Annotated in this window: 95 protein-coding genes, 2 pseudogenes, 1 riboswitch and 1 other annotated feature (2 of these 99 only partly in view); of the genes and pseudogenes, 60 read left to right on the top strand and 37 right to left on the bottom strand. The window is 30.6% G+C overall.

Annotated elements, in window-relative coordinates:
• From mocA to KTC92_RS09255, 4 genes are all read left to right on the top strand, one after another.
• Positions 1 to 455 carry the 3' portion of a molybdenum cofactor cytidylyltransferase gene (mocA, locus tag KTC92_RS09270; RefSeq protein ID WP_216304261.1) on the top strand. Its footprint begins 139 nt before the window's first position, so the window shows 455 of its 594 coding nt (coding positions 140–594); its start codon lies beyond the left edge, outside the window; the stop codon is at positions 453 to 455.
• On the top strand, positions 448 to 1,257 hold the full coding sequence (gene yqeB, locus KTC92_RS09265; protein ID WP_220286730.1) for a selenium-dependent molybdenum cofactor biosynthesis protein YqeB: 810 nt from the start codon (positions 448 to 450) through the stop codon (positions 1,255 to 1,257). Before mocA ends, yqeB begins: the two co-directional genes overlap by 8 nt.
• Positions 1,258 to 1,400: 143 nt before the next feature.
• Positions 1,401 to 2,423, top strand: coding sequence for a molybdopterin-binding protein (locus KTC92_RS09260; protein WP_220286781.1), 1,023 nt, complete (start codon positions 1,401 to 1,403; stop codon positions 2,421 to 2,423).
• Positions 2,424 to 2,593: 170 nt separating this feature from the next.
• Positions 2,594 to 4,054: an IS1182 family transposase gene (locus KTC92_RS09255; protein WP_220287894.1), complete on the top strand. Its 1,461-nt coding sequence runs from the start codon at positions 2,594 to 2,596 to the stop codon at positions 4,052 to 4,054.
• 279 nt (positions 4,055 to 4,333) lie between these two features.
• On the opposite strand, the gene KTC92_RS09250 is transcribed toward KTC92_RS09255, so the two are convergent.
• The 3 genes from KTC92_RS09250 to KTC92_RS09240 form a co-directional block, all read right to left on the bottom strand.
• Entirely contained in the window at positions 4,334 to 5,755 is a 1,422-nt protein-coding gene (locus KTC92_RS09250; RefSeq protein WP_220286470.1) for a hypothetical protein, read from the bottom strand.
• Positions 5,756 to 5,954: 199 nt separating this feature from the next.
• Positions 5,955 to 6,707, bottom strand: a complete 753-nt coding sequence (locus tag KTC92_RS09245; RefSeq protein ID WP_216302674.1) for a CsxC family protein — start codon at positions 6,705 to 6,707, stop codon at positions 5,955 to 5,957.
• 154 nt (positions 6,708 to 6,861) lie between these two features.
• Positions 6,862 to 7,668: a CsxC family protein gene (locus tag KTC92_RS09240; protein ID WP_220286469.1), complete on the bottom strand. Its 807-nt coding sequence runs from the start codon at positions 7,666 to 7,668 to the stop codon at positions 6,862 to 6,864.
• Positions 7,669 to 7,947: 279 nt separating this feature from the next.
• Here KTC92_RS09240 and KTC92_RS09235 point away from each other — a divergent pair, with 279 nt between their 5' ends.
• Together KTC92_RS09235 and clpA are read left to right on the top strand one after the other, a co-directional pair.
• Positions 7,948 to 8,265 carry an ATP-dependent Clp protease adaptor ClpS gene (locus KTC92_RS09235; protein WP_216302676.1) on the top strand — a complete coding sequence of 106 codons (318 nt, stop codon included), beginning with the start codon at positions 7,948 to 7,950 and terminating at the stop codon, positions 8,263 to 8,265.
• A gap of 2 nt (positions 8,266 to 8,267) precedes the next feature.
• Positions 8,268 to 10,565 carry an ATP-dependent Clp protease ATP-binding subunit ClpA gene (gene clpA / locus KTC92_RS09230; protein WP_220286468.1) on the top strand — a complete coding sequence of 766 codons (2,298 nt, stop codon included), beginning with the start codon at positions 8,268 to 8,270 and terminating at the stop codon, positions 10,563 to 10,565.
• A gap of 59 nt (positions 10,566 to 10,624) precedes the next feature.
• Here clpA and KTC92_RS09225 read toward each other — a convergent pair whose 3' ends face one another.
• A complete protein-coding gene (locus tag KTC92_RS09225; protein WP_216302678.1) occupies positions 10,625 to 10,993 on the bottom strand; it encodes a VOC family protein in 369 nt (122 codons plus the stop codon).
• A 204-nt stretch (positions 10,994 to 11,197) separates the two neighbouring features.
• Here KTC92_RS09225 and KTC92_RS09220 point away from each other — a divergent pair, with 204 nt between their 5' ends.
• From KTC92_RS09220 to asnS, 4 genes are all read left to right on the top strand, one after another.
• On the top strand, positions 11,198 to 11,947 hold the full coding sequence (locus KTC92_RS09220; RefSeq protein WP_216302679.1) for an MBL fold metallo-hydrolase: 750 nt from the start codon (positions 11,198 to 11,200) through the stop codon (positions 11,945 to 11,947).
• A 239-nt stretch (positions 11,948 to 12,186) separates the two neighbouring features.
• Positions 12,187 to 13,050 carry a YitT family protein gene (locus KTC92_RS09215; RefSeq protein WP_220286467.1) on the top strand — a complete coding sequence of 288 codons (864 nt, stop codon included), beginning with the start codon at positions 12,187 to 12,189 and terminating at the stop codon, positions 13,048 to 13,050.
• An 84-nt stretch (positions 13,051 to 13,134) separates the two neighbouring features.
• Positions 13,135 to 13,368: a hypothetical protein gene (locus tag KTC92_RS09210; protein WP_216302681.1), complete on the top strand. Its 234-nt coding sequence runs from the start codon at positions 13,135 to 13,137 to the stop codon at positions 13,366 to 13,368.
• Between the two features lie 188 nt (positions 13,369 to 13,556).
• Positions 13,557 to 13,832, top strand: a binding site (T-box leader).
• Between the two features lie 66 nt (positions 13,833 to 13,898).
• Positions 13,899 to 15,290 (top strand): asparagine--tRNA ligase, encoded by a 1,392-nt coding sequence (gene asnS / locus KTC92_RS09205; RefSeq protein ID WP_220286466.1) that lies wholly within the window; start codon positions 13,899 to 13,901, stop codon positions 15,288 to 15,290.
• Positions 15,291 to 15,638: 348 nt separating this feature from the next.
• Here asnS and KTC92_RS09200 read toward each other — a convergent pair whose 3' ends face one another.
• The 3 genes from KTC92_RS09200 to KTC92_RS09190 form a co-directional block, all read right to left on the bottom strand.
• Positions 15,639 to 15,809 (bottom strand): DUF362 domain-containing protein, encoded by a 171-nt coding sequence (locus KTC92_RS09200; RefSeq protein WP_165414303.1) that lies wholly within the window; start codon positions 15,807 to 15,809, stop codon positions 15,639 to 15,641.
• 414 nt (positions 15,810 to 16,223) lie between these two features.
• The gene (gene tkt / locus KTC92_RS09195) at positions 16,224 to 18,215 is read right to left on the bottom strand and encodes a transketolase (protein ID WP_216302683.1); all 1,992 of its coding nucleotides are present in this window, start codon (positions 18,213 to 18,215) and stop codon (positions 16,224 to 16,226) included.
• A 150-nt stretch (positions 18,216 to 18,365) separates the two neighbouring features.
• Positions 18,366 to 19,097: a YesL family protein gene (locus KTC92_RS09190; RefSeq protein ID WP_216302684.1), complete on the bottom strand. Its 732-nt coding sequence runs from the start codon at positions 19,095 to 19,097 to the stop codon at positions 18,366 to 18,368.
• 272 nt (positions 19,098 to 19,369) lie between these two features.
• On the opposite strand from KTC92_RS09190, the gene ymfI reads away from it, so the two are divergent.
• The 4 genes from ymfI to cysS all read left to right on the top strand — a co-directional run bounded on the left by ymfI (position 19,370) and on the right by cysS (position 22,673).
• Positions 19,370 to 20,110: an elongation factor P 5-aminopentanone reductase gene (gene ymfI / locus KTC92_RS09185; protein ID WP_216302685.1), complete on the top strand. Its 741-nt coding sequence runs from the start codon at positions 19,370 to 19,372 to the stop codon at positions 20,108 to 20,110.
• Between the two features lie 126 nt (positions 20,111 to 20,236).
• The gene (locus KTC92_RS09180; protein WP_216302686.1) at positions 20,237 to 20,566 is read left to right on the top strand and encodes a hypothetical protein; all 330 of its coding nucleotides are present in this window, start codon (positions 20,237 to 20,239) and stop codon (positions 20,564 to 20,566) included.
• A gap of 198 nt (positions 20,567 to 20,764) precedes the next feature.
• Positions 20,765 to 20,896 (top strand): hypothetical protein, encoded by a 132-nt coding sequence (locus tag KTC92_RS09175; protein ID WP_258280570.1) that lies wholly within the window; start codon positions 20,765 to 20,767, stop codon positions 20,894 to 20,896.
• A gap of 370 nt (positions 20,897 to 21,266) precedes the next feature.
• The gene (gene cysS, locus KTC92_RS09170) at positions 21,267 to 22,673 is read left to right on the top strand and encodes a cysteine--tRNA ligase (RefSeq protein ID WP_220286465.1); all 1,407 of its coding nucleotides are present in this window, start codon (positions 21,267 to 21,269) and stop codon (positions 22,671 to 22,673) included.
• 82 nt (positions 22,674 to 22,755) lie between these two features.
• On the opposite strand, the gene KTC92_RS09165 is transcribed toward cysS, so the two are convergent.
• The gene (locus tag KTC92_RS09165; RefSeq protein WP_165413030.1) at positions 22,756 to 22,899 is read right to left on the bottom strand and encodes a hypothetical protein; all 144 of its coding nucleotides are present in this window, start codon (positions 22,897 to 22,899) and stop codon (positions 22,756 to 22,758) included.
• Positions 22,900 to 23,271: 372 nt separating this feature from the next.
• Here KTC92_RS09165 and KTC92_RS09160 point away from each other — a divergent pair, with 372 nt between their 5' ends.
• From KTC92_RS09160 to KTC92_RS09150, 3 genes are all read left to right on the top strand, one after another.
• Entirely contained in the window at positions 23,272 to 23,766 is a 495-nt protein-coding gene (locus KTC92_RS09160; protein ID WP_220286464.1) for a hypothetical protein, read from the top strand.
• Positions 23,767 to 23,786: 20 nt separating this feature from the next.
• The gene (locus KTC92_RS09155; protein ID WP_216302689.1) at positions 23,787 to 24,617 is read left to right on the top strand and encodes a type I phosphomannose isomerase catalytic subunit; all 831 of its coding nucleotides are present in this window, start codon (positions 23,787 to 23,789) and stop codon (positions 24,615 to 24,617) included.
• A gap of 170 nt (positions 24,618 to 24,787) precedes the next feature.
• A complete protein-coding gene (locus KTC92_RS09150) occupies positions 24,788 to 25,483 on the top strand; it encodes a peptidylprolyl isomerase (protein WP_253198144.1) in 696 nt (231 codons plus the stop codon).
• A gap of 74 nt (positions 25,484 to 25,557) precedes the next feature.
• On the opposite strand, the gene KTC92_RS09145 is transcribed toward KTC92_RS09150, so the two are convergent.
• Positions 25,558 to 26,004: a hypothetical protein gene (locus KTC92_RS09145; RefSeq protein WP_220286463.1), complete on the bottom strand. Its 447-nt coding sequence runs from the start codon at positions 26,002 to 26,004 to the stop codon at positions 25,558 to 25,560.
• Between the two features lie 65 nt (positions 26,005 to 26,069).
• Complete coding sequence (locus KTC92_RS09140; protein ID WP_216302691.1) at positions 26,070 to 26,510, bottom strand: cell wall hydrolase; 441 nt, start codon at positions 26,508 to 26,510, stop codon at positions 26,070 to 26,072.
• A gap of 486 nt (positions 26,511 to 26,996) precedes the next feature.
• Between KTC92_RS09140 and KTC92_RS09135 the strand changes: the two genes are divergently transcribed.
• The 3 genes and pseudogenes from KTC92_RS09135 to KTC92_RS18685 all read left to right on the top strand — a co-directional run bounded on the left by KTC92_RS09135 (position 26,997) and on the right by KTC92_RS18685 (position 29,652).
• Complete coding sequence (locus KTC92_RS09135; RefSeq protein ID WP_216302692.1) at positions 26,997 to 28,205, top strand: serine/threonine-protein kinase; 1,209 nt, start codon at positions 26,997 to 26,999, stop codon at positions 28,203 to 28,205.
• Between the two features lie 1,062 nt (positions 28,206 to 29,267).
• A pseudogene (locus KTC92_RS18690) lies at positions 29,268 to 29,315 on the top strand (hypothetical protein); the annotation flags it as partial.
• Positions 29,316 to 29,355: 40 nt separating this feature from the next.
• Positions 29,356 to 29,652, top strand: a complete 297-nt coding sequence (locus KTC92_RS18685; protein WP_366510001.1) for a C40 family peptidase — start codon at positions 29,356 to 29,358, stop codon at positions 29,650 to 29,652.
• 102 nt (positions 29,653 to 29,754) lie between these two features.
• Here KTC92_RS18685 and KTC92_RS09125 read toward each other — a convergent pair whose 3' ends face one another.
• The 9 genes from KTC92_RS09125 to KTC92_RS09085 form a co-directional block, all read right to left on the bottom strand.
• The gene (locus KTC92_RS09125; RefSeq protein WP_216302694.1) at positions 29,755 to 30,852 is read right to left on the bottom strand and encodes a DUF3810 domain-containing protein; all 1,098 of its coding nucleotides are present in this window, start codon (positions 30,850 to 30,852) and stop codon (positions 29,755 to 29,757) included.
• A gap of 122 nt (positions 30,853 to 30,974) precedes the next feature.
• The gene (gene mscL / locus KTC92_RS09120) at positions 30,975 to 31,370 is read right to left on the bottom strand and encodes a large-conductance mechanosensitive channel protein MscL (RefSeq protein WP_216302695.1); all 396 of its coding nucleotides are present in this window, start codon (positions 31,368 to 31,370) and stop codon (positions 30,975 to 30,977) included.
• 148 nt (positions 31,371 to 31,518) lie between these two features.
• Positions 31,519 to 32,622, bottom strand: coding sequence for an endospore germination permease (locus tag KTC92_RS09115; RefSeq protein WP_216302696.1), 1,104 nt, complete (start codon positions 32,620 to 32,622; stop codon positions 31,519 to 31,521).
• A 45-nt stretch (positions 32,623 to 32,667) separates the two neighbouring features.
• Complete coding sequence (locus KTC92_RS09110) at positions 32,668 to 32,883, bottom strand: hypothetical protein (RefSeq protein WP_216302697.1); 216 nt, start codon at positions 32,881 to 32,883, stop codon at positions 32,668 to 32,670.
• Positions 32,884 to 32,901: 18 nt separating this feature from the next.
• Positions 32,902 to 34,056 carry a Ger(x)C family spore germination protein gene (locus tag KTC92_RS09105; RefSeq protein WP_216302698.1) on the bottom strand — a complete coding sequence of 385 codons (1,155 nt, stop codon included), beginning with the start codon at positions 34,054 to 34,056 and terminating at the stop codon, positions 32,902 to 32,904.
• Complete coding sequence (locus KTC92_RS09100) at positions 34,053 to 35,633, bottom strand: spore germination protein (protein WP_216302699.1); 1,581 nt, start codon at positions 35,631 to 35,633, stop codon at positions 34,053 to 34,055. The genes KTC92_RS09105 and KTC92_RS09100 overlap by 4 nt, the downstream gene beginning before the upstream one ends.
• A 123-nt stretch (positions 35,634 to 35,756) precedes the next feature.
• Positions 35,757 to 37,703 carry a DUF6449 domain-containing protein gene (locus tag KTC92_RS09095; RefSeq protein ID WP_220286461.1) on the bottom strand — a complete coding sequence of 649 codons (1,947 nt, stop codon included), beginning with the start codon at positions 37,701 to 37,703 and terminating at the stop codon, positions 35,757 to 35,759.
• Complete coding sequence (locus KTC92_RS09090; protein WP_220286460.1) at positions 37,678 to 38,577, bottom strand: ABC transporter ATP-binding protein; 900 nt, start codon at positions 38,575 to 38,577, stop codon at positions 37,678 to 37,680. The genes KTC92_RS09095 and KTC92_RS09090 overlap by 26 nt, the downstream gene beginning before the upstream one ends.
• 2 nt (positions 38,578 to 38,579) lie before the next feature.
• A complete protein-coding gene (locus tag KTC92_RS09085; protein WP_216302702.1) occupies positions 38,580 to 38,957 on the bottom strand; it encodes a GntR family transcriptional regulator in 378 nt (125 codons plus the stop codon).
• A 340-nt stretch (positions 38,958 to 39,297) separates the two neighbouring features.
• On the opposite strand from KTC92_RS09085, the gene KTC92_RS09080 reads away from it, so the two are divergent.
• Positions 39,298 to 39,462: a zinc-ribbon domain-containing protein gene (locus KTC92_RS09080; protein WP_165413014.1), complete on the top strand. Its 165-nt coding sequence runs from the start codon at positions 39,298 to 39,300 to the stop codon at positions 39,460 to 39,462.
• 107 nt (positions 39,463 to 39,569) lie between these two features.
• On the opposite strand, the gene KTC92_RS09075 is transcribed toward KTC92_RS09080, so the two are convergent.
• A complete protein-coding gene (locus KTC92_RS09075) occupies positions 39,570 to 42,074 on the bottom strand; it encodes a cation-translocating P-type ATPase (RefSeq protein ID WP_220286459.1) in 2,505 nt (834 codons plus the stop codon).
• 513 nt (positions 42,075 to 42,587) lie between these two features.
• Positions 42,588 to 42,777: riboswitch (M-box (ykoK) riboswitch) on the top strand.
• 427 nt (positions 42,778 to 43,204) lie between these two features.
• Between KTC92_RS09075 and KTC92_RS09070 the strand changes: the two genes are divergently transcribed.
• Both KTC92_RS09070 and KTC92_RS09065 read left to right on the top strand, forming a co-directional pair.
• Positions 43,205 to 44,923, top strand: coding sequence for an ABC transporter permease subunit (locus KTC92_RS09070; RefSeq protein ID WP_220286458.1), 1,719 nt, complete (start codon positions 43,205 to 43,207; stop codon positions 44,921 to 44,923).
• A gap of 23 nt (positions 44,924 to 44,946) precedes the next feature.
• Positions 44,947 to 46,263, top strand: coding sequence for a nitrate/sulfonate/bicarbonate ABC transporter ATP-binding protein (locus tag KTC92_RS09065; RefSeq protein WP_216302705.1), 1,317 nt, complete (start codon positions 44,947 to 44,949; stop codon positions 46,261 to 46,263).
• A 281-nt stretch (positions 46,264 to 46,544) separates the two neighbouring features.
• On the opposite strand, the gene KTC92_RS09060 is transcribed toward KTC92_RS09065, so the two are convergent.
• Positions 46,545 to 47,765, bottom strand: a complete 1,221-nt coding sequence (locus tag KTC92_RS09060; RefSeq protein WP_220286457.1) for an amidase domain-containing protein — start codon at positions 47,763 to 47,765, stop codon at positions 46,545 to 46,547.
• A gap of 187 nt (positions 47,766 to 47,952) precedes the next feature.
• Here KTC92_RS09060 and KTC92_RS09055 point away from each other — a divergent pair, with 187 nt between their 5' ends.
• The 5 genes from KTC92_RS09055 (at position 47,953) to iadA (ending at position 55,540) form a co-directional block, all read left to right on the top strand.
• Entirely contained in the window at positions 47,953 to 49,311 is a 1,359-nt protein-coding gene (locus KTC92_RS09055; protein WP_220286456.1) for an MATE family efflux transporter, read from the top strand.
• Between the two features lie 204 nt (positions 49,312 to 49,515).
• Positions 49,516 to 50,250, top strand: a complete 735-nt coding sequence (locus tag KTC92_RS09050) for a polysaccharide deacetylase family protein (protein ID WP_258280751.1) — start codon at positions 49,516 to 49,518, stop codon at positions 50,248 to 50,250.
• Positions 50,251 to 50,424: 174 nt separating this feature from the next.
• A complete protein-coding gene (locus tag KTC92_RS09045) occupies positions 50,425 to 52,452 on the top strand; it encodes a sigma 54-interacting transcriptional regulator (protein WP_220286455.1) in 2,028 nt (675 codons plus the stop codon).
• Positions 52,453 to 52,666: 214 nt separating this feature from the next.
• Positions 52,667 to 54,337: a putative basic amino acid antiporter YfcC gene (gene yfcC / locus KTC92_RS09040; RefSeq protein WP_258280750.1), complete on the top strand. Its 1,671-nt coding sequence runs from the start codon at positions 52,667 to 52,669 to the stop codon at positions 54,335 to 54,337.
• Positions 54,338 to 54,364: 27 nt separating this feature from the next.
• Positions 54,365 to 55,540, top strand: a complete 1,176-nt coding sequence (iadA, locus tag KTC92_RS09035) for a beta-aspartyl-peptidase (protein WP_216302709.1) — start codon at positions 54,365 to 54,367, stop codon at positions 55,538 to 55,540.
• Positions 55,541 to 55,586: 46 nt separating this feature from the next.
• Here iadA and KTC92_RS09030 read toward each other — a convergent pair whose 3' ends face one another.
• Positions 55,587 to 56,357: a hypothetical protein gene (locus KTC92_RS09030; protein WP_220286454.1), complete on the bottom strand. Its 771-nt coding sequence runs from the start codon at positions 56,355 to 56,357 to the stop codon at positions 55,587 to 55,589.
• Positions 56,358 to 56,707: 350 nt separating this feature from the next.
• On the opposite strand from KTC92_RS09030, the gene KTC92_RS09025 reads away from it, so the two are divergent.
• Positions 56,708 to 57,859, top strand: a complete 1,152-nt coding sequence (locus KTC92_RS09025) for an alanine dehydrogenase (protein WP_220286453.1) — start codon at positions 56,708 to 56,710, stop codon at positions 57,857 to 57,859.
• Positions 57,860 to 58,026: 167 nt separating this feature from the next.
• Here the strand turns inward: KTC92_RS09025 and KTC92_RS09020 are convergent.
• Positions 58,027 to 58,128 (bottom strand): annotated as a pseudogene (locus KTC92_RS09020) (chemotaxis protein CheV); the annotation flags it as partial.
• A gap of 237 nt (positions 58,129 to 58,365) precedes the next feature.
• Between KTC92_RS09020 and KTC92_RS09015 the strand changes: the two are divergent.
• From KTC92_RS09015 to KTC92_RS09000, 4 genes are all read left to right on the top strand, one after another.
• Positions 58,366 to 61,395, top strand: a complete 3,030-nt coding sequence (locus KTC92_RS09015; RefSeq protein ID WP_220286452.1) for a DEAD/DEAH box helicase — start codon at positions 58,366 to 58,368, stop codon at positions 61,393 to 61,395.
• Positions 61,396 to 61,465: 70 nt separating this feature from the next.
• Positions 61,466 to 62,278: an SWIM zinc finger family protein gene (locus KTC92_RS09010; protein WP_220286451.1), complete on the top strand. Its 813-nt coding sequence runs from the start codon at positions 61,466 to 61,468 to the stop codon at positions 62,276 to 62,278.
• A gap of 46 nt (positions 62,279 to 62,324) precedes the next feature.
• On the top strand, positions 62,325 to 64,127 hold the full coding sequence (locus tag KTC92_RS09005; protein WP_220286450.1) for an ABC transporter ATP-binding protein: 1,803 nt from the start codon (positions 62,325 to 62,327) through the stop codon (positions 64,125 to 64,127).
• A 15-nt stretch (positions 64,128 to 64,142) separates the two neighbouring features.
• Positions 64,143 to 65,975: an ABC transporter ATP-binding protein gene (locus tag KTC92_RS09000; protein ID WP_220286449.1), complete on the top strand. Its 1,833-nt coding sequence runs from the start codon at positions 64,143 to 64,145 to the stop codon at positions 65,973 to 65,975.
• Positions 65,976 to 66,080: 105 nt separating this feature from the next.
• On the opposite strand, the gene KTC92_RS08995 is transcribed toward KTC92_RS09000, so the two are convergent.
• A complete protein-coding gene (locus tag KTC92_RS08995; protein WP_220286448.1) occupies positions 66,081 to 68,690 on the bottom strand; it encodes a cation-translocating P-type ATPase in 2,610 nt (869 codons plus the stop codon).
• A 709-nt stretch (positions 68,691 to 69,399) separates the two neighbouring features.
• Between KTC92_RS08995 and KTC92_RS08990 the strand changes: the two genes are divergently transcribed.
• From KTC92_RS08990 to KTC92_RS08960, 7 genes are all read left to right on the top strand, one after another.
• Positions 69,400 to 70,092, top strand: a complete 693-nt coding sequence (locus tag KTC92_RS08990) for a response regulator transcription factor (protein ID WP_220286447.1) — start codon at positions 69,400 to 69,402, stop codon at positions 70,090 to 70,092.
• 127 nt (positions 70,093 to 70,219) lie between these two features.
• Entirely contained in the window at positions 70,220 to 71,122 is a 903-nt protein-coding gene (locus KTC92_RS08985) for an ABC transporter ATP-binding protein (RefSeq protein WP_220286446.1), read from the top strand.
• Between the two features lies 1 nt (position 71,123).
• Complete coding sequence (locus tag KTC92_RS08980) at positions 71,124 to 71,885, top strand: hypothetical protein (RefSeq protein ID WP_216302719.1); 762 nt, start codon at positions 71,124 to 71,126, stop codon at positions 71,883 to 71,885.
• 190 nt (positions 71,886 to 72,075) lie between these two features.
• Positions 72,076 to 72,789: a hypothetical protein gene (locus tag KTC92_RS08975; protein WP_216302720.1), complete on the top strand. Its 714-nt coding sequence runs from the start codon at positions 72,076 to 72,078 to the stop codon at positions 72,787 to 72,789.
• 19 nt (positions 72,790 to 72,808) lie between these two features.
• The gene (locus KTC92_RS08970) at positions 72,809 to 73,732 is read left to right on the top strand and encodes an ATP-binding cassette domain-containing protein (protein WP_216302721.1); all 924 of its coding nucleotides are present in this window, start codon (positions 72,809 to 72,811) and stop codon (positions 73,730 to 73,732) included.
• Positions 73,725 to 74,462 carry an ABC transporter permease gene (locus tag KTC92_RS08965; RefSeq protein ID WP_220286445.1) on the top strand — a complete coding sequence of 246 codons (738 nt, stop codon included), beginning with the start codon at positions 73,725 to 73,727 and terminating at the stop codon, positions 74,460 to 74,462. Before KTC92_RS08970 ends, KTC92_RS08965 begins: the two co-directional genes overlap by 8 nt.
• Positions 74,463 to 74,501: 39 nt before the next feature.
• Positions 74,502 to 75,401 (top strand): sensor histidine kinase KdpD, encoded by a 900-nt coding sequence (locus KTC92_RS08960; RefSeq protein WP_216302723.1) that lies wholly within the window; start codon positions 74,502 to 74,504, stop codon positions 75,399 to 75,401.
• A gap of 36 nt (positions 75,402 to 75,437) precedes the next feature.
• Here KTC92_RS08960 and gltX read toward each other — a convergent pair whose 3' ends face one another.
• Positions 75,438 to 77,093: a glutamate--tRNA ligase gene (gene gltX / locus KTC92_RS08955; RefSeq protein ID WP_216302724.1), complete on the bottom strand. Its 1,656-nt coding sequence runs from the start codon at positions 77,091 to 77,093 to the stop codon at positions 75,438 to 75,440.
• Between the two features lie 511 nt (positions 77,094 to 77,604).
• On the opposite strand from gltX, the gene KTC92_RS08950 reads away from it, so the two are divergent.
• On the top strand, positions 77,605 to 78,255 hold the full coding sequence (locus tag KTC92_RS08950) for a Type 1 glutamine amidotransferase-like domain-containing protein (protein WP_216302725.1): 651 nt from the start codon (positions 77,605 to 77,607) through the stop codon (positions 78,253 to 78,255).
• A gap of 53 nt (positions 78,256 to 78,308) precedes the next feature.
• Here KTC92_RS08950 and KTC92_RS08945 read toward each other — a convergent pair whose 3' ends face one another.
• Together KTC92_RS08945 and KTC92_RS08940 are read right to left on the bottom strand one after the other, a co-directional pair.
• A complete protein-coding gene (locus tag KTC92_RS08945) occupies positions 78,309 to 79,727 on the bottom strand; it encodes an MATE family efflux transporter (RefSeq protein ID WP_216302726.1) in 1,419 nt (472 codons plus the stop codon).
• A gap of 146 nt (positions 79,728 to 79,873) precedes the next feature.
• Positions 79,874 to 81,958 carry a helix-turn-helix domain-containing protein gene (locus tag KTC92_RS08940; RefSeq protein ID WP_220286444.1) on the bottom strand — a complete coding sequence of 695 codons (2,085 nt, stop codon included), beginning with the start codon at positions 81,956 to 81,958 and terminating at the stop codon, positions 79,874 to 79,876.
• A gap of 211 nt (positions 81,959 to 82,169) precedes the next feature.
• Between KTC92_RS08940 and KTC92_RS08935 the strand changes: the two genes are divergently transcribed.
• The 3 genes from KTC92_RS08935 (at position 82,170) to KTC92_RS18680 (ending at position 84,185) form a co-directional block, all read left to right on the top strand.
• On the top strand, positions 82,170 to 82,838 hold the full coding sequence (locus KTC92_RS08935; protein ID WP_216302728.1) for a hypothetical protein: 669 nt from the start codon (positions 82,170 to 82,172) through the stop codon (positions 82,836 to 82,838).
• Positions 82,839 to 83,027: 189 nt separating this feature from the next.
• Positions 83,028 to 83,936 (top strand): GNAT family N-acetyltransferase, encoded by a 909-nt coding sequence (locus tag KTC92_RS08930; protein WP_216302729.1) that lies wholly within the window; start codon positions 83,028 to 83,030, stop codon positions 83,934 to 83,936.
• 102 nt (positions 83,937 to 84,038) lie between these two features.
• Positions 84,039 to 84,185: a DUF2651 family protein gene (locus tag KTC92_RS18680; RefSeq protein WP_369811888.1), complete on the top strand. Its 147-nt coding sequence runs from the start codon at positions 84,039 to 84,041 to the stop codon at positions 84,183 to 84,185.
• A gap of 8 nt (positions 84,186 to 84,193) precedes the next feature.
• Here the strand turns inward: KTC92_RS18680 and queC are convergent, their stop codons facing one another.
• Genes queC through queD form a run of 4 tightly spaced genes read right to left on the bottom strand, consistent with a single transcriptional unit; the run spans position 84,194 to position 86,582 of the window.
• A complete protein-coding gene (queC, locus tag KTC92_RS08925; protein WP_216302731.1) occupies positions 84,194 to 84,850 on the bottom strand; it encodes a 7-cyano-7-deazaguanine synthase QueC in 657 nt (218 codons plus the stop codon).
• Between the two features lie 39 nt (positions 84,851 to 84,889).
• Positions 84,890 to 85,480 (bottom strand): GTP cyclohydrolase I FolE, encoded by a 591-nt coding sequence (gene folE, locus KTC92_RS08920; RefSeq protein ID WP_216302732.1) that lies wholly within the window; start codon positions 85,478 to 85,480, stop codon positions 84,890 to 84,892.
• 3 nt (positions 85,481 to 85,483) lie between these two features.
• Positions 85,484 to 86,149, bottom strand: a complete 666-nt coding sequence (gene queE / locus KTC92_RS08915; RefSeq protein ID WP_220286443.1) for a putative 7-carboxy-7-deazaguanine synthase QueE — start codon at positions 86,147 to 86,149, stop codon at positions 85,484 to 85,486.
• 1 nt (position 86,150) lies between these two features.
• Positions 86,151 to 86,582: a 6-carboxytetrahydropterin synthase QueD gene (gene queD, locus KTC92_RS08910; RefSeq protein ID WP_216302734.1), complete on the bottom strand. Its 432-nt coding sequence runs from the start codon at positions 86,580 to 86,582 to the stop codon at positions 86,151 to 86,153.
• A 366-nt stretch (positions 86,583 to 86,948) separates the two neighbouring features.
• Between queD and KTC92_RS08905 the strand changes: the two genes are divergently transcribed.
• Positions 86,949 to 88,457, top strand: a complete 1,509-nt coding sequence (locus KTC92_RS08905) for a DUF1846 domain-containing protein (protein ID WP_165413913.1) — start codon at positions 86,949 to 86,951, stop codon at positions 88,455 to 88,457.
• Positions 88,458 to 88,547: 90 nt separating this feature from the next.
• Here KTC92_RS08905 and KTC92_RS08900 read toward each other — a convergent pair whose 3' ends face one another.
• Together KTC92_RS08900 and KTC92_RS08895 are read right to left on the bottom strand one after the other, a co-directional pair.
• Entirely contained in the window at positions 88,548 to 89,306 is a 759-nt protein-coding gene (locus KTC92_RS08900) for an acyl-CoA dehydratase activase (RefSeq protein WP_220286442.1), read from the bottom strand.
• On the bottom strand, positions 89,294 to 90,304 hold the full coding sequence (locus KTC92_RS08895) for a 2-hydroxyacyl-CoA dehydratase (protein WP_220286441.1): 1,011 nt from the start codon (positions 90,302 to 90,304) through the stop codon (positions 89,294 to 89,296). Before KTC92_RS08895 ends, KTC92_RS08900 begins: the two co-directional genes overlap by 13 nt.
• Before the next feature lie 342 nt (positions 90,305 to 90,646).
• Here KTC92_RS08895 and KTC92_RS08890 point away from each other — a divergent pair, with 342 nt between their 5' ends.
• Together KTC92_RS08890 and KTC92_RS08885 are read left to right on the top strand one after the other, a co-directional pair.
• Positions 90,647 to 91,441, top strand: a complete 795-nt coding sequence (locus tag KTC92_RS08890; RefSeq protein WP_165413910.1) for a MerR family transcriptional regulator — start codon at positions 90,647 to 90,649, stop codon at positions 91,439 to 91,441.
• Between the two features lie 223 nt (positions 91,442 to 91,664).
• The gene (locus KTC92_RS08885) at positions 91,665 to 92,690 is read left to right on the top strand and encodes a PTS sugar transporter subunit IIC (protein WP_309137246.1); all 1,026 of its coding nucleotides are present in this window, start codon (positions 91,665 to 91,667) and stop codon (positions 92,688 to 92,690) included.
• Positions 92,691 to 92,795: 105 nt separating this feature from the next.
• Here the strand turns inward: KTC92_RS08885 and KTC92_RS18590 are convergent, their stop codons facing one another.
• Entirely contained in the window at positions 92,796 to 93,920 is a 1,125-nt protein-coding gene (locus tag KTC92_RS18590; RefSeq protein ID WP_309137245.1) for a 3D domain-containing protein, read from the bottom strand.
• 486 nt (positions 93,921 to 94,406) lie between these two features.
• Here KTC92_RS18590 and KTC92_RS08870 point away from each other — a divergent pair, with 486 nt between their 5' ends.
• The 7 genes from KTC92_RS08870 to KTC92_RS08840 all read left to right on the top strand — a co-directional run bounded on the left by KTC92_RS08870 (position 94,407) and on the right by KTC92_RS08840 (position 102,202).
• A complete protein-coding gene (locus tag KTC92_RS08870; RefSeq protein ID WP_220286439.1) occupies positions 94,407 to 97,355 on the top strand; it encodes a DEAD/DEAH box helicase in 2,949 nt (982 codons plus the stop codon).
• A 54-nt stretch (positions 97,356 to 97,409) separates the two neighbouring features.
• The gene (locus KTC92_RS08865) at positions 97,410 to 97,823 is read left to right on the top strand and encodes a hypothetical protein (RefSeq protein ID WP_220286438.1); all 414 of its coding nucleotides are present in this window, start codon (positions 97,410 to 97,412) and stop codon (positions 97,821 to 97,823) included.
• Between the two features lie 200 nt (positions 97,824 to 98,023).
• Positions 98,024 to 98,572 carry a manganese efflux pump gene (locus tag KTC92_RS08860; protein WP_165411501.1) on the top strand — a complete coding sequence of 183 codons (549 nt, stop codon included), beginning with the start codon at positions 98,024 to 98,026 and terminating at the stop codon, positions 98,570 to 98,572.
• Positions 98,573 to 98,589: 17 nt separating this feature from the next.
• Positions 98,590 to 100,050, top strand: a complete 1,461-nt coding sequence (locus KTC92_RS08855; protein WP_220286437.1) for an aminoacyl-histidine dipeptidase — start codon at positions 98,590 to 98,592, stop codon at positions 100,048 to 100,050.
• Between the two features lie 186 nt (positions 100,051 to 100,236).
• The gene (locus KTC92_RS08850) at positions 100,237 to 100,644 is read left to right on the top strand and encodes a Fur family transcriptional regulator (protein ID WP_216302741.1); all 408 of its coding nucleotides are present in this window, start codon (positions 100,237 to 100,239) and stop codon (positions 100,642 to 100,644) included.
• 15 nt (positions 100,645 to 100,659) lie between these two features.
• Positions 100,660 to 101,058 (top strand): DUF6762 family protein, encoded by a 399-nt coding sequence (locus KTC92_RS08845; RefSeq protein WP_216302742.1) that lies wholly within the window; start codon positions 100,660 to 100,662, stop codon positions 101,056 to 101,058.
• 139 nt (positions 101,059 to 101,197) lie between these two features.
• Complete coding sequence (locus KTC92_RS08840) at positions 101,198 to 102,202, top strand: rhomboid family intramembrane serine protease (protein ID WP_216302743.1); 1,005 nt, start codon at positions 101,198 to 101,200, stop codon at positions 102,200 to 102,202.
• Positions 102,203 to 102,259: 57 nt separating this feature from the next.
• On the opposite strand, the gene KTC92_RS08835 is transcribed toward KTC92_RS08840, so the two are convergent.
• Positions 102,260 to 104,023, bottom strand: a complete 1,764-nt coding sequence (locus KTC92_RS08835) for an ATP-dependent metallopeptidase FtsH/Yme1/Tma family protein (protein ID WP_220286436.1) — start codon at positions 104,021 to 104,023, stop codon at positions 102,260 to 102,262.
• Between the two features lie 416 nt (positions 104,024 to 104,439).
• Between KTC92_RS08835 and KTC92_RS08830 the strand changes: the two genes are divergently transcribed.
• From KTC92_RS08830 to KTC92_RS08810, 5 genes are all read left to right on the top strand, one after another.
• Complete coding sequence (locus KTC92_RS08830; protein WP_220286435.1) at positions 104,440 to 105,369, top strand: viroplasmin family protein; 930 nt, start codon at positions 104,440 to 104,442, stop codon at positions 105,367 to 105,369.
• A gap of 23 nt (positions 105,370 to 105,392) precedes the next feature.
• Positions 105,393 to 108,125, top strand: coding sequence for an ATP-binding protein (locus KTC92_RS08825; RefSeq protein ID WP_220286434.1), 2,733 nt, complete (start codon positions 105,393 to 105,395; stop codon positions 108,123 to 108,125).
• 179 nt (positions 108,126 to 108,304) lie between these two features.
• Positions 108,305 to 108,481 (top strand): YtxH domain-containing protein, encoded by a 177-nt coding sequence (locus KTC92_RS08820; RefSeq protein ID WP_165411508.1) that lies wholly within the window; start codon positions 108,305 to 108,307, stop codon positions 108,479 to 108,481.
• Between the two features lie 263 nt (positions 108,482 to 108,744).
• On the top strand, positions 108,745 to 110,043 hold the full coding sequence (locus KTC92_RS08815; protein WP_165411509.1) for a helix-turn-helix transcriptional regulator: 1,299 nt from the start codon (positions 108,745 to 108,747) through the stop codon (positions 110,041 to 110,043).
• Positions 110,044 to 110,265: 222 nt separating this feature from the next.
• Positions 110,266 to 111,561, top strand: a complete 1,296-nt coding sequence (locus tag KTC92_RS08810; RefSeq protein WP_220286433.1) for a helix-turn-helix domain-containing protein — start codon at positions 110,266 to 110,268, stop codon at positions 111,559 to 111,561.
• 36 nt (positions 111,562 to 111,597) lie between these two features.
• On the opposite strand, the gene KTC92_RS08805 is transcribed toward KTC92_RS08810, so the two are convergent.
• Positions 111,598 to 112,323 carry a type 1 glutamine amidotransferase gene (locus tag KTC92_RS08805; protein ID WP_165411511.1) on the bottom strand — a complete coding sequence of 242 codons (726 nt, stop codon included), beginning with the start codon at positions 112,321 to 112,323 and terminating at the stop codon, positions 111,598 to 111,600.
• 31 nt (positions 112,324 to 112,354) lie between these two features.
• Complete coding sequence (locus tag KTC92_RS08800; protein WP_220286432.1) at positions 112,355 to 113,713, bottom strand: Mur ligase family protein; 1,359 nt, start codon at positions 113,711 to 113,713, stop codon at positions 112,355 to 112,357.
• 748 nt (positions 113,714 to 114,461) lie between these two features.
• On the opposite strand from KTC92_RS08800, the gene pckA reads away from it, so the two are divergent.
• Positions 114,462 to 115,343 carry the 5' portion of a phosphoenolpyruvate carboxykinase (ATP) gene (gene pckA / locus KTC92_RS08795; RefSeq protein ID WP_216302750.1) on the top strand. It continues 696 nt past the right edge of the window, so only the first 882 of its 1,578 coding nucleotides appear in the window; the start codon lies at positions 114,462 to 114,464; its stop codon lies off the right edge, out of view.

The raw sequence follows: 115,343 nt of genomic DNA, 5'->3' as shown, positions 1-115,343 counted from the left end.
TTGTAGCTAGAGAAGAGGAAATAATAGAAATTGGTAAAAGAAATGATTTAAAAGTTATTAAAAATGAAAATGCAGTTAAAGGAATAAGCGAATCAGTTAAATTGGGTGTAACACATACAACAGAAACAGATGGATATATGTTTTTTACTGCGGACCAACCTTTTTTAGATAAAGATACGATAAATGGATTAATCTATGAATTTAAAGAGAATTCAGCTTATATAATTATTCCAAGGTGTGATGGTAGACATGGGAATCCTGTAATATTTCCGTACATCTTCAAGGAAGACTTTTTGAAGTTAGAAGGGGATGTTGGTGGGAAAATAATAATAAATAAGAATTTAGAGAAAGTTAAGTTTGTAGAAATACATAATAGTACAAAATTATTTGATATTGATACTAATGAAGATTATGAGTATATTCTAAAACTAGAGGAGAATAATGAGCATGTTTAATGAGATTGTCATTGTACGTGGCGGAGGAGATTTAGCATCTGGAACAATTCAAAAATTGCATAGAAGTGGATTTAGGGTATTAGTTCTAGAAGCATCAAAACCGACTGCTATTAGACGGAAGATTTCTTTTAGTGAAGTGGTATATGAAAGAGAAATAGAGGTAGAAGGAATTAGGGCTGTACATGTATTCAGTTTAAGTGAAATAGAAAATGCTTGGAGCAATAAAAAAGTTCCAGTAATTATAGATGAAGAAGGAAAATATATTAAAGAAATAAAGCCTAAAATTGTAGTTGATGCTATTATTGCTAAGAAAAATATGGGAACAACAAGGGATATGGCAGATATAACTATTGCTATTGGGCCGGGATTTACAGCAGGTAAAGATGTAGATGTTGTAATAGAGACGGCTAGGGGTCACAATCTAGGTAGACTTATTTTTAGTGGACAAGCTGCGAAAAACACAGGAGTTCCAGGAAATATTAGGGGGTACTCTAAAGAAAGAGTTATACATTCGATATGCGCTGGAGTAATGAAGGATGTTCTAGATATTGGTGCTGTGGTTGAAAAAGATGAAGTTATTGCATATATAGGAGAGACACCAATAAAAGCAACAATATCAGGACTGTTAAGAGGAATTATACGTAGTGGAAGTACTGTAAAAGAGGGATTTAAGATTGCGGATATCGATCCAAGGGTGTCAGAAAAAATGAATTGTTATACTATTTCTGATAAAGCAAGAAATATAGCAGGCGGAGTATTAGAAGCAGTATTTTATTTAATGACATCTCAGAATGAGGATTAATGGTATGGAAAAGAGAATTCTAAAAGGGTTTTAAGAAAGTTTAAGAATCGAGGTCTATAGATTGTTTAATGGATGTAATGCTTTCACGTGGAGTGTGGTATTAAATAAAACGTATTTCAAAATACGAGTTAGAGGTGAGTGATATAAAAAAAATACCTGTGAGAGACGCAGTTGGATCCGTTTTATGTCATGATATTACTCAAATTGTTCCAGGAGTAGTAAAAGATAGAGCATTTAAAAAAGGACATATAATTAAAGAGGAAGATATACAATTATTACTTTCATTAGGAAAAGACAACATATATGTATGGGAGGAGAAACAAGGATATCTTCATGAAAATGATGCAGCAGAACGCTTGAGAGCCCTTACAGCAGGGGTAGGACTTACATTTAGTGAAGTAAAAGAAGGTAAAATTAATTTTATAGCAGAGCACGATGGACTTCTTATAATTAATACAAGGTTGTTATATGGACTTAATTCATTAGGTGAGATAATTTTAGCTACATTACATAATAACTATCCTGTAAAAAAGGGACAGAAGGTAGCAGGAACAAGAGTTATTCCACTTGTAATTGAGGAGGATAAGATAAAAAAAGCAGAGGATTTAATCGGCGATGCGAAAATTGTAAGCATAATACCGTATGCACCAATGAAAGTAGGAATTGTTACTACAGGCAGTGAAGTATATCATGGCAGAATAAAGGATGCGTTTGGTCCTGTAATAAGAAGCAAAGTTACGGAATACGGTTGTGAAATACTTGGACAAACTATACTTTCAGATGATGAGAATAAGATAACGGAGGCTGTAGACGCATGGATAGAGCAGGGGGCTGGAATGGTAATCTGTACTGGCGGAATGTCAGTAGATCCTGATGACGTTACCCCTGTAGCAATTCAAAATACAGGGGCAGAAATTGTAACATATGGATCACCCGTGCTTCCAGGTGCAATGTTCTTGCTAGCTTATAAAGGAAATATTCCAATCTTAGGACTTCCGGGATGTGTAATGTACTCTAAGAGAACTATATTTGATTTGGTATTACCAAGGGTACTCGCAAAGGAAAAATTGAGTTTTGCTGATATAGCAGCATATGGTCATGGGGGACTTTGTATGGAGTGTGAGGAATGTAGGTATCCTGATTGTACATTTGGAAAGGGAGTATAATAATAGTAAAAAACCCCAAGCTACCTTGAGGCCACTGAAAAACTATATGAAAAATCGTCATCTAATTAAAGATGGCGATTTTTTTATATAAAAGACTAAAAAACAAAAAGGAATTTTAAAAGATATGTCGAATTAGTATAGTAGAATAAAATAAAAGGGGCTAAACTATTATGCTAAAAGGACAATTGGAAATAAAAATAAATACATACCATAGCTTATATTCGTTAATTATTCCGAAAGATAACATTTTAAAGCAAATTAATGACCTTGTTGACTTTTCATTTGTTTATGACGAATTGATGATTAACTATAGTTCATCTATGGGTAGAGGTGCTATTAACCCCATAATGCTATTTAAATATTTACTTTTGAAAGTAATATATGAATTGTCTGATGAAGATGTTGTTGAAAGAACTCTTTATGACATGTCCTTTAAATATTTTCTAAATTTAGCCCCAGAAGAAACAAATTTAATAAACTCAAGTACACTAACTAAATTTAGAAAGCTTCGCCTTAAAGACATGAATTTATTGGATTTATTAATAAACAAGACTGTAGAACTTGCTATAAAAGAGGGAGTTTTAAAAAGTAAAGCAATAATAGTTGATGCTACGCATACCAAGTCACGTTATAACCAAAAGTCAGCAAGCGAGGAATTATTGAAACGTGCAAAAAACTTAAGAAAAACATTGTACGGAGTACATCCTGGTATTAAAGAAGAGTTACCTAATAAAGTTACAACTGGAGTACTTGAAGATATTCTTGAGTACTGCAAATTATTAATTGATACCATAAACGAGAAGCCAGAAACTGCAGCAAATCCAGCTGTGAAAACTAAATTAAACTACTTAATGGAAGCTATTAATGATGACTTAGAAAATCTAAAAATATCAAAAGATGAGGATGCAAAAGTGGGGCATAAAACTGAGGATAGTTCTTTTTTTGGATATAAATCACACCTTGCTATGAGTGAAGAACGTTTAATTACAGCAGCTGTTATTACAACTGGCGAAAAAAGTGATGGAAAGGAGCTCATAACCTTAATAGAAAAAAGCCGTGAGGCTGGTATAGATGTAAATGAAGTAATTGGAGATACAGCTTATTCTGAAAAGAAAAACCTAGAATATACAAAAGAAAATAAAATTGCATTAATTTCAAGACTAAATCCTGTAATTTCACAAGGAATGCGAAAAAAAGAAGATGAATTTGAGTTTAATAAAGATGCTGGTTTATTTGTATGTCCGGCAGGTCATATGGCTATTAAAAAAGCAAAACAGGGAAAGAAGAATGTTGGTAAAAATCAAGTGCTAACCTACTATTTTAATGTAGAAAAGTGTAAAAATTGTGTTCATAAAGATGGGTGTTATAAAGAAGGCGCTAAATCTAAAACTTATTCAGTTTCAATAAAGTCAAATACTCACAAAGATCAAATAGAGTTCGAAAAAAGTGAATATTTTAAAAAACGAGCTAGGGAACGTTATATGATAGAGGCTAAAAACAGTGAACTTAAGCACCAACATAGCTATGATGTAGCAATATCGTCAGGCTTAATTAGCATGCAAATGCAAGGTGCATTATCAATCTTCACTGTGAATCTAAAGAGAATAATTAAGTTGAAAAGCATGAAATAGGGCTTTTAAAACTTAATTATAAAATAAAAAGCATGAGATATCCAAAATATGAATATCTCATGCTTTTTCTATTCAAGCTTGAAAACTCTACTAAATAAAGAGTGCTTTTTTCAGCGGCCTCGCTACCTTGGGGGTTTTACTGTTTAAGGTTTTTAGAGAATATGATCTAGTATAATAGAGTAAATTGTGAAATGAAGTTTATTAGGAGAGTAAAATAAAATTTAATCAACATATAACAGTTTTGCCATGTTTTTTTATTTAAACATTACTATAAATTATCTATTTAGTTTTTTTATAGTTTATGGCTACATCTTGTTCTTGAAGTAATGTTAATGAAAGATTTATTATTATGTTTTCTTTGATAGTATTAAAATTGATTTCTATAGGAAAGTCTTTATTAAATGGCGTTTTATCAACAAGGGTATATGTTTCATAAATTTTAGCTTTTTCTATTTCGCAATTTATAGGTGGAACACTGCAATCTATATATCTATCACATTCTATATTTTTTTTGTATAGATAATCACCATAACCTTTATTAACATCTAAACAATCTAATGAGACATAAATTGGTATATAATCTAGAGGATTTTGATTAGAGAAAATGGGGGGGACTTTATACTGGATCAAAGTAGTGCATTTAAAAGGAGTATAAATTATAAGAGATTCAGTATCTAAATTAATTATACCATCGTGAACATCTTTAGCTATAGAGGAATCTACTTTGTTTCTTACAAAACCTTCTAAAAAAAGTTTTCCATTTAAGGAGGGAGAAATATCATCTTTTTTATACAAAGGTATAAGCTTACTATTAGTTAAGTATACGTCTTTTTTCATGTTTTTTATATCTAAGGCAGCGTTTTTTAATCTAAATGTTGATTCAATAGGAATATCTATGGTTTTTTCTGCAATTATGAGGGGGAAGGTCGATACTAAGCTTTTACTGGGGTTAGTATTTATACTTCCACGGATATCATAAATACAATCGGGAGTAGTATTAATGTCACCTTCTTTTTTTATACATTCTGTATCAGTTTTAATAATTAATTTGCGTGTAGGAAGTATAAATTTTGTAGTAATTTTATCGTTTGTATTTTTTTGTACACTTAAATTATTTTTATGCTTGATATTTGTTAACCTGTTTTTAAATATCTTATTAATATCTTCATTATAAGATGATTGTTGTAAGAGTTTTAAAATAACAAGCAGTTTTGACATAATTAATTTATCGCAAATAGGAGGTATAGAATCTGAGTCACCTTCAATATTTACATGTTTAAGAGGCGGTATAAAATCTGAGTCACCTTCAATATTTACTTGTTTAAGAGGCGGTATAAAATCTGAGTCACCTTCAATATTTACATGTTTAAGAGGCGGTATAAAATCTAAGTCACCTTCAATGTTTACATGTTTAAGAGGAAGCATAAAATCTGAGTCACCTTCAATATTTATTTGTTTAAGAGGAGGTATAAAATTTGAGTCATCTTCAATATTTACTTGTTTAATAGGAAGTATATATTCTACATTCATTCTATCTTTTGCATTTTTTTGTAAGCATAAATTATTTTTGTGATTAACATTTGTTGAGACTTTTTTAGATGATTCATTAAAAATTATAAAACAATTTGGTCGTTGCAACATATTCAAAACAATAAGTAACTTCATCAGCCTTGATTTATCACAGTTATTTTTTTCCTTCATTCAAAAATGCTCCTTTATTATAAGGGTCAGAAATATTAAATAAAACGGGCTAGATAGCATACTGTAGAGTTATTTTATTTCATATGCCTTATGTAATTAAATATTATTGAATATGGAATACGTATTATATTAATTATATATAAATAACCGTTCTTCTAAAGAATTATATTATTTTAGAAGAACGGTTATATCTAAATGTCTATAGCGGAATATTCACTTGTTGCAATTGTAATACTTTAACTCTAACATATACAACCATTTTTTCAATTACTTTATTATAAAGTTTTACATTTGAATTAGTTTTATGGTACATAGGATCTGTATTCATATCGTCCTCAAAAATTCTTACTCCTTCTAATTCACAGTATGGGCTTTCAGTAAAAGTTATATTATCTTCAAAAGATTGCTCACATGCTGATTTTCCAATAAGAGTTTCTTTGCAGTCATCATGGCACATACAACTACTTAATAAATCTATTTCGGTTTGAGCGCTGCGAACGTTAACTACTGGTGGTACAACATATTGAACTTCTGTTACAGTTGTAAATTTGACATCTACGGTTGTGTGAGCTATTCTACCACTTACAATTTTATCGTCGATACAGTCAGCAGTAGCATATTCTATATTTTTTCTTACAAATCCACTTATAAATAATTTGCCAGATCTTAGAATGCCATTTTCAATTACTCCTGATCTTGGAAGTAACTTGCATTGAGTTAAATATACATTTTTCTTTATTCTTTTAATTTCATAGAATGGTTCGTTCAATCTAAACTCAGCTTCGACATCTATTTGAATTTCCCTTTCGCCGAGAACTACAGGAATTTTAGCTACTAGAGGGCCATTAATGCCAACTGGTCTGATAGTAGTTCCACTGCTTAAAGGTAATGTTTTTGAACTAATAACTTCACCACAATTATCGCAAGGGTGAAGAGTTTGATTATTTTCCAAAAGTAATTCCTCCTTTTTTTCAGGTCTTATGACCTTCTACATACTATGTAGAAAATAAAGAAAGTGTTACTTTAAATATATAAATAACCGTGCTTCTAAAGGAAGATATCTTCTTTAGAAGAACGGCTATATCTAAATGTCTATAGTGAAATATTTACTCGCAGAAATCGGAATATTTACTCGTAGTGCAAATGGGGTTAACTGGATCATCATATGGTATATTTACCTGTTGTAATTGTAATACTTTAACTCTAACATAAACAACCATTTTTTCAATTACTTTATTGTAAAGTTGTACGTTTGAATTAGTTTTATGGTATATAGGGTCTGTATTCATATCGTCTTCAAAAATTCTTACTCCTTCTAATTCACAGTATGGGCTTTCAGTAAAAGTTATATTATCTTCAAAAGATTGCTCACATGCTGATTTTCCGATAAGAGTTTCTTTGCAGTCGTCATGGCACACACAACTACTTAATAAATCTATTTCAGTTTGAGCTCTGCGAACATTAACTATTGGTGGTACAACATATTGAACTTCTGTTACGGTTGTAAATTTGACATCTATTGTTGTATGAGCTATTCTACCACTTACAATTTTATCTTCGATGCAGTCAGCGGTTGCATATTCTATATTTTTCCTTACAAATCCACTTATAAATAATTTTCCGGATCTAAGAACACCATTTTCAATTACTCCTGATCTTGGAAGTAATTTGCATTGAGTTAAATATACATTTTTCTTTATTCTTTTAATTTCATAGAATGGTTCGTTCAATCTAAACTCAGCTTCAACATCTATTTGAATTTCTCTTTCGCCGAGAACTACAGGGATTTTAGCTACTAGGGGGCCATTAATGCCAACTGGTGTAATATTAATTCCACTGCTTAAAGGTAATGTTTTTGAACTAATAATTTCACCACAATTATCGCAAGGGTGAAGAATTTGATTATTTTCCAAAAGTAATTCCTCCTTTTTTTTAGGTCTTATGACCTTCTACATACTATGTAAATAATAAAAAAATGGTTCATTCAAACATCAGTATATTTTAAATGCTAGATATGAAATATAAAAGTATAGAATAGTTGAAATAATATAGGTAAATGCAGTAATATATAAACAAGTAGGATATAATAGTCTTGGAGCAAGGTATAGAAAATAAAATAGACTAGTATGTGAATAGTTATTTTTTTAGATTATTAAACATAAATTTTAATAAAAACAGTGGGGTTGTTAATTATGTCAGAAAAAAGGACCTTCGATGAGGAAATTATCATTAAAGAAAAAATAGAAATGAAGATTAAGAAGCCTAGTAAGTACATGGTGATAATCCACAATGATGATTATACAAGTATGGAGTTTGTTGTGCAGGTTTTAGTTGGGGTTTTTAAAAAACAGGTTGTGGAAGCCACAAAAACCATGTTTGAAGTCCATAAAAAAGGTAGTGGCGTTGCAGGTATATACAGCTATGACGTAGGTATAACAAAAATTGATCAAGCTATGGATATGTGTGAAGAAAGTGGATTTCCACTGAAACTAACCTTAGAAGAGGAGTAATTATGCAATTAGATAATATAGTAAATGAGATTATTACTGCGGCTTTTAATGAAGCTCAAATGTCAAATCATGAATACTTTACACCAGAACATATTCTTTACGCTTCTTTATTTTTTGAAGAGGGAATTGAAATAGTAGAGAATAGTGGCGGGAATGTTAAAAGACTTAAAAAACAAATAACAAAATTTTTAAAGGAAAATATAGAAATCGTAGAAGATGTAGAGCCGATCCAAACAATTGGAATTCAAACCATTCTATCAACGGCTGCAGATCATGTTATGCTTTCGGGTAAAGAGATAGTTAAGATAGGCGATGTGATTGTGGCCATGTATGATGATGATGAAAGCTTTGCTTCTTATTTTTTGCGGAAACAGCAAATGAAGAGAAGAGATCTTCTTAATTATATAGCTCATGGTATCTCTGTGGTAGATACTTTTGATTTTGATTCTACAACAGATAATGAGATAGAAGAGCCGGTGAGATTTACTGACAATGAAGAAGATATAGAATACACCTATGAAGAGGAAATTGAAAATCCCAATGAGAAGGAAAATTTTTTAAGTAACTTTACTGTAGAGTTAACAGAACAAGCAGGCAAAGGAGAGATGGATCCTCTTATAGGGAGACAAGATATTCTGCTAAGAACCTTACAGGTATTATGCAGGAGGCTTAAAAATAATCCGGTGCATGTAGGGGAACCTGGAGTAGGTAAGACTGCTATTACTGAAGGTCTTGCACAATTAATTGTAGAAAATAAAGTGCCAAAGTTATTGCAAGGGAGTAAAATATATTATTTGGATATGGGTGCTCTTCTCGCAGGTACAAAGTATAGAGGAGATTTTGAAGAACGTATCAAAAAAGTGTTAAGCGAAATTAGTAAGGAAGAAAAACCTATAGTGTATATAGATGAAATCCATACTATAGTTGGAGCAGGTGCAGTTTCTGGAGGATCTATGGATGCTTCTAATATTTTAAAACCCTTTCTTGCAGATGGTAAGGTAAGATTTATTGGATCAACTACTTATGATGAATATAAGAAACATTTTGAAAAAGACAGTGCACTGGCTAGAAGATTTCAAAAAATTGAGGTGCCAGAGCCTTCAGTTGAGGATACTTTCGATATTCTTATGGGGTTAAAAGATAAATACGAAACTTACCATAATGTTACATACAAAGATGAAGCTTTAAAAATAGCAGTAGAATTATCTAGCAAGTACATTAAGGACAGATTTCTTCCAGATAAGGCTATAGATATTATGGATGAAGCAGGTGCTTATGCAAGGCTTTATGCTGAAGACAATGAAGAGACTATTCTTATTACGGTGGGTGCAGTGGAAAAAATAGTAGCTTCTATTGCAAAAATTCCAGAGCAAAGTGTATCAAATAATGAAATAGATATACTGAAAAATCTAGATATTAATTTAAAGAAACAAGTTTTTGGGCAAAGAGACGCTATAGACACTTTAGTAAGATCTATAAAGCGATCTAGGGCAGGTTTTAATGAAGAAGATAAGCCAATAGCGTCGCTCCTCTTTGTTGGTCCTACAGGGGTTGGGAAAACAGAAATAAGTAAACAATTGTCGAGTAGCTTAGCTATTCCACTTATTAGATTTGATATGAGTGAATACCAGGAAAAACATACTGTTGCAAGGCTTATCGGTGCACCACCGGGATATGTAGGTTATGAAGAGGGTGGAATGTTAATTGAGGCTATTAAAAGAAATCCTTATTGCGTGCTACTTCTAGATGAGATTGAAAAAGCCCACCCTGATATATTTAATGTATTATTGCAGGTTATGGACTATGCAACATTAACAGATAATACTGGTAAAAAGGCGGATTTCAGAAATGTGATTTTAATAATGACTTCTAATGCAGGAGCGAGAGAGGCTGGCAAACATATAATTGGGTTTGGAGACAAAATGGAGTCTGGGCAAGTAATTACTAAAGAAGTGGAGCGAGTATTCTCACCCGAATTTAGGAATAGATTGGATAACATAATTGTATTTAATAAAATTGATGAAGCTATGGCTCTTCAAATAGCTAAGAAGGCAATGAAACAGTTTGAAGAAAAACTTTTAACTAAAAATATAAAGTTAAAGGTTACAGATAATTTATATGATTGGTTAAGTAAAAAGGGTTTTTCCGAGGATTATGGCGCGAGAGAAATCAATAGAGTGGTCCAAAAAGAAATAAAGGCTTATTTTGTAGATGAAGTGCTGTTTGGAGACCTTTGCACAGGCGGTAGTGCAATAGTTGATATTGTGGATGGTAAACTTACAATTATTAAAGGAAATTAAAAAAAGATGTTGCTAATAAAAATAGCAACATCTTTCTATTTAAATTTATATTATTATTTCTATTTTCTAGGAATAACCTCTGTCCAGTAACCATCTGGATCTATAATGAAATATATTCCCATAGATTTATTTTCATAGCAAATACAACCCATTTTTTTATGGTATGAGTAGGCTTCATCAAAATCGTCTGTAACTACAGCAAGGTGGAATTCATTTTCACCTAAATTGTATGATTGCGTTCTGTCCTTAAGACAAGTAAGTTCTAACTTATGATTAGTTGTTTCATCACCTAAAAATACAAGAGTAAAACTACCATCTGATGGATGAAATCGCCTAGTTTCTATAAATCCTAAAGCATTTTTATAAAATTCCACGCTTTTTTCTAAATCCAATACATTTATATTATTATGATCGAAAGAAAACTTCATTTAATATAACCACCTTTTCATATATCGTGTAGCACACGCTACACTGATTAATATATCACATATGCCATAGAATCATTATATGCTTACTTAAATTTTATTCATAGGAGTTTAAAAATAAAAATATCTGGTTTGGAATATATTTATATTTGCATAGAATGTATGATATGAGTTTACTATCACAAAATTATGAAGGAGTGAAAATATATGAGAGAAATAGAAACAAAAATATACTATATATACCATAGTGGGTTTGCCATTAAAACTAAAAATCATTTTTTAATATTTGATTACTATAAAGAACCTGTAATAAATGATAAAGCCCATAAGCAGACAGCATTGTTATCATCTGAAAATATTAAAGACATGAAAAATGTTTATGTGTTTTCATCACATAGTCACGAGGATCATTTTAATTCTTGTATTTTGGATTGGGAAAATTATAATAGTGATATACAATACATACTTAGTAATGATATAAAAATAGATAAAAATAAATCGAATTATAGATTTATAAAGGAAGGTGAAGAAAAATTATTTAAAGACGTTTATGTAAAAGCTTATGGTTCAACTGATATTGGAATATCTTTTTTAGTAAAAGTTGATGGGGTAACTATTTTTCATGCTGGAGATCTTAATTGGTGGCACTGGAAAGAGGACAGTTCAGAGGAGCGATCTGAAGCAGAGGCTTCATTTAAAACTCACATAGAGAAATTAAAAGAAGAAAAATCTATCGACATAGCTTTTTTTCCTGTAGATCCAAGACTTCAAGAGTTTTATTATATAGGCGGAGAATATTTTGCAAAAGAAATTAGGCCTAAACTACTTATACCTATGCATTTCGGAGATGAAGTAGCTATTACTAAAGAATTTGCTAGTATAATGAGAAAAATTAACATAAAAGCAGTTGAAATAAATCATCCTAGGCAAGAGATAATATACAAAAAATATTTTTAATATATATGGATAGAAATAGTCATTTATGTCTATAATTTAAATAACCAAATAAAAAAGCATCACATGCAGTATTTTTTAGTCCCCCTAAATTAATATTACATGTGATGCTTTTTATATTTAGATGGATTTATGATGCAAAACTTATAAAATAATTAAAAACTATAATTTCTATTTACATAATTTTATAATTGTGATACTTTATTATTATAAAGCAGTAAGTAGAAAGTAGGATAGATTAAATGAGAACAGAAACTAAAAATGAGAACGTTTTAAATTATATTTACATTATTATCGGGACTACAATACTCGCAGCAGGCATAAATATGTTTTTGGCAAAATTTAAATTAGTAACAGGTGGAGTAGCAGGTATTGCCATTGTTATTCAATATATTGCAGAAAAGCATTACGGAATAGGAGTGCCTCTATGGTTTACTAATATTGTGATAAATATACCATTGCTTATCATTGCTAGAAAACTTAAGGGGAAAAAATTTGTGGGTAAATCCTTGTTTGCTGCGGCATATCTATCTTTCGCGTTGTTTTATACAAGCTTTATACCGATGCCACAGGTCGATATTTTGTTGGTTAGTATATTTGGTGGAGTATTTGTTGGTATAGGCTTAGGGTTTGTATTAAGAGCATCCGCTAGTACTGGAGGAACTGATTTAGCTGCAAACATCATAAAGGTTTATTTAAAAAATATGCCAATAGCTAAAATTATATTAGCTATTGATTCGATTATAATACTAACAGGTGCTTTTGTATTTGGTGTTCAAAAAGCTATGTATGCACTAATATCTACTTATATAGTTAGTAAGGTTATAGATGGTATACTTGAAGGAATAAATTATTCTAAAGCGGTATTTATTATTTCAAATAATTCTAAGGAAATAGCGGAAATATTAATGAAGGATTTAAAGAGAGGTGTAACAGGAATAAATGCTACTGGAATGTATACAAATGGACCCAAACAGGTGCTATATATAGTAGTTGGTAAAAATGAAATAGTACCTCTTCAAAAAATGGTTAAATTAATTGATGCCAACGCATTTATTACTGTTGCAGATGTAAGAGAAGTATCGGGAGAAGGATTTACAAAATAAAATACAAGTATAATAGGCAACATTTTCAAAGTATATTTTGAAGTCTTCATGTAAAGACTAAATTTAGAAAGGAAGTGATTATACATGGATGATAGATTAAATAGTAAACCTATTATATTTGACCACCCAGAGAAACTTACGCAGGGTGTATCTTTAGAAAAAGATGATGTTGTAGCAAAAACTTTCATTAATGAAGAAGATGGATGTGTGAAATGTAACATTGTTCTTGAAAATAAGGTTACTGGAGAAACGGCAAAGAGAGATGAAGTTATTGGTGAGATAGTTGAAGATGAAAATGAAGATGAAGAATTTGATTAAATAGATATGCTTGTTTAAAAGAATTATAATATATATAATTAAGAGAAAAACTTAAGGGATGCCTAAAATGATTGAAAAATCATTTTAGGCATCTATTTTTATTATAAAAATATTTGACATTTATTATTAAAAATATTATAATTTTAATTGAATATAAAAATAATTGATACATATACTAATATTTAAATATAAAGACTGTGAAGAGAAGAGTAGATATAAAAGGGTAGTAATAGCGAGTTGGTGATGGTGAAAGACCAATACGAAGTTTATATCGAAGAACATCTCAGAGTTTCTAACCGAAATCTTTAAGGTAGTAGGCTTAGACGGCTCCAATCCGTTAACTGTTGGGCAGTATCAAATGTATAACTCGTATCAACGAATATATAATTCTGTACTGATTAGATTGGTCATATTATATGACAAAACTGGGTGGCATAGCGAAATTATAGCCTTTCGTCCCTTTATTATTAAGGGATGGAAGGCTTTTTTTATTATTAAGGTAAATATAAAATTATAAGGAGGGCAATTTTATGGAAAAATTGTTAGTAAAACAAATTTATAGAGAAAAAGAAAAATATGAAGATCAAGTAGTATCTATCTCTGGATGGATAAGAACTTTAAGATCTTCTAAAGCGTTCGGGTTTATAGAAGTTAATGATGGAAGCTTCTTCAAAAATATTCAGGTAGTTTTTGAGGAAGGCTTAGAAAATTTTGCTGAAATAGCTAAATTACCTATAAGTTCATCTTTGACTATAGAAGGGAAACTTGTTGTAACGCCAGAAGCTAAGCAACCATTTGAGATTAAAGCTACTAAAATAGTTTTAGAAGGGATGTCAAATACCGATTATCCATTGCAAAAGAAAAGACATTCTTTTGAGTATTTAAGAACTATTGCACACTTAAGGCCAAGAAGTAATGCTTTCTCAGCAGTGTTCAGGGTGCGTTCATTAACTGCTTTTGCTATACATGAGTTTTTTCAAAAGAGAGGATTTGTATATACCCATACACCAATAATAACTGGTAGTGATTGCGAAGGTGCGGGTGAAATGTTTAGAATATCTACCCTTGATTTTAGCAATATTCCGCTAGGCGAAGATAAAAAAGTTGATTACGCGCAAGACTTTTTTGGTAAAGAAACTAGCTTAACTGTAAGTGGACAGTTAGCAGCAGAGGCTTTTGCTTTAGCGTTTAGAAATGTTTATACTTTTGGGCCAACATTTAGAGCAGAAAATTCTAATACAGGAAGACATGCAGCTGAGTTCTGGATGATAGAGCCTGAAATAGCATTTGCGGATTTAAAAGATGATATGAAACTCGCAGAAGACATGATGAAATATATAATAAAATATGTTATGGAAAACGCTCCAGAAGAGATGGAGTTTTTCAATAGTTTTGTAGATAAAGGTTTAATTGAAAGATTAAATGGTGTTGTAAACGCAGAGTTTGGACAGATAACATATACTGAGGCTGTGGATATTCTACAAAAATCAGGAAATGAATTCCAGTACCCGGTAACTTGGGGCTGTGATCTTCAAACTGAGCATGAAAGATATTTAACAGAAGAAGTGTTTAAAAAACCATTATTTGTAACGGATTATCCAAAGGAAATAAAATCTTTTTATATGAGAATAAATGACGATAATAAGACAGTTGCAGCAATGGACTTACTTGTACCGGGAATAGGAGAAATTATCGGTGGAAGCCAAAGAGAAGAAAGACAAGATATTTTAGAAGTTAGAATGGAAGAATGTGGTCTTAATAAAGAAGATTACTGGTGGTATTTAGAGTTAAGGAAATACGGCGGAACTAAGCATGCTGGATTTGGACTAGGATTTGAAAGAGCTATTATGTATATTACAGGTATGAGCAACATCAGAGACGTTATTCCATTCCCAAGAACAACTGGGTCTGCTGAATTTTAACGACATTTCAGAAGGAAAGTCTCCCATTTGTATAAGTGGGAGTACCTACTATAAGTAGACGTTATTTGCCCTAGCAAATAGAAAACTTTAGTGGGAGTATAAATCTCCTTCTGAAGTCATCAATGCATCTTCTGCGAAGCTGTCGCGGCTCCGCAGGAGATGATTTAATAGTAAATTACAATATTAAAAGCAGCTCCCTATGTGTAGAATAGGAGCTGCTTTTAATTTAGAAATCTGATAGCACATGCTAACCCTGGGGAAGGGTTTCATAATATAACAGAATAAAAAGATACAAGCTACTGACAAAAGTCAGTAGCTTGTATCTTAATCATAAGATCTATGTTCTAATTAAGCCTCAACTGGAGCGCCTGTAGGACAAACACCTGCACAAGCTCCACAATCGATACAAGTATCAGCATCGATAACAAATAGTGAATCTCCTTGGCTTATAGCGTTAACTGGGCATTCAGGTTCGCAAGCTCCACAGCTTACACATGCATCAGTAATTTTATATGACATAATAATCAACCTCCTTTTTAACTAATTTACTACATAATATCATAATTGGGCTAATAAATAAAGAGTTTTTTAGAAATAGAAGATGGTGGAACATATGTAATAATTAATGGGGGTATTAGTAATTCTATATGGCATAATTATTTTGCTTATTTTTATATGTTAAATTAAATAAATATTTATATTAATAATTTAAAATGCTTTTAAAATACAATATTAAATAAACTGCATTAAATAATAGTTACAGCTAAAAACTAAATTTAAAACAGTTTATTTAATACATATGGTAGTTAGTAACTTTTAGCTGTATCTATATTAATGATGAGCTCATCTATCTAGCTGTGAGTTAATAACTATTAATAATATTATGTGTAAGATTTAAAAAATTATTCAGAATAAAATTATAACTTAATTAAATTACTTACGGAGCAATTTAATTGCTCTATTAACAACATTTTCTGTTGTAAAGCCGAATATTTTGAATAAATCGTCGGCTTTACCTGAAGCTCCAAATCTATCAATAGAGATTACATCTCCGTCTATTCCAACATATTTATGCCAACCAAAGGAAGAAGCGGCTTCAACTGCCAAGCGGGATCTTAGGTCTGATGGTAATATAGATTCCCTGTACTCTTTTGATTGGGCATCAAACAAATCTAAGGATGGCATACTTACTACTCTAGCTTTGATACCACGGTCATTTAATATCTTAGCTCCTTCATAAATAAATTCTACTTCAGAACCAGAAGCCATTAAAATTATATCAGGGTTTCTACCTTTTTCTTCATAGGTTTTTAAGACATAGGCACCCTTTAAAGCTTCAATTGAGGTTTCTTCATACAAAGGTAGATTCTGCCTTGTTAGTATTAATGCAGTAGGAGTTGTTTTTGAAGTCATTGCAGCATAAAAGCCAACAGCTGTTTCTCTTGAATCAGCTGGTCTAAAGACATTGAAGTTTGGTAGAGATCGCAAAGCTGCAAGCTGTTCAATTGGTTCATGAGTTGGACCATCTTCACCAACTGCTATACTATCATGAGTTAAAACATAAATTACTGGAAGACTCATAAGGGAAGATAATCTCATTGCACCCTTCATATAATCACTAAATACAAAGAAAGTTGAAACAAAGGGTTTAAGACCTCCATGAACATATATTCCATTTGCAATAGCAGCCATTGCATGCTCTCTTACTCCAAAATGAAGGTTAGTGCCAGTTCTATCTTCCATAGAAAAATCACCTTTGCCCTCCATATAGGTTTTATTAGAAGGAGCAAGATCTGCTGAACCACCTATAAGGTTTGGTACATGTTTTGCTAATATATTTATTATTGCGCCAGAAGAGTTTCTTGTTGCTGCTGTGCCTTCAAACTTCCACATATCTTGGATCTTAAGTAAATCAACAGAAAGTTCTCCGCTTTGCCATGCTTCATATTCCTTAGCAAGTTCAGGATTTTTTTCACTATACTGCGCATAAAGTGTGTTCCAAGTTTCTTCTTTTTCCCTAAGATCTGACTTTACATTTTCCATATGATTAGTTACTTCATCGGGAACTGTAAATGGATCGAGGTTCCAGCCTAGGCATTTTTTCATTTCAGTTATATTAGATTCTCCTAGTGGTTCCCCATGTGCTGAGGCAGTACCTTGTTTTTTAGCACAACCGAATCCAATAATAGTTTTAATTTTAATAAATGTAGGTTTATTTAACTCAAGTTTTGCAGTTTCAATGGCACTACTTATTGCGTCCATATCATTGCCATCTTCTACATATAAAACCTGCCATCCATAGGCATCAAATCGTTTACTTACGTCTTCTCTAAAAGCGATATCTGTATTTCCTTCTATAGTTATACTATTTGAGTCATACATTAAAATAAGTTTTCCAAGTCCTAAGGTACCTGCCAGGGATGCTGCTTCTCCAGAGATTCCTTCCATATTACATCCGTCACCACATATAGCATAGGTATAATGATCCACAATAGTATATTCTTTAGTATTAAATTTTGCTGCAAGATGGCTTTCGGCTATTGCCATACCTACCGCATTAGCAATACCTTGTCCGAGTGGTCCTGTGGTAACTTCAACACCATTTGTATGACCATACTCAGGATGACCGGGTGTTAAACTTCCCAATTGTCTAAAATTCTTTAAATCTTCAATAGTTAGACCATATCCAAAAAGATGAAGTAGAGAATATTCTAGCATTGATCCATGCCCAGCTGACAATACAAATCTATCTCTATCCTGCCATTTTGAATTGCAAGGATTATGCTTCATATGCTTCGCCCATAATGTATATGCCATGGGTGCCGCTCCGAGCGGAAGCCCTGGATGTCCAGATTTTGCTTTTTCTATTGCCTCAGCTGATAAAATCCTTATAGTATCTACGGTTAATTGTTCAATTTTACTCAATGTAAATTCCTCCTTGTTATATATCTTAATTATTATGATATTTCAAATTATTTATAATAGATATATGTCCTATATTTAATATAAAAGATTACTCTCTGTATTGCAAGGATATATTGTTTTTTATCTGATTTGAAGTATTATTTAATGGTTTTATCCATTTTGGCCTTCTTCCTGAATTTTCTCAGTATTTTTTTTAAGATTATACTCAATTTCCAATAGTATTTTTTGCTGATAGAACATTATTAAATAACAGATGATACTTGATATAAATACTAATATAAAGGTAGAAACTTTAAAAAATATGAGTATTACAACCAAAAAACTAGCTAAATTCAAAATTGTAATATGAAATTTACGAATGGTATAGTAGGCAGCAGTTTTAAAAATATCTTTTGTACTTAAATAAAATCTTGAGATTATTGGGAACACATAAAGACTCATTGAAAAAATAAAAGCTACAACTATAAAAATAAAAACAGTTAAAAATTTTGGGTAACTACTTGAAATAACCAATTTGATGTCAATAAATAGTATAGATAGTGTAATTATTTCTAGAGACCAAAAGAATAATGATTGGAAAAAGTTAACTTTATAAGCCTTAAAAAAATCTTTCGTAATATTTATATCTTTTTCCCGGATAAGTTTGCCCATAACACTAAGAAGAGCTGTTGCGGCAGGGCCTATTGGGATACAACATATAAGGATAATAGAAATAAACCCCTGTGGAATTGTATTTGAACCATTAGAAAAGAGTGCAATTAATATGAAAAGTAGTGGAATATTGAGAAGTAGAAAGTACAGATTGCCCAAGAAAAACCAAAATATATAATTAGTTATCGTATATATAGGTCCTTCACCAAATTTTCTTTTTAAATTAGCCATTTTTCCCTCCAACTGCATTTATCAAATGCTACTGTGTAAATAGGTATAATAATTTGGATTTTTTTATAACTAACTAAAATGTAACATAAATTGTGTGAAATTTAAATAGGTAGAAGTCATAAAAAAGTTGATTGAATTTTGGAATTCTGAACAGAAGAATAATTGAATAGATAATTATTTACAAGATATTAAATGAAGGGATGTTTTAATATTTAGTAAATTAGCGGTATAATAAATAAAAAAGAAAACATTTTAAGTTAGGGGCGGTATATATGAATTTAAAAGGTAAAGTAGCTATAGTTACAGGAGCATCTAGAGGAATTGGGAAAGGTATTGCTATAGAGCTAGCTAAGGCTGGGGCTTGCGTTGTTATAAATTATAAAAGCAATGATGAAGCAGCTGAAAAAACCTTGCAGGAAATTAGAGAGCTAGGAGCTTATGCCTTGAAAATTAAAGGTGATGTAAGTGATTATGAATTTTCAAAGGGTATGATAAAAACTACTGTTGAAAAATTAGGTAAAATAGATATTTTGATAAATAATGCAGGGATCTCAAAGGTCGGGCTGTTTATGGATGATATGCCAGAAGAATGGGACAATATTTTAAATGTAAATCTTAAAGGCACAATTAATTGTTCGCACAGTGCTGTTAAAGAGATGATAAAACAGAAAAGTGGAAGCATAATAAATATATCTTCAATGTGGGGTAATGTAGGGGCCTCTTGTGAAGTGATTTACTCAGCATCTAAGGGTGCGATTAACTCTTTTACAAAGGCACTAGCTAAGGAACTTGCACCATCTAATATTAGGGTTAATGCAATAGCTCCAGGGGTTATAGATACAGAAATGAATGGTTGGCTAACTGATGGCGAACGCAAATCTTTAACTAATGAAATACCTATGATGAAATTTGGAGAAGTGCGAGATGTTGGCATGCTTGTAACCTTTTTAGCTAGTGAAAATTCAAAATATATTACTGGACAGGTGATAACAATAGATGGAGGAATGCAATAATAATATTATTAATAATTTATTAATACTTTCTTAAGCAATCTCTAATATTAGATTCTAATTATATGTTATAATTAGATTAATATTTAATAAATAAATCTTATGAAATGAAAGAAGGCTAGGATTATCATGGAATATACAAAGGGCAGAAATATAATTTCAAAGTTATTTAAATCAGTTTTATCAATTGGTACATTTATTGTTTTATTAATAACATTACCTTATATAGCTATCTTTGTTATTAAAGCCTTATTTGCAATTTTAGTTTTTGGAGCTTTAGTATGGTATAGTTTTAAACTAATAAAGGGTACTAAAAATTTCATCTACAAATTAAGTACAAAGAAAAATTTTGCTGCGAAAGCTGATATGTTTAGTAGTGATAAAGATACTTCAGATTCCATTGATATTAATTATGATGATAGTGTTATTGTTGATGTTGATTATGAAGAGATACTATAAGGCACATTCTAATTAAGATAAATCAAATATATAAATGATCTTTTAAAAACCAGTCTATATTTTAGATTGGTTTTTGTTTTCTAGATTCTATAAGAAATAAATTTATGAGAATGGGTTCTACAATTATAATTAGGTAGAATATTTTTTTTGAAAATAGCGAAACATATAAATAGCAATATAAATAAAGGAGATGTTTTTATGCCTAAAGATAGCCAACCTGACAATAAATTTTCTAGATTAGCTAAAAGTAATTATGATACTCCTATAACTAGAGAATCTGCAAAAAATCAAAATGCTACAACAAAAAAACAGTCTGCTGACAGAAAATAAAAAGAGCAGAGCATATAAACTTTTGTCTATATGCTCTGCTACTTTTATTTTATAGGAAATTGAAGAATTATAAATAATTTAAATAACGTATCTGCAAATTTTATAAATTAGAAGCAAATAAAAGATTATTAACATAATTTATTGCATTATCTTATTATTATGTTAGAATTTATATATATGTTATTGTTTTAAGATTCTAAATAATTAGAGTTACTTTTGTATTTGAAAATCTGTGCTTGTTTATACTTTGAAGTTTAAAGCTGCAGCATGCCTGTAGCTTTTTATATTTTAAATGAAAAGATTAGATTATTAGTAAGAGTTTCCGGAAAGCTTTGGATACTTTTGTACTATTTAAGAAGGAGTGAATATATTGAGTTTTAATGTTTATAATACTATGACTAGAAATAAAGATGAGTTTGTACCTTATAAAGAAGGTAAGGTGGGAATGTATACTTGTGGACCTACAGTGTACAACTATGCACATATAGGCAATTTAAGGACATATATTTTTGAAGATGTACTTAAAAAATCCTTAGAGTATTTTAATTATAAAGTTAAACATGTAATGAATGTAACTGACGTAGGGCACCTTCAATCGGATGGGGATGAAGGGGAAGATAAAATGGCATTAGGTGCAAGCCGTGAGCATAAAACAGTATGGGAAATTGCTAAGTTTTATGAAGATGCTTTTTTTGAAGATTGTAAAAAACTTAATATAAAAAGACCTACTATTGTATGTAGAGCTACAGATCATATACAGGATATGATAGATTTTATAAAAAAACTTGAAGAAAAAGGATACACTTATGTATCTAATGGAAATGTGTATTTTGAAATTGACAAATTTGAAGACTATACTAAGCTTGCAAACCTTAGCATAGATGAACTGAAAGCAGGAAGTAGAATAGAAATAGATCCTAATAAGAAAAACCCACTTGATTTTGTACTATGGTTTACAAACTCTAAGTTTTCTAATCAAATTATGCAGTGGGAGTCACCATGGGGCAAGGGGTTTCCAGGTTGGCATTTAGAATGCTCGGCAATGTCTGTTAAATATATTGGTGAATGTTTAGATATTCACTGTGGTGGAGTGGATCATATTGCGATACATCACACTAATGAAGTAGCTCAATCTGAAGGAGTATTAGGACATAAATGGGTAAAATACTGGATGCATGGAGAGTTTTTAGTACTAGATAGTGGTAAAATGTCAAAATCTACTGGGAATTTTTTAACTGTAGCAAGACTTGAAGAAGAAGGATATAGTCCTCTTGATTATAGATATTTCTGTCTTCAATCTAAATATAGAAAACAGTTAGTGTTTAGTTTCGACAGTTTAAATGACGCTAGGAATGGCTACAAAAAACTTAAAGAGAGAATTGCTACTGTTTTAAACTCTATAAATCAAAATGATGTAACGAGTGGTGAGAAAACTAACGCATACAAAGAAAAATTCTCATCATATATCAGTGATGATTTAAATATAGCAAATGCTTTCACTGTACTTTTTGATGTTTTAAAAGATGGTGAACTTAATAATAAGGAAAAAGCTATACTTATAGAAGATTTTGATAAAATATTCTCATTAGATCTTATGACAATTGAAAAGGAAGATACAAATGTAGATGAAGAGCTTATAAATAAGCTTATAATTGAAAGAACTGACGCAAGAGAGAGTAAAAACTGGGCAAGAGCAGATGAGATAAGAAATGAATTTATAGCTATGAATATCGAACTTTTTGATACTAAGGAAGGAACGACTTGGAAAGTTAAATAAGTATGAATTAATAAGGCATCTATGGGCAATAATCATAGATGCCTTGTTTTATCTAAACTAAATAGGATGGACCGAGTAGGAATTATTCTATTTTACTTCTTTTTGAAGCCGCCTGGATTTTTTCATCGCTGCCAAGTCGTTTTGGTAATCTAGCATCATCATTTTTCTTAATCATAATTTGCTCTTGGGTAGTGTAATTGTAGTTTTTTGAATCTTTTCTTGCCATGGATATTGCCACCTTTCTAAAGTTTAACGACATTTCAGAAGGAAAGTCTCCCACTTCTACAAGTGGGAGTTACATGCCCTAACAAATAAAAAACTTCAGTGGGAGTATAAATCTCCTTCTGAAGTCGTTGATATTGCAGCTCCGCAGGAGATGATTTAATGAAATATTAGTTTCTCCAATATTCAGAGTATAATGCATCTAAATTATAACTAAATTTCCAATGTTTTTACAAAATAATAGAAATTAAATTAATAATGTGATAAAATTTTAAAAAAGGAAGTGATAAGAAAATTTAGTTTATAATATTATGTATAGCTTAAGGCAGAAAGTAATATATTTTAAATAAAACAATTAAAATCTGAGGTGATAAATATGGATAGATCAGCTTTGAAAGCTTCAATAGCAATTGCAGTTATTGGTATGATTTTAATATCAGTTATATATTTTAGACCGGTGAGCATTGAAAGAAACTATGGTGGATATATGTATGATGAGAATAGTGAATTTAACAAATCAACTGAAATTAAGCTTGTTGGAGAATTAAAAAAGAAATTATCTTTGAATTATGAATTTACTGGAAGTGTAGAAGTAGATGGTATTAAAGAGAAGGTTATTCTAAAGAGAATATGGGCGAAGAACAATGTTTTTAAGACTACGGGATATAGCACTTTTATAGAAGCTAAAAATAGTAAAACAGGGCAATATGAAGTGACTGGAACGCTTAATACATCAAAGAACTTCAATGAAATACTTATAAGAGTAGCTGAAGTAGATAACAAATATAATGGTAAATTTGATATTTGTGGGCCAAGTAGTACTGTGAAAGAGGCAAAAGGTATAATAACAAATATGGGAAAAAATAATTAACGTGTATTGGAGGAGTTGTATTGTCTAAAGAATTAATTTTAAAATTAAAGCCATACTTAAGTGAAAAAATATGGGGATGGGAGAAATGGGTACTTTCATGTCATGAAGAGGGAAATTCTACGGTGCAAGAAGGAATTTATGAAGGACGAGAATTGTCTGAAATTTTAGGATGTGGTAGTGATTTTCCTATACTAAATAAAATTATAAAAGCAGAAGATACCTTATCAGTACAAGTACATCCAAATGATGATTATGCTAAAAGGGTTGAAAATGCTAATGGAAAAACAGAATGTTGGTATATATTGGAAGCTAAAAAGGGAGCGACTTTAGTATCAGGAATAAAGAAAGGTTTAAATAAAGAAAAGCTAAGGCAAATTATAAAAGAAGGTAAACTAGAAGATTATTTAGAACGAATCAATATAAGCAGGGGAGATTTCATCTACATACCAGCGGGTACGGTACATGCTATAGAATCTGGTGTAAAGCTTATTGAGGTGCAACAAAATAGCAACATTACTTATAGACTTCATGACTGGGGACGAGGCAGAGAAGTGCATATTGAAAAATCCTTAGATGTTATAGATTATGATGGTAAGAATAAAGGTGGGAAAATTGATAATTTTAATAAATTAGAGACACCTTATTTTAAAGTGGAAAAAATTATTGTCAATAACAATTATATAGACATAGTTAATGATAGTTTCCATAGCTACACTGTAATATGTGGCGAGGGAGTAATAAAAGTGAGTAATGGGCAAATGAAATTAAAAGAAGAAGAAACAGTTTATATATCAAAAGGAATAGAGTATACACTTGAAGGTAATATGGAATTAATTAAATCTAGTGTGTAGAGGATTAATGACATTTCAAAAGGGAGGTCTTAAACTTCTACAAGTGAGGGTTCCGTGTTATAACAAAAATAAAACTTCAGTGGGAGTGAAAATCTCCTTCCGAAGTCGTTAATATTGTATTTTCGCGGAAGATAGTTAATGCTAGGCAAGTTATGAAGGAGCGTTTAAAAATGAAAAGGATGAAGTTTTTAAAAAAAACAATGATATTGGGTACAGTGATTTTTGTGTTTTTGGCAGCTGGATGCGCTAATACGGAAAAAGATAATGTCGATAGTAAACCTAAAGCAACAAAAGAGGTAGAACCTACTCCAGTAGTTAAAAAACAAACAGAAAAAGGAGCTAATGACAAAAATCCAATGGTTACTATAGTAATGGAAGATGGCTCGACTATTAAGGTAGAATTATATCCAGAAATTGCACCGAATACAGTTAGAAATTTTGTTTCTTTAGTCCAGAGTGGTTATTATAATGGATTAATTTTTCATAGGGTAATACCAGGTTTTATGATACAAGGAGGAGACCCAGAAGGAACGGGCACGGGCGGCCCCGGGTATACAATAAGCGGCGAGTTTAGTAATAATAGTTTCGACAACCCTTTAAAACATGAAAGAGGAGTAGTATCTATGGCTAGAAGTGCTGATAAAGACTCAGCTGGTTCACAGTTTTTTATAATGATTAAGGAAAGTAGCAACTTAGATGGTGATTATGCTGCTTTTGGTAAGGTTACAGAAGGTATGGAAACAGTGGATAAAATAGTAGCTGTTGAGACTGGGAGTAATGATAAACCTAAAAAAGATCAAAAGATGAAAAAAGTTACTGTGGACACGTTTGGAGTAAAGTATGGTGAAGTTGAGAATGTAAAATAAAATTATAAGAAATGCCCCTAGTGAGTTAAGTTCACTAGGGGCATCTTTTATATGTTTCGTGATTTTAAATTACATTAATACGAAGATTTTGTCTGTTTTTCATAATTATCTGTACATTTAGATTGGTTTTTAAAAATTCTTACAAATCTAATAGAGAATATATCACACATTACCAGATCATTTGAACCACTTTCTTGAATGACAATAAAACTAATACCAACTTCTTTTAATATGCCTTCGCGATCAACCCACATACCAGTTCCAATTAAAAATTCTACTTTTATATATTTACCTATTTGGGTAGATAACCAACCTTGATTATAAAGTGGATTATCTACTATGGGTGAGACAGGTGGCATTTCACGGTGCTGGTTATTATCAGGGGTTGGCATCGCAGGTCTTTCTCTTGTATTATCATCTGTACCAAATTTTGGAATAGGTGCCATTGGGGGTTCAGAAAACACAGGAACACTGTCCCACATTGGAATTTGATTAAAATTGTTAGGTGGTGCTATAAACATAAAATATCCTCCTTAAAAATTATATTAAATTATTATCTAAAGGTATAGTTAGTAATGCTTTTTAATTAAGTAGTAAAATACTTCGCTGTGGGATTGTAAAAGCAATGTAGACCTACACTGACTTGATAGATACCACTACCATTGAAAGGGAATTCATCTGGACATGGTGCATAGGGATTAAAATACCATAAGGACTCACCTGTTGTATATAATCTATTGCCAGCTAAAGCCCAATCAGCAATATCATAATGTATCTGCTCTGGTCGACTTGCCCAAATGGTTTGTGGGTTAGTCACACCACGAATTACAGATCTTGCACAATCAAATTGTCCTTCCTGAAATATGATATTCCTTAAATCACCTTGACCTATCCTAAGATATTCACCATCTGCTACGTGCACTCTGTTCATAACTACAGAGGCAACAGCTTTCATCCCATTTTCGCCTTCTCCACCAGCCTCACATTGTAGTATTCTAGCCAATAACTCCCTAGCACTGAAAGCCATAAATAGTCATCTCCTTAATTCGCTCTACAGTGTTATTATATTCAGGGAGTTAATAATGGTACTTAAAAAAACAAAGAAATTTTTTATTTACAAGGAAACTGTAAGATTTATTGGGTATTTAATAAATTGTGAGAGATAGCTATATAGCATTAAAGAAACTCTAATAAAAATCCTATTGGCATATTGTTAGTAACATTTAACATGAATACATGGTAAATCAATGGGAAGTTTGATATAATTACCTTGTATTTGTGTTCTCTTTTGTTAAGCTATTATTATTTGTGGTAAAACAATAATAGCAAATGCATTTTATATTTGTATATACTTTCGCGTAAAGGATATTAGATACCCAATATACCTATATTTATATATATATTATTATTGGATAAGGTATGACTATAAAAAGAAAATATCACTTAAAATTTTATATTTATACATATGTTATTAGATGAATAAGTTATGAAACATTTATACAAGAGGTGAATTATGCTAAATAGTGGAGATATATTAGACAAAAAATATGTAGTAATTAAAATTTTAGGCAAGGGTGGAATGGGCACCGTTTATTTATGCGAAAATATAATTCAGGGTAATTTTTGGGCTATAAAAGAAGTAATAAAAAATACAAAAAATATAGATATTTTAACAGAGGCTAACATTTTAAAAAATCTAAGCCATCCAGGTATTCGGAGAATAGTTGATATATTTTATGAAAATAACAATCTATATATGGTTCAAGATTACGTAGAGGGTCAAACACTAAAGGAGTATGTTAAGGTAAATGGTAGAATACAGACAGAAAAAACTTGCCGGATTACATCTGATTTATGTGATATTATAGGATATTTACATAATCAAAATCCAGCTATTATATATAGAGATATAAAACCATCGAACATAATTATAACAATCAGTGAAAAAGTTGTTTTGATTGATTTTGGTATTTCGAAAATTTATAAGGGTGACAAGTCGCAAGACACAGTGTGCGCAGGTTCTAATGGATATGCGGCTCCAGAGCAATACGGCTTAGGGAAATGTTGTACGCAAACAGATATATATGGCATCGGAATGTTAGTATACTTTATGGTGAAAGGGAAGACCCCTTTCACAGGTATAGAACCTCTTTTGGACGAAAATTATGGGCCTGATATTAATGAAAAATTAAAAATAATAATACAGAAGTGCGTTAAGATTGATATTAAGGATAGATATATTTCGGTTAAAGATCTAAAAAAAGAAATTTTAGAAGTATTAAAAAAAGATAAATATGAAAAAATAGCGGGTTTGAGTGACTATAATATTAGCACAAATGTGGGGACTAAAAAAGCTAAAACAAAAATCACAAATAAAGGGAAGTTAACAAAAATTAAAAATGGGTTTTTCTGTTGTCTAGTTGTAACTCTAGCAAGCATTTATATTTTCCATGGGAATAAAAAAGAAAGTACAGTTATGAACACTATAGATAGGACCGAAATAGTGAGCCCCGTAGTAGGGTCATCAAGTATAGAGAAAGATGCTATTAAGGAGGCTATAAAGAAGTCTGTTAAGACACCTATTATAAGCCATGTAAAGGTAGCAACTAGTTATATTACACAAGATAGCTCAATAAAAGAAAAAACGCCGCAATTATCTAAAGCAAAGGATAAAGAAAAACGAAAAAACAAACAAACAAACATAGTAAAAAAGATTAAATAAATGAGATATTTAGAAATGGATGTAGATGTATAGAGCTGGACAGGTAATAATAATTTAAATTAATTTGGACTGTTAATAAGGTTAATTTATATTAATCGTTCCAATTGCCTAATATAGTGCTATAATATGGTTAGGAAATAATAATATGAGAATTAATGATGATTTTACAACATAAGATATGGGGGGAGTAACAATGAGAAGAAGAATATTACCTTTACTTATAGCTATTGGACTAGTTATGTCAGTAAGTAAGCCGATGTTCGCAGTGTCACTAACGCAGCAGTTAGATAATCAAAAGAAGCAGCTGCTAGAACAACAGGGTTCATATAGTTTGTCACAAAAGAATTCTGACCAATTAGAGATATCTATTGAAATGTTAGATTTAGATATTGGGAACATGAACGCAGGAATTGATAAAGCAAAAAATGAGATATATAGTACTGAGAAAAAAATAGAGAAGACTACAAAAGATATAGTAGTTGCCGAGCACAATATAAAGGGCGAGGAATCTGTATTTAATGAAAGAATGAGAGCAATGTATATGAACGGAGCAGATAGTTATTTAGAGATACTACTTGATTCTGAAGGAGTCGAAGACCTTATCTCAAGAGTAGAAAATGTTAAAAAAATTGTAGAATATGATAACAAAATTATTAAAGAATTAAATGAGAAAAAGAAAATTATTGAGGATAGAAAAAAAGCTCTTAATGATAAAAAAGTAAAAGTTCTAGCGTTAAAAGCTAATAATGAAATTAAATTGGACGAGCTTAGTGCAAAGAAAAAAGAACAAGGACTACTAGTAGTAGAAGCTAATAAACAGGAAGAATTGAATAAAAATGAGATGATAAAAATACAGGCTTCAGTAGACAGTACTACGAATCAAATAAAAGATGAAGCAGATCAAAAACGTAAATACGATATGGCAATAGATACTAAAAAAACTCAAGAAAATACCCCATCAAGAGGGCAGGTAAGTACCGCAGTGAAAAATGAAACAAATGATGAAAAAGAAATAGTTGAAGAGGTAAGCAAACCAAAACCAACCTTACCAAAACCAACTTTACCAAAACCGACTTTACCAAAACCAACTTTACCAATTGGTTCAAATGAAGTAATAGAATATGCTAAAACTTTCCTGGGAACACCATATGTGTGGGGAGCAACGGGTCCAAATTCATTTGATTGTTCAGGTTTTACTCAATATGTATATGCACATTTTGGAGTTACTACAGGTAGAGATACTTATGCTCAGATAACTCACGGATCATATGTGTCTAGAGAGAATTTACAACCAGGAGATTTGGTATTCTTTGGATCAGGAAGTCCTCACCATGTTGGTATTTATGTAGGAAATAATTCATACATACACGCACCAAGCACAGGGGATGTAGTTAAAATATCACAATTAACGAGAAGTGATTATATGTCTGCAAGAAGAGTTAGATAGCAACATGTAAAATAACATAAAATGATTCACAGAAATAATATAATAGGTTTGATTGATGATTTTTAAAACACCGTGGTTAATTTTAACCACGGTGTTTTAAAATCATTTTTCTCTGTAATCAGCAAGAAGTAAGTCGACCATTGCACCATAGCTTTTTGTTCCCGATTGTTGATTTTGAGATTTAAGATAAGTGTCGTTAATTTTATCTCCTATTTTTTCTATAGGACCGGAGTACATTTCCCAAAAAGATTGGTTGTACTTCAAGTCATTAATTACACCTGTGCTACAAGTTAAAATCAATTCTTTATATTTTTGTGAATCACTTTTTTGTAATGCATTTAATGAATAAGATAATGCTGCAAGTGTTCCAGAGTATTGAAAATCTATATACGGATGATTTATACAAGCTATATATGCAATATAGTTTGCTTCATCTTCTTTGGCAAAGCCTCTTTGATGGGCCATTTCGTGAACCGTGGTAAATGGAAGGAATGAATCAGGTTCTGCCATATTAATATTTGCTTCGTTAGTAAAAGGAAAATAAAAACCTGTAATTCCTGTATAGCACATTGGACTTGAAAGTAATATACCCTTAGGTATTCCATAGTTACCTTTTAATGCAGCATATTTAAGTGAAACTTTATCATATCCTAATTGAGCAGTTTTTAGGATATACTTTTTATTATAAGAAAGTTCCATTACACCATATTGGTTTTCGTTTGTTTTTTTTCTTAGAGAACTTGAACTATTTATAAGATGCATGCAAAGTGAAGCAAGTTCATTTGAAGATGACGAGCGGACATTTAACTGAAATATTTTATTGAGTGTAAGTCTTTGATAATTAAATCCCCATAAAAACTGGAATGAAAAATATATTAATCCGGATGCAGCAAGTATATTTAAAACAAAGTGTTTTAAAATACCTAATCTTTTATTTTCATATTTGTATAAGTCAAAAGTTGTTTTTAAAATATACAATAACGCGAAAGTTACAAAGAAAATAATTGTAAGTTCTGCAAGAGAAAATGGTAAGAAGTGGGTAATTGCACTTAAAATATTAGCAATTATTTTATAAAAAAATGATGAATAGTATTTTTCTATAAGAGTCGGAAACATTCTAGATATTTGAGTTAGGAGAATACCTAAGGGTAAAAGCAAGATTAAAAATGATGATTTCTTCTTACAGGAAAAAAACTTCAAACGAAGCACCTCCTTTATATATTTATAACTCCCATGTTTTAGTTGTTTGTATAAATTGAATGTAAATATAATTAATTATACAAAAATCTCCAAGTGAAATGTTTACTTGGAGATTTTTTATATTATTTTCTTTGTTGTAATAAGTCTCTAATTTCACTTAATAGCACTTCTTCATTTGAAATTTTGGGAGCGATAATTTTTTCGATTTCTTTCTTTTTAACAGATTGTATAGCTTTTATAAATATAAAAAGTGAAAAAGCAATTATTAAAAAGTCTATGATAGATTGAATAAATAAACCATATTTAATTGACAATGCTACTCCACCGGCTATAGATGAAGGTATATCATATTGTAAACTACTAAAATTAATTCCACCCATTAATATGCCAAGGAAGGGCATTATAATTTCATTCACTAAAGAGGTAACTATTTTAGAAAACGCCGCACCTATAACAACAGCTATTGCTAAATCTAATACACTCCCTTTAAGAGCAAATTTCTTAAATTCTTTCAACATATGTGGAACACTTCCTTTCAATGCATATACTAGAAATTTTAAAAGTATTTATATTATATCATATATTATTTATACTAAAAAAATAATTTTGAAAAATATGATTGTTATACTCATTTGCATATGACTTAGCTGAAACAATACTAAGTAATTATTTAATTACGCTTGTTGTTTTTGAACTTCTACTCCTAATCTCCACCACAATAAAAATAACTAAAGGTATTATAACTTCAAATACAAAAGAATAATATGGCAATATATTCAAAGTCCAGGATGACATTTCCATGGTACTCTCGTAAACAAAAAAAGAGAAGTTAAACATTAGAAGAGCTACAGGTGTTGCAATAAATTTGTAATCATTAAATCCAAAAACCTTGGAAATTCCATTGCAAACTGCAAAAATACATATACTTACTTTAACAAAGACGCATACTAAAAATTGAATAGCTACTGTCATTTCGAGTCTTTGAAGCAAATTACCTAGGTGAATAAGGCTTATTACCGTGGGAGAAGGGAAATATAATCTTGATAAGGTTCCACTTCCTAATACTAAAATATTTCTTAATGTTGCTAAAAATATAAGCCCTCCACCCACTAGTAAGCCTACCATAAATGTTTTTTTATAATTTCTAACTTTAGATATATTAGAAAATACCATTGTAAAAATTACGGTTTCACCAAATGGATAAGTAAAACTTGAGAAAGCACCTCTTAGAAGTGGAGCGGCACCGCTACTTAGTATTGGTTTTAATTTGCTTATATTCATTTGTGAAATTGAAAATATAGAGACAGTAAAAAATATTAGAATTACAATCCAAATGAAGAACTCAGACCATCTTCCTAAGACTTCAATACCTTCTTTTAAACACCATATAAGAAGTATAGTAAAAAAAATCATAGGAACTACCACTGGTGTATCAGGTAACGCTAAGATATCAGTAAATTCTGATAAGCTTCTAAGAGTTAAGGAGCCATCATGAAAGGCAAACCATATCATTAGTATACTTATTGTTTTCCCTATAAACTTCCCCATAACGATTTGAAGTATATCAAATAAATCTTTCCCAGGATATGAGGATAAAATTTTAGAAAACATAAGTAACAATATAATAGACCACAAAATAGCAATAATTATTGCTATCCAGGCATCTTGTTTTGCATCGCCTCCTCCAGATCCTCTTAAAAAAGAAGTTCCAATTATAAAAAGTATTATAAGTATTGTAGCTTGTCTTTCAGAAATAACTTCATTTTTCATTTATGCCTCCCATACTATTTGCTGTAATGATAAACAGTAAATAAACTAATTTGATTTGCCAAATATCGAAACTACAATATTTTTTATTTGATTCGATGGACTTGGTAACTGTACTCCTAAAGTTAGAAGAATGCTAATTATCATTGAAAATATAATCAGAGAAAAATAAAGTGCTATTTTACCAATATCTTTTTCTTTTAATAGTACGACAGTTTCAAAAAACATTACTATGATATAAAAAATTATTACAAGTAAAAACATTTATAAATTCTCCTTTGATTATTTTTCTATTGAAATAGGATTTGTTGTTGTACCACTACCCTTTATTTTCAGGTGCACGTTAACTTCAGTCTTTAGACCTATCAAAATATCTTCTCCATTATTTTTGTAAGTCTCACTTACTTTTGGTTTTTCTTTTTTGAAAATTTCTCCAAAACCTAAAACGTCGCTATGGTAATTTTTCTGTAATTTACTAATTAAAGATTGTATATTATCTTCAATTTTTTTTTCTGCTTCACTCTTAAGTATTTTTAAATTTTCCTCTTTAATAAAATCTTTAGTTCCTCCAACCTCAGATATAGTTACAACTGGGTATATATCAATTATAAGTGATGATATTCCATTGTTATAAAGGGGGGTTAATTTAGTTTTATTTTCATGTATTTCTAAGGTTATGCTGGTGCCAGAACCTGAAACATCTTTCAAAGTAATTAACCCTTGTTTTATTTTGTTCTGAATCATAAGCATGTATAGGGTTTCGTCTCCATCTATATATCCTACAAGCTTATCGGACTTAAAAATAGCAGAGCCATTTAAATTAGGAACTATAGTTCCAGCATTAAGCTCATTTTTAACTGTAGCTATTGCTTCAGACTTACCTTCTGAAGACATTGCATCGACAAATAACCATAACATTGAGTTAGGAAATTTAGAGAGTGTTTCCCATGAAGTCATGGCATCATTAAGATGAAATGAAGTTACGTTATTAAGATTAACCTTAGTTTTTAAAATTTCGGCAGCACTATCACCCTTTGCTATTAGAATCCACATATCTGATCTAAGGCTGGAGTCTCTATGGGCCCAATCGATCACCGGAATTACCCCTTCATTTGCGACTGGCTCACTTATTATTAGCACCTTTTCAGCACTCCAAAAAAGTTTTAAACCAGTTTTTTTTATCATATTTCTCACCGCATTAAATATACTGTCACCTTCGGAGCTATATAGCTCAGAACCAATGGTTGAGGAACCACCTTGACGTTGCGTGGTTATAACTTCTGTTGTAACAATATATTTATTTGTTGATATATCCTTATCTATAGCAACGCCAGCTACTATTGCTAATGTGTCTATTTCGCTATAGTTCCAGCACCCGCATAATATAATAGGACACATAGCTATAATAAAAATTATGATTACGATTTTTTTTTTCATTTGGAGTCTCTCTTTCTTAATTTTTTTTGACGCCTTTTATTTTTTGTAAATAGCTTCGGTCTTAAATACATATCCCACCAGGGAGCTCTAATTACCGTATCTTTTATATCCTGAATAGAAAAAGAAGGGATGTTAGTCATATAAGGTATACCAAAGGAACGAATAGACATCATATGAAGAACTAAACCCATTACGCCAAAAATGTAACCATATAAACCTAGGAAGGAAGATAATAATAAAAAAATTATTCGTATCTCTACTATTCCTAACACTTGAGGTAGCATAATGCTTGAAATTCCAGTTAGTGCAGTAACTATTACTATAGGGGCACTGACTAGTCTTGCGTTAACAGCAGCATCACCAAGCACTAAGGCACCTACTATACTAATTGCTCCGCCAATATGTTTAGGCATTCTAAGACCTGCTTCTTTAAGTATCTCAAATACAATCATCATGCCCATGGCTTCTACAATTGAAGGAAAAGGTAATCCTTGTCTCGCAGAATATATACTTAAAAGAAGTGGAGTTGGAATAAGTTCTTGATGGAAGGTAACAAGTGCTACATATATAGCTGAAGTACTAGTACTAATAAAAAAACATAACCATCGAAGAAATCTGACAAAGGAGGAATATAAAAAATTGTTATAATAGTCTTCATTGCTCTGAAAAACCTCAACAAAGATAGTTGGAAGAGTTAAAACAACAGGAGTTCCATCGCAGAGAACTGCAAACCTTCCTTCTAGAAGTTTACCTGCTACCACATCAGGTCTTTCTGTATTAAAAATAGTCCTAAAGGGAGAATAAGGGGCATCTTTAATTAATTCCTCTATGTAACCAGAATCTAAAATACCATCAATATCAATATTATTAAGCCGCGTCATTAGCTCTTTATGTATAGGTTCCATTGCTATACCTTTAATATAACATACACATATTTGAGTTTTAGTTTGTTCACCAATTCTCATGAATTCGAATTTTAAGTTAGGATTAATAAGCTTCCTCCTAATAAGTGTAATATTTAAATTCATTGATTCGGTAAAGCCTTCCCGAGGTCCCCTAATTATAGTTTCTGATTGAGGTTCTGAAATTGCCCTTTTTTCCCATCCTATAGTACCGATGGAAATTACTTCAGCCAAACCATCTATGAAAAGCATAGTTTTTCCGTATATAATTTCATTAATAATATTATCAACAATAGATGTTTTTTTGTTGTCTGCAGTTAAAAGTATTTTTTGCATTAAAATATCCATAATGTTACTATCATTAATCTCAGATATATCACCTAACAAAAGTGGCTTTATAATATCCTCATTAATTGTTTTCAGATTTGCCATTCCATCAATATAAACAAGCGTACACTTAGTGCTAGTAGGTTTGCCAATTGATAGATCTCTATATACGACTGTTGTGTCATTAATAAAAATGTTTTTTATCATATTAATATTTTCATCTAATGATTTTACTAGGTTTATATTTGAAAAGTCATTTGCATTCATAAATAAAACATCCTTTGTATTATAATAATTAACTACATATAGATATTTTAGCCAATTTGTAAATGATTTAATCATATACATTTTGCTCAACATCCTAAAATACTCTCTCCAAATCTGAACTTTCTTTGGTAAAAATATAAAAAAAGGACGGTTAATAACTAATTGCATGCAATTAGTTATTAACCGTCCCCATATTTTCTTGTTTTATTTGAAATATTCGCGAACGAAATCAGGTACATATGCGGTTTCAATATTTAAATAAGTAATATCATCACCGTTTTTCATATGTAGACCTAAAGCATACTGTCCTTCAACATTTTGTGAGTAGTTTGTTAGACAGGTTTCAAGCTTAGTTTTATCAGTGATTTTAAGTCTTTTTACATTGACGGTTTCATCCGAAAGATTAATTCCTCCATGGGGGTTGCTAGGGTTTCTTTTTTCTATAATAGCATAGTCTATATCTTCAGGCAAAATTCTAGCCTTAGAATAGTATCCATTTTGTTTTAACCAATTTTCAAATTCTTTATAGGATTTTTTCCAAGATAAATTTATTCTTTCATCATTTGATAATAATATATCAATACTCGCCCATGAATCTCTTGAATCTATGATGCTTTCATAAGTTTCATTTAAAGCCTCATTTTTCAAAATATCTGTTGCTTCTTTAATTTTTGTTTGGTTTGCTATTGTTATCCCATTATTTTTATATCTTGAGTTAATTGAAATTTTATCAATGGATTTATAATCGGTGTTTAAAATACTATTATGAAATTCTTTATATTCCTTTGATTCATATATAGGTTTTAGATATTTTCCATACTCATCTTGTGGAATATTATATTGTCTTTTTATTTGCTTTCCATTTTTCAAGTTATATAGAATATCAAATTGCTTATTTGTATTTGAAGCGTACTTTAAAGTTTTTTTATCAGTTATAAGCTTACTATGCAATTTCACAATGTTATTAAGAGTTTGTATTTCATGATAAGCAGATATTGGGTTGTCCTCCTTTAAACTAGTTGTATAATAGAACCCATTATCTATAACAATGCTGTCGATATTTTCTATAGTAGGAATTCGTTTTTCATATCCAATAATATCAGAATTAATAACAAGTGCTAGTAGGGCGATAATACCTGCGTACATGAAATACCCCTTTATATTTCTAAAAATTCTTAGGGATTTAGTTATTATAATTTCTGCAATAATATATCCAATTACAGAGCCTATAACATATCCGAGTATAATAAAGCGTATATCATAGCCTCCGCTTTTAAAATACGTTCCACCTACTAGCATACAGCAGAAGGTTATGCCATATTTAAATACAGGCTGTAGATGTTTAAAAGCAACAACATTAGATGCAGCTTCTAAATTTCTTTTATGGTATGCGAATCTAGCTACAAGGTAAAGAATAATACATAAAATTATATATATAAATATTTCCATTGAAGTCATTGGTGTATTAGTTAAAAATCTTGTAATTGGAGAAAAAAATTCTATGCTATTATTTATATAGTAGTTACTGGCAATGCCATAAATAAAGAAGTCAAGATTATAACTAATTAAGGCAGTTAATCCAAGCGGTAAAAATAAAAATATATACGTAAGTATTCCCTGTGCAGTTGAAAGTCCTGTGAACATACCAACTAAAACACTTGAAAGAAAAATAACAATATTAAATAAAATTGTTAGTCCAGCCCAGAACATAACATTATTAACCGTAAAGTGAATGTTAGCAGTGTTTAAATTTAAAGATTCTTTAAGTAATAATGAAGAAAGTGCAGTGATAATTACTGGTAATACAAGAAGCAGTATTCCTATAAATATATGGTTATCATATAACTTCACCCTTTTTATAGGAAGAGCGTGAATCATATCTACAGATTTTTTGTTTTGTATGTATCTAAATAATAGTATAGCAGTTAAAACCGGTATAACTGCAGTGGACATCAATAGTATGTTATTATTAAAAATATCTTTCATTGATGAAGAATACTCTGGATGAGCGGTGTTACTAGCGTTCATCATCAATATTTTAAAAGGTACTTCAAATAATAAAAATATTGTGTAACATATGCCTATCCAGCCAAAGCGTTTTATATCATTTACGAGTACCCCTTTATTAAAGCATGATGTTTTCAATTTCATAGTTAACGGCCCCCATTTCATATATAAATATTTCTTCTAATGTAAGAGTAAGAACATCCATAATCACAGGATTAAATTTATTAAAGTAATTAATAACATCAGACTTATTTCCTCTAACAATTAGAAGAAGCACTATTCCTCTTTCTTCCTTGTGGAGTATATTAGCACCGCTAAGAAGTTCTTTTGGTACTTTATCCTTAAAGGCAATTTGTATTTTATGCACATCAGATTTTAACGCATCTAAATCTTTTTCTACTATGAGAGTTCCTTTATGAAGAATTCCTAAATGGTCACAGATATCTTCTAATTCCCTTAAATTGTGGGAAGAAATAATAATAGTCATTTCTTTGTCCGCCACATCTTGGATTATTAAGTTTTTGACCTTTTGCCTCATAACTGGATCTAAGCCGTCAAGTGGTTCATCTAAAATCATAACCTTAGGCATAGTTGATAGTGCAAGCCAAAAGGCAACCTGTCTTTGCATACCTTTAGATAAACTATTTATTTTTTTATTTACATCCATATCAAATACTTTTATTAGATTTTCAAATCTTTCATTGTTCCATTTAGGATAAATATTTTTATAATAGTTAGCCATATTATCTATTGTATATTGGGAAAAGAAATAAAGGGAATCTGGTATAAATACAATTTCTGATTTGGTTAATACATTCTCAAACACATTTTCACCAGCTATTTGAACTATTCCCGTGTCCTGTTTATAGATACCTGCTAAAAGCTTTAAAAGAGTTGTTTTTCCGGCACCGTTTGAACCTACAAGGCCGTAAATAGAGCCTTTATTAACATTAAGGTTTACATTTTGTAATGCTTCTAAATCAGCAAAGGATTTAGAAACATTTTTTACTGAAATCATATTTATTCCTCCTTCTTATTAGTTTGTATTTGTGAAATTATTTTTAAAATATATTCTTTTGTCATCCCCATATACATCGCCTCAGACAGTATTTTTGTTAATTCATTTTCTATTTTCTTTAGGTTTTCAGAATCTGCTACTTTTGCGGAGGGAGTAACGAAACTGCCTTTTCCTTTTATGGAGTGAATATATCCTTGTATTTCTAGTTCCTTATACGCTTTTTGAATAGTATTGGGGTTCATAGTAAGCTCCATTGAAATAGTGCGCACTGAAGGTAGTTGCTGATTAGGCTTCAATATTTCACTAATTATAAGCTGCTTAAGCTTTTCTACTAGTTGTTCGTAAAGGGGCAGACGACTTCTTAAATCTAATTCAAACATCTTATTCCTCCTTTCTTTTTTATTTTGAATGTATAATCCTAGTGTGTCAACTGTATTATTGAACGCAATACAGATATAGTATAGAGGATAAATATTACATTGTAAAGGTGTAAATATAAAATTAAATTATTTATAATCGTATAGGATAAGTACAAAATTCATCGCGAACAATCAAAAATGTATTGTTATTCACTTATATGTATGGTAAAATACATTTATATTAACTGGTTAACGCCAGTTATTACTGAGACTAAACTAGATAACAACATATCCTCTTTTTAGAATATAATTGTTAATCGATTGTTAGATCTTAATATTTGAAAAAGGAGGAATGTTTAAAATGGCAGATAAAACTTTAGTATGTAAAGACTGTGGTAAAGATTTCGTATTCACTGAAGGCGAACAAGAATTCTACAAAGAAAAAGGATTCGACAATGAACCTCAAAGATGTGTTGATTGCAGAAGAGCAAGAAAACAACAAAATGACAGAGGATTCAGAAACTAGTAAAAAAAGTAATATAAACCCTATAGGATTAAACCTATAGGGTTTGTTTTTTTTGAAGGCAATTGGGAGACTATCAGTAGTTATCCTAATTAGGAAAGGGCATTTTTTTAATTTTTTAATTTTATGTTCTTTGGATTATTATAAAACTTAACAATTTCCCACCAACCAGTAGAAGCAGCACCAAGGATGCAGGCTAGTATAGCGGTTTTAAAATTCAGCGCTACAGTTTTAAAAATAGGATGAGCAGCTGGAATATACACTATTGAAAATAACATCATTAAGGCTAAGCTATTAATGTAAAGTCTAGCTTTGCTACCTTTTTCCTTAAAAATACTAAATAGATACTTAGTGTTGGATCTATTAACTAAGACTAAAATTACATTTCCGACTATCAGGCTCATTAAAGAAAAAGTTCTTGCATAGTCTGCACTTAGACCTGAGTCAACCATATAGTGGAAAGGTAAAAATGCTGCTAAAAACATTGTTGTACCCTGTAATAAAACTTTTTTTGTTAATGCTCTCGTTAGTAGAGGTTCATCAGGCAAGCGTGGGGGCTGATCCATTATATAATCTTCTGCTGGTTCACCTTCAAAAACTATAGAGCAGGTTGGATCCAAAATTAACTCTAAAAGAACAATATGAACAGGTAGTAATATTTGTGGTAAGTTAAAAACAGGTGAAAATAACGCTAAGGCCATAATAGGAATGTGAATTATCATTATATATACCATAGCTTTACGAATGTTATCAAAAACCCTTCTTCCATCTTCTATGGAGTGAACTATAGTTGTAAAATTATCATCCATTAGAATCATATCGGCAGCTTCTTTCGCAACCTCTGTTCCTCTTTTTCCCATTGCAATACCTATATTAGCATTTTTTAGAGCTGGGGCATCGTTTACGCCATCACCAGTCATTGCAACAATTTCACCGTTCTTTTTAAGTGCCTTAACTATCTTCATTTTATGTTCTGGAATTACTCTTGAGAAAATATCACAATGCTTCACTGCCTCGCAAAGTTCATAGTCGGTCATAGCATCAATTTCATCTCCAGTAATAGCAGAGTTATTAAAATTAAGACCTATCTCATGTCCTATGGCTATAGCTGTTTTAGAATAATCTCCAGTTATCATCATTACCCTTACTCCAGCTTTTTTGCATATATTTATAGCATCCTGTACGCCTTCTTTCGGTGGATCTTGAAGTCCGATTAATCCCTTAAAACATAATCTATACTGCTCTAAATTATCTTTAAGGGTACAAGTTACTAAATCAGCCAGTACAATAACTCTTAACCCGGTGATAGCCATATCATCAATAATATTTAAAATTTTGGGTTCTTCATTTGGACTTAGATTACATAGTGGCAATATAGTTTCTGGGGAACCTTTAGCTGCTATATAATAGGTATCATTTTCTTTGTAAATGTTCGCCATTCTTTTGGTTTTAGGATCAAAAGCATATTTTTTAGCTAACTCAATATTGTAAAGCTCATTTATGTCTATTTTATCAGTGCCAGCTGCAACTATCGCTTTTTCCATAGGATCGTAGGGATCTTTTTCGCAAGCTAAAACTAAAAGCTTAGCTAAATCTTTATCCAGAAGTTTATCTGGGTCTATAAATTCATTGTTATATATAGTTTTTACCCTCATAATATTTTGTGTGATTGTTCCTGTTTTATCTACGCAAAGAACGGTGGTGGAACCTAAAGTTTCCACAGCGGGTATACTGCGAATTAAGGTGTTCTTTTTAGCTAACCTAAATGCGCCTAGGGATAAGAAGATTGTAAGTACTACGGGGAACTCTTCTGGAATAATGGCCATAGCCAAGGTTATACCTGCGAGTATACTCTCAACAAATTCACCAGTATGCATATAGGAAAAACTTATTACTATAATGCATAAAATAAAGCCAGCAATAGCTAATGTTTTTACTAAATTAGATACTTTCTTTTGAAGAGGAGAGGGTTCCTGATTTGTTTCATTTATAGCTTTTCCTATTTTTCCATATTCCGTTTCAAAGCCTATTGTCCTTACTCTAGCAGTGCATTTCCCGAAATTAGACAAAGTACCTGCATATAAATAATCCTGTTTCCAGTATTCCTTAGAGGAATCTATAGCTCCGGTGGGTAGCTTATATACAGGTTCGCTTTCTCCAGTTAGAGAAGATTCATCCACTGAAAAGTTTGATTCCTGTATTACTTCACAATCTGCTGGAATACGATCTCCTTCTGATAAAAAAATTATATCAGAAGGCACAAGTTCGCAGCTTTTAATTACTTGTTTTTTTTCATCCCTAAGGGCTATAACATGGGGTGCCGTCAAATCTTTTAAAGCATCCATAGTTTTTTCGGTTTTCCATTCCTGAACGAAGGTTATAGTAGCAACAAAAATAACAAAAATAAGCATTATACTACCTTCTCTTGGTTCACCTAAAATAAAATATAAAGTTGAGGCTCCTGCTAATAATAAAAACATAGGCTCTTTGAATACACTTAAAAATTTTATTATGGGATTAGACTTTTTAACTTTCAAAAGCTCATTAAAACCATATTTTTCTCTAAGAGTTTTTACCTCGATCTTACTCAAACCTTTTAATGAATTATCTTTCACTTATTACACCTCATTATCAATTAATAATACATATACTAACTACTATATGTTATGAATGTAGAAATGTTAAAGGTCTCAAAAAAAATAATATAAATATATATTATCAATTGAGAATTATATGCAGATATTAATGAGAATTAATTGTGAATAATATGCATTAATATATGTTGTTAATTGTTAATAAACAAGTGGATAGGAGAAACGATACCTATTTTTATGATGCTGTTTTTTTGATATGCTATAACTACAGAGCTTCATAATATATCTACAGTAGTAGTAAGGTGAAAATTTTGATTAATAAGACGAAACTGTAGTGAATGATATTAAAAAAACTGGATAAAATAATACTATGGTTTATTTTATTAAATTAAAGATATAAAGTATCTGTGTGAGATATTAATAATGGTTTCTAATTGATAACAACAATTAAAAACTATTGAAAATATCATTGACATACTTTAGTTTTACGCATATTATAAAAATATAGACTAAAACTAATTGAGAATAACAATTTTATATTCTTGTTAGGTGAGGTTACTGTATAGAAATATGCTACTGCCCAGAAATGTCGAGAGACGCCAATGGGTCAGCAGGTACTACCGGATTAAGGTTTTACTTAATGTAGCTGACAACATTCATAGATAATATGAATGATTATGTTCTACGCTTTACAGTGCTAAAACTCAACGAGTGGAGAAGGTATTATTTGATTCGTATTGAATCTCTTCACTTGTTGTGGAGAGATTTTTTATTTTATGATATTTTAGAAGGAAAGTCTCCCACGTCTATAAGTGGAAGTTGCATACTATAACAAAGAAAAAACTTCAGTGGGAGTCTAAATATCCTTCTGAAGTCATTGATATTGCAGCTTCGCAGAAGATGATTTAAGGAGGTGATTGACATGGATGATGGCCCTGCGGATAGTAATTTAATAAACAAATTTAATGAATTTTATATCATTACCATAGCCAATCGCTATTTGATAGATATGTTTTATTAAATATGTATTAGTTATGGTAGAAATATAAGGTTGCAGCATCGAAGACGATGATTTAACTAATTAAGTTTATTTAGATTACTATGAGATGTGTTAATTTTAATTCATAATACAAATCATAGGAGGTTTTAAAATGAAACATACAGTAAGTTTTATTAAAAGAAAATTTGGACTATTTGACATTATAATATTTGCATCAATAATAGCAGTATTGTATATTTTGGTGTCACCAAGTATTAACCATACTTCAACTGGTCAAAGTGTAGTGATTTCAACGAGTTTATCAAAGCTTCCAATTTATGCTCTTAAGTCAGTTGGAAGAATGACGGCAGCATATATTTTATCATTAATATTTACATTTATATACGGATATATGGCTGCCCATAATGAAAAGGCAGAGAAGGTTCTGGTACCTATACTTGATATTTTGCAATCAATTCCTGTACTTTCATTCTTGCCAGCTGTTGTTTTGGGATTAGTTGCAGTATTCCCTAATAATAACATAGGAATTGAAATTGCTTCAATTATTTTGATTTTTACTGGGCAGGCATGGAATATGACCTTCAGCTTTTATCATTCAATTAAGAATATTCCAAGAGATTTAAAAGAAGCAACTGAAGTTTTTCAATTAAGTAAATGGCAACAATTTAAAACCATGGAACTTCCATTTTCAGCTATAGGTCTTGTTTGGAATAGCATGATGTCTTGGGCTGGTGGTTGGTTCTTTCTAATGGCGTGTGAAATGTTTACCATAAAGGATAGAAATTTTAGACTTGAGGGTTTAGGATCTTATCTTCAAACAGCAGCTAATGAGGGAGATGAAAAAGCACTCTTGTGGGGAATAATTACATTAGTACTAGTGATTGTACTGCTAAACGAATTGGTTTGGAAGCCTGTAATTGTATGGGCTGATAAATTCAAAGTAGAGCTTACTGGGAATGATGAAAAATCCCACTCCTTCATTCTTACAATGATAAGACGTTCAGTGATTATTGAATTTCTATCAGAAAAGGTATTTAGTAAAATTAAATTTTTTGCTAATAATATTATTGATAATTTAATAGGCAGATTTAGTAGTAGCAAATATTCGAGGGTTAGTATTTTAGGGAAGTTTATAAGCATAATAGTACGAATTATAATAATTATTTTACTTTGTTATTCGTTATTTAACGCGTTAAAACTTGTATCTACGGTTTCTCTTAATGAATTAAGCAAGTTTATTCCAGCAGTAGGAGCATCACTATTAAGAGTACTTGCTGCACAAGTTATAGCACTTTTATGGACAGTACCAGTTGGAGTTGCTATAGGAATGAATAAAAAGCTAGCAAATATATTTCAACCGATTATCCAAGTTATAGCATCGGTTCCAGCTACTGCACTATTTCCTGTAGTATTGGGATTATTTATGAATGCTGTTGGAGGATTAAGTATAGCATCAGTCTTTCTGATGTTAATGGGAACGCAATGGTATATATTGTTTAATGTAATTGCAGGAGCAATGGCAATACCAGAGGATTTGGTAGCAGCTAGTAAGACTTTTGGACTTAAAGGCTTTAAAAAGTGGAAGATACTAATACTACCAGCAATATTTCCCTATCTCATAACTGGAATGATTACAGCTACAGGTGGATGCTGGAATGCCACTATAGTATCTGAATATGTAAATTTTGGGAAAGAGACATTTAGCACTATAGGAATTGGCGCATTAATATCAGATGCAAGTAATAGTGGGGATTTTCCAATGCTTATTCTTAGCACAATCGTTATGTGTATAGTGGTAGTTACATTCAATAAGTTGATTTGGAAACCATTGTATAATTTAGCAGAAGTGAAGTATAAAATTGAACTATAGTAAGATAGAAAGAGGTGTTAGTAATGGCAAAGGTAAAAGAGTTTATTAAAGTAAGCGGAATAACTAAATATTATGGAGGTTCAGATAAGCCTACAATTGAAAATATAAATATAGATATTAATGAAGGCGATTTTGTTGGGATACTCGGACCATCTGGATCTGGTAAATCAACTATATTAAGAATAGTAACAGGTCTAATTCAGCCTGATAAAGGTGAAGTTTTATTTGATGGAAAAAGAGTTAACGGCGTTAACCCCTACGCATCTATAGTATTTCAAACATTTGCTTTATATCCATGGCTAACTGTACTTGAAAATGTAGAACTTGGGCTTAAAGCTAAAGGGTTTCCTAAAGAATATACAAGAGAGAAAGCAGAAGATTTAATAAATCTTATAGGACTAGATGGATTTGAAGAGGCATATCCTAAAGAATTATCAGGTGGTATGAGGCAAAGGGTTGGATTTGCTAGGGCGCTCGCCGTTGAACCTAAACTTCTATGTTTGGACGAACCTTTTTCTGCACTAGATTTTTTAACCGCTGAAAATTTAAGAACTGAGCTTATAGATTTATGGACTGATAAAAGAATGCCAATGAAAAGTGTGATAATGATTACTCACAATATTGAAGAAGCAGTACTTATGGCTAATAAAATAATAATATTAAGCAAAAATCCTGCAAGGGTAATTGCAGAATTAAAGGTAGACCTTCCTCACCCTAGAAATAGGAAGTCTCCCGAGTTTGAAAGTATTGTAGATAACATCTATAAGGTTTTGACCAGTGGGAAATTGGAAGAAAAGATTGAAGACAAAGAAGTAACTGAAGCTATTAATGAAAATAAAGAAAAACCTGTTCTAATACCGAAAGCTCCTATAGGAGTTATGTCAGGTCTTCTTGAGCTTATTGACGATAATGATGGCAAAATGGATATCTATCAGCTTGGACGTGATTTAATGATGGAGAGTGATGATTTACTTCCAAATATTGAGGGTACATGTATGCTTAATTTCGCAGAGATAAAAGAGGGTGATATAATTATTACGACGCTTGGAAAAGAATTCGTTGAAGCTGATATAGAAGATAGTAAAACTATATTTAAAAATCAGATTAAAAATATTTCAACTTTTAGGGTTATTGAAAATGTGTTAAATAGTAAGAGAAATAAGACTATGAAAGAAGAATTTTTTAAGGAACTATTTATGCAGCATTTTTCAACTTATGAAGTAGAAAATACAATGGGCTCAATAATTGATTGGGGTAGGTATGCAGAGGTATTTAATTACGATCATGACTCTGAAGAATTATTTTTAGAAAATGAGGATAATAACGGTTATATCAATTAGTATTAAATTCACACCAGGAAAAAAATAAATATTATATTAAACATCTAGATTTCAGATTTATCTGTTATGTAGGTGTTTTTTGTTATAAACTATCATAAATTTAAGACTTTTCAATCTATTTTTAATCTAACGAAAGGGGAAAAAACAAGGATATTTCAATTAACTGTATAAATTACTATAACATATAAAAACACCCCATCAAATGGATCCTACAACTTTTTTTAGTTATGTCCGTTAAATGGGGTGTGATTTTTATAAAAATAATGAATATGAGTTTAAAACTATTTGACATGTATTAAGTAGAAATTAATATTTTTATCGCCCCAACCTAAATCCCAAGGTACATGATATCTATCAATAGTGTGAGTATTAACAAGAGGATAACCATGAGAATCAAAACCGGTAACCATAGCAAAATGATCTATATCGCTACCTTTAGCATAACATATAAGATCGCCTATATCTAATTTTTGTACTGCACCACATGGATAACCAGGAATGGGAGAAATTAATTCCTTAAATGTCCCTTTTCCTAGTAGTTTTCCTCTGCCACTATAAAGCAAATAATTTTTAAAGGCATCAGCATTAACCCATGCCGAGCTTCCGTCGGCTCCGTCATATTTTTTGTAAGTACAGTTCCAAGTGCCATCAAATTTTAGGCCACCACCCTCTTTATCTCCCATTGATTGAGATACATAATTTGTGCAATTTCCACCAATACCGGTATAGTTTGTGTACCTTTTATTATATTTTGTTGAATTTCCACTTGCCCATGGTATTCCACAGTATTTATCTGCGTATTTAACAGCATTTATTTTGTCATAATGACCTTTGGTAATAACTTTTAATTCAGATGACATTTTAGGGCAATTATCCAGCTTATAAATAGGCTGTTTATTAGCATTAAGTTTAACGTCTTTTATTTCACCTAAATAAGATTTTAATGCATCTTCAAAGCAATCTAAATACCAATCGGAATAAACTACCCATTTCCCTTCTTTTTTGATTAATTCAATAGAGTGTGTTAATCCTACTCCAAAAACATTTGTAGTGGGTGCTATATCATTTTTATAAGAATACTGAAATTTGTAATATTCATCCACTAATAAGCGAAGGCCTCTTTTGGTACTAGTTATTTTTCTAACTTTGGGGGTAGATTCAACTTTTATAAAATTCATATCTCTTTGACTTGACCAATCATTAAAATAACTTAATCTTTTTACTTCATGTTCTAAACTCCATTTCCCAAGTTTTTGAGAGGTATCAAAATAATTAGGGAGATTAGTAAGATCTTTAGTAATAAACATGGAGCAACGTTCTTTATAAATATCTTCGAGTGCTTTTGTAACTTCAGTTTTATCAGAATCTATTAAAGCTATTGTAGGAATAGCAGTGTCTTTATTTATATAAAAAGTATCTGGTTTATAGTAAAATAAACACAACAATAAAATAAGTGGAAAAATAATAATAGAAATACGAATTCGGTTAGTGCTTTTTCTCATGAATTGATACACCTCCAATCTATTTAAATCAATAATAAAATAAGTACCAATTTAGTATTCCACATTATTAAGATTTCTTGCAAAATTTAAAAATAAATTATTGTTAAATGTCGAAGAATTATTCATCAAAACAGAGTTAGCTAATATACTTTATAATGGCAATTAATTTTTGTGAGGTAGATTATGTATGGCATATAGGGATACAACAAATGAAGTCCTTAATATTTCTTTACCTGTAGTTGCGGAGATAACAGTATATACATTAATGTCCATTTTTGATTTGATGATGATTGGCAAATATGGCGGGAATGTAGCAGTAAGTGCTGTGGGATTAAGTAATAATTTAACAAATGCATTTATAGGAATATTTGTTTCAGGAGGTTTTTGTATAAGTATTGTTTCACTAGTTTCTAGACTGGTAGGTGCAAAGCAGTATAAAACCGCTGAAAAATTCGCAGCAATAGGATTAATTTTAGGTGTTATATTTTGTTTAATTATTACAATTTTTATTTTTAATTTTGGAAAAGAGCTTCTTTATATACTTGGAGCTAGAAATAGAATTTTAGAAATAGGATATTCATTTATAAAAGTTAACTCTATAGCTATGTTTTTTTGTATGAACATGAGGCTTTTAAATTCTATTTTAATAGGATACGGAAACACTTTTATACCATTCATATGCTCCTTAATTGTAATTTCCTTTAAAATGATTTTTAATTACTTATTAATTTTTGGTATTGGATTTAAAGCAAGGGGGATAGAAGGGTTGGCTATAGCTTCTATAATTGCTTATTTAGGTGGTTTTATTTTGTCCTTTTACTATACTGTTTTTAAGTCTAAAATTAGGTTTAAACCCTTTTTTATTTTCAGTATTACTTTTAGAGATGTCAAAAAAATATTAGCACTCGCCATTCCTTGTTCATTGGAAGAAACAGTTTTTAGCATAAGCAAATTGATATGTGTTGCCATTATAATTCATTCTGGAAGCGTTTCCTATGCAGCGGATGAAATAGCTAATATGATAGAAGGAATTTCAGTTATGCCCAGTACTGGATTTGGAATCGCAGTTATTACTTTAGTAGGACTTAATATAGGGAAAAAAGATTATAAAAAAGCAAAAATAACTGCGTATAATTGTGTTTTTTATGCTGTATTTATGATGAGCATATTTGCAATAATATTCTTATTTATGTCCAACATTCTGGTAAAGTTTTTTGTAAATGAAAATGAAAAGAGGGTTGCTTATTTAGCAGGGAAATGTCTTGCCATCGGAGCAGTAGAGCAACCGTTTATAGGTATATCGGTAGTCTTTGCTGGTGCATTAAAGGGGTTAGGAGACGTTAAAAGCCCATTTTTTATTTGTTGTTTTACAAGTTGGATTATTAGATTACCATTAACATTTTATATTATTTATATTTTAAAATACCCAATTACAGCGGTATGGTGGATTACTGCGGTGCAATGGGGAATTGATGCATTGCTCATGTTTTGCCTCTTTAAATACAAATTTAGTAAATTACCGAAAAGGTCTACAAGGATAATATAAAACATAAATTATGATTGCTATACATATGGAATTTAATTATAGTAATTAGTATACCTAATTTATTATATGTTATGTATACAATAAGTTAAGATAACACAATTTTTTTAGGACAATACAGTAAGTTCCACTTATTATATAGATTACTTAGGGTAAAATAAATTTAATGAACAATATATGTTTTATTAAATTTAAGGAGGAAATAATGTGAAAAAGAAATGTTTAATTAGATTTATAGTTTTATCCCTTGGGATATTTTATTTATCTGTTAATTCTTGTTTATTAGGTAGTCAAAGAGCATCAGGATATTCTATAGCAAATAGTAAAGATGAAAAAATTATATATTTAACCTTTGATGATGGACCTAGTGTTATGACAGATAAAGTTTTGGATATACTTAAAGAGAATAATGTAAAGGCTACTTTTTTTCTTATAGGAAATCAAATTAAAGGTCAAGAAGCTATAGTAAAAAGAATATATAATGAAGGGCATAATATAGGTCTGCATTCTTATACGCATGAATATAAGAATATATACCCCAGTAGAAAAGGGTTTATATCTGAAATGTTACAAACTCAGAAAGAAATTAATGAACTTATAGGAACTAATCCAACAATAATAAGATTTCCGTCTGGTAGTAGTAAACATTTAACTAAGGCTTTTTTAGAACAACTTCATAGCTATAATTTTAAAGTATATGATTGGAATGCTACTATGTCTGATGGAATAAATGCTAAAGCTCCCGCTAATAAGATGTATACAGAAGCTACGAAAAATACCGTTACAAAGCATCCTATAATATTGCTTATGCATTGTGATTATATGCATAAAAACACATGTAAGGCACTACCTAGGGTTATAAAGTTCTATAAAGATAATGGATATGAATTTAAAGTTATTAATGATGAAACCCCTGAAAATTATTTTCCTATTAAAAAGTAATATGTAAATAGATTAATTAAATAATATTATCAAACAACGAAATAGCTGTAATATAAGCTTAAATTTCGATTTTTTCAAATTGATATTTAAGCTTTATATTATGGAATACTAGATTGTTTATAAAGTAGTGTATAATATGATATATATTATTTAATACATATTGGGGGAATACATATGATTAGAGGTATAAGTTTAGTCGCAGGCTCTGAATCTACAAAAATAGCTTTGTTAAAGCAACTTGAAGAATACATAGATATCAAATATGTAAAAAGCTATGCTATAGAAAATAACAAAATTCATGACATTATAGAAAATGATTTGGTAATTCTTTCAGGCGAAATTGTTAAGCGGGAGTTAATTGAAAAGGGTTTGTTAAATACTAAATGTGATATCATTATTGCAAAGAGAACTATAAATTATGACCATATTGATGAAATATTCTTAATACCGGAAAATACCGAAGTGCTCTTAGTGAATGATTTAAAAGAAAGTACATATGAAACGATAGAAATATTTAAGGAATTGGGTATTGACCACATTAAATGCGCACCATATTATCCAGGAATCTTAGAAATTAATGAAAGAATAAAAATCGCTATAACTCCAGGGGAGACAGATAAAATTCCTGGTTTTATAGAAAAAAAATATGATATAGGACCAAGAATAATGGATCCTACTACTATAATAAAAATTTTAGTTAAGCTAGATCTATTAGAAAAAAAATCGTTTGTATTTTCTCAAAATTATCTTTTCAAAATAATTAGCATTGCAGAAAAATTAGGTAAATATAATAATAAAATAATCAAGATGAATTCACATCTTAATTATGTTATTGATGGACTTCATCAAGGGTTAATTGTATATGATAAAAATGGAATAATAAATGTATTAAATGAAGACCTAAAATGCAGTTTAAAAATAAATAGTAATAAATTAGTAGGTAAAAGACTCAAAAATGTGGTATATAATAAAAAACTTTTAGAATATCTTATGGATAATACAGAATTTGGTGAAAAAGGGTTTAATTTAGAGGGGATAGATATATCGGTTAATAAATTTCAAATTGATGATAATGATTATACAGTAGCAGTATTTAAGAAGTACTATGATACAACAAATGATAACAAGGAAAAAAATCTTATAACAAAAGGATTGGTTGCTAAATATTCCTTTGATGATATTATAAGTGATAATTCAAATATGCAAAAAACAAAAAACATAGCAAGAAAATTAGCAAAAACAGATTTAACTATATTAATTGAAGGAGAGAATGGTACGGGAAAAGAACTTTTTGCTAGTGCTCTACATAAAAGCTCAAGACGGAGAAAAGAACCGTTTCTCGCCGTAAATTGTAGTTCATTACCTGATGAGCTTATTGAAAGTGAATTATTTGGGTATGAAGATGGAGCATTTACAGGTGCAAAAAAGGGTGGAAAACCCGGTTTATTTGAGCAAGCAAATGGGGGGACTATTTTTTTGGATGAGATAGGAGATATTTCATTAAAAGTTCAAATAAGATTACTCAGAGTGCTTCAAGAGAAAGAAGTTATGAGGATAGGCGGTAATGGCATAATACCTGTAGATGTTAATATAATAGTAGCCACTAATAGAGATCTGTTTAAAATGATAGAAGAAGGCCAATTTAGAAAAGATTTATATTACAGATTAAAAATAGGATACCTTAAAATCCCCCCTCTACGTGATCGTAAAGAGGATATAGAACCGCTATTGAAATGTTTCCTAAACATGGAAAGTAGACAAGAGATTAAAATTGAATGTGATGTAATTGAAATACTAAAAAAATATGATTGGTACGGGAATGTACGCGAACTTAGAAATACAATAAACTATATGCTTGCTATAAGAGATAGTGATACTATAACATTAAATGAACTGCCAGATATAAGTTTCTTTCAAAATTATGATACTAAAATTAATGAAAGTTCATGTTTAACTATTGATTATTTAGATAGGGAACTTAAGTATATACTAATGCAGGTACATAAATTGAGTAATGAAAGAATAATTGTAGGAAGAAAGATTATTTCAGAAGAAAGTAAAAAAAATAACTTTAATATGAGCGAATCAATGGTTAGAACTAGATTAGAAAGGTTAGAAAGAAAGGGCTTAATTGTAAAAGGTAAAGGGAAAAAAGGTACATGCCTTACAGAGTTAGGTGAAAAAGTAGTATTACAAAAATAAAATAAAATTTAATATGATAATTTAAAGATATATTATAATGAATGGTGACCATTAAGCATAATTGGATGCTATGTGGTCACCATTCATTTTTAGTTTATAAAAATAATTGAGGCTATGACTAACGTATATATGCAATTAACTCAATTTAACAAAAATATAAATTGGCATATAAATTGCTACTATATAAAACATATGAATTAAAGGGGGAATCATAATGGTGCAAAATAAAAAGAAAAACTGTGATTTTAAAATGCCGGACACTTATGTAATCGTATTCTTTGTTGTCTTATTAGCGGCACTATTAACTTATATCATGCCTGTAGGCAGATTTGAGATTAATTATAAAGCTTATGATGCTAATGGCAAAAAAATTGTTGAAGTTGCAGATGGGCAAAAAGCTTCTTTTCAGGTACATAACCAAAATTATATTATTGACTCTTCAGGTGAAAAAACTTTATTAATTGAAGAAGGCAAAGACGAACCAGTAGGTGAAATAAATAAGGGCAAGGCTAAGGCTTTAGAAGTAAAAAAAGATGATAAGGTATCTTTTAAGATAGTACAGGAATTTGGTAAATTTTTTTCGACGGGAGAAAAAAAAGGAGTTAAACTATTTGCAAGTGGTGGAGAGATGGGCTTCCTTAATTATATATTTGAGGGTCTTGTAAAAGGAGACAAGTGGGGAAGTGCAGTAGGTGTTATAGCATTTATTTTAGTAGTCGGTGGTTCATTTGGAATTATATTAAAAACTGGCGCTGTTGAGGAAGGTATTCTTTCAATGATAAGTAAAACCAAAGGGAAAGAGGTTATACTTATACCATTAATCTTCTTATTGTTTTCATTGGGAGGTGCTGTATTTGGTATGTCGGAGGAAGCAATTCCATTTGCTATGATTATTATTCCATTAGTAATAGCCATGGGATATGATGCAATAGTTGGTATTATGATTACTTATGGTGCAACTCAAATAGGGTTTGCTACATCATGGATGAATCCATTTAATGTGGCCATTGCACAAGGTATCGCAGGTATACCTATTTTATCTGGTGCAGGATTTAGGATAGTTTTATGGGTATTCTTCACTACATTAGGCATCGCATATATTTGGTTTTATGCTAAAAAGATAAGAAAGAATCCATTATTATCAGTTGCATATGAATCAGACGGCTTTTATAGAACGGATTTCAAAAAAAAGGAGCTTAAGGATATTGATTTTACATTTGGACATAAGTTAGTGCTTGTTACCATAGTACTCGGAATGGTATGGGTTGTATATGGGGTTACTAAATACGGGTACTATATTCCGGAAATTGCAACAGTATTTTTTACCATGGGACTTGTTTCAGGTATTATTGCTGTAATATTTAAGCTTAACAATATGAGTGTAAACGATATTTCAATTTCATTCAAAGAAGGAGCAAAAGACTTAGTTGGAGCTGCATTAGTAGTAGGTATGGCACAGGGTATTATTTTAGTACTTGGAGATTCGTCTCCTGTAACTAACTCTGTTCTAAATACTATGCTTAATGGTATGGCTATTACACTTAGTGGGCTTTCTTCAGGATTAAATGCATGGTTTATGTATATATTCCAAGCGATATTTAACTTCTTTGTTGTTTCTGGATCAGGTCAAGCGGCTATAACAATGCCACTCATGGCACCACTTGCAGATATGGTAGGTGTAAGCAAACAAGTTGCAGTATTGGCGTTCCAATTAGGTGATGGATTTTCAAACCTAATTGTTCCAACTTCAGGATGTCTAATGGCTGTATTAGGTGTTGCAAAATTAGACTGGGGTAAATGGGCAAAATTCCAAATGAAATTTCAAGGTGTATTATTTGTTACATCTTCAATTGTAATGTTTACGGCTGTAGCAATAGGTTACTAAAATACTTATAATGAAAGGAGAATTAGCATGTTAACGTTAATTAAGGGAGGAAAAGTATACTCGCCACAGTATATGGGAAAGAAAGATGTTTTAATATGTGGTGATAAAATAGAGCTTATAGAGGATAGTATTAATATAGAAAATAGTGGGTTAGAAATTAAAGTCATAGAAGCATATGGAAAATTATTATTCCCAGGATTTATTGATTCGCATGTCCATATTTTAGGAGGAGGAGGAGAGGGTGGATTTAAAACCCGAACTCCAGAAATAAATTTATCTGATTTAACAACTGCAGGGGTAACTACAGTAATTGGGTGTTTAGGGACTGATGGTATATCAAGAGATGTGAAGTCTTTACTTGCAAAGGCAAGAGCCCTTGAAGAAGAAGGAGTATCAACATTCATATATACAGGATCGTATAAGATACCGATTAAATCTATAACTGGAAATGTGCAAGAAGATATTATTTTAATTGATAAAATTATAGGTGTTGGAGAAGTAGCCCTGTCAGACCATCGATCAAGCAATCCAACATTTGAACAGTTCTCACAATTAGTAGGAGATGCAAGAGTAGCTGGGATGTTATCTGGAAAAGCAGGAATCATAAATGTTCATATGGGTGATGGTAAGGATGAACTTAACTATCTGGATAGGTTAGCTGAAGAAACGGATATACCGCTAACTCAAATTATTCCAACACATATAAATAGGAATCCATCCTTATTTAAAAAAGGTTTAGAATATGCAAAAAATGGTGGGTATGTTGATTTAACGACAAGTACTACAAAAAAATTTCTAGAAGAAGGAGAACTGAAATGCAGCACTGGTCTTAGAATTATGCTTGAGGGATGTGTTAATATTAAGAATATAACATTTACTTCAGATGGACAAGGAAGCCTTCCAGACTTCGATGATAAAGGCGAATGTATTGGTCTTAAGATTGGGGGATGTGATTCGCTATATAAAGAGGTAAGAGATGCTATAATTAATGAAAATGTTAGTATAGAAAATGCAATTAGTGTAATAACATCAAATCCTGCAGAACACTTAAAACTGAAAACAAAAGGATACTTAAAGGTTGGCTTTGATGCAGATATTGTTGTAGTTAATGAAGATGATTTAAATATCAATACTGTAGTAGCAAAGGGTATAACAATGATTCATGAAAATAAGGTTTTGGTTAAGGGAATGTTTGAAAAATAAACAAGCTATTAGTTGTAAAATATATATTTTACAACTAATAGCTTGTTTATTTTTGTTTATTTATAATATCTATTAAAATCTTCATTCTTTCATGAATATTTGGTTCTATGTTATCACGCTTATAATGAAAATCATTTGGATCTAATAAGTAACTATGAGTTACTCCAAACAGTGTTTTATTTTCCTTGATTCCTTTTTTTAATATTTCTGAAAGTTTTTCAATGTTAAAGTATTCGAGTCTTAACTCTTCATTCTCATTTTGTGCGTAGACAGGTAAAGAAGTTAATATATTTTTTGTTACTTTATACTGAGGTCTATAAATATTGTGAGATTCATATTTTATATTAGTTAACTCTGATAATATTTTTGATGTATTATCATCTATTGAAAAATATCCTCCACGAAAAGCCTCAATAGGCTCAATTCCTATTTTTGAAATATATTCGTAACAATGCTTTATTATAATCTTTTGCTGATCATAAGGGTAGTAGGATATTAAATCTTCATCGCTTTTTATAAATGGACAAAGCTTTTCTATATGTTCTGGCAAATTATTTGGATGAATATGAAGGCCAAATATAACTTTATAATTATTTTTTATCTTTTCTATTAGATTTAGCTCATTCATCATTTCGGCAAAAAACGGAGTTATGAATAAAAGTGTATATATATTGTTCTCGGAATTTAATTTTAAAAGCCTCTCTAAATTCATTACATTGCTTTTTAAATTTTTATCGAAATTGTATCCTTCACAATCTATAGTTAAAACAAAATCGAAATTTGGATATTTAATATACTTATCTAAAAAATACTTCATAAATTAACACAACCTCCTAATAAACATTGCAAACTTGCAATTTGCATTGTATAATCAAATTACAGTAAGTAACAACTTAATTATACAATGCAGATTGTTACTTGTCAAAAAGTTAGTAACACTCAGTCTCACACTGATTCATAATACAATTTTAAAATTAATACTTTGAAATTTTAAAGCCTTTCAAAATATAATTCAATTATTAGTACATCTATTTTTCAAAAACAAAAAAATAAAACTAAGAAGGATAAAGGTGTTATTTTATTTTAAAATAACAACTATTTTGGTTCTGCAATTTTTCAAAAAAATGAATTAAACAAAAGAAGAGAAAGACAAGGAGGATGATAATATTGAAAACTATAGGTTTTCCAAGAATGCATAAAGAAATAAATGAGAAAAGAGATTTTTTGCCAACATTTTTTGATATACTTCAAAAGGAAAAAGTGAAAATATTTCTTGAAGAAGGATATGGTTCGGCTTTAGGTTATACAAAGGAAGATTATTTAAATAAGAATAGCACAATACAATTTGTATCTAATAAAGAATCTTATGAAAAAGATATAGTTGTAGTTTTAAGATCTCCAGAGTTTGAGCAAATTGATTATATGAAAGAAGGAAGTATTTTATTAAGTATGCTCCATTATCCAACTAGAGCTACCAGAGTAGAAAAGCTTAAAGAAAAAGGCATATTTGCTGTTTCTATGGATTCTATTAGAAATGATTTTTCAGAAAGAATTGTTGTAGATTATGAGGGAACTTCAGGAAATGGAATTAATGCAGCATTTACTGAACTGGCAAAAAACTATAAAAATACTTGCATTGAAGAAAGAAAACCTATAATTGTGAGTATAATGGGAATGGGACGGGTTGGTTTAACCGCAGCAAGACTGGCAGGTAAATATGGGAATAACAAAGCAAATGAAGATATACTTAAGGAAAAAACTAAAGGTGTACTTGTTAAGATGCTACCTAGAAATATAACTGATGATAAAAATCATATGATTGAAATTCTAAAAAATACGGATATTTTAGTAGATGCAACTACTAGGGATGATGCAACAGAGTATATTGTCAGTAATGAATTATTAGGATATTTAAAGGAGCATTCTATAATTTTAGATTTAACATCAGATCCTTATTTATCAGATGTTTTTCCTATTCAAGTAAAGGCAATAGAAGGTGTACCACATGGAACACTAGATAAAATTGTTATTTACCCTGCTGATGACGAGTATAGTACTATACCAAAGTGTTTGAAATCACTTAATCGAAGAACAGTAGTAAGCTGTAATGCTTGGCCGGGAGTTAACCCAAAGGGTTGTATGGATTTATATGGTAAACAACTTGTATATATTGTACAAAATCTTATAGGATATTCTGTTGATAATTTTGATTTATATAATAATGACTATTTTAATAGATCAATATACAGAGGAACTATTGAATGTTTTGAAGAAAGTTTGAATGATTATGGAGATGAAATAGTAGATGTAGTAATATAATCGTAAAAGCTGTGAACTTGACTTTCACAGCTTTTACAAGTATATAGGATAAATATCCATCTGAGTTATTTTAATATCGGTTATAATTATAGTATAATAAGGGCTAATATTAGTAACTATTTTTTTTAAAACCAGTAATAATATTATTTTATTGTCTAAAATAATATTTCTATAACTAGTGAATTAATTGCATAGTGTTTATTATTTATGATGAATTCTAGTATTTCAAGTTCACCAGTTCCAGATTCTAATAGTATATTATTATTCATATTTTTCCTCACTTTCAAATAGGTATAAACATAGCATTTTAAAATAAATATTTATATTTATATTTCAAGCAAAATGTCCATAACTTTACTTTTAAATGTTAAAATAAAGCTTTAAGTAACAAGTTAAATTTAAAAATAGTAAAATAGAATATAAAAGTGAAATTTTCCAGTAAAATATGGTAAACTATATAGTATATAGTAAAATGTTAACAGCATTATTTAGAGGGTGAAGTAAAATTGATATTAAATGGCGGATGGATAGAAACTACAGAAGGTATGCATACATTTATATTGTGGGGCGAGAGTGGAGAAACTAAGTGCACAAGACGAGGTAGAAAGCCTAAAAATGCACTTCCACTATATGAAAAAATGGCTTCAGTTGTAGAATTGCGTAGCAAAACAAATAATTCAGCAATAGATATAAAACATGGGAAATATAAATATGATGCAATAAAAAAGGAACTTCTAAAAAGAGAAATTAGGGGTATTACTTTTAGTAATTTAGATTCATTTAATTTGATTTTGAATATAGAAAGAGACTGTACGAAGCAGATAGAGTTATCAGGGGAAATAAAGTTTTGGATTACAGTGGCAAAGTTTACTGCTGAGCTAATTATAAAGCATAAGTATTTACCCTCTTTAACCATCGATAGAGCAAAGAAAAAAGTGAATTCTCAGTGGAGATGGCACACAAGCGATCCTGAGTATATTGATAAAAAGAAGGTTTTATGTAGTAATATGCCTACAGAGTGTAAGGCATATTTTCATTTAGATGATCAGCAATTCATATACACAAATAGTAATAAACTGGTAAGTAATTTTATGGATTCTATGATTGACAGTATGGTAAGAAGTAGTTGTAACGAAATAAACAAAGATAATGATTACTTAGAGTATGATTTTAATAATTTAAGTAGTACTTGGATGCATTCTCTTTTTTCAGAATTGCCTGAGATACCGATAGACACAAGTGATCAGGTTAAAATGCTAAATGAGTATAAGAAATGGATAGAACCTATAAAAATTAAAAATAATAATTTTAAATTCCGTACATGTTTCAAAGTTATTCCACCTACAAGAGAAGAGGAGTGGACAATTGAATATTTGCTTCAAGCAAAGGATGATCTTAGCCTTGTGCTACCAGCAAAAATGATTTTTGAAGAATCTGTGGATACAATAACCTATTTAAATAAAAAATTTAATAATCCCCAAGAAAGGCTTCTAGAGGATTTAGCAGTTGCCTCAAAAGTATTTATTCCTATTGAAAGGAGTCTTTATGATGCAGTACCCATAGAGTGCAAGCTATCTATGGAGGAAGCCTATTCATTTTTAAGAGAATCAGCTTATTTCTTGAAAGAAAAAGGATTTGGTATTATTGCACCAGCCTGGTGGAAAAAACCTTCAAGGATCTCTGTTAAGCTAAAGGATAAAAAGCACATTACAAATACTAATTTAGCAGTAAAGAGTACATTCAATATGGATACTATTCTTGAATACGACTGGAAATTGGCATTAAATGGAGAAGAGATAAGTGAGAAGGAATTTGAAAAAATTTCAAATTTGAAAATACCATTTATTCAATTAAGGGGTCAGTGGGTACAGGTTGATATACATCAAATTAAAACACTTTCCAAGATGAAAATGAATAAAGGGTTAAATGGGAAGATTCCTGTCGGAGAATTATTAAGACTCAACTTAAGTGATGAGGAGATAATTCCAGGAGTTACTGTTGATAATATAGATAATCAAGAAGCTGTGGGGCATTTTTTTGAGAAATTGTTTAATTTGAATAATATAGAAGAAGTTGATATTCCATTAGGATTTAGAGGTACCCTTCGTGAATACCAGAAAAGAGGGTTTTACTGGTTAACTTTTTTGCGAAATCATGGTATAGGGGCATGCCTTGCTGATGATATGGGGCTTGGAAAAACTGTACAAAGTATATGTCTTATGCTTTATGAGAGAGAAAAGGGGTTAACGGATAAACCTACTTTAATAATATGTCCTACGTCTGTTGTGGGAAATTGGGAAAAAGAAATTGAAAAGTTTGCACCTAATCTTAAATCAGCAATTCATCACGGAAATAGTAGGTGGAGTTATGAAACTTTTAGCGAGGAAATACATAAAAATGAGGTTGTTATTACAACTTATGCGCTAATGGTAAGGGATAAGGAGTTATTCCAAAAAGAAGAATGGGCAGGGATTATATTGGATGAAGCTCAAAATATTAAGAATAGCGCGTCCAAACAAACTCAATATATAAAAAAACTTAAAGCGGAATATAAAGTTGCATTAACAGGAACGCCGGTTGAAAATAGACTTTCAGATTTGTGGTCTATTATGGACTTTTTAAATAAAGGATATCTATATAATTGGTCAACATTTAGGAGTGAATTTGCAGTTCCTATAGAGCGGGATGGAGATTCTAAAAAAAGTAATAAACTAAAAAAAATAATTGCTCCATTTGTGCTACGAAGACTTAAAACTGACACAAATATTATCAAAGATTTGCCAGAAAAAATAGAGACTAAGGAATATACAGCTTTAACAAAGGAACAGGCTACTTTATATCAAGCTGTGGTAAATGATTGCATAAATAAAATTGATGAATCAGAAGGTATTCAGCGTAGGGGACTTATTATTTCTTCATTAACAAAGTTCAAGCAAATTTGTAATCACCCTGTGCAATTTTTAAAGGACGATGGCGACATTGAAGGACGCTCTGGAAAACTTGAAAGGCTTCTAGAAATGCTGGAAGTTGTTATAGAAGAAGGGGATAGGTCGCTTGTATTTACGCAGTTTGCGGAAATGGGACATATTTTAAAATCAGAAATTGAGAAAAAACTAGGGGTAAGAACACTATTTTTACATGGAGGAACCAGCAGAAAGAAAAGAGAAGAGCTAATTAATGTTTTTCAAGAAGATGGTAATGAGCCTATGGTATTTATATTATCTTTAAAGGCTGGTGGACTTGGGTTAAACCTAACAAAAGCCAATCAGGTATTTCATTTTGATAGATGGTGGAATCCTGCTGTAGAAAATCAAGCAACGGATAGGGCATTTAGAATAGGGCAACTTAAGAATGTCCATGTTCATAAATTCATATGTATGGGAACCTTAGAGGAAAAAATTGATGTTATGCTAGAAAAGAAGCAGGCACTTGCTGAAAGTGTAGTTTCAACAAATGAAAACTGGATATCAGAGATGAGCAATGAGGAGCTTCACGAACTCTTTACATTAGAGCAGGACAACAAAGATTACAATTGATAGATAACATCGAAGGTGATAATTAATAATTGTTACCTAAACATAGACATTGGCAAGGAGGTGGAAACCTGTGGCTGGAAGAATAAGAAATGAATTTGGTAGCAATTGGTGGTCTAAAAAATGGAATAACGCAATTTCGAGCTTTACTATAAGTTCTAGAGTTGACAGTGGACGAGAATATGCAAGAGGTGGAAATGTACTGAGCATAGAGGTTTCAAAGGGGAAAATTGAGGCAGAAGTTCAGGGAAGCAGATTAACACCTTATAAAGTGAATATGGAGCTTGATAGTTTTTCGGAGCAGCAGTGGGGAAAAATCATGAAGATTATGTCTCAAAAAGCTATTTTTTGCGCTAAACTTTTAAATGGAGAAATGCCTGAAAATATAGAGGAAGCTTTTAAAGAAGCCGGAGTTTCTCTTTTTCCCAAAAAACAAATACATTTAGTAACTCAGTGTTCCTGCTCAGACGTTGCAAACCCATGCAAACATATCGCTGCAGTTCATTATATGCTTGGGGTTGAGTTTGATAAGGATCCCTTTGTAATTTTAAAACTGAGAGGCATGGATAAAGATGAATTTTTACAAGCTTTGAGAACTTTAAGAAGTGGAAATGAAGGTGAAAAGGTTAAACGAAAAGCAAAAATACACCGTAGGTCAAGAAAAACTATTGAAGATTTAAAAAGAGAATTTGAAAATTTTAATAAAATAGATGATGATGTATTAAACATGACATTTTCTTATATAACACCCGAAGTTAAGCATGGAGTTATAAAAACATTGGGTATTCCAGACTTTTGCACAAGCACAGATGAGTTTAGGTGCAAAATGGGGACAGCGTATACTAGCGCTGAAGAGGAGACTAGAAAGTATATACATGAAAAGTGATTAATAACCAGTATCAAATAGGCCCAGCTACAAGGAGACAAATTATATGAAAAAACTTTTAAAGTTAACTAAAGGAAATAGATTATTATATATTACAGCAATAATTTCTATAGCAGTAGCTACTTTCATAGCAATGCTGGAGCCTATGGTTATAAAAGTAACAATAGATTCAATAATAGGAAATAAACCAATGGACGTTCCATTACCTATGCAAAAATTGGTTATGCTATTAGGTGGCACAGGTATGCTTTCGAGAAATCTATGGATATGTGCTTTGGGGCTTGTAATATTAACATGTATAAGAGGGGTTTTCTTATTCCTAAGAGGGAATCTTTCTGCTCGCGCTGCTGAAAATATTGCAAGAAATATGAGAGTTAAGCTGTATGATCATATTCAGAATTTGCCATATGGATATCATGTAAAAGCAGAAACAGGTGATCTTATTCAAAGATGTACGTCAGATGTAGATACCGTTAGAAAATTCTTTGCGACGCAAATGGTGGAAATAGGAAGAGCGTTTTTTATAGTAACATTCGCAATTTTAATGATGTTATCACTTAATAAAAAAATGACGATTATTGCCATGGTAATAGTACCAATTATATTTGTATTTTCATATGTGTTCTTTTATAAAATAAAGGATACTTTTGAGCACTCAGATGCACAAGAGGGGGTACTAACCTCAGTGCTTCAAGAAAATCTAAGTGGAGCACGCGTGGTTAAAGCTTTTGGAAGGCAAAAGTTTGAGATTGAAAAATATGAAAAAGAGAATATGAAATATAGAGATTTAAATTTCAAATTAGTAAAGCTACATTCAATTTATTGGTCTACATCAGATATACTTTGTATGACTCAAATTGGTTTGGTTTTAGTATCGGGCATATATTTTGCAGTTAATGGAGAAATAAGTTTGGGCAGTTTGGTGGTATTTAACACATATGAAGGAATGTTATTATGGCCAGTAAGGCAGCTGGGTAGAATTCTTTCAGATATGGGCAAAATGTCAGTTTCGCTTAAGCGAATAACGAATGTTCTTGAAGCGCAAGTAGAACAAGAATATGGAAAAGCACTTAAGCCACAAATTAAAGGTAATATAAGCTTTGAAAATGTAAACTTTGAATACGAGAAAGATAATAAAATTTTAAGCGATATAACTTTCACAGTAAAGAAAGGCGAAACAGTGGCTATTGTTGGACCAACAGGTTCAGGTAAGTCATCGCTAGTGCATCTATTATTAAGACTTTATGACTATAACAGTGGGTCTATAAAGGTTGATGGAGTAGAGCTTAAGGATATTGAAAGAAAGCATATGAGAAGTAATGTTGGAATAGTGCTTCAGGAGCCTTTTCTCTATTCAAGAACTATAAAGGAAAATATCAAAATGGCAAAGATAGACTCTGAAGATATAGAAATTCATGATGCGGCTACAGTAGCTGATGTGCATAATGTTATATCTTCTTTTGAAAAGGGGTATGACACTATTGTAGGAGAAAAGGGTGTTACCTTGTCAGGAGGACAAAGGCAAAGGGTCGCCATAGCAAGGACACTTATAAACAATATGCCTATATTGATATTTGATGATTCACTAAGTGCGGTGGATACTGAAACTGATAGAGTTATAAGGCAAAAACTTAAAAAGAAAAGTGAAAGTAATACTACCTTCATAATCTCACACAGAATTTCTACAGTTATGGCTGCGGATAAAATTATTGTAATAAATCATGGAAAGATTGAGGACATAGGAACCCATGACATACTCATTAAAAAGGATGGTATCTATAAAAGAATATGGGATATACAGACATCGTTAGATTCCATAAAGGATGAAAAGCAGGTGCTTAATGAGTAAAAGGCAGGTGATATTATGGATAGGATAGATGAAAATAAAGCTATTAAAAAAATAGATATAGGTATATGGAGAAAGCTCTTTAAATATCTTACAGAATTCAAAAATGGACTTATATTTTTGGCTTTCCTAATGGTAGGTGTGGCAGGCGTAGATGTAGTAATGCCACTACTTACAAGGTATGCTATTGATAATTTTATAGCAAAGAAAACTATAGACGGGCTTACAATATTTGCATTGGTTTACTTTTGCATAATTGTTTTTCAAGCGTTAAATGTAAGATTATTTATAATGCATGCAGGTAAAATTGAAACGCACTTGGCTTATCATATAAGAAAGCTTGGGTTTAAAAGGCTTCAACAGCTATCTGTTTCATATTATGATAACTCATCAGTGGGATGGCTTATGGCAAGGATGACCTCAGATGTAACAAGGCTTAGTGAAATAATATCCTGGGGATTAATTGATATGGTGTGGGCAATAGTTATGATGACTGGGTTTATAGGAGTAATGCTTTATAATAACGTAAAGCTAACTCTTATAAGCATGAGTGTGGTGCCATTCTTATTTTTAATAGGGATATTTTTTCAAAAAAAAATATTAAAATCATATAGAAAGGTTAGAAAATTAAATTCACATTTAACTGCGGATTTTAGTGAAGAGGTATCTGGAGCTAAAACTACTAAAACTCTTGTTCGTGAAGAAGAAAACTTAAACGAATTTAAACAAGATGCAGGCAATATGAGAAATTCTTCAGTTAAGGCAGCTATGTTCTCTGCTCTCTTTCTTCCAATTGTTATATCTATGGGTAGCGTAGGAGCAGGTTTTGCTTTATGGCTAGGAGGGGATAGGGTTATATCACAATCGCTATCTTATGGTACTTTTGTAATGTTTATTGCTTATACTGTGCAGTTCTTCGACCCTGTAAGTCAGCTAGCTGGAACCATTGCAGAACTTCAGAATGCTCAAGCATCTGCAGAGAGAATTATAGCTTTAATAGAAACTGAGCCAGATATATGGGATAAAAATGATGTAATTGAAAAATACGGAGATTTATTTAATGCAAAACAAGAAAACTGGGAAGAAATACATGGAGATATTGAATTTAAAGATGTGTGCTTTTCCTATAAAAATGGAGAAAAGGTGTTTCAAAACTTTAACCTAAAAGTGAAAAAAGGTGAAACTATAGCGTTAGTTGGAGAAACAGGTTCTGGTAAAAGCACCTTAGTAAACCTACTTTGTAGATTTTATGAACCAAGTAGTGGAGAAATATTAATTGATGGAAAAGATTATAGAGAAAGATCACTATTGTGGCTTCAATCTAATCTAGGCTATGTACTTCAAAGCCCACATTTATTTAGTGGAAATATTAGAGATAACATTATATATGGAAAGCTTAATGCAACCTTCGATGAAATTGAAAATGCATCAAAGCTTGTAAATGCTCATGGGTTTATAAGTAAACTAGAAAAAGGCTATGATACGCAGGTTGGTGAAGGGGGAGGGAATCTATCCACAGGAGAGAAACAACTTATTTCCTTTGCTAGAGCCATTGTAGCAGATCCAGCACTATTTGTTCTTGATGAAGCTACATCATCTATAGATACGGAAACAGAAAGAATGATACAAAATGCCATAGAAAAAGTTTTAAATGGTAGAACTAGTTTTGTGGTTGCCCATAGACTTTCTACCATAGTATCTGCAGATAGAATTCTTGTTATAAGGAATGGAAAGATTACGGAGTCAGGAAATCACAGAGAACTACTAAAAAGAAAAGGTTATTACTATAAACTATATACAAATCAGCTCTTAGAAGATAAGGAAATGGAAAGCAAAACGGTGCTTTCTTAAGAGAAAGCACCGCATAGAAAATTCTGATATAATAAATTATAAATACAAGGGACGGTTAATAACTTTACTAGAAGTTATTAACCGTCCCTTGTATAGTTTAGTATATTACGTATGAGCTCTTACAAATAATAGTTTATATATTTGAATAAGAATTAGAGGCATAAGGGAGAGTCCATATATCATAGCACGTTGGGTTATTGTTAAAGTAGCTACTTCGAAAACTCCCATAAATGGCTTAAAGCTTAAAACAAATTCTAAAAGTAAATAACCTAATATAGTGGCAATCCATAAATATTTATTTGAGAAAACTCCTATTCTAAATATTGATTCTTGTGACCTAGAGTTAAATCCATGGAGCAGTCTTGATAAACACAGTGTTGCAAAGGCCATTGTGCTTGCAACCACAGTATCACCGGTGGATAATCCTATATGGAACGCTGTCATTGTACATAGTGCAATTAGTAACCCTTCAAGTAGTACTTTTATTGAAAAGGATTTATTTAATATAGGTGAGTTTATATTTCTAGGTTTTTCATCCATTATATTTTTATTATGAGGCTCAAGTCCTATTGCAATAGCTGGAAGGCTATCTGTAACCAAATTGATAAACAAAAGGTGCACTGGTGCAAAAGGCATTGGAAGCGCTGCAAGTGAAGTATAAAGCACCGAGATTACAGCGGCAGAATTTCCAGATAATAAAAATTTGATTGAATTTTTTATGTTTGAATATATACTTCTGCCATTGGAAATTGCCTTTACAATGGTTGAAAAGTTATCATCCATAAGTACTATAGAAGCAGCATCTTTAGCAACCTCAGTACCCGTTATTCCCATAGCTATACCAATGTCTGCTTGTTTTAAAGCAGGGGCATCATTTACACCATCACCGGTCATTGCCACTACATTTCCTCTTTCTTGCCATGCTCTTACTATTCTTATCTTATGTTCAGGGGATACTCTTGCATATACAGAAATATTTTCTACCTTAGATTTAAGCTCTTCATCATTTAAGGAATCAATTTCATAGCCTTCTATAGCAACAGATCCATTATTTAATATACCTATTTGTTTAGCTATGGCAGAAGCGGTTATTTTATGATCTCCAGTTATCATTACTGGCTTAATGCCAGCCTTGATACATTCTGCAACTGCGACTTTAGATTCCGCTCTTGGAGGATCCATCATGGAAATTAGACCTACAAATGTCAAGTCATTTTCATCGCATGTATCAATTGTTTTTCCATTTTCTATTTCTTTATAAGCAAAAGCTAAAACTCTGAGTCCACTTTCAGAAAATTCCCTATTTACCCTTTCAATTTCCGTTTTATCATCATCAGTGAGGGTTTTAACTCCACTTGATGTAACAATAGTTATTGTCCTTAATAAAAGTACATCAAGTGCACCCTTGGTTATCATAAAGGTTTTGTCTTTAAGTTTATTTGCTGTACTCATTAGTTTTCTATCGGAATCAAAGGGTACCTCAAAAGCTCTTGGATAGTCTTTTCTGATATCTAGCTCATCCAAATCGTATAATTCACCTAGGTTTACAAGTGCAACTTCAGTGGGATCACCAATCTCTTTGTCTTTAATAGTTACAGCATCATTACATAATAGCGCCATTAGTACAAGATTCTTTTCCAAAAGATTATCATGGTCAAGTTCATCATGAGACAATACTTTTTCATCAACATATACCTTTTGTACAGTCATTTTATTCTGTGTTAGCGTCCCAGTTTTATCTGAGAATATCACTGAAATGCTTCCCAAGCTTTCAACTGCATGAAGCTTTCTTACAACAGCATTTTCATGAGACATTTTTTGGGTTCCAATGGCAAGAACTATTGTTACTATTGAGCTTAAGGCTTCAGGTATTGCAGCAACAGCAAGAGATACAGCAAACATGAAGGAGTCAATAATTGCATAGTCTCTAAATATATTGAGAGCGAAAATAAGAGTTGATATTGCAAGTATAACAAAGGCAAGTTTTTTACCGAAGTTATCCAAATTAACTTGTAATGGAGTCCTCTTTTCCTTTGCAGTTTCTAAAAGGTTAGCTATTTTACCTAGTTCTGTTTTCATTCCAATAGATGTAACTAAAACAACAGCTCTTCCATAGGTTATAAAACTTCCGGAAAACACCATATTTTTTTTATCACCAATTGATACATTATCCTCATTTATTATATTTGTTGTTTTTAAAACGCTTTCTGACTCACCTGTTAAAGAACTTTCATTTACCTGAAGACTGTAGTTTTCAATTATTCTTCCATCAGCACTTACATAGTCTCCTGCATCTAAATATAAGATATCTCCAACCAGCAATTCCTTTGAGGGGATTTCTAGCTTTTGACCATTTCTTAGAACCTTGGCTGTGGGAGAAGAAAGAGCCTGAAGGCTTTTTAAAGATTGTTCTGCTTTAATGTGCTGAAGAGTTCCAAGAATCGCATTTATAACAACAACTACAATTATAACAAGGGTACTCTCAAACTTTGAAAGAAAGGCTGATATTATTGCAGCGCCTATAAGTATTAATACTAAAAAGTCCTTGAACTGATCTAAAAACACCTGTATGTGACTTTTTCTAGCAGTTTCAGTTAATTCATTAAAGCCCTGTTCTTCCCGCCTGTTTTTTATTGCAAGGTCATCTAGTCCTTTGTCATTAACCCCCAGAGTGCTCATCACTTCTTTTGATGTTTGATTATAAAATATTTTCATTATTGTCCCCCTTCTCAAAGTAGGATAGTGTAAGCACTATCTCTGTTTTATTACTATTAAATGAAAAATAGCTAATAAAAATAGATATAAAACTATTGATTATAATAACAGGGCAAAACAAAAAGACTCTACAATTGATAGTTATATCAATTGTAGAGTCTTACTAAACTTTAGAAGTTATCAAAGCCAGGATTTAATCCGTGGTGACGACTTTGAACCTGCTAAAAAAAACAGGAAGTTACTCCCTCTACATATATTATTTTGTAACCCGTACATAATCTTTATACTCATATACTAATATTTTTAAGTGAATTTGTCAACATAAATATATCAAATATTCAATATATTAAGAGATGAAGGTAACTGCAAATGTTAATTATGATAAAAATAAGAGAGTGTAAGTACATAATTTTTAATGACATTTCAGAAGGAAAGTCTCCCACTTCTATAAGCAAGAGTACCTACTATAAGTAGGAGTTACTTACCCTAACAAATAGAAAACTTCAGTCGGAGTATAAATCTCCTTTTGAAGTCGTCAATGCACCTTCTGCGAAGCTGTTGCAGCTCCGTAGAAGATTTAATGGTAATATTTAAAATAAAAAAGTATAAATCATGATATAGTATAAGGGTAACCTTCCGGATACCCTTAAAAAAACAATAAATACATAATGAAATAGGTGGTATAAAGGTTGCAGATTGGGGGTGGAGTATGAATAAGGATATTAATATATTAGTGATAGAAGATGATGATTATATAAATAGTATGTTAGCTAGACTTTTGCAAAAAGATAATTATAACGTAAGACAAGCTTATTCAGGTACAGAGGCTATGATGTATATTGAAAACAATGATTTTCAATTGGTACTACTTGATTTAATGTTGCCTGGAATGAATGGAGACGAAGTATTAAAGGGTATAAGGGAAATTAAGCAAATGCCAGTAATTGTGATTTCAGCGAAAATAGATAAACAAGATAAAATAGATATGCTAAAGCTAGGAGCAGATGATTATATTACAAAGCCTTTTGATATAGGGGAGGTTTCAGCTAGGGTTGAAGCAAATATTAGAAGATATATGGATTTTAATAATAGTGATAATTGTGCGCGGAATTTAACATATAAAGATATAGTTCTAAACAAAGAAACTAAAGAAGTTATTGTAAATAACCAGGAGTTAATATTAACAGCTAGAGAATTTACAATACTTGAGTTGTTTCTGTCTCACACTAAAAAAGTATTTAGTAAAGCTAATTTGTTTGAAAGTGTTTGGGAAAGTGAGTATTTAGGAGATGACAATACAATTAATGTTCATATGAGTAATTTAAGAAGTAAATTACATAAGGCAAACCCTAATGAACAATATATAGAAACAATATGGGGTATGGGATATAAAATATCATAAAAAATAACTAGTAAATACGCTAGTTATTTTTTTATTCTTAAGGTTTTCTTAAGGAGTTCTTTAATTTCTCTTATGCATTGAGTATTAAGATAAATATATAAGAAATAAAAAATTTGGGGGAGTTAAAGTGAGTGAAGTTTTAAGGGTAAGTAATATTAGTAAAGTTTATGGAAGGCAAAAGGTGCTAGATAAAGTAGAGTTATCTATAAATGAAGGAGAAATTATTGGACTTGTAGGTCCGAATGGTGCAGGCAAGACTACGTTAATGAAAATTATTACGGGTCTAGTTAAAAAATATGATGGAGATGTTTATATAAAAGGAGAAAATATAAAAAGTATTAAAAGGTGCAAGACAAAACGGATTGGTTGTGTTATAGAAACACCAGGCTTTTATCCGGATTTAACAGGTTATGAAAATTTACTTTTTTTCGCAGCGGTATCTGGATTAGAAGATAAGAAAGAAATAGATGAAATTATTAAAAAATTAGGTATTGACGGTTATATGGATAAGAAAGTCAAAAAATACTCATTGGGAATGAAGCAAAGATTAGGAGTGGCCCAAGCAGTTTTATCATATCCACCTATATTAATATTAGATGAACCTACTAATGGATTAGATCCTGCAATAGTGCCTCAGCTTAGGAAATTTATAAAGTACATAGCTGAGGAAAAACAAACAGCGGTATTGATGTCAAGTCATATTCTTTCAGAGATTGAGCTTATGTGTGATAAAGTTGCATTTATACAACAAGGCATGCTAATAAAGGTTGAAAATTTAAAGAAAATTAAAAAAGATAATGATGTTGTTGCTTTTAAAACTAGTAAATTACATGAACTTAAAACACTTTTTGAAACTAAAAATTTAACTTATAAAATTTTAGGGGAAGACACTATTCATGTAACTATAAAAGCTTTTGAATTAGAAAGCTTAATTTTAGATGTAAGCTCTGCAAAAATACCTTTTACAGGAGTATATGAGGTGAAGGAAAGTTTAGAAGAAAAATATTTGAGGACTATAGGAGATGAGTAAAATGCTTAAGTTATTAAAGTTATCTTACCTGAATGTTAAAAATATAGTACGTTCGACAGAGTCAATATTATTAATTTTAGCTGCTTTTGCTTATTCTATTATGTGGGTTGTTTTAGTTCAGATAAGATCAATGAAATCATTTCAAATTATAGATCATACTTCTGAATTTGGGCGGTTTCTATTTATTGCAATATTATATATGAGTGTGTCAATTCTTCGAAATGATATAAGATCTAATACTACTAGAACCCTCTTTACAGGAGTTTTTACAAGAGTTGAAATAATGTTTTCTAAAATAATGTCACTAATTATGTTATCTGTATTTGTTTCAATATTAGTGGAATTAAATTGTTTATTGGTAGCTATATTACAATATAGCAAAATAGGAATTTCTGGATTTTTAAGCATAAATCATTTACAAATAATTATTACTTATAGTGCGGTAACATTTTCAATGGGATCGCTAATGATTCTTATAATTTCTATTACTTTTAGCGAAAAGAAAAGCATTTTGCTTATTATATTATTTTTAAGTGCTATAAATTTTTATAATGCTGGATTGATAATTAAAGTCTTTAGGGAACCATTATTTATTGAAAAAATTTCAATTTACGCTAAAACACCTTTTTACATTTGGACAGATTGCACAATGAATTTAACATTGGGAGGAGCCAATAGATACGAATTATTAATAGCTGTAGTTTATGGCGTTATTTTTTTAGCATCTTCAATGTTTATTATAAATAAAAGGGGGATTAAATAGAGGGAGTATTGTTTAACGACATTTCAGAAGGAAAGTCTCCCAATTCTATAAGTGGGAGTTACATGCTATAACAAAAATAAAACCTCAGTGGGAGTCTAAATCTCCTTCAGAAGTCGTTAATATTGCAGCACCGAAGGTGATGATTTGATGGCTATTTTCGTCAAATGTTATAATAATGGAGGGATTAGATTTGAAAAGAATATTAAATGTTCTTACCTTGGAAATGAAAAGAAAAAACTTCATTAAAAACATAGTAATTAGTGTGGTTATCCTTATACCTATATTCCTTTTGCTTTTAATAATAGATAAATCAACATATATTTCTTTTGTAGTACTTACGGCTATTCCATATATATGGTTGACTAGTTTCTGTTTTTCATTAGCACAGGAATTTGAAAATAAGACTGATAGAATAATTTTTACTGGTATATTTAGTAGAAGTGAAATAATTATTTCAAAATTGATTAGCTTTTGTATGATGGCTTTAGTTTATCTTATATTTTATGAAATTGTAGCAGTTATATTTAGTATATATGGTGGACAAGGCACTTCAAATTTATTAAATATTAAAATCTTAGGAAATAATTTGTATGTGTTTTTAATTTATGAATTTACAATAGGTTCTTTTATATTGCTGGTTTCAGCCTGCACAGCTAATGGAATATTTACTGGCATAATTACTTATGTCTTGTATTTTGATTTGATTTTGGTACTACTGGCACAGGCACTATCATCAAGCAAAAATGAAACATTAAAAGGTGTTATAAGAAATTCACCATTTTACAATGCTAATATAGGATTTTATCATTTGAAATACAATTTTAATCAGTCAATAGTGATGCTTATTAGTGGGTCTATATTTCTTATAGCAACTTGCATTATAATTAATAAAAAAAATATGTAAAGAAAGGGTGCAGCACATTATGAATAATGTAATAGTAAAAACTACAGCAGTTTCAAAGATATATAAAGGAATAAAGGTGCTAGATACTGTTGATATGACTATTAAGAAGGGGCAGATATATGGGATTATTGGATTAAATGGAGCGGGTAAAACCACATTAATGAGGGTTATAGCTGGCCTTTGCGTAAAGGATAGGGGAAGTTTGGAGTTATTTGGGAAAAGTGATGAAAGTAATATACAAGCTAGTCGAAGGCGCATGGGGTGCTTAATAGAAATACCTGGAATTTATGTTAATAAGACTGCTTATGAAAATTTAGAAATTGAAAGGATTCAAAAGGGTATACCAGGAAAAGAGTGTATAGAAAAAGTTTTAAATGATGTAGGATTAGTAGATTTAAAGAATAAAAAGGTGAGAAATTTTTCTAAAGGCATTAAACAAAAATTAGGAATAGCAATGGCACTTCTTAGTGAACCAGAATTTTTAATGTTAGATGAGCCTATTAATGGATTAGACCCTATTGCAATAATACAGATAAGGGAGTTATTAAAAAAGCTAAACATTGAAAATGGAGTTACAATGTTAATATCTAGTCACATATTAGCAGAACTTCATCAACTGGTAAATTGCTATGGAATAATTCATAATGGTAAACTCATAGAACAAATTACAGATAGTGAATTAGAGGATAAATGTAAAAAACTTATTCACATTAAAGTAGACGATGCTGCTAAAGCATCAGTTGTGTTAAATACAAAGTTACAAACAACGAATTTTCAGGTTTTACCTAATAATATTATTAAATTATATGATTATGTAGATAATGCAGGGAAAGTGTCGAAGGTCCTTTCAGGGGAAGGAATTTCAGTAGAAGAAATTATGCCTATGGGAGATGACTTAGAAGCTTACTTTACTAAAGTAATAGGTGGTGCATTAAATGCTTAATTTATTAAAAGTTGAATTTTACAAATTGAAAACATCAAAAACATTCAAGTTGATATTAGTATTAATGGTAGTTCAATCAATTTTGTGTCCTATAACATTTAGTAAGGAAATGACGGGAAAACAGGTGCTATTACAGGTGTTTGGTGCACAAGAATTTATAGCATTATACATGCTAATAGGCGCGTTTGCGGCATGTTATATAGGCGATGAATTTAGCACTGGATGTATAAAAAATTTAATTGCCTGTGGACATAAAAGACGGGATATTGTTATAGCAAAAAGTATAAGTTATTATTTTGGCATTGCAATTATTAGTTTAACGTCTCCAATTTTAATTACTATAATAAACACTATTATGAACGGATATGGTGAGGTATTTACTTTGAATTCACTTGCATTTATACTTGAATTATCGTTTCTTATGGTTCTTATATATATTGGCATAGGAAGTATTGCAGTTTTAATATCATTTATAGCTAGAAATAGCATAATTACAGTGGGAGCGTTTATTTTAGTAGATACAGTTAATAGAACTTGCAGAGGTTTAGTTTTTCAAAAATACCTTAGTGGTGAAATTTACACTAGAACTATATTTGGTCAATCATTGTTTTTGGACACGCATTATGTAGAATTTTCACAGGGATTTAAAATAATAGGAGTCGCTATAACAACAATAGTAGTTTCAACATTATTAAGTGTGTATTTTTTTAACAAAGCAGAGATTAAGTGATTTTAGAAAAAAACATATATAGCAAAGGTGGGAGATAAAGTGATATTTATAATTGTAGGACTATTAGTTGCATCGGTGATTTTGTTTGCTCGCTTATTTTATATGAAAAAGCAAGTAATAAGTGTAACAAATCAGCTTATAGATATCAATGAAAACAATATAGATAAAAAAATAACTATAGGTCTTATAAATCCAGAAATTGAAGCATTAACTAAAGTTATTAATGACACTATAAACATGAGAAAACAATGTGAAGCAAGCAAAATTAAATTTCAGAATGATCTAAAACAAAACATTGCAAATATGTCACACGACCTTAGAACGCCATTAACATCAATAAAAGGATATATTCAATTTTTAAAACTAGATAATATAAGTGATGAAGAAAGAGTGGAATATTTAAACATATCGGAGCAGAGGACTAAATCTCTTGAAAGCTTATTAAATGATTTTTATGAACTATCTTTAGTTGAATCCCAAGATTTTGAATTGAATCTTGAAAAAATAAATATCACTAATATATTGCAAGAAATATTACTTGGCAAGTATAGTGATTTTACAAGTAGAAATTTGAAGCCCAATATACAAATACCAAATCAAAACATTTATATAATAGCAGAAAAAAAATCTTTAGAGCGAATAATTGAAAATCTGTTAAGTAATGCTATTAAATACGCAAGAGATAATGTATCGATTTATTTAGAAACCAACTCAAATGTGGTATTATTAAAAATAACAAACACAGTTATAAATTTATCTGTGGAAGATGTAGAAAAGATTTTTGACAGATTTTACATGGCAGACAAAACCCGCTCAGAAAAAGGAACAGGACTTGGACTTTCTATTGTAAAAACATTAGTAGAAAAAATGAATGCAGTCATAATAGCGGATATTAATAATGACGTGTTATGCATTTGTTGTGAATTTAAAAGACTATAAAAATTGCCACCTACATGTAGGTGGCAATTTTATTTCTTAAATAAAATTTTGACTTAATCTTTCAATAACACGGTTTTCACCCATAACCTGCATTACTTCATGTAAATCTTGAGTTTGTGTTTTATTGGTTATTGCTACCCTTACTATTGTGGCAACATCTGATAGTTGACCTATAAATAAATCTGGGTTCTTTTTATAAGTTTTAGCATTTTTTGCATACCCAAGTTCGAGTGCTAGCGCTTTAAGGGTTGCAAACCAGGTGTCATTATCATGGGAATGATCATATACATCTATATAGCTAGTAAGTACTCTTCTTACCTCATCCATTGGTATATGGGTAGGGAAATTGTAACTACCTTTTATGCTGTTTTTATAAAGATCATCAAAGAAATATTCAATATGTTCTTTTACATCTAACCATTTTACAAAATCTTTTCTTGGCTTTTCATTTTCTCTTTCAATATTAAATATTTTTTTAGAATAATCTTCATTTTCAATTAGTTCATTTGCAATTGTAGTATCATAATGTTTAGCCCAATTAAGATAAAGGTCGTATACGGTGGATGCATCCATAGTGGCTATAACATTTTTACTAATATCATTAAGTTTTAAAATATCAAATAGAGCTCCACTTTTGCTCATGTTTTCAAGGGTGATATTAAAGTTTGTGCAAGGTTCATCTTCATGGGTATCTCTCCACTCTTGAAAATTAGAGTTAATAAGATTTACAAGGTACTCAGTTACAGCTATAAAAGGATAACCTTGAGATTTATAAAAATCTACGGAAATTTCAGGGTCGTTTCTTTTACTGAGCTTACGTTTTGATGTCCCATCCATTTTCATAATTGTAGGTATATGAGCGTATTCTGGAGGAGTACATCCTAACATTTCAAATAGTTGCAAATGTATAGGAAGAGACGAAAGCCACTCTTCACCACGGATTACATGGGTTGTTCCCATTAAATAATCATCTACTGCATGTGCAAAATGATATGTTGGAATCCCATTAGTTTTAAGGATCACAATGTCTTGGTCGTTTTCTGGCATACTTATAGTTCCTTTAATTAAATCATTACAAACTACTCTTCGACCTGATTCTTCAGGAGATCTAAGTCTTATAACATAAGGTGTGCCTTTTGATAACTCAGAATTAATTTCATCAAGACTAGAATTTCTGTGAATAGCCCATTTTCCATGATACCCTGTATTAATTTTAAGTTCTTGTTGAGTTTTCCTTGTGTTATCTAAAGCTTCTTCAGTGCAAAAGCAAGGGTAAGCTAATCCTTTTTTTATTAGTGATTTTACAAAAGCATGATATATACTAATTCTGTCGCTTTGTTTATAAGGTCCATATGTACCCTTTTCATTATCAGAATCTACAACTCCTTCATCAAAAAGAATTCCAAAATCCCTTAGAGTGTTAGTGGTGTCTTCAATGGCGCCAGCAACCTCTCTCTTTTTGTCAGTATCCTCTACTCTAAGATAAAATATTCCTTCGCTTTGATGAGCTAGTCTTTCAGATATAAGAGCCGCAAATACACCTCCAAGATGCTGGAAGCCAGTAGGACTTGGGGCATATCTTGTAACCATAGCATTAGGTTTAAGATTTCTTTTTGGATAAAACTCTCTATAGTGTTCTGGAGTTGTGGTTATGTTAGGGAGCAGTAAATCTGATAGTTTTATATAATCCATTTTAATCATCCTTTCTTATAAAAGTGAAGCAATGTACGTGATAATTTAATTAAAAATAAAAAAACCTATCATCCTATAATAGGATGAAAGGTAAACTTATTGGTTATCTTTAAATTGAAATTACAATTACTTTTCTTTTCCATTATAGTTAACACTAATTATACATATATTATCTAGATTGTCAACATACAACAAATTATATTTTAAGCAAAAATTAACAATATATATATATTGGGAGATAACTTGGCGTCAATTTTATAATAAGGCTAGCATTTAGAATTACATAAGGTGTCAAGATGTAGTTGTATAGAATAGAATAGCATCACGAGTGGAAAAAGTATAAGAAGTCAAAGCTTTAGAAGTGCACCTATGGCTACTGAAAAAGCAATAAAACTATACAAATGTCTAGGTTTTGAAAAATAAGGTATAATATATAAAATAAATGAAACATATAATTAGAAGTTATCAAAAGTATAGACTTAAGGGAAAAATATGGAAGTGAGATGATGATATGGGAGCATTGGTTCTGCTAAGCGATTTTACTGAAAAAGATAATGTTTTTTTGAAAAAAAAGATGAAAGAATTATTTTTAGATAAAAAATATACTTTAAGCTATATACCTTCAATGACTGATAGAAATTTAAAGTGTTTTGAAAAAACAAAAAATAAGTTAAGTGAATATGGGAACTTCGAATTTAATTATTTTGATATAGATTATTTTTGTAATATAGAAAAAATAGATAAAATATTTAAATCGGAAGTAATATATCTATCATCAGGGAATACCTATTATTTTTTAAATAGCTTAAAGAAAAGATATTTTATAACTAGACTTAGAAGGTATGTTGAAAATGGAGGTTATGTTATAGGATTAAGCGCAGGGGCAATAATGATGGCAAAAGACATATCAGCTGCACAATTTGGTGATGAAGATATAGTTGGATTATCAGATTTATCATCTTTAGATCTAGTTGATTTTGACTTTATGCCGCATTGGAATCATCACAGTCATTATTTAGAGGATTTAAAGGAGTATTCTAACAATACGGGCAATACAGTTTATACATGTAATGATGGCGATGGAATCATTGTGATTGATAATAAATTGCACTTTTATGGGGATATAAAAATGATAAAAGAAGGTGAAATAAGGAAAGCTTAGTTAAAAGTCGATGTAATAATTTATACATCGACTTTTACTGGAAATATAAAATATTAAATAGTTGCATTAGCAAGTCTAAGTTTAGTCTTATTATTCTTGAAAATTTGATGCATCTCTAGTATTTCTAAAGAAATATAAGTATATTTAATGAATATAGCAGCTGTAATGAAGGATATCATGTCCGATACAGGATAAGCAAGCCATGCTCCAAATACACCCATATCCAAACCACTTACAAAGGCATATACTAGTGGAATAAATACTATTAGTTGTCTAAAAATAGATAATTTTAAAGAGGCTTTAACTCTATTTATAGCTTGGCAATAGGCGATTGATAAATAATATACTCCAATGCAAGGGAATACAGCTATAACTACTTTAAAAGCCTTTGCTGTCTGTTGTATAATGGCAGGATCATTTATAAATAATCCTATAAGTTGTTTTGAAAAGATCATGAATATTGCCCATAATAAAGTTGAACTTACAGATACTGCAATTATAGATGTTTTAACAACTTCTTTTAATCTTGTATAATTTCCAGCACCATAATTATATGCGGCTATAGGTTGCATAGCTGAACTTATACCCATAATCGTCATAAACAAAAACATTGAAACTCTTGTAGTTAAACCAACTGTTACGATGGCCAAATCTCCGCCATAAGAGGCTAGTAAATTGTTTAAGATAGCAGCGACTACGGCATCTGATATCTCTATTATAAAGGTTGAAAACCCAACACATATTATTCCAATTGATACTGCTTTATTAAGGGTTAATTTAAAAGAAAATTTTAATCCCTTTTTTATTTTTATAAATACAATTAAAACATATATAAAAGCGATTATCTGAGATATTACTGTTGCGATAGCAGCTCCCTTTACTCCATATGAAAATATATTTACTAGGAAATAATCTATAATTACATTACAAATTGCTCCAATAGAAGTACTTAATAAAACTATTTTAGTGTTTCCAAAAGCAGTTATAATATAAGATGCAATTAATGTAAAGGATTGAAATAAAACTCCCATTAATATTATACTTACATAATCTTTTGCAAGAGGAAATGTATTTTGCGAAGCACCTAAGCTAAGTAAAATTTTATCTTGAAAAATAAAAATGCTAAAACTAAACACAGATATTATTATAAACATTAGAACTATAGCATTAGGTATAATAATTCTTAAATTTTCAAAATCCTCGTCTCCACAGCTTCTTGCAACGGCGGTAGAAGCACCAATGGCTATAAGCATAGATATAGCTAAAAATAATCTTTGAATTGGAAAGGCTATGGTTAAAGCACCGATTGCATTAGCTCCTATTGATTGTCCCAAAAACATAGAATCTACCATGTTGTACATTTCTGCTACCATTAAAGAAATTATTGCTGGCACGGAAAATTTTAATAACAGTTTCCAGATTTTTTCCTCGCCAAACATTTTATTGCTTTCTGTGACGCTACTCATTGTCATGAAATCCACTTCTCCTTAATCAATTTGTTTCCTTAATATTATTATACGCTGTTATGAATATTTTAACATTCACACAATTGCTACATAAAAAGTACAAAGTTGCTGACATGTGAGAATGGATAATACTTAAATAACACAAAAACACCTTAAAACAGGTGTTTTTGTACTTCTTGAAGAACTATTAAGGTAGAACCATAGCCTTCAATCTTTATTATGTTATTATAAACTGCAGTTTTTTTTGCAAAAGATAAAGAAATATTGGGAGCAGAAATCTTAGTTAGAATTTTCCATTCATCATAACCCAGTCTTTTCGGCTTACCCATGCGTAACCAAATATCGTAAGCTGATCCAACTTTTTCTCCAATTTCATATTTAATAACTTTATAGTCATGCACTAAATTTTTAATGGATAATGATATTTTTCTTTCAGTAATATTTTTACTACCCTTACCTTTAGATAAATCCTCTAACTTAATCAGGGTATTAAGTTCATCACTGTAACTGTAAAGTAAGACCTGGATATCTTCATCTTGCCTTGTGATAATATATCCATCACCTTGGTCTACAACCTCATTTCCTAGTTTTGATAATAAATAATAAGCGTAGTAGGAAGCTTTCTTTATACCATCTAAAGTAAGTAGGCCTGGTGAACCAAAAAACAATTCGTTGTTTAAAATTGAGTTCTCCTCCACGGTATCAAAAGCTTTTAGGGTGAGCAGACTGCTATTGTTGTTAATAAAATTATGAATAATATATGGAAGCATATAGGAAGAATCATAAATAGTATTTATAGCTTTAGGAACATTAAAAGGATCCTCTATTAAATTTTGCAATTTATATTTTACAAAAATTTCGCGAGTAATATTTATGTACTCTACAGATAAATCCTTTGAGGCTTGGAATTTCCACAGCTTTACTACCTCAATTCCATATATATTAGCAAAATATAGTATAAAGCTTTCTAAAAGTTTTATGAAAGAACTTTTATCTTCAAAAGTCTGATTCAAAATTATTAATGGTACAAGGGATATATCCATTAAGAATTCTAAAAGTTTTTCAACTTCATTCCAGTTTAAAAACCTTACATTCTCATTGAAATATATTTTCATTTCTTTTCCAAATAGGTTTTGAACTATACCATTTTTAAAACCTATAGCATCTTGAATAGCTCTTAAATATCCTTGTTCCCGTGCTTTAATAAGTTCTTTTGCTTGTCCTAAATTTATTTTTTCCTTCCATTTATGTTGTAATTCTGTGCTTGGGTATGCGAAATCTGTTTGGAGTTTTATAATTTTGTTAGTATAGTTAAATCTATCATAGTCCTCTAAATAATAAGATAAATACTGAAGTGAGCTAGATAAATCATAAGTTTCTACTTTTTTAAAGCTATCAAATTCTTCCTCTGGTATATGATATTTTTTTCTGAATTGCAGAGGAGTACACTTGTAGTAATCTTTAAAGCTCTTATTATAATACCTAGCATGAGAAAAGCCAACATCCAAAGAAATATCTGAGATTGTTTTATCAGTATCTAATAGTAGTTTAATAGATTCATCTACTCGAACATTATTTACTAAATCTTTAAAAGTTGTTCCAGAGATGTCTTTTATTTGATGACATAAATAGTAAGAACTTAAGTATTCTTGATTAGCTATATCCTGTAAAGTAATTTTATTCATGTAGTTATTATATATGTACTTGATGATTCTATGATACCTCTGAAATTGCATTACATTTTCTTTTAAAGCGTTCTCATAAGTAAGATAGTGAAAGTTATTTATTAAATGGAATAATAATTTTACTAAAACAGCATCTATATGATCGTCAAAGTTTTCACTTTTTTGTATTACCTCGCAAGCTAGTATAGATAAGTATTGCCTTAAAATATCATATTTTTCTTCATGTTGTGCACCTTCTTTACTAGAGTTCGTATAAAAATAAATATTTTTCATATCATCATAATACTTTTCAAAAAATGTAAAATCCAAGTGAAAAATTAAAACCTTATTTTTCTCATTTGAATAAATTCTATGGGGTTCATCACAATTTATGATTTCAAGCTCATGTGCGTATACTTCATAATTCTCTGATTCTATAAGTACATTAATAGTGCCCTCAAGCACAAAGATTATTTCTATAGAATTATGCCAATGGATTGGATAATCCTTTATATTCTCAAGGGAAATGCTTATAGGTAAATCGTTTATATAACTTATATATTCTTTTCTCATTGTAATAACCTCTTCATTAATTATTATGTATAGGTATATTATACATCATGAATTTAAAAGTTATACCCACATGGTAAGTTGCAGGAAAAAATAAAAATATGGAGGGTTAACAATTTACTGAAAAATTACATAATAAATGAATAATATGGAAACAATATTATTGTAATACTTCAAGAATTGATATGTATTTAGAAGTTGTAAGGAGGAGTTAATGGGGAAATATATTTATATTGTTATTTCAAGAACACCAACTTCTACAGGCAAGATAGTTAGAAAATTTTTAAAAGAAAAATATAATCATGCATCAATTAGCCTGGATAAAAATTTAATTCAAATGTATTCCTTTTGTAGATTTTCAATTAGCAATCCCCTTGTAGGAGGTATAGTGAGAGAAAGTGCATTTACGCTTACCATAGGACTTGAAAAAGATGTTCCTATTAATGTATATCGGATACCAGTAACTGTTAGAAAATATGAATTAATAAGTAAATTCATATATGATATATATAATGATACTGAGATATATTACTATAATTTTCTTCAAGCTATTGGGATTATTTCTAATAAGAAGCATGCTGTTTACAAGACATATATATGTTCTGAATTTGTCATGGAAGCATTAAGGCAAGGAGGGATCAAGCTTACTTCATTAGAACCCTATCAGATAACACCAACAGAAATTTGTGACATTATGGAAAAGTTTATTTGTTATTCTGGAAATCTCAACGACTATCCATTTAAACAGAAGGTAAAAACAAAAGAGGATGAGCTTTTCTTTTGTAAAACAGGTTTTCTTTATGAATGGGTACATACGCTTAGACATTTTTGGAAGGTTATATATAGAGATATGAATAGCAAAAAAAATAGTAGTAGGATCTAAATTTAAATTGTTGATAAAGTGTCTTATTTAGGGTAGTAACATATAATGCAAGAATTAAAAATAAAAATAAAACATATAAATCGTATGTATCAATAATTTATACATCTGATTTATATGTTTTTTGCATTGAGATACACTAAAATGTAGATTATACTTTAAATATGAATTTTTAAATTAGGGGGAAAAACGATGGATAATTATCATCATACAATTTCTATAAAGTTGGAATTAAATGAAGAAGAATATGAAGCTATTAAAAGTTTGGAAGCTGCTTGCTATGAAAAACAAAAAATTAATTTGAAATTAGAACTTGGTCTTAAAATGCGCCAAAGAAAAAAAAATGTAAAAAATAAAATTGTTGGAGAGTTCCTATATTATGAAAATGAAATTCTAGTAGGTTATTTAGGCTTATGCAATTTCGGAGGAGCTACAGTAGAAATAAGCGGTATGGTACACCCTAATTTTCGTAGAAAAGGAATCTTTAAAAAACTATATTTAATTGCTAAGGAAGAATGGCAAAGAATATGTCCTCAAGAGGTGTTAATGATATGTGACCATACATCGGTTTCGGGCCTTGCATTTATTAACTCCATTGGAGCAGAATATGGTTGTTCAGAGTATAAAATGTGCTTAAATAAGAAAGTATTAGAGGCTACTCCTAGCAATGTAATTAAACTTAGATTGGCATCAACAAGTGAAGACGCGGTTGAAATTGATAGGCAAAGTTCTATTTATTTTGGAACTCCTAAAAAAGATGCTCATGATAAAGAGGATAAAATGGACATGGAAAAACCGTCAATTAATGTGGATGATAATTTTATTAGTTATATGGCTGAGCTTAATGGGGAAATTATAGGTAAAATTCATATTTGTATAAATGATAATGAGGGGTTTATTTATGGAGTTGGAGTAATTCCAGATTTTCGAAGAAAGGGATATGGACGAGAAATTTTAAATTCTGCCCTTAATATATTAAATAATAAAAATGTAGATAATATTTTTATTGAAGTTTCTAGGTCAAATAAAAATGCACTTGGACTTTATGAATCCTGTGGATTTGAAGAAATTTCTGTAATGGATTATTATGTAGTATATTAAAGCACTAGATGTTCATTATATCTACTGAGGAACATCTTTTTTCATATTGATTTCGATTTAAATCTATTAAATGCTTGTTATTTTACTGATTAAATTTGGAGTTTGTTGAGTGTAACCTTTACTGTATTTAATTCAAGTTTTCTAATTTGGTGTTTTGTATACACCCTTATTTCTTTTTTTGGAACACTTATAGGAGATTTAATCATTATATCTAGGAATGAGTTGGTTAACAAAAGAAAAAATCTATAAAATAATATTTATAGATTTTTTTCTTTGAATTCTAAATATCCATTTTTTCTTAGTTTACAAGAGGGGCAGTCTCCACAACCATTACCTTTTATTCCATTATAACAAGTTAAAGTATCCTCTTTAACTATATCAAGTACACCTAAATCATAAGCCATTTTCCAAGTTTCTGCCTTGTTAATCCACATTAAAGGTGTTTCAATTACAAAATCATAACCCATAGCTAAGTTTAAGGTAACATTTAGAGATTTTATAAATACATCTCTACAATCTGGGTATCCACTAAAATCACTTTGAGATACACCAGTTATAATATTGCTTATACCTCTTTGCTTTGCAAACACAGCTACAAAACTTAAGAATAATAAGTTTCTTCCATCTACGAAGGAATTAGGTACACTATCTTTAGGTGCTGACGTGTCCACCTCTATATCTTTTCTTGTTAATGAATTTGGTGCTAGTTGGTTTAATAGGTTTAAGTCTAAAAAATGATGCTCAACGCCGTGCTTTTTACATATATCCTTTGCACATTCGAGTTCTAATATATGTTTTTGACCGTAATCAAAAGATACAGCTATAACTTCTTTATATCTCGCCAGCGCCCAAAATAAACAAGTTGTGCTATCTTGTCCGCCACTGAATACTACTACTGCTTTTTCTCTATTCATAATTAATACGCCTCCCCTTATTTACTATAAACCCTCTATTTATTTACTATAAAGCATCATCAATTTATTATTTAAAATCACATCAGTATTAAATCTTCCCCTAAAAGTAGTTGACAATGTTTTAGTGCCTGGCTTTTTTACTCCACGGGTCGTCATGCAGGCATGCTCACCTTCTATAATAACAGCCACATCGCGTGAGTTAGTAACCATCTGCATAATCTCAGCTATGTCTGTACCTATTCTTTCTTGAAGCTGTAATCTGCGACCTACCATATCAGCTATTCTTGCAATTTTACTTAAACCAATAATTTTTTTGGTAGGAACATATGCAACTGTAACTTTCATATCATACATTAAAGCTAAATGATGTTCGCAATGACTAAAGATTTGGATATCCTTCATTATTACCATATCACGAGACCCTTCTTCAACTATTAAATCATCAACAAATGTTGTATTAAACATTTTTGAAATTTCATCATTGCTATATCGCATGCCAGCGAATACTTCTTCGTACATTTTAGCTACACGGGTTGGGGTATCTTTAAGGCCTTCCCTTGAAGGATCATCACCTATTGCTATTAAAATACCTTTTATATGTTCTTCAATTGCTTTCGTATCAATTGCCATATTTTACACACCTCTCTTATTTGGATCCCAAATGATTTTATGAAGTTGTACTTGAAGATTAACACCATTCATTTTATTATACTTCATAAATTCTACAATCTCTTCTAGGTCAATTTGTCCGAATACTGGACTAATATATACATTTGTTTTGCTAGTTAGCTCATATTTATCTATTATAAATTTGGCCTTTTGTAAATCTGACCTGCTGCCAGATACAAATTTAACTGTATCTTTATAACTTAAATATTTAAAGTTATTTAAAGTCATTTTATCTTCCATATTACTTGAAGGTAATTTATAATCCATATTAAAGCTTGGTGGATTTTCTATACTTAAAAATTCATCTAAAATAACACTACCATTAGTTTCTATTTCAACATGAAGCGATCTATCGCTAGAGAGCGTTTGTAATAGTTCTATAATTCCTTCTTGAAGCAGTGGCTCACCACCAGTTAAGGTTATATTTCTAATTTTAGTAGATTTTATATATTTGTATATCTCAACAGGCGTCATGAAGTCATAACGAACATTTTCATTATTGGCCCAGGTGGTATCGCAATAGCTACAATGTAAATTACAGCCTGCAAATCTTATAAATACTACTAGTTGTCCTGACAGAGGACCTTCTCCATTAACACTTATAAATTTTTCAACTACTTTGTATTTCATTTTAACGTGCCCCGCTTTCTTCATATGATGCACTATTAGTAGGCGTTTCATAAACCGTAGTTTTTTTTACAAGATAACCTTTATCTTTCATTAGTTCAAAAAAAAATGATGCAAAGTTTTCAGCTGTTGGTCTAAAATCAACCAGAATTACATTAAAGCCATCTTGCTTTAGACAATTTAAGGTTTCGCTTCTCATGGTATCTTCTTGCACTATTAAGGCATGGTCATAAGAATCTACCATATCTTTAACATCTTTTTTTAGATCACCAAAATCTATTATCATGCCGTCAAGTTGTCCGCCTTGTGCCAAGGTTTCTGATTGAACGTAAACTTCAACTTTCCATCTATGTCCGTGAATATTTGAACACTTTCCTTTATAACCAGAAAGAAAATGTGCACTGTCAAAGCTGTGTTCTGTCTTTAAAATATACATGGGTTCACTCCTCTTAATATTTATGTTAATATCCTTAATATTTCGAAAAAATCATTTTATTTTTCATGTTTATAATTTTTTGTAAATAAAAAAGGGCATAATCTACCCTCATACAAAAAAAGCTACCTAAAACGGTAGTTACGTCCTAGTTTTGTTTATAGACAGGATGGTTTAGAACTGTCTTATTAGGTTTTATTATTACTAATTTTACTATAAGTTATGAGGTATGTCAACTCAATATAAAGTTTACTTTAAACTGAAATTGTGTAATAATATAAAGTTGTAAAAGCATATTCAATTATAGTATCATGGAGAAATATTGGGTATAATATATCTAAAAAATAATGTTGTTAGTGAGGAGTAAAAATGAAAATAGGATTTGATCAGAAAAAATATTTAGAAGAACAATCAAAATATATTTTAGAAAGAGTTAATAATTACGATAAATTATATTTAGAATTTGGGGGGAAACTTTTCAATGACCTTCATGCAAAAAGAGTTTTACCAGGATTTGATGAAAATGCAAAGATTAAGTTACTACATAAATTAAAAGAAAAAGTTGAAGTCATTATTTGTGTATATGCAGGAGATATCGAGCGAAACAAAATTAGAGGGGATTTCGGTATTACATATGATGTTGATGTTTTAAGATTAATTGATGATTTACGTGAATATGATCTTGATGTAAATAGTGTTGTAATAACCAGATATGATGGGCAACCAGCAACTACGATTTTTATAAATAAGCTAGAGCGTAGAGGAATAAAAGTATACAAACATAGGGCAACCAAAGGATATCCTACAGATGTAGATGCAATTGTAAGTGATGAGGGATATGGCAAAAATCCATATATTGAAACAACAAAATCTATTGTAGTTGTAACAGCACCAGGGCCAGGAAGTGGCAAGTTAGCTACTTGCCTTAGTCAGCTTTATCATGAACATAAGCAAGGCAGAGCAGCCGGTTATTCAAAGTTTGAAACCTTTCCAGTATGGAATATTCCTTTAAAGCATCCTTTAAATATAGCCTATGAAGCTGCAACAGCGGATCTTAACGATGTAAATATGCTGGATTCATTCCACTTTGATGCTTATGATAAAATATCCGTAAACTATAATCGCGATATTGAAACTTTCCCTGTACTTAGGCGAATTATAGAAAGGATAACAAATGAAGAAGCTGTTTATAAATCTCCAACAGATATGGGAGTTAACAGAGTAGGCTTTGGAATTATTGACGATACGGTTATTAAAGAAGCATCTAGACAAGAGATAATAAGAAGGTATTTCAAAACAGGATGTGAGTATAAAAAAGGTTACATAGATAAAGAAACCTTCGAGCGGGTAAAGCTTCTTATGGAAGAGCTTAATTTAAAACAGCAAGATAGGAAAGTTGTTATTCCTGCAAGAGAACGCTCGTCGGCTTTAAAACAATGTTCGAGTAAAAATGAAACTTGCCCAGCAATGGCAATGGAGCTTAATGATGGAACAATAGTAACTAGTAAAAGTTCATCTGTAATGGATGCAACAGCTGCCATAATTTTAAATGCTGTTAAATATTTTGCAAATATAAATGACGAGATTCACCTTATTTCTCCAGTTATACTTGAGCCAATTATAAATCTAAAATCAAAAACATTAGGTAGTAAGAAACCAGCTTTAGATTGTGAAAATGTGTTAATTGCCCTTAGTATATGTGCTGCTACAAATCCAACAGCAAAGGTAGCCATGGATAAATTAGTAATGCTAAAAGGATGTCAAGCTCACTCAACTACAATTATAAGTACAAATGATGAGCAAACTTTTAGAAAACTTGGCATAGATATAACCTGTGATGCAGAATATGCAACTGAGAGTCTTTACTATAACAATTAGTTATTTTAAATACCTTGTTTCTAATAACATAGAAGTAAAAGCTCACTCTATCAAAGTAGGGTGGGCTTTTATGATAAAAAAAGAGTAAGTTTATAAAAACTTATCTCCATAATAGCAACATCCAATGGCTCCATTAAATTGTGGATGCTCAATTGATACTATCTCTTCATAATCTTCTTTTAAATATTTTTTTAGTGCGGTATTATTAGCAACACCACCAGTTAAAATTAATTTTTTACCTTTAAATCTACTTAAAAGAGGTTGAAGTCTCTTGTATAGAGAATAGTTAACACTGGAACATAAGTTTTCTATACTTACACCTTCAGCTATTTTTCCAATTAACTCTGACTCAGAAAACACAGCACATGTTGAATTAAGTTCTATAGGATTTTCATAATTCACACTCATGTCATCAAGAGATATTTCAAGTACATTTGCCATATTCTCTAAATATCTACCACAGGAAGCAGCACATTTTTCATTAAGCTCTAGGTCAGTGGTGATGCCTTTTTCTACTTTTACAACCTTAACATCTTGGCCACCTACATCTAAAAGTATAAAATCTTTTAAGCCAGTTTGATAGAGCCCCCCATACACGTGGGCTTTTATCTCATTTATTGGTGTGAATAACAATAAGTCAATATTATTTCTTCCGTAGCCTGTAGATACTGCCTTATCAATTTGCCTAATATCAAGCTTATCTAAATTAACAATAATCTTACCATCAAAGTCGCAGTAATTTCTGTAAAAGCTCATGGTACTTACTTTAGCCTTCTGTATTATCTTATTATTTTCCATTAAAACAATTTTAACCTCGCGGCTTCCAAGGTCAATTCCTAACACTCGCATTTTTCAGCCTCCTTCAAATCTAGTAGCATATCAAGAAAGGCTTCTAACCTAAGTTTTGTTCTTGCATCTAAGATATTTAACTTGTCACCTTCGATATTTAATATGGGTATATCTAGTTTTTCTTTTAAAATAATATTTTCGACTGCTCTATAGCAAAAGGCTTGAGTGTAGTGAATTATTCCATCTAGTTTACGTTCGTCAATTTGCGTTTGTAACTCTTTGATCCTAAAGTCAGTATCATAAGGATAAGTGTAGTCATAATATTGCTGAAATATATTTAGTGATTTATCTGCTCTTGGAAAAGCAAATTCTCTTTGAACTTCATTGTATACAAAATTAGCATTAAACTTCTCAACAAATTCATAGATATCGCAAGTCATGGGAGGAACCCCTATATATCCAAGTCGTAGTTTTCTAATTACTGGTTTTTTATTTTTAATATAACAAATAGATTTTTTAAGTTCGACTTCAAAGGCATCTATATCTCCATTAAAATCACTTAAGCTTACTTGATATAGATGATTTTCAAAACCAGTTACCTTATTATGGATATGTGTTAGTTCATCAATTGTTTTAGCTAAGGCTCTAATTTCATTTAGCCTTTTTCTAACTACTTCAACTTCTTCAATTGTTACATTAAAGATACTCATAAATTTATTTATTTCGTGTTCTACATCATCTAATTTGTGACTGTGTGGAAAGGAAAAGGGATAAACTTTTATTCCTTTTAACGTAAGCACTTCAATAAGGGCTTTGGTATTAGAACAGTCGCCCTCCACAACTCCGATTATCTCTTTGATGCCGTTTGCTAAGCACGCTCCATAAATTCCCTTTATCCAAGTGCACAAGCTTTTAGGAAAGCCATCTTTTTCTGCAATGTCTATATATTTCAAATAGTCCTTAGAGGTTATAAAAACATTATTTAAATCTACAGGGGTATAACCCGCCGCAATTAGAACCTCTACAGGTACGGTAGTTGTTAAGCCTATTTTCTTCATTTTAAATCCTCCTAAAAAATAAAAAAGGGCGTAAAACGCCCTTAACGTCCTAGTTTTGTTTATAGACAGGATGGTTTAGAACTGTCTTATTTAAGTTTTATATTAATAAAGTTTACTTCATATAATTAAGTATGTCAATTAGACATTATTTCTACGTACATAAATAAAATTTAAAATATTATTGAAAAATATATTGACGCTAACGTTACGTTATAGATTATTATAGATTTGTAGGGAAGAAAATAGAGAAGGGATTTCTAGGGTAACGACACTTTAGTTTATGAAGATGCAAAGCTGATTCGGTATTGATGATGATTAATAAAGAACGAAGGAGATGATTTTATGTCCTACAAAATAAAAGAAGTAGCTGACATGGTTGGAGTAAGCGTACGTACACTTCATCATTATGATCAAGTAGGTATTCTAAAGCCAGATTCTGTAACAACAGCAGGATACAGACTTTACACTGAGATGGACATTGAAAGATTACAGCAAGTTTTATTTTTTAAAGAACTGGATTTTACTTTGCAAGAAATAAAAGAAATTTTAGATAATCCAGGTTTTGATAGAAAACATGCGTTAATGACACATAAAGAGCTACTGATAGAAAAAAAGAAGAGACTTGATAAGATAATAAAATCTGTAAATAAAACTATAGATTCCATTGAAGGGGGAACAGATATGAATAAGAAGGAAATGTTTGAGGGATTTGATATGACTGGAATAGAGGCACATAAAGAAAAATATGCAGAGGAAACAAAGCAAAAATATGGTAACTCTGATGAATACAAGGAAAGCGTGAAAAAAACCTCAAAGTACACAAAAGATGATTGGGCCAGAATCAATACAACAAGTGGACAAATTTACAAGAAAATCGTAGATAATATGGATAAAGGTGTAGAACATTCAGAAGTTCAAAAGGCAGTAGGCGAGCTAAGACAGCAAATTACAGATAACTTCTACAATTGTACTATAGAAATATTTAGAGGACTTGGAGATTTATATGTTTGTGATGAACGATTTACAGCTAATATTGATAAGTATAAAGAAGGTCTAGCTAAGTTCTTAAGTGAGGCAATGTATTACTATTGTGATAAGGCAAAAAAAGGTGTCACCCACTTGGAAAGTAGCAAGTAAAGAAAAGGGACAGTTAATAATTTGTATAAATTATTAACTGTCCCTTTGAAAATTTCATTCAGGTTTTGTTTTATAATTTGATTGTAACATGTATATTGGAATGTTATTATTAGATTGTAAAACTTTAAATTTCGTTGCAAGGATAAATATTACAAATATAAGAACTAACAAATTAAACAAGTATAATAAATGATAGTATTTCAAAATGAAAAGGGGGATAAATTTGTTTGTATTAATTAAAGGTATAGGATTATTACTTTTTACATTGTTCTTGTTTTCACTTTTTAGTTTAAAAATGCCTAAAGGTCAAAAAGCTATGTCAGGCCTGGCAAATGCTGCTGTAGCAACATTTTTAGTAGAAGCGATACATAAATATATAAGCGGAAATTTATTAAACATTAAATTCTTGGGTGAAGTAGGCGCTTCCTCAGGAAGTATGGGTGGCGTAGTTGCTGTAATATTAGTTAGTATAAATATGGGGTTGAATCCTATATATGCTGTAACAGCTGGTGCTGCAGTATTTGGGTATGGTATTCTTCCAGGCTTTGTAGCTGGATATATAATTGCATTTATCGGCCCAATTTTAGAGAAAAAGCTACCCAAAGGACTAGATATAATAGTTGGTGCAATTTTGATTGCACCACTTGCTAGGGGTATCGCTTTAGTGGTAGATCCAATAGTAAATTCAACTTTACTTAGTATTGGAAGTATGATAACTGTCGCTGCTAATCAATCCCCTTTTATTATGGGGTTCTTATTAGGTGGAATTATGAAGATGATATGTACATCTCCTTTAAGTGCTATGGCACTAACCGCAATGCTTGGGTTACAAGGTCTTGCAATGGGGATAGCATCTATTGCCTGTGTTGGTGGAGCTTTTTCAGATGGTATAGTATTCAAAAGACTTAAACTTGGTGATAAAAGTAACATAATAGGTGTGATGCTTGAACCGCTAACACAGGCTGATATAGTAACTTCAAATGCACCTCCTATATTTTTTTCAAACTTTATAGGAGGTGCACTAGCTGGTTTAAGTGCTGCTTATTTTAAAATAATAAATAATGCTCCAGGTACGGCTGCACCTATTCCTGGATTATTAGCACCATTTGGCTTCAATGAACCTAAATCAGTTATTTTCGCTATATTATTTGCCATATGTGGTGGAATTATTGGTGGGCTCTTTGGTTCTACTGTAGTTCTTAATATTAGAAAGAAAAGAAATAAAAAAGTAGAAAAGAAGATGCTGTAGCGTAAAGTAGAAAAATCAGGGACAGTTAATAATTTTATAAATTATTAACTGTCCCTGATTTTGGTTTATTATTCATTAATCGCATATGAGGCATTTACAAAATAATTAATCTAGTATTTGTACGTTTAAGTATTTAACGCCCCAGTTATTAACTTCTTCAGGGGTGTTGAAAAATACATCTATAAAGTTACCCTTTATTGCAGAACCAGTGTCCGCAGCAATTGCATTGCCATAACCTTCAACATATAATTTTGTTCCTAAAGGAATGACATTAGGGTCTACAGCTATTGTACTATAGCCATTTGGATTTCGCTCTGTCTTTCTTCCAGAGGCAGTATAAGTATTACCTGGAGAATCTGTCGAATAGGCAGTGGCCTTTACACTAAAAGACCTACCAGAAGATGCAGTAGCTTTTAAATTAGCAGCCCTTGAAGGAGCTGAACCATTTTGAGGATTCACAGAACTTTTTAAAGATTCTCCTCTTGAAGGGGTTATGGGTGACAAAGTGCCTTGAGCTATAATCTTACTCTGAGGTTCTTTAACTACAGCTTCTTTAACAACTTTTCTAGTTACTTCTTTCCCATTCTCATAAGTTACATTTAAAGTAATACTTTTTTCGCCTTTTGTTCCGTTTTGTACAACCTTACTTTGAGATTTTAATGTATCGCTATCCTTTTTAATAACAGTTTTAAAATCAATGGGTTTTGTCTGTTTTAGTGTTTCTATTTTAACTCTAGTTATGGTAACATCCATACCTTTAGATAACTTCGTTTTTACTGATGGTGAAATCTTATCAGTAGGGCTTAAAACGATTTTTTCTGTAGTTAACATTCGGGCGATATCTTTTTCAGCAGACTTTACGTTAAGCTCTTTATTGTCTACTAAGACTTTAATATTTACAGCGCGATCTATAGTTATAACATCATTGGTAGTTATTTTTGAATTTAAAGATTTGTCAATCCTATCTTTTACTGCTATATTTATACCAGCTTTTTCTAAGGCGCTGTCAAAAGTTTTTTGGTAAGTTACTAATTTAGTAGGTTTGCCATCTACAACCACTGTAATATTTTTTCTGATAAAGCTCATGAAAACAGTTAAAGTTGCAAGTATGGTGATAAGAATAGATCCAATAACAATTTTTGTTCGCTTATCTTTCATAAATTTAAGCAGAATATCATCTCCTATTATAAAATTCAGTACAAAGCATCTACAAAAAATAATACTAATCATTCTAGTCTATTTTTTTTGATGATTAAGTACTGGTGTCAGATGCCCAAAATACAGTAATCTTAAACATATTATAGTTAAAATCACTCTCAAAAGATGCATGAGAAGTAGGGGAATCATGTATCTGTACCAATATATGGAACGATAGAATATTTCAACAATATTGTAGCACGTTTATTTGTGGGAGGCAACTATTTTTTTGTTGCAAGTAGGTTGTAGAGTGCAAGCAACTCATTTGTAGCGTGAGCGGCACCATGCTATAATATGACTATAAATATTTGAACAAAATTATACAAGGCCTCAGAACGATATCTAAAAGATTACAGTATTTGCAAGGTAACTGTGCAAGCACTTGTGAATATGGTAAGGATATCAAAAGGTGCTTTTTATATATTTATGAATCTAAAGAAATATTATTCTTCGAGGTACCTCAAAATTTTCTCGAAAAATATGACAATAAGTGATATAAACAATTAGTGAGGAGCATTTATGAAATTAAAAGAGCTTGAGAATATAGTATTTAAATCATCTTCAGAGCTTATGAGAAGTGAGGGAGAAAATGCGTTTAATAGTGGATTAGTTATTAAGATTAAAGGCAAGAAAATAGAAAATATATATCATATTTATGGTCGCGTCAAGAGTGATACTCAATGGAGTGAGTTAAACACGCATATTAAAATAGATTTATTAAAGAAAAAATTGGATGGTATAAAATGTACTTGTGAGGATTTCAAAACAGCATCTAATGTGGGATATTTATTTATGTGTAGCCATTTAACGGCTACAGCATATAGTTTTTTTAGCATAACTGCAAAAAAAAAATGTGAGAAAAATGAAAAAACGGAAAAGTTAAAAGAAGATAATTCAAATAATCAGGGAAGCGAAAGTATTATAAAGTTAGTTCGTAAGGTTTCAAAAGGCCCAACTTATTATGAAGCGCAATATGCAATAGGTAAGGAAAAAATAAAGATAGAGCCTAAGGACTTGAGAACTTTTTTAACTGGGACTAACCATAAGAAAATTAAGCTAAACTATGATAGTTTTGAGTTTGAAGCTCCAATAGTGCTAAAAGATTTACCACTAAACTTTACATTAAAGATTAGAAACGAATATTTTGTTTTAACAACTCATAGGCAGTTCCCAGTATCATTAAATGATAAAAATGATGTGTATTTATTTAATTGGAAACTTTATATACCATCAAAAAATCAAGTTCGAAAATATGTTGCGTTATGTGAAAAGTTAAAAAAAAATGGTGAAATTCTATACCCCGGCGGAATAGAAAACTATAACAAAATTATCTCATTTTTAAGTAGTATTTCAAATAATATTAATATTAGTGAAGAGATAAGAGATTTTGCGGCGAATTTCATAAAACCTGAGTTTCACATATATGAGATAGACAGTGATATTTATTGTGATATAGAAGTGATTTACGGTAATGATAAAATAAATATATTAAAGAAAGATAAAAGTAAAAATATAATTACACGTAATTATAAAAAAGAAGACAAAATACTTATGGAACTAGAAAAGTATAGGTTTATAAAAAGAAATGAGAAGCTACTTTTTATAGGCTCAGATGAGCAATTATTTGACATATTAAGTAAGAGCGAGAAGAATCTACATTCTCTTGGCGATGTTACATTTGGAAAAGGGATTAAAGACAGGAAAATATATGATTTCACGGCTATTGAAGCAGAAATTAAAGAAAAGGATGGCTACTATGATTTTTCCTACGGTATACATGATATCGAAAATAAAGAATTAAATAGTGTACTCTCTTCATTTAAGCAAAAAAGAAGGTTTTATAAAACTAATAATAATAACTTTTTGGATTTTAAAGATGCGGGAGTTAAAAATTTCTTTGATTTAATAGAAGTGTTTAATATTAATAAAAAAATAGAAAATGGATTAATGCATATGGATAAAGGTAAGGCATTATATTTAAATGAAAAGATGAAAAACAAGGGTATTCAGTTTGTAAAAGGTACTGAAGTGTTAAATGATATAGAAAACGCTTTATTGGATATAAATAATATAGATATAAGGGTGCCAATGAACTTAAAAGCCACACTTCGTGAATATCAAATAGATGGTTTTAAATGGCTTAAAAGTCTAAGTCGGTTAGGATTTGGAGGGATATTAGCCGATGAAATGGGACTTGGTAAAACAATTCAAACAATAGCTCTTCTATTATCAGAAGAGAATAAAAAATCTATTATTATTAGTCCAACTTCCCTTATTTATAATTGGAAGGCTGAACTAGAAAGATTTTCACCTAGTCTAAATGTAGCTATTGTACATGGCGAAAAAAGCCGGCGACTTAAATTGATTCATAGTTTAGAGGAGTATGATATAATACTAACAACCTATGGAACTTTAAGAACAGATATAGGGTTATATGAGGATATTAGTTTTGATTATTGTATTATAGATGAAGCCCAAAATATAAAAAATCATTTAGCACAAAATACAAAGGTTATTAAAGAAGTTAAAGCTAAGGTAAGATTCGCATTAACAGGCACTCCTATTGAAAATAATTTAATAGAACTTTGGTCTATTTTCGATTTTATAATGCCCGATTATTTATACTCTAAAGAAATTTTTGAATCAAAATTTATAATTAATAAAGAAGGTGATTTAGAAGAACTTAAATTGCTAATTAAGCCTTTTCTCCTAAGGAGAACAAAAAAAGAAGTATTGAAAGAACTACCAGATAAAATAGAAAAGAAGTTTATAGTTGAGATGACATCAGTTCAAAAGGCTGTATATAAATCTTATACTAAAGTTGTCAGGGATAAAATGAAAAATAATAACGGTGATGATAAAATAGAGATTTTTTCTTGTTTAACTAAGTTGCGACAAATTTGTTTAGATCCTTCACTTGTAATAGATGAATACAAAGGTGGAAGTGGAAAGCTGAAAATTGCAACTGAGCTTATAGAAAAGCATATGGAAACATACGGAAAAGTGTTATTATTTTCTCAATTTACGGCAGTACTTAAAAATATAGGAGAGAATTTAAATGAAAAGGGAATTCGGTACCTTTATTTAGAGGGAAAAACAAAAGCAAAGGATAGAATTAAACTGGTAGATGAATTTAATAACAGTTGTGAATCATTAGTTTTTTTAATCTCGCTAAAGGCAGGGGGAACAGGTCTTAACTTAACCTCTGCAAATTTAGTTATTCATTTTGACCCTTGGTGGAATCCAGCAGTAGAGAATCAAGCAACAGATAGGGCTCATAGAATTGGTCAAAAAAATGTAGTAGAAGTGATTAAGTTAGTTACTAAGGGGACTATAGAAGAAAAGATCATTCTACTCCAAGAAAACAAAAAACATTTAATAGACAGTGTAATTACAGGGGAACTTACAAGTAGTGATATTCTAGGCAAACTTACAAAGAAAGAACTTCTGGAAATTTTTAGATTTTAGGGTTTAGAGTGAGGGTGCCACGCGCTAAAGATAGCACCAAAAGGAGATATAAAAATGTACGTAGAGTTTAATAATAAAATTGTAGATAGCAAGGATATAAAAGATATAATTGAAAAAAATACAGAATTTAAAGTAGTTAAAGACATGAGTAAAGGTTCAAAGAGAAATGATATATTAGCTTTTAATTTAAGTGTAGAAATAAATACATTAAATGACCTAATGGAAGGTGAATTTAATTTAAATGAATTAACAGAAGATGAATTATTCGATGAATACTTATCACTGGCAGAAGAAATTGCAATGGACATTGAAGAATACGTTCCTGACGGTGCTATTATGGACATTAAGTCTTATAAATGGGATAAATCAGATGATGGGATAAAGTTAGTTATAATTATAGCATCAGAAGATACTACAGAATTAAAATTAAAGGATATTATGAGGAAGCTTATAACACAAACGGAGTAGTAATAAACAAACTAATGAAAGTAAGTATTAAATGGTTTTTAATCATAGCTATTCGAATACTAAACTACAGTTGACAAGAGAGTCTGGATAATCGATAATAGTATATATGAAGTAATTAACATAAATTTAAAAAAATGGAATAATAATAAAGAAAACAGACTAAATATATTGTGGAGTATTATTGGGGGGCGTAAAAATTCATGGATATGTACCCATTATTTACAATTGCTTTAGCATTATCTTTAGATGCTTTTGGAGTAGCTTTATGTATAGGATTAAACAATCAAACTAGATTTATAAATAAGGTAGGTTTTACAATTTCTTTTGGACTATTTCAATTTTTATTATCATATATAGGAGCTTATGCAGGCTTCCTTTTCAATACATATGTAGCTTCAATGCCTACCATAATTGGTGGTATGATTATATCTTTCGTTGGAGTGATTATGATTAAGGAAGGCTTTGAAAATCAAGGGAAGTGTCCACTGCTTAAACCTAAAATGTATTTTGTTTTAGGGATATCCGTAAGTATAGATGCAATGGTGGTAGGATTTACGGTATTAAATAATATAACAAATGCTATATTATTAAAAAATACACTATTCATTGGGGGAATAACTCTAGTAATGTCAATAATGGCCTTTGTAATTTCTAGATACCTAAAAAAAATAGAAATTGTAGGAAAATATGCAGACTACATTGGAGGAATAATCTTAATAATTTTCGGTCTAAAAATGATGTTTTTTTGAAAGGGAGGATGATATAAATGTTAAACAAATTAAAGGATTTAAATTCATTTAAGGCATTTAAATATTTTAAAGAGATGAACGAGATCCCAAGAGGTTCCGGCAATGAGAAAGCTGTAAGTGATTGGTTAGTAACCTTTGCAAAAGAACATAATTTGAAAGTTATCCAAGACACCGCATTAAACATTATAATTAAAAAGCCTGGTACGCAAGGTCGAGCTAATGCTCCAAAGGTAATACTTCAAGGTCATATGGACATGGTCTGTGAAAAAAACATAGGGATAAAGCATGATTTTTTAAGAGACCCTATTGAGTTTATTGTAGAGGATGATTTTTTAAGGGCAAATGGGACTACACTAGGCGCGGACGATGGAATCGCAGTAGCATTAAGTCTTGCAGTACTTGCGTCTAATGATATACCGCATCCACCAATAGAGTTATTAGTAACTACAGAGGAAGAAACGGGTATGGGCGGAGCTCAGGCAATAGATCCTAAGAATTTAGATGGAAGAATATTAATAAATATAGATTCAGAAGAAGAAGGAAAACTTTTAGTAAGTTGTGCAGGGGGAGTGCGTGAAAAAATAAGGCTTCCAATAATTTGGGAAGAAGCAGATAAAAACTTTATAAGCTGTGAAATAAGACTAAGAGGATTAAGAGGCGGCCATTCTGGAATGGAAATAAACAAAGAAAGAGGAAACGCTAACAAAATTATGGGACGTTTTTTAATGGATTTAAGATCAGTTATAGATTTTAAAATAAACTCTATAACTGGAGGAGCTAAAAATAACGCAATTCCTCGTGATGCTGATGCTATTATATTGTTTAGAGAAAATGATAAAAAAATAGTTAATGAAAAAATATCACAGTGGAATTCTACATTGAAAAATGAATTAAATACTATTGATCCAGATGTTGATTTAACTATTAAAATATTGGAAAATAAAGTAAATAAGATTTTTTCAGATGACACCGCTACAAAAGCACTTCAAATACTTTTCTTAATTCCAAATGGAGTTAAAAGTATGAGTATGGCGATTGATGGATTAGTGCAAAGTTCAGCAAATATAGGGATTCTTACGACGAGTGATGAAAATATAGTATTTGACTCTGCAATAAGAAGTTCTGTAAAGACTTTAAAGAAAGCAATATGCGATGAAACTATAGTGCTTGCAGAAATGGCAGGAGCAACTATTGAATTTGAATCTGAATATCCAGAGTGGCAATACAATCCAGATTCTAAAATAAGGAGTATACTAGAGAAAGCATATACTGATTTATATGGTAAAATGCCTGAAATAGCAGCTATTCATGCAGGCCTCGAGTGCGGATTATTTAGTGAAAAGTTTGAAGGAGATATTGATCAAATATCTTTTGGACCAAATATGTATGATGTACACACACCGAGTGAACACCTAAGTATTTCATCAACAGAGAGGACATGGGATTACTTAGTAGCAATATTAAAAGAAATAAAATGATCAGGTACATGAAATAGATAAAGCTACTTTAGTAGATAAAGCTACTTTAGTAGATAAAGCTATTTTAATGGCTTATAAAAAGGCTCCTACTTTTGTAGAAGCCTTTTTATAAGCATTGCTTGTATTCATGACCATATTGAGGTATATTATAATTGTTATAATAATGTAGTAAGGTGATGTATATAGATGAATATAATTTCATATTTAAAAGAGAATAATATTAAAGTAACTAATGCAAGAAAAAGCATATTAGAAATTATAATTTGCAGTAAAGATGCTATAAATGCAAACCTAATATATGCTCTACTTAAAAAAGAGAATATAAAAATAGATTTGTCCACGGTATATAGAACCCTAGATTTGCTAGAGGGTAAAAAGATTTTAAATAAGTTTGATTTGGGGAATAATATGTATAATTACACTATAAATAACAATTCCCACAACCATGTAATTGAGTGCGATTTATGTCATAAGAAAATGGTCATAGATTGTCCAATACCCCAAATAGAAGAACAAATAAAAGCAAAGACAGGAATAACTCTTACAGAAAGCCATGTTTATTTAAAAGGCATATGTAAAGAATGTAAAAAATAAGAGAGGATGAGATTTATGCAATTTTCTTCATTGGTATTAATGGAAGTAGATAAAGAAACTAATCAATTTGTTAAAGAGCTTGGAAGTTATGAAACTTCTGAAGGGGCAGAATTTGTTACAAAATTAAATTATTCTGGAGAACTGATCAACTTGACGTTTGATACTCATGATGATGTGGAAGAGTGGCAATTTACAGCAATTTATGATTGTTTTAATGAAGAAATTTTTAGGTCTAAAGGTTATTCTATTGAAGCAGTAGATGATGAGTATAACCCAACTTGGTTAGTTAAGTTCAAATATTCTGACGAGCATATGATTGTTAGGGAAGATTTAATCAAAATTTGTGAATTAATAAAGCAAGAACTTAAAGAAGTTTTTATTAAAATTAAAGAAAAAGAAGAAGAGTACAAATAGAGATTGTATACGTAGAAGATGCTATATGGAAAATAAACTAGGGAACCTATTAAATTTTATGAAATAGATTTGTTGAAATGCAATAACATTGCGGTGCAGTCAATAATATAAAAAATATAAATTTGAGTAGGAGTAAAATATGAAAGAAAAAAATATAAAAACCATTATAACTGGTTTTACTCAGCAAAATGGATATTTTTTAGAGGAAATAATAAGTAAGAATAACAATTTGAATATGTGGACAGTGAGCAAAGATATAGGTGGAGAGTCGTATCGGTTAATATTTATGATGTCGCTTAGCCTGCATCAATTAATACAATATGACATTCCAGATGACAAAAACAATATATATATACTATTTTCTAATGATGAAATCAATAAGGAAGAAGTTTCAAAAGAGATTGCAATAAATAATTTATTAGAAAAATCCTTAATTAGAGTGAATGTTTTGGAGAAAAAAGTGAATTATTCTGGAAATGTAAATTCACAAGTGGTTCAAGATTTAGCTTCCGTAATGAATAATACAAATTTACATAGTGATAGTGAAAAAACAAGTGCAAGAGATAGACCTTGGGTTACTATGGTAATTATAGCTATAAATGTAATGATGTATATAGTTACAGCTTATTTGAGTTATGTTTATGCTAAAGGTAGCATATTTAATAGTGACATCAAAATTCTAATTTTACTAGGTGCGAAAGTTAATGGGCTAATTGCACGAGGCCAGTATTTTAGACTCATTTCTTGTATGTTTTTACATGGCGGACTTGTGCATTTAGGGGTCAATATGTATTCACTTTATGCCATTGGGGCAATGGTTGAGAGGGTTTATGGAAAGATAAAGTATATTGCTATTTATTTTGTTTCTGGAATATGTGCATCAATGCTTAGTTATATCTTTTCAACAAGTGTTTCTATTGGTGCCTCTGGTGCAATCTTTGGACTACTCGGGGCAGTGCTTATTTTCGCAATTAAGTCTAAAGGAAAAACTGGAAATGATTTTATAAGAAGTATTTTATCGGTTATATTTATAAATATATTTATAGGAGTTACTCTACCAAACATTGATAATTTTGGTCATATAGGTGGACTACTTGGTGGCATAATTACATCATTTCTGATTAGTTTTAGAGCCGAAATCTAATAGTCACCATTAAATAAACAGACCCCCGAAGATTTAACTTCGAGGGTCTTAAAAACTTTAGGCAACTCCATTATTATGTCTATCTCTGATAATATTAATTAAATCCTCATGATCTATAGTTTCCTTCTCAATTAATAAAGCAGTCATAGCCTCTAAAGTTTCTTTATCGCCTAATAGGATATTTTTAACATCTTCATATAGTTCTGAGATTAAATTTTTACATTCTGAAAGTACTGCTTCTTGATTCGTAAAGCCTGAGTCTTTTAATTGGTTCATAGTAAGTAGTCCTAAAGATTCACCCATACCATATTCTGTTATCATATTTGTTACAAGCTGTGTACTCCTTTGTAAATCATTATAAGCACCTGTGGTTACATGGTCTGATCCAAAGATAATTTCTTCAGCAGCCCTACCACCTAAAAGTACCATTATTTTTTTCTTTAAATGTTCCTTGTTCTGGTATAGCGTGTCTTCAGGAATACTTAAAGTATAGCCGCCTGCACCTTTGGTAGTTGGAATTATAGTTACTTTAGAGACTTTATCCTTAGGTAACATCTTAAGTGAAACAAAAGCATGTCCTGCTTCATGGAAAGCGGTAATTTTTCTATCCTTGTCTTTAATGTAATCCCTATCAACTTTTTCATAACCAGCTAGCATTATTGAATAAGCTTTATCTAAATGTTCATTTCCAATAAACACAGAATTGTCTTTGCATGCAATAATAGCAGCTTCATTAGTTAAGTTCTCTAGCTTTGCACCTGAAAAAGATGAAGTTTTATGTGCCCATTCACTATAATCTATATCTTTAATAGGTTTATTTTTAAGGTGAAGTTTTAAGATTTTCTCTCTGGCAGATACATCAGGCAAAGTAACTTCAATATGCCTATCAAAACGTCCAGGTCTTAGTAGAGCTTCATCTAACATATCAAGCCTGTTGGTTGCTGCAATTATAATTATGCCCTCTGTTTCATTAAAACCAGACATCTCAGTTAAAAGAGCGTTAAGTGTTTGATCTTTTTCGTCAGAGCCCCCGCCGCGTCCGTTATCCCTTTTTTTACCAATAGCGTCGATTTCATCAATAAAGATAACTGCTCTGCCATGACTTCTTGCTTTCTTGAATAAGCTTCTAATTCTCCCAGCTCCAACCCCTACATATATCTGAACGAAATCAGAACCGGATACCGCATAAAATGGAACGTTTGCTTCTCCTGCTACGGCTTTTGCAAGTAAGGTTTTACCAGTTCCAGGGTCTCCATATAAAATTACTCCTTTTGGCATTCTAGCACCATATGCGGAATATTTTTCAGGGTTTTTAAGGAAATCCACTACATCCTGTACACTATCTTTAGCCTCATCATTACCTGCTAAACTATCAAAGTTAAAACCTATATCCTTTACTGCGGTAACATCAAGATTCGTAGATGAGAACATACTTTTAGATTTTATCTTTGTATGTTTGAAGGACATAATTCCAAGTGCTATAAGTGAAAGCACAAATCCTGCAATTGATGCTATTTCAGCAGGATTTGTTAGAGTTTGCTCAGAAACATCTATACCATTCTTTAATAAACCTTCTTTGAAATTATTAGTTCTTGGATTATCAGTTTCATAAACAGTGCCATCTTTAAGTTTAACTTGAATTTTAGGAGCGGTTGTTACGTATACAGTTGAGACAGTCCTTAACGAGGCATCTTTAAGAAAATCGGTATATTGTTTATTTGTAGGTGGTTTAAAGGGATTACTCACAAAAACAAGTAATACTAACGAGCAAATTGCGGTGATAACAGGAAGTAAAATATATTTGTTCTTAAGTTTAATCATATGATAGAAGCGAGAAACCACTATGCTGGTTAAAGCGACCGTGGAATCGCCTCATTCACCATCCTTTCGAGTAAGGCACATTCAAATAAACAATAAGTCAGTATAGGGGCCTATACTGGGCTAGTACATTTATTTGAATGTGCCTAATATTTTTTTCCTTGTTTCTAATATTTAAATGGTATACTAATATATCTGTTATAGTAGTTTGTGAATTTCAAATGTTATACAAAATTGTATTGAAGAAATATCAACTTATAATGGCTATTATAATATTTTTATGAGGCCTTGTCCATTGAACCTAATAGAATTTGGAAATGTAAATAATGTAAAAATTTTTTTGATAAAATCATTATTTGTTGTATACTTTATTTAAGGTTTAACACTTAGGATAGATTTAAAAAAGGAGAACAGATAAAATGGGAAAGAAAGTTTATGCAATAAAGGAAGGATTTAATTTTAGTACTAATAAAAAGATAGTGAATAAAATAGTTGGCACTTGGGCAGAGTGCTTAAAATATGTAAAAGGTGTAAAAGGTGCTAAATATAAGAGTTTTGAGGATATAAATGAAGCTAAAAAGTTCTTAAGTGGGGTAGGAGATGTATTAAAAAAAATAGATAATAATTATCCGGAAAATTGCCTTCATATTTATGTTGATGGCAGCTACAATTCTGCCACGGAGGAGTATAGTTATGGAATGGTAGCTACGCGGAATGATGTAGTTATACATATAGAGAGCGGTGCAGGGAAAAGCGATACAGCAAAAAATATAAGACAAATAGCAGGAGAACTAGAAGGTGCATTAAAAGGTATGCAGTATGCTCAGAACAAAGGTGAAAAGAAAGTAGTAATATTTCATGATTATGTAGGGATTTGTTACCATGCTACAGGATTTTGGGATAGAAAAGAAGAATCATCAAAAAAATATTATGAGAAAATGCAAGAATTAATGAGTAGTGGAATAGAAGTTATATTTGTTAAGGTGGATAGTCACACGGGAGATTTATTTAATGAGCTTGTTGATGAAAAATGCAAAGAAAGGTTAGGTATAAAATCAGATAAAGTTGTAGAAAAATGGTTACTTAAAAATATTATAAATGTAGCAAGTGACGTTGTAAAACAAGAAATTCTAAAAATAGCGAGCAATGGAGAGTCGAACATAATTGTTATAAATTCTAATGATGAGAAAAGTAAAGAAGAAATTAAGGTAGATGGGTTTAGCAATATTCTTAGTGAATATATCTTAAATCCAGAAGATGTAAGGTCGGTAATAGATAATCTAAGTAGTTCCGATAAAACAAATTTTATTACTTATTTATTAGATAAAATTAAAAAAACACAAATATAATATGAATATGGGGGAGGAATACATTGGGAAATATTTTTAATAGCAGAATAATAGAACCATATTTCTATTGTAGTGGGAGTATTTTAACAGAGGTTAATCAAGGGTTTCTTGATTTTACAGGATATTCATTGGATGAATTGTTAGGTAAATCACTTATAGAAATAGGGGAAATGCTTAAAATCAATTCACAAATATTTCTTGATAGTATAATCAGTGAGTACTCGGGATATATATTCACAAAATCCCTCAGTGCAAGAGAAGTAAATATATCTCTTTTTCATGATACCGAGGCAAATATAAAAAAATATACTTTTGTTGAGGAATTAAATTCTAGACTTGATGAAAAACTCATTTTTGTAGAACAAATATTTGTAGATGAGATATCGGGCGCAGCTGTTTACAGTTTGCCCGATTTAATACTGCTTAGAGCAAATCAGACGTATCTTAATCTTTTAGATTCACCTTTTAATAAAGAAGAAAATAGTATAGGTAGATCTATTAAGGAAATTCTAACAGGGTTTGCAGGAAGTCAAGTTGAAGCTATTTGGAATAATGTTCTTGTTTCGCAAAAGACCAGATATATAAATGAAGTCAGATTTGATGAGTTTGCACGAGGTACAACTTATTGGGAATCTACGCAAATGCCTATATATGAAAACAGAAAGATGAAATACAGATTTGTAACCGCTAATGATATTACTGAAAGGGTTTTAAAAAATAAAAGTATAAAACGACAAAACAAGATATTAGAACAGCAAAAGGAGAAGTTAGAACAATTAGAACAACAGAATATACAGTTAATTAGCGTAATTGAAAATTTATCTGAGGGAGTAATGTTTGCAGATAATAAAGGTGAAGTTATAATGGTGAATGCAGAAGCGAAGAGGTTAGTTTGTCAATCAGACATAGGAATTACCCTAGGCGATGCTTATAAAAACACTAAAGCATTTGATATGAAAGGCAAGGAGATACCATTTGAAAATTTTCCTTCAGTTAGAGCATTAAGAGGCGAAAGAATAAAAAATATTAAGATATTCGTATGCCATCCTAATAAAGAGTATTTTGCTGAAATTAGTTCAATTCCAATTTATAATGCGAGTGGAGAGTTAACTATGATAGTATCATGCTTTCATGATATTACTGAAACAATTAAACAATCTAGAAAAATTGAAGAACAGAAAAAGGAATTAGAAGCTATCATAGAAAATATATCTGATTCTATTGCTATTTTTGACAATAAAGAACGATATGTATTAATTAACAAAGCATCGAGGGAAATGTTTTTCCAATCTTATAATTGCATGGAAAATATAGTTGATGGGTATAAAACATCTGAGTTTTATGATGCTTTTGGAGAAAAAATTGAGACTGAAAATATTCCATCTCATAGAGTTATGAGGGGTGAAAAATTTAAAAACATGAGACTTATAGTAAAGTCTCCTTATAAAACATTACAATTAGATGTTAGTGGAACGCCTATATATGACCTCGAAGGGGAATTTACTTTAGGTGTGATTTGCAGCAAAGATATGACAACCTATTTAAAGCATGAAGAAGCTATAAGAAGCCGATATGAATTTTTGAACAGAATGGTAAATACTTTTGATTTACCTCTTGTCAGATTATCATGTCCTGATTTAAAGATTGTGGATATTAATAAAAAGGCATTTAGTATAATTAAGTTGCTCAGACCTACCGTTAAATCAATGGAGCAAATAAAAAATAATGGGATTGAAGGGTTATTTAAAACATTAGAGACAAGAGAATATTACCAGTGTATTGGTGAAGTGTTAAAAGAAAAGAAAATTAAGTATTTGAATAAAAAAAATCTTTTAATAAATGGGAACGAAGTATATTGGAATATCATTTTTGAACCCATGATTGAATTAAATGGAGAGGTCAGAGAAATATTAATTTTAATAATAGATGTTACTAATGAAATAAAATCTAATATGATCATGGAAAAAGCATTGAAATTACAGGGAGAATTTCTTGTTAACATATCACATGAGCTTAAAACACCTCTAAATGTTATATTTGCAACAGCTCAGTTATTTAATATGTATTGCAATAGTGGGTCCCTGGACGAGAAAAAGGATTCAATTATTAAATACATTGAATCAATTAAGCAAAATTCCTATAGATTATCTAAAATTATTAATAACATAGTTGATTTATCAAAAATTGAAGCAGGATTCTTTAAACTAAATCTATCAAATAACAATATAGTTGAAGTTGTAGAAGAAATAGTTATGTCTGTAACTGCACTAACTGAAAGTAAAGGATTAAATATTATTTTCGATACGGATATAGAAGAAAAAATTATTGCTTGTGATACAGAAAAGGTAGAAAGAATAGCATTGAATCTTATATCAAATGCGATAAAATTTTCAGATGAAGGTGATGAAATATTTGTGGACATTAAGGATATGAACGAGTATGTAGAAATATCAGTGAGGGATAATGGTATTGGTATTGAAGAAGAGCACTTGGATATGATATTTGATAGATTTAAGCAGGTAGATAAATCGCTATCAAGAAATGCAGAAGGTACAGGTATTGGCTTAAGTTTGGTTAAGTCGATTGTAGGATTACATGGTGGCAATATATATGTTGAAAGTAAATTTGGCAAAGGAAGTAAGTTTACAGTTTTGCTTCCTTCAAAAAAGGTACTTCATGAAAATATGATATATAGTAGCAATGTGAGAAGTAAAAACGAAAGTATACAAGTTGAACTGTCAGATATTTATTCGTAATGTCGTTATACTTTGTGAAAATTTATAAAAACTTTAAGTTATGACATTAATATTTGTGAATTATTAGCTTTTTTAATGTCAGATATAAAGATAAAGTTTAAAAAAAAGAGATTAATTATTTGAAAAATGCACATCCTATAAAGAGTAAATAAACTAAAGAAGGAAAGGATGTGTAACTTATGCATAATAAATTTATATCAACAATTACAGCAGGGGCAATAATTGGAGTAGCAGCAGGTGTAATGCTAATTCCTAATATGGACAGGAGCACAAAAAGAAGAGCTAAAAAAGCTGGTAAAGTGGTAATGAATATGGCAGGAGATATGTATGATAACGTGAAGGATTATATTTTATAAACATAATTAGAAAACTCCAAACTATATTAATAAATATATAGTTTGGAGTTTTTAATTGAGATCATCATTACGAATTAAAATTCCAAAATATACAAATAAATGTATAGTTTACAATTTTTAATTTTATTAATGAGAATCAAAGAATTGTTCATAAAATTTTAATTTTATAGGTAAACTATGTTATAATTGAATTAAAATTGTCTAAGATTGTTTAAATTAATAATATTTTATATATATTACCATGTTGTAAAGGAAGAGTGATTATGGAAATATTGTCTTTAGGAGAAAAGATAAAGAGGAAAAGAAAAAATTTCAATATGACATTAAAGGATCTTGCAGGAAGCAGAATAACTCCTGGACAAATTAGTTTGGTTGAATCTGGGAAGTCTAACCCCAGCATGGATTTATTAGAATATTTGGCAAATGCCTTAAATACATCTGTTGAATATCTAATGGAATCGGAAGAGGCTCAAGCTGAGAAAATATGTTTATTTTATGAAAATATTGCTGAAGCACTTATTCTAAATAGTGACTTAATACAAGCGGAGCAAAATATCGAAAAATCTATATGTTATTCTGAAAAATATAAATTGGAATATAGAAAAGCCAGAAATTTATCATTAAGAGGGGATATATATATGGCTAGGGAAGAGGTCGCATCAGCTCAACAGGCTTTCATTTCCTCAAATGTTATATTCATCAAAAATAACTCTTATGAAGAAATAATTGGAACTTTTCTGAAGCTTGGGAAAATAACACTTGAACTTAGGGGTTATCAGTCAGCTTCGAGTTATTTTAAGCAAGCCGAAAAGGTTTTTACGGATAACCAGATTGGAAATGATTTTTTATTAGGTGAAATATATTATTACATAGGGTTTACTTATTTCAAATTAGAAAATATAGAAAAGGCTATAGAATATTCATATTTAGCTCAAGAAAAGTTTAAGCAAATAGATAATAAGAAAGAATACGCTAATTCACTTTTATTATTAGCACATGAATATAATAAAAAAGGCGATATTAAGAATGCTATAAAATATTCAGAGATTACTTTAAAAGTTTTTTATGAAATTAACAATTTAAGTTATGTGTCAGATATAGAAAACAATTTAGGAAGATTATTCTATGAGTTTGAAAACATGGAAGAATCATTTATACATTTAAATAAAGCTAAGGAAATAAGGCAAAAGACTAATGACTTAAAGTTAATAGATACCTTAGTAAATATTTGTGAAAATTATATTAAGCTTAAGTATGTAAATGAAGCTAAGGAAGCTTTAGATCGTATTATAGAATATATAGAAGATGGAAATTATAAAGAGTTATGCCATTACTATTTATTAAAATATAGGGTCGATTTATTAGAAGACAATAAGAATGAAGCAGAAAACACTTTAGTACAAGCACTAAATTTTGTGAAAGAACAAGGGCAAATAAAGGAAGCCGCTGAGATATCTATAATGATTGGAAAGTTCTATATTGAAGGCGGTAGAGGTACGGACGCAGCTAAATACCTAAACGAAGGTGTAGAGTTATTTAAAAAACTAGGAATAATTAAGTAGTTTAACGACATTTCAGAAGGAAAGTCTCCCTCTTCTATAAGAGGGGGTTACGGACTATAACAAAGAAAAAACTTTAGTGGGAATATAAATCTCCTTCTGAAGTCGTTGATATTGCAGCACCGCAGGTGATGATTTAACGACATTTCAGAAGATGATTTAAGTAAAGCTATTTTATGGTTAGCTTCATAAATTAGTTATTTGACTTGTGGATGGGTGATGAGGATGGAAATATTATCAACGGGAGAAAAAATAAAAAGGACTAGAATATACAAAGGATATACCTTGAGAGAAATATGCGATGACAAGATCTCAGTGTCTAAAATGAGCTGTATAGAAAATAACAAGGTCATGGCGGAACGTTGGGTACTTGAACTGATTAGTAATAAATTGGACATAGATCTTGAATATTTAAATGAAAATGTGTTTGATCAAATTGAGGAAAACATTAAGGAGTTGAAACAGAATGACATGAATGTCATTCATGTAAATGATACAAATGATATCAATGATGATGCATTTGAAGCTAAAGTATCTTATAATTTGAAGTTTGCTGAAAAATATAATTACTATGATTTAGCAATTGAACTAATACATATGTTGTTTAATTTTTACTTAGATAAAAAAGACTTTGAGAAGACTCAATTAATTACTTCAAAATATTATGATTTACACCTAAAAACATCAATAGAGGATAATCAATTAACTTACTATATAGACATGGCAAGACGCTTATATATAAAAGAAGATTATCTTCAAGCCTCGAGCTATTATTGTAATGTGAGAAAAGGGTTAAAAGCGAGCAAGACGCCTAATTATAAAAAAATAATAACGGTAACTTATAGTGAGGCTGCCTGTAACATTATGCTTGGAAATTTTGAACGCGCTTATCATGTGGGAATAAGATTATTAGATTTACTTAAGCACGTGGATACAGAATTTAAAGCGGCCGAGATATATCATATGTTGGCTATGCTATCTATAAGAGTGAACAATGGTAAGTTCCAAGAATATGAAAAAAAGTCGTATAAGCTGTATAAAGATGAAAATTCTAGTAAGGCAATAGCTATTTTTAATTATGGATCCACAATGTTCGACTGTAATATGAAAGATAGAGCAGTTGAATATATCAATAAGGGTTTAAGCGTATATCCTAGGGGCGATAAGAGAGGACTAGTTAGCTTTATGCTAGATATCGTTAAAGAGCTTATTAAAAATGACGTAATAGAGTTCGCACAGTCTATTTCGGATGAAGTGTTAAACTATGCAATTAATTTAGATGATATTAAATTAATTGAAAAAAGCTATTATTATAAAGCTATTATTCTTGACAGACAAGGAAAGGCATCTAATGCAGAGATGTATATGAACTTGTCTTTAGATTCATTATTGAAATTCGGTGCGAAGCAAAATATATATTCGCGTTACTTAGAAATGGGAAGTATGTATCATAAACTTGGTAATGTAGCTGATTCTATAAAGTATTTCAGTTTAGCGGTCCAATTAGAAAAAAAGATGTAGGTTTGGAATTATCCAAGTCCTACATCTTTTTTTATTTTATTTAGAAGTTTCTCTATTTATTATAAATTGTTTAGCTTTAATTTCTAAACTATCATCTAAAGAAGTTAAGGCTACTTCATTATATTTATTAGTTAATGCTAGTGTAAGTATTCTGTCTGCGAGCTCAGGATTTTTAGATAAAAGGGAGCCATGGAAATAAGTACAGAATGTATTTTTGTAAACGCAGCCCTCATAACCGTCTTCTCCGTTGTTGCCATAGCCAACTTCAACTGTGCCAAGTGGCTTTAAGTTGTTAATGTAGGTTCTTCCAGAATGATTTTCAAAGCCTACGTAGGTTTCATCAAAAGCTTCATTATGAATAACTGTGTTGCCTATGAAACGTTTATCTCCGCCTTCAGTGTAAATATCTAAAATACCAAGACCCTCAAGCTGCACGCCCTCAGGAGTAGTATAATATTTACCAAGCAATTGATATCCACCACAAATGGCTAAAAACACTTTTCCACTTTGTATATATTCTTCTATAGCAGATTTTTTGAATTCTATTAAATCAGGGGAAACTATGGCCTGCTCATAATCTTGTCCTCCACCAAAAAATACAATATCATAATCCTCTACTTTGAAAATATCGCCCATAGATATATTAACAATGGTTACTTTAATGCCACGCAGTTCAGCTCTATGTTTCAATATTAAAATATTTCCTACATCCCCATAAACATTCAATAAATCAGGATATAAATGACAAATGTTAATTTCCATAATATTCACCTTCTAATTTAAATTTTTTATATTACCAAATTTTATCTATGTATCCTTTAGCGTGTAAAGATTTTCTTAAATTTATCATGGCAGTATAGGTAGCTAGTATATAAACTATTTCACCATCGCAAGCTTTGATTTGATGTAGTAAGGACTCTTCGTCTTTGCATAAGAGGAAGGATTCTGAGGTAAAACCTGCTACTTTAAGTCTTATGGCCATATCATACAAACGTATTCCTGATATCATAATTTTGTTAATATTAAGGCTAGTTAGACGTTCAAAATTAACATCCCAAATCCATGAAACATCTTTTCCATCAGCATAATTGTCATTTAGCAGAAGCGATAAATTTATTTTCCGTTTATCAAGATTAATAGTGTTTACTGCTTCATCATAGCCAGCTGGATTTTTAACTAATATTATTTTAACCTCTTTGCCTTCAATATTAAGGGTTTCTTGTCTGCCAAAGCTACTAGCTACTGTTTTAAGAGAGTGCTCTATAGAGGTATCTTCAAGGCCAAGTAACTTAGCTACGGAATATGCACATAGGGCATTATAAATATTATAAGTACCTGGTTGGTTTATGTAATACTCTTTATTATTAATATGAACAGTGGAACCACTGGTGTTTAAATCAACAATTTTATCCACAGAGTATGTAAGCTTTGGACGTTTATATCCACAACCGCTGCAATAGAAGTCCCCTAGATGGTTGTAGGTAATAAAATTATATTCATAAGGAGATTTGCAGATTGTGCAAAATTTAGCATCAGCATTGATATCTACAATGTTGTTATCATTAACTTTAGTACCGAAACCATAGTATACAATATCATTTTTGAGGTTTAAGTTTCCGAATAAAGATTCGTCCCCATTAAGAAGAAGTGTCGCTGTGGGAACTTTTTCTACACCTTCTAGTATCTTCTTGAGCGTAGTATACACCTCACCATATCTGTCCAGTTGATCTCTGAATAAATTGGTAACAGTAATTATACGCGGAGATATATATTCAGTTACAAACTTTACATTGGCTTCATCTACTTCTATAACAGCTATTTTTTTCTCGCAAGACTTTTTAAAAGAATAATTTGAAATAAAACACGCAACTATTCCTGTATACATATTTGCTCCAGTATTGTTAGTAATTACTTGCTTATTGCTATCTTTTACGATGCTGTAAATCATGCTTGTTGTTGTGGTTTTTCCATTTGTACCGGTTATGAGTATAACCTCATAATTATTAGTAATTGTTTTTAAAATATTTTTATCAAGCTTTAAGGCAATTTTGCCGGGGAAATTTGTGCCACCTTGAAATAAAAATTTTGATAATTTCATAATGGACTTTGAAACTAATATACTGAGTAACGACTGAATTTTAATGTTGAACACATCCTTTAATTGTACTTATGCACTTAGTTATTATTATTATTATTATTGACATTTATATAGAAAAACTCATCACTTATTTTAACCTGAATCTTTGGAGAGGTTACTTAATCTACTTAGTAAATTTAGCTTAGCATCGCCATTTAGAGGCGTTGGGCAATAGTCATTTGTATAATTCATAAAAAAGTCAGTAGTAAAGATGAATAGCTTATTTCATTTTTTCTGTTAATTATTCTTATAGGTGATCCTTTTAAGAAAATGCCTCAACCCCACCATTGTTAAATAAATAATTATATATTTAAGCCAATATATAATTATAACATATTTGCATAAATCTCTAACATATTAATGTAACTCAAAATTAAATAATTTGGATTTTTAGTTATGCATTTATTAGAATATAACTATAACACACAAAACGTTAGATTTAACGACATTTCAGAAGGAAAGTTTCAAACCTCTTTAAGTGGGGGTTCCATACTGTAACAAATACTGTTAGTAACAGAAGCCGAAAACATTTTTTTATATTAATAAGATTTAGTTATTTATAACAATAATAAATTACTATAATGAAGGAATTTATGCATAAAAAGCATCGAAGGAATTTTTTTCAATTTTTATCTTGCATTTTTGTTGGAATGTTGTACTATATTATTATAGTAACTAATTTTATAGGCAGGTTAAATATACTAATTATTTTTAAAATTATTAGATATGGAAATAATGATATTATGTAATTGGGGGTAACATTGTGGTTTGTTTAAAAAACTTGAATTATTTAAATATAAGAACATCAAAAAAAATATACAGGAATTTACCTGTATCCGATCTAGTAAGTTTTGCGCTGCAAAGAGAAGAAGGCACTTTATCAGAATCAGGTGCATTGGTTGTAAACACAGGAAAATATACAGGCAGATCGCCTAAGGATAGATTTATAGTTTCACAAGAAAGTGTTGAAGAATTAATAAATTGGGGCGATATAAATTTACCAATTGAAGAGGGGATTTTTGAAAATTTGTATAGTCAAGTGTGTAAATATTTAAGTGATAAAGATATATTTGTGTTTGATGGTTATGTTGGTGCTATGGAAGAATATAGACTACCTATTAGAGTAGTAAATGAATTTGCATCAGAGGCATTGCTTTCTAATCAATTATTTAGAAGACCAGATAAAACAATGCTTGAGTATCATAAGGCTGAATTCACGGTAATTGCGGCTCCGGGATTTAAAGCAAAAGGAGCAGAAGATGGAGTAAATTCTGAAGCTTTTATTATAATAAATTTTGATAAGAAAATTGTTTTAATTGGTGGAACACAGTATGCAGGAGAAATTAAAAAATCAATTTTTTCAATAATGAATTTTTTATTACCTGGAAAAGGCGTATTCCCAATGCACTGTTCTTCCAATATAGGTAAAAATGGAGACACAGCAGTATTCTTTGGCCTTTCAGGTACAGGAAAAACCACATTGTCGGCAGATCCAGAAAGAAAGCTTATCGGAGATGATGAACATGGTTGGTGTGATAAAGGAGTATTTAACTTTGAAGGTGGATGCTATGCCAAAACTATAAAATTAGATAAAAATAATGAAAGTGAAATTTACTCAGCATTAAAATTTGGTGCATTGCTTGAA

The sequence above is a fragment of the Clostridium sp. CM027 genome, assembly GCF_024730565.1.
Classification (GTDB): domain Bacteria; phylum Bacillota; class Clostridia; order Clostridiales; family Clostridiaceae; genus Clostridium_AD; species Clostridium_AD estertheticum_B.
The sequence above is the reverse complement of the archived record's forward strand: the minus strand, read 5'-3'. Positions and strand labels throughout refer to the sequence as shown.

Coding starts and splice junctions, on each gene's coding strand:
- yqeB (WP_220286730.1), top strand. CDS start 448: ATGTTTAATGAGATTGTCATTGTACGTGGCGGAGGAGATTTAGCATCT.
- KTC92_RS09255 (WP_220287894.1), top strand. CDS start 2,594: ATGCTAAAAGGACAATTGGAAATAAAAATAAATACATACCATAGCTTA.
- KTC92_RS09250 (WP_220286470.1), bottom strand. CDS start 5,755: ATGAAGGAAAAAAATAACTGTGATAAATCAAGGCTGATGAAGTTACTT.
- KTC92_RS09235 (WP_216302676.1), top strand. CDS start 7,948: ATGTCAGAAAAAAGGACCTTCGATGAGGAAATTATCATTAAAGAAAAA.
- clpA (WP_220286468.1), top strand. CDS start 8,268: ATGCAATTAGATAATATAGTAAATGAGATTATTACTGCGGCTTTTAAT.
- KTC92_RS09225 (WP_216302678.1), bottom strand. CDS start 10,993: ATGAAGTTTTCTTTCGATCATAATAATATAAATGTATTGGATTTAGAA.
- KTC92_RS09220 (WP_216302679.1), top strand. CDS start 11,198: ATGAGAGAAATAGAAACAAAAATATACTATATATACCATAGTGGGTTT.
- KTC92_RS09215 (WP_220286467.1), top strand. CDS start 12,187: ATGAGAACAGAAACTAAAAATGAGAACGTTTTAAATTATATTTACATT.
- KTC92_RS09210 (WP_216302681.1), top strand. CDS start 13,135: ATGGATGATAGATTAAATAGTAAACCTATTATATTTGACCACCCAGAG.
- asnS (WP_220286466.1), top strand. CDS start 13,899: ATGGAAAAATTGTTAGTAAAACAAATTTATAGAGAAAAAGAAAAATAT.
- KTC92_RS09200 (WP_165414303.1), bottom strand. CDS start 15,809: ATGTCATATAAAATTACTGATGCATGTGTAAGCTGTGGAGCTTGCGAA.
- KTC92_RS09190 (WP_216302684.1), bottom strand. CDS start 19,097: ATGGCTAATTTAAAAAGAAAATTTGGTGAAGGACCTATATATACGATA.
- ymfI (WP_216302685.1), top strand. CDS start 19,370: ATGAATTTAAAAGGTAAAGTAGCTATAGTTACAGGAGCATCTAGAGGA.
- KTC92_RS09180 (WP_216302686.1), top strand. CDS start 20,237: ATGGAATATACAAAGGGCAGAAATATAATTTCAAAGTTATTTAAATCA.
- KTC92_RS09175 (WP_258280570.1), top strand. CDS start 20,765: ATGCCTAAAGATAGCCAACCTGACAATAAATTTTCTAGATTAGCTAAA.
- KTC92_RS09165 (WP_165413030.1), bottom strand. CDS start 22,899: ATGGCAAGAAAAGATTCAAAAAACTACAATTACACTACCCAAGAGCAA.
- KTC92_RS09160 (WP_220286464.1), top strand. CDS start 23,272: ATGGATAGATCAGCTTTGAAAGCTTCAATAGCAATTGCAGTTATTGGT.
- KTC92_RS09150 (WP_253198144.1), top strand. CDS start 24,788: ATGAAAAGGATGAAGTTTTTAAAAAAAACAATGATATTGGGTACAGTG.
- KTC92_RS09145 (WP_220286463.1), bottom strand. CDS start 26,004: ATGTTTATAGCACCACCTAACAATTTTAATCAAATTCCAATGTGGGAC.
- KTC92_RS09140 (WP_216302691.1), bottom strand. CDS start 26,510: ATGGCTTTCAGTGCTAGGGAGTTATTGGCTAGAATACTACAATGTGAG.
- KTC92_RS09135 (WP_216302692.1), top strand. CDS start 26,997: ATGCTAAATAGTGGAGATATATTAGACAAAAAATATGTAGTAATTAAA.
- mscL (WP_216302695.1), bottom strand. CDS start 31,370: ATGTTGAAAGAATTTAAGAAATTTGCTCTTAAAGGGAGTGTATTAGAT.
- KTC92_RS09115 (WP_216302696.1), bottom strand. CDS start 32,622: ATGAAAAATGAAGTTATTTCTGAAAGACAAGCTACAATACTTATAATA.
- KTC92_RS09110 (WP_216302697.1), bottom strand. CDS start 32,883: ATGTTTTTACTTGTAATAATTTTTTATATCATAGTAATGTTTTTTGAA.
- KTC92_RS09105 (WP_216302698.1), bottom strand. CDS start 34,056: ATGAAAAAAAAAATCGTAATCATAATTTTTATTATAGCTATGTGTCCT.
- KTC92_RS09100 (WP_216302699.1), bottom strand. CDS start 35,633: ATGTATATGATTAAATCATTTACAAATTGGCTAAAATATCTATATGTA.
- KTC92_RS09095 (WP_220286461.1), bottom strand. CDS start 37,703: ATGAAATTGAAAACATCATGCTTTAATAAAGGGGTACTCGTAAATGAT.
- KTC92_RS09090 (WP_220286460.1), bottom strand. CDS start 38,577: ATGATTTCAGTAAAAAATGTTTCTAAATCCTTTGCTGATTTAGAAGCA.
- KTC92_RS09085 (WP_216302702.1), bottom strand. CDS start 38,957: ATGTTTGAATTAGATTTAAGAAGTCGTCTGCCCCTTTACGAACAACTA.
- KTC92_RS09080 (WP_165413014.1), top strand. CDS start 39,298: ATGGCAGATAAAACTTTAGTATGTAAAGACTGTGGTAAAGATTTCGTA.
- KTC92_RS09070 (WP_220286458.1), top strand. CDS start 43,205: ATGAAACATACAGTAAGTTTTATTAAAAGAAAATTTGGACTATTTGAC.
- KTC92_RS09065 (WP_216302705.1), top strand. CDS start 44,947: ATGGCAAAGGTAAAAGAGTTTATTAAAGTAAGCGGAATAACTAAATAT.
- KTC92_RS09060 (WP_220286457.1), bottom strand. CDS start 47,765: ATGAGAAAAAGCACTAACCGAATTCGTATTTCTATTATTATTTTTCCA.
- KTC92_RS09055 (WP_220286456.1), top strand. CDS start 47,953: ATGGCATATAGGGATACAACAAATGAAGTCCTTAATATTTCTTTACCT.
- KTC92_RS09045 (WP_220286455.1), top strand. CDS start 50,425: ATGATTAGAGGTATAAGTTTAGTCGCAGGCTCTGAATCTACAAAAATA.
- yfcC (WP_258280750.1), top strand. CDS start 52,667: ATGGTGCAAAATAAAAAGAAAAACTGTGATTTTAAAATGCCGGACACT.
- iadA (WP_216302709.1), top strand. CDS start 54,365: ATGTTAACGTTAATTAAGGGAGGAAAAGTATACTCGCCACAGTATATG.
- KTC92_RS09030 (WP_220286454.1), bottom strand. CDS start 56,357: ATGAAGTATTTTTTAGATAAGTATATTAAATATCCAAATTTCGATTTT.
- KTC92_RS09005 (WP_220286450.1), top strand. CDS start 62,325: ATGAAAAAACTTTTAAAGTTAACTAAAGGAAATAGATTATTATATATT.
- KTC92_RS09000 (WP_220286449.1), top strand. CDS start 64,143: ATGGATAGGATAGATGAAAATAAAGCTATTAAAAAAATAGATATAGGT.
- KTC92_RS08995 (WP_220286448.1), bottom strand. CDS start 68,690: ATGAAAATATTTTATAATCAAACATCAAAAGAAGTGATGAGCACTCTG.
- KTC92_RS08990 (WP_220286447.1), top strand. CDS start 69,400: ATGAATAAGGATATTAATATATTAGTGATAGAAGATGATGATTATATA.
- KTC92_RS08980 (WP_216302719.1), top strand. CDS start 71,124: ATGCTTAAGTTATTAAAGTTATCTTACCTGAATGTTAAAAATATAGTA.
- KTC92_RS08970 (WP_216302721.1), top strand. CDS start 72,809: ATGAATAATGTAATAGTAAAAACTACAGCAGTTTCAAAGATATATAAA.
- KTC92_RS08965 (WP_220286445.1), top strand. CDS start 73,725: ATGCTTAATTTATTAAAAGTTGAATTTTACAAATTGAAAACATCAAAA.
- gltX (WP_216302724.1), bottom strand. CDS start 77,093: ATGGATTATATAAAACTATCAGATTTACTGCTCCCTAACATAACCACA.
- KTC92_RS08950 (WP_216302725.1), top strand. CDS start 77,605: ATGGGAGCATTGGTTCTGCTAAGCGATTTTACTGAAAAAGATAATGTT.
- KTC92_RS08945 (WP_216302726.1), bottom strand. CDS start 79,727: ATGACAATGAGTAGCGTCACAGAAAGCAATAAAATGTTTGGCGAGGAA.
- KTC92_RS08940 (WP_220286444.1), bottom strand. CDS start 81,958: ATGAGAAAAGAATATATAAGTTATATAAACGATTTACCTATAAGCATT.
- KTC92_RS08935 (WP_216302728.1), top strand. CDS start 82,170: ATGGGGAAATATATTTATATTGTTATTTCAAGAACACCAACTTCTACA.
- KTC92_RS08930 (WP_216302729.1), top strand. CDS start 83,028: ATGGATAATTATCATCATACAATTTCTATAAAGTTGGAATTAAATGAA.
- queC (WP_216302731.1), bottom strand. CDS start 84,850: ATGAATAGAGAAAAAGCAGTAGTAGTATTCAGTGGCGGACAAGATAGC.
- folE (WP_216302732.1), bottom strand. CDS start 85,480: ATGGCAATTGATACGAAAGCAATTGAAGAACATATAAAAGGTATTTTA.
- queE (WP_220286443.1), bottom strand. CDS start 86,149: ATGAAATACAAAGTAGTTGAAAAATTTATAAGTGTTAATGGAGAAGGT.
- queD (WP_216302734.1), bottom strand. CDS start 86,582: ATGTATATTTTAAAGACAGAACACAGCTTTGACAGTGCACATTTTCTT.
- KTC92_RS08905 (WP_165413913.1), top strand. CDS start 86,949: ATGAAAATAGGATTTGATCAGAAAAAATATTTAGAAGAACAATCAAAA.
- KTC92_RS08900 (WP_220286442.1), bottom strand. CDS start 89,306: ATGCGAGTGTTAGGAATTGACCTTGGAAGCCGCGAGGTTAAAATTGTT.
- KTC92_RS08895 (WP_220286441.1), bottom strand. CDS start 90,304: ATGAAGAAAATAGGCTTAACAACTACCGTACCTGTAGAGGTTCTAATT.
- KTC92_RS08890 (WP_165413910.1), top strand. CDS start 90,647: ATGTCCTACAAAATAAAAGAAGTAGCTGACATGGTTGGAGTAAGCGTA.
- KTC92_RS18590 (WP_309137245.1), bottom strand. CDS start 93,920: ATGATTAGTATTATTTTTTGTAGATGCTTTGTACTGAATTTTATAATA.
- KTC92_RS08870 (WP_220286439.1), top strand. CDS start 94,407: ATGAAATTAAAAGAGCTTGAGAATATAGTATTTAAATCATCTTCAGAG.
- KTC92_RS08865 (WP_220286438.1), top strand. CDS start 97,410: ATGTACGTAGAGTTTAATAATAAAATTGTAGATAGCAAGGATATAAAA.
- KTC92_RS08860 (WP_165411501.1), top strand. CDS start 98,024: ATGGATATGTACCCATTATTTACAATTGCTTTAGCATTATCTTTAGAT.
- KTC92_RS08855 (WP_220286437.1), top strand. CDS start 98,590: ATGTTAAACAAATTAAAGGATTTAAATTCATTTAAGGCATTTAAATAT.
- KTC92_RS08850 (WP_216302741.1), top strand. CDS start 100,237: ATGAATATAATTTCATATTTAAAAGAGAATAATATTAAAGTAACTAAT.
- KTC92_RS08845 (WP_216302742.1), top strand. CDS start 100,660: ATGCAATTTTCTTCATTGGTATTAATGGAAGTAGATAAAGAAACTAAT.
- KTC92_RS08840 (WP_216302743.1), top strand. CDS start 101,198: ATGAAAGAAAAAAATATAAAAACCATTATAACTGGTTTTACTCAGCAA.
- KTC92_RS08835 (WP_220286436.1), bottom strand. CDS start 104,023: ATGATTAAACTTAAGAACAAATATATTTTACTTCCTGTTATCACCGCA.
- KTC92_RS08830 (WP_220286435.1), top strand. CDS start 104,440: ATGGGAAAGAAAGTTTATGCAATAAAGGAAGGATTTAATTTTAGTACT.
- KTC92_RS08820 (WP_165411508.1), top strand. CDS start 108,305: ATGCATAATAAATTTATATCAACAATTACAGCAGGGGCAATAATTGGA.
- KTC92_RS08815 (WP_165411509.1), top strand. CDS start 108,745: ATGGAAATATTGTCTTTAGGAGAAAAGATAAAGAGGAAAAGAAAAAAT.
- KTC92_RS08810 (WP_220286433.1), top strand. CDS start 110,266: ATGGAAATATTATCAACGGGAGAAAAAATAAAAAGGACTAGAATATAC.
- KTC92_RS08805 (WP_165411511.1), bottom strand. CDS start 112,323: ATGGAAATTAACATTTGTCATTTATATCCTGATTTATTGAATGTTTAT.